Raw genomic sequence first — 115343 nt, 5'->3', positions numbered from 1 at the left:
ATGTGATATCGCGGAAAATAATTCCCTCCTCCGGGAAATCCGGTATGCTTCTGACGTATTCTTCAATCTTCTTCATGTTTCTTCCTCTTCTTTCCTTTTTTTGTTAAATTTTAAAAACAAAAAACTACCGTCCTGTCAGCACGGTATTTACATACTTGCCCATTATAGCATGATTCCCGGTGTTTGACAAGACAGGGGGCCGGATTTACGGGCTTTGTAACGCCAACGGCCCGTCTGCGTTTTTACAGGCCGGGCCGTTTTTTTCGTTTCTTAATGCAGTTTGCAGATGGTTCCTGCCACCTTGTCCCTGCGCATGGCGTTGCGGATGGTGGGAATGGCGCCCAGAAGCAGGAAGGCGTATACCAGTACCAGGTTGCCCACATAGCTGGTCGCATCGATGATCTCCTCAGACAGAAGCAGCGGTACCAGACGGTAGCCGTAGAAAACGTCTACCTCCAGCTCTCTGGCAATCATGATGCCCCAGTCGAGGCGGTCGCCCACATAGGTCATGATGATCATAATCACTACGCTGATGATGATACCCTTCTTGGTCAGCTTGCCGCCCAGAAGCTCGTAGCCCTTCAGCGCGCAGACTGCCATGATGACGCCGGACAGGGCTGCCACATAACCCATCTGGCTCAGCAGAATGATGCTGGCTACGCCGAGCAGGGAGCCTACCAGCGCGCCTACGACGCCGCCTACCAGGTTTTCCTTCTTGTTCTTCTCATTTGCAGTGTAAGCCGCCGCGTTCTCGCTGACCTTGTCGTAGCACTCGTCGCAGAGGCAGATGGAATTGCCTGCCACGTAAGCTGCTCCGGTCTCCTTGGCCTCGCCGCAGAGCTCACAGCCATTGGTAAATCCTTCCAGCTTCAGCATGTCCAGGAAGGCCGGAAGGGAGTCCTGCAGAACGCCCTTAAGCTTCTCCATATTTTTACACTGCTTCAGGGTCATCCGGACAGTATGCTTTTCCTGTACGATGCCCATGACGCCCTTATGCTCCTTGCGGAACTGTTTATCCTGTTCAAGCTTCACGCCATTCTCAGACACACCGACCGATACGCAGACCATACCGTACTCGATACCCCGGCCATTGTCCAGGCCGCTGATGCGAAGCGTAAAGCCATCCTTCTCTCCATAAACCACACAATACTCTTCGTTGAAACGCAGGCCCAGAAACTGAGCGATTTCCGCGTAACGCGCTTTTATCTTCTTGTTTACTGACATAACGTTTTCCTCCTCGTTGTCTTTTTATTTTGGAAGTTAAGGGTTATTATAGGACACCGATTTTCTATATACAACCCTTTTCACAATTTTTCTCTGTTTTTTGCACAATTTCAATAATTTAATCTGTTAATTTTCTACTTTTTTCCATTAAATGTGCTTTCGCACCAGATCCATCGTTTTTTATCTCCAGCTTTCAATGACCGCCTGTACGGTTCTCCTCCCCTGAAATTCATTGATTTCCGGGTAATAGAGCAAGCAGACGGTGTCTTTGCTTTCTATGTAATGCAGGTCAGCTTCCACGTCGCCGAAGCTGATGCCCTCCAGGCGGCTTCCTTTGTCGTCCTCCAGGACAGTCTTCAAGACGTTGCGGTTTTTACCGATGACGCGGGCGCTTTTCACCCGGACGTTCGCTGCCGCGAACAGGGGCTTATCATTTTCCTTGCCAAATGGCTCCAGAAGCTCAAGCTCCTTTATAATCTGTTCGCCTGCATACTGAATGGGCAGGACGGCGTCGTAGGACAGCTTCGGAATCAGATCTGCGTCGGTCAGGCGACAGTTTTCGTTCAGGCGCTTCCGCAGGAGTTCCACATTTTCCGTGGGGATGGACAGGCCTGCCGCCATGGGGTGGCCGCCGAATTTGGTAAATAATTCCGCCACCTTTGTCATTTCCTCGAACATGTGGTAGCCGGGAATGGAACGCCCCGATCCCTTCACGCCCTCCTCACCGTCGGTCAGCACGAAGCAGGGGCGGAAATAGCGCTCCCGGATGCGGCCTGCGATGATACCGGCCAGGCTTTCGTGGCAGTCGGGCAGGTAGACCACCAGAACCTTATCCTGACCCAAATCGGTCTCTTCGATAAGGCGGATAGCCTCGGTGGTTCCCTTCGCCGTCAGATCCTTCCGGCTGTCATTCAGGGCTTTCAGATCCCCGGCCAGCTTTTCCGCCTCGGTCTTAGAGGACGCGCCCAGCAGCTCCAGTGCCCTCTTTGCAGTGTCCAGGCGGCCACTGGCGTTGATGCAGGGGCCGATAACGAAGCCGATGTGGTAGGCGGTGAGCTTCTTACCCTCCAGGCCGTTGACAGCTAGCAGAGCCCGGTAACCCGGGTTGGTAGTATCTGCTAACTGTTTTAATCCGTATTTTACCAGAATCCGGTTTTCACCGGTCAGATCCATAATGTCGCCGATGGTGGCCACGGCTGCAAACTGAGCCAAATCGAGGAATTCTTCCCGGGGGACGCCTGCCTCCTGATAGAGTACCTCCACCAGCCGCCAGGCCACGGCTGCGCCGCAGAGCTTTTTGTAGGGATAGGGGCAGTCAGCCTGCTTTGGGTTCACAATCACATCCGCCGGGGGCAGGATCGTGGTGCGGGTGCTGTCCTCTGCTTCCCGGTAGGGTATCTCATGATGGTCGGTGACAATGACGGTCATGCCCAGTTCTTTTGCATAGGCGATTTCTTTGGCTGCGGCGATGCCATTGTCGCAGGTAACGATGGTGTCGATACCTGCCTCCTTCGCCTGCTCAATCAGGTGCTCATTGATACCGTAGCCGTCCTTCAGACGGTCGGGAATCACCGTGTCCACCTGCGCGCCCACCCGGCGCAGGCCAGTCACCAGGATGTGGGTGGCGTTCACGCCGTCAATGTCGTAGTCGCCGATGATGCGGATGGACGCGCCCGCCCGGATTTTCTCAAGCAGCAGCGCCACGGCCTCCGTCATGCCCTTCATAAGGCGGGCGTCCGCCAGATCGTCCAGGGTGCCGTAGAGATAGGCCCGGACCTCTGCCTCGCTCTCCCCGGCCCGGCTGCGGATCAGGCGCATGGCCATGGGGCTCATGTGAAACTGCGCGGCCAGCTCCTGGTTGCCTTCGATTCTGGGGGCTTCTATCCACTGTTCCTTCATATATGTACAATCTGCCACTCAAAATGTGTGTAAATATACTCACATCGAGATAATGTAAACTCTCACAAGTTTTACTTACTGTTTCATCGTGTATGCTTTGGATTGACCAAAATCATATCTACTCACAAGTTCTTGTACACTCCACAGTCGTTAATTCCCGCGTAAGCCCACGGTACATACCTACGTTTGCGTTTATTTATGCAACTTCGTAAGTCGTAGCATCTCTCAGATTAAGTGCAGCATTGAAATCTCTGTCTTCGATATAACCACAGTCACATCGGAAGATTCTGTCTGAAAGTTTTAAGTCTTTCCTGATAGCTCCGCAACAGTGACAAGTTTTAGATGATGGATACCATCTGTCTACCACACGAAATTCAATTCCGCTTTCCTTGCATTTAGCTTGAAGTTTTGTTCTAAATTCATAAAACTTCTGCGAAGCAACTGCCTTTGATAGATGTTTGTTCTTCATCATTCCTGATACGTTTAAATCTTCAATCGTTATATAAGATGGTTTGGTTTTCACTATCTCTGCGATTGTTTTGTTGATATAGTCAGTACGGATATTGTCTATTTTATGATGAAGTTTCTGTACCTTGAGTTTTTGTTTCTCTATATTCGCTCTTTGAGTGGACTCTCCTTTCTTTAAATTTTCATACTTTCGAGAAAGACTTCTCTGTTCTCGGATAAGCTGTTTTTCAAGTTTCTTTAATTTTGCAGATTTGTTAATATTCTTATAGGTTTTACCATTAGAAACAATGGCAAATTCCTTTAATCCAAGGTCAATGCCAATTCCTTCCTTTGAATGATTGGCTATTTTGTTATTTGGAATTTCTATAAGAACTGAAACATAGTATCTGTCAGCTTTTATTGAAACATGACCGCTTTTAATCACATACCCGTCTTTGGTCGTAGGAAAGTATCCTTTTTCTTTCATACGAACCCAGCCAAGTGATGGAATATTAATTCTGTGTCTTTCGCATCGGCAATCCTTTGGATTATTCTTTACGAAATACATCTTCACATCAGATTTTCCTTTCTTTTTAAAATTAGGAAAAGCACTTTGATGTTTAAAAAATCTGGTAAATGCGACACAACCATTTTCGATTGAACGCTTTACAGATTTTGAACTGACTTCCTTAATCCATAATTTATCTGGATTTTGAGGAAGATACTCATTGTTCAGCCAGACACTAAAACTTTTACCACTCATAAACTTTTCTCCATTGTCATGAAGTTCTTTGTTATGGGCGAGATAGAAGTTGTAAATATATCTACAGGTTCCTATTGTTTTACGAATCTTAACTTTCTGTTCCTCTGTCGGATTTATTTCCGTCTTGAAGCTCTTTAGCAATGTCCTCATCCTTTTCTATTTGGTTTTTATACTTACGAAGCCCGTACAACCTGCAAGAAAACACCTGGAGTATTGAAACAATATCCTGCACAAGTTCTTCTTGTGGTGATAATGCTTCATTATTTACCACCACAATGGTTGTGTTAAACTTCATACAGAATTTTTCAAACCAATCATAACCAAACCTAATAAATCTATCTTTGTGGGTTACGATTATGGTTTTGATTTTTTGCTCCATTACTTCATCTAATAACTCATTCCACTTTTTACGATTGTAATTAAGTCCACTCCCATAATCTTCAATACATTGGTCTACAATGATTCCTCTGGCATTACAAAACTGTCTTAAAAATGCGACCTGGTTTTGTAAATCATCTTTTTGGTTTCTCGTAGACACTCTCGCATAAATAACTACTTGGCGTTGGTCATTTTCGGTATTTATGCCTTTAAATTGAAGATACTGGTCGTAAGTGTAATAACGCCTATCCGTTGGAGTTCGATTTGCTTTTAGAGTTCCTTCCCTATCCCAGCGTTGCAATGTCTTAACAGACACGCCTAACAATTCAGCAAAATCTTTTGGCTTGTAATTTGTGATATTTGGTGTGTTCATAATAGCTTACTCCTTTGAGTATATTTAAACACATTTGATCACATTTATCAATTATTTTAATTTCTTAACATTTTCTCCTGTAAATCATAGTTCGTATGTATTTTACTTCGTAACCAAATCCATCAGGCTCTGATAGCTATCCACTACATCATAGACCACTTCACCATTGCTGATTGCCTTAAAATGCTCTCTTGCGCAGTGAATCTTGGATTCCTCAATCAAACGCAGCTGCATCGAATTCATAGAGCCCTTCGTTTCGGCCACAAAATAAATATGCTTGACCGTTCCCTCATAAAAGGCAATCGCCCAGTCGGGATTATAATGCCCTACCGGTGTCGAAATGTAGAATCCGTCCGGAAGTTTCACATAGACCGCAACATTTGTATTTATGTCCAGTTCTGTAGCAAATTTCTGCTCATTACTGGAGTCATATACAATATGGTCGTACAGGTGTTTCTTTGCCTTCATGGCATTCACACCAAGGCGTCCTTTTATGGTCGGATCCGTGAAAACTTCTGTGCCGTAATGGTCATCCATCACATCGTAGGTAATGTGCTCAATAATCGCCGTGGCCTTTTCATCATTGATAAGAGCCGCAGCCTTAATGATAAATTCCTCCGGATTATCCTTAAACTGATGGAACACACTCGGTTGAATCCCCTTCAGAATCTGAATAACGGCCTTGCGAGTGAGCCCTGTTTCCTCTACAAGCTTTCCAATCAGATCGTATTTCACATTCGTGCTGGCAGTTACGGTATGACCATAGTTTGCAGATTTCTCTTTCACAAAAGAAGCTCCTGATACCAGTTCTTCCTTGGATTTAATTGTCTCCATGGTTCCGGTTTCCACCTTGAAGACGATTTTTGATACTCTGAGTTTACGATCAAGGGACTGAACGGCCTTGCGGATCAGCTCTTCGGTATCAAAGTCAACCACATAGGTAGATTTGGCATTGATCTTCGCCCACAGTGTCTTAAATTCAGGCATAGCGAGCTTCTTTTCATCTACATGCAGCTCCACATTGTTGCTTCTGGCATTTTCGGGCATCATAGATTTGCCGTCATAAATAGTGTCAATAATCTCAATCACAGAAGCAGCGGAATCTGCCACTTCCTCGGCAACCTTGATTTCATGATTAGCCTTGTCGGCATAGTATTTATCTGTGAGGATGCCTTTCTTATCAATGTAGCCGTTGACGATCAGGTCAAAGTGGATTGCTCTTGCCGTATCCTGATCAACGACCTGTTCATTACCCTTATCATCCTGAATTACCTTGCCAACAAACAATTCTGCCGTAACCGCGCGAGGACGGTCTGCCACTGCTTCTGCAATTTCCGTCTGTAAGCCCTTTGCAAAGCTGTCGTAGCTTTCGCTGGCAATAACGGTCAGCACATTGACATTCTGTACGTCTTCGCCCAGTACATTGGCGTCCATGCGCTCGCCGTCCTGATTGACGCAGAGGCGCAGTCCCCGTCCAACTTCCTGACGTTTGCGTACTTCACTGTTGCTCTGCTTCAAGGTGCAGATTTGGAATACATTCGGGTTATCCCAGCCCTCTCTCAGGGCAGAATGGGAGAAGATAAAGCGAACCGGAGAACGCTTTGGATCTCGATCCAACAGCAGTTCCTTATTCTTCATAATCAACTCATAAGCATCCACATCATCTGTCGTAGTTTCCTTACGACCTACCTTAGAGTCAATCATCTTCCCTTTTTTGTCTATGGAAAAGTATCCGGCGTGAGTCTTCTCAGCGGGAATCGCCTGCAAATACTTCATGTAGTCATCCTCACCGATGCCGATCTGCAAATTACCAATGATATCATTATACTCTTCCATAAACATCTGAGCATAAATACCGTCAGCCGCCTGTCCGGCTTCATCATAAACACGGTATTTTGCCACTTCATCAATGAAAAACAAGGAGAGAACCTTGATACCTTTATAGAACAGCTCCCGTTCTCTCTGTATATGGGACAAAATCGTCTCCCTGATTTGAATACGGCGTAACTGATCCTCGCTGACTTTTCCGATCACATCCCCGGCATAGATTTTGATACCGTTCAGAAATTCCACTGAATCATCGCGTCCGTCGATACGGGACACCACAAAACTCTGTTTATACTCCTCCATACTGCCGGAGTTATCATATAGATTGTATCCTTCCGAAACGGTACGGGTAATTTTGCGAATACCATTTGCCCCCTTATAATCAAACTGAATCGTTGCCGTAGGCGCAGCCTTGGAAAGGTTGATACTCTCCAGATATACATAGCTTTCCGTTGCAGTACTGCCGGATTCTGAGACACCCTTTACGGCAATCTTCTTTACCAGCCGCTTGTTATATGCCTCCATCGCATCCAGACGGTAAACCATGTTATAAATGCTGTCGCTCTTATGGGTCGCGGAATAGCGCAGGGTCAACAGAGGATTGAACTGCTTTAGGTTTTCCTTGGTCTGCTTTCCCTCCACGGACTGAGGCTCATCAATAATCAAAATCGGATTCGTCTTAGCAATGATGTCAATCGGCCTACGGGACCGGAACTCATCCAACTTCATGCTGATACGTCTTGCATCCTTGCCTCTGGCATTGAACGCCTGAGAGTTGATAATCATGGCACAGATAGAATTATCCGACGCAAAACGATCAATCTCTGTCAGCTGAGCAGAGTTATAGATAAAGAAGCGTACCTTCTTGCCATATTCCTCAGCAAAATGCTCCTGCGTTACCTGAAAAGATTTGTATACTCCCTCACGGATGGCGATCGACGGCACGACAACAATAAACTTACTCCATCCGTAATGCTTGTTCAGCTCATACATGGTCTTGATATAGGTATAGGTCTTGCCGACACCGGTTTCCATCTCAATGGTCAGGTTGAAGTGTCCCTCAAGCTTTGCAGACGGCTTGAGCTGATTCGCCCGTTGCACCTTTTGCAGGTTTTCCAGAATGATACGGTCGGAAAGCTCCGGCAATATCTTGTGGTTGCTCCATCCGGTGAAATCCTCTTTATCAGTCAACGTCTGCTGGTAAAAGCCGTTGCCTCTGTCCATCATATAAGAAGGAGTCAGATATGGCTGTCCGGCAAAGACATCCACCACGGCCTTTGCTGCATCAGCCTGAAATTTCTGATGCTTAAATCGTAGTCTCATCGTCTTCGCCTCCATTCTCATCTGCCATCTGTTCTTCCAACAGCTTTTGCAACGCTTCCTTACTCGGCAGCACTGTCTCATACTTGCTTGCAAAAATCTGCGTATTATCCTCTGGCAGAGTCATTTCTACAACGGCGTTGTTCTTGTCACTGCACAGTATGATTCCTATCGTTGGATTCTCATCCGGCAGTTTCACCTTCCGGTCATAGTAATGAACATACATCTGCATCTGGCCAATATCCTGATGCTTCAATTCGCCGATTTTCAAATCAAATAGAACAAAACAACGCAACAGACGATTATAGAAAACCAAATCCACCATGAAATGCTCTTCATCGAACGTAAACCGTACCTGCCTTCCGATGAAGGCAAAGCCGGTGCCAAGCTCCAGCAGGAACTGCTGCAAATGGTCGATGATACGGCTCTCCAGCTCGCTCTCAGAATATTCCGGTAGTTCCTTCAGGCCTAGGAATTCCAATACATACGGGTCTTTGACCGCATCTTCCGCTTTCTCAACCTTCTGTCCTTCCAGCGCCAAACGGTAAACCTTATCCTTATTTGTACTAAGGGCAAGGCGCTCATAGAGTGAACTTCCATATTGCCGTTTCAACTCCGCAAGGCTCCAGTCATTTTTTACAGATTCAATTTCATAAAAATGGCGCTCGTCTATGTTGTCTATCCGCATGAGCTTGAGATAATGAGACCAGCTCAGATAAAACTTTCTGCCGGTACTGACTGCAGGAAGATTTTCGAATTGGGTAAACACTGTTTCCCCAATTTGATCATGCAAATAAACGTTATAAAATCGTCGCATGAGCTTCAGGTTCTCTGCAGAATATCCCTTGCCGTATTTTTCGCTAAGATATTTTGACAATTCCTGCAAAATTTGCTTTCCATAGGCGGCTCTGTTCTGACCGTGCTGCTCTTCTTCTACGATCATTCTGCCGATTTCATAGTAGGCATAGACCATAGCGAGATTAACGGCAGTTTTGGCATTCTTTCTGGCCTGCGCCAGAACCTCAGAAACATTTTCCAGAAAGCTTTGGTTAATCGGGGTGATTTCGTTTTTGCTCATACTCTGCCCCTCCTTACAGCACTTTCACAGACGTATCCGGTGCCAACTCTTTGAAAATCTGGGTCACATTGATTTTGGCCGGACTGCCTGCAAAGCTGCTGTCACGGAACACGACGCGCAGCGGCTGGCGTTTCGCGATTGTCTTCATCACGCTGTCAGGGATATTCTCATCAAAGCAGGCAATCAAATCACCGTCATTGTAGTTGTGCACGGTGCAGCCTTCGATATTCTCAGACTGATACGGCAGCGACAGCGGTAAGCCCCACTCCAACAGGCAGCCAAATAGCAGATCAAGGTCGGTACGGTCTTCCTTAATATTGCTCTCCAACTGTTCCAGTAAATTCTGCTGATAATCCGCAGGTGCATAATACACGTCCTTCATGTTGGTGTCATCCAGCTTCAGGACGCGGAAGCCACCGTCAAACTTTGCATCCGGGTGTTCCTCGGCAATCTTCTTGGCTGCACGGCGGATACGCTCCTTGCCGATTTCGCAGATATTGGAGTAACCAGCTTTATAGGCCTCACTCTTTTCATCACAAGGTTCAGGCAACTGCACCATAATAAATTTGCGGTTTCCAGTGTCTTCAGCATTTTTACTCATAACAGCATGCGCTGTCGATGCTGATCCCGAAAAAAAGTCAAGCACAATAGAGTCTTCTTTCAAATTGGCTAGCGTAAGAAGTCTCTGCATCAAACGTTGTGGCTTAGGTCCGCTAAAATAACCTCCATCCAATAATTTTGAAACTTCCTGCGCCCCCTCTTGGCTATGCCCCACATCTTTAAAAAACATAATTGAGGTTGGTGCCATTCCGTCGTGTTTTAAATCTGTAAGAAATCTCTTTATTCTTGGAACACCATTTCCATCTGGTCCAAACCAAATTCTATTATCTTGGAGTCTCTCCAAAAATGATTTTTTGGAGAGACTCCAGCAGCGACCTGCTGGAGGCTCTATTACTCGCCCCGAAGGGGCGGTAATAGGATAATCACATTCGGCATTATACGTTTTCACAGAAATATCGCTTGACATCCACACGCCACGAGGATCATTGTCTGGATTAGAATAACGAGCATTAGCTTCCTCGGTTCTCGGCAATCTTCCAATGACAAACCGAGTTATATCTTTTACGTACATGAGAACGTAATCATGACTATTTGATATAAAGCGTGCGTCATTTTTTGGTGAAAAAGCACGTTCCCACACCAGTTGTGCTACAAAGTTCTGACCACCAAACACCTCACTGCAACATTTTTTCAAGTTTTCCTGTTCGTTGTCATCAATGCTGATGAAGATAACACCATCATCTGTCAGCAAATTTCTTGCCATCATCAACCGAGAATAAATCATGCTACACCAATCGGAATGAAATCGCCCATTGGTATCCGTATTCTTGAACATACGGTTCCCATCTTCATCATACACGCCACTATCCTCGTCATATTCTGCGGCGGACTGCTTAAAATCATCTCGATAGATAAAGTCGTTTCCCGTGTTATACGGTGGATCGATATAGATCATCTTTACCTTACTGAGATAGCTTTCCTGCAACAGTTTCAGCACTTCCAGATTATCACCCTCTATGTAAAGGTTCTCTGTGCTGTCCCAGTTGACGCTTTCCTCCTTGCAAGGTCGTAACGTCTTGCGAATCGGTTTGTTAGCCTCTACGATAGCCGCCTTTTTGCCTACCCAGGTGAATTCATAGGCTTCATCGCCCTCCACCACATCTCCGGACAACATCTGCCGCAGCAGTTCGAAGTTAATGGCTTTCTTCGGCTTGCCGTCTGCACCCTTCGTCTCAGTAATGCAGTTCGGGAATAAAGCCCCGATTTTCTCTATATTCTGCGCAGTCATATCAATGGATTCCATACGCATTTTGTCCATTTTATTTTCCTCCTAAAAATTTTTGAACATGGCTCATATTCACCAAACAAACTGGACTATTTATCTTTTCATCATATTCAATATTTATATCAAAATGCTGTTCATACCTATTTGAATAAATATCTTCATAATAGAATGAGAGTATATATTGTCCTAAGTTTGCGCTATTTCTTGAACAATCCTCTGAAAACAAACGAAACATCATTGGTGTATCTTGCTTTAGTGATATGGTTGGTAAATACCTTCTATTCTTCTCATCTGTTTCTTTACGATTTAAACCATATCGCATTCGTATCGCAGCGCCATTTCCAACATTTTCAATTTCAAATGGCACACAAATTTCATCTATAACCTGCATACTGCCACCATTACCACAGGAAACCCATCTCATCCCACCATCATCAAGCAACTTTTTCTGAGCTTTTGTTAGTCCTGTCTTGTATTCAATTTTACCATTTTCCAAAATACAATAATAATCCTTGAGCTTGTATTCCCGATATCCTTCTATATTATCTGCGCCAGTATTTGCAACGGTTGATTGTAAAAAACTTCTATGTGAGCTTGTTTTCAGCATATCAATCACAATAAACGGCATGGATCTATCTCTGACATCATCCCTATAACTTTTTTGGCTATACTGTATCGTAATAAATATTCCATAAATTGCGATTACTGCCGCAATTAGTGTTCCATAATAAGACAGCATTGCTGAAGCATCCCATTCTGCAACAAAAAATCCTATCGGTGGATGCAATTTAAAGAGAACATTTATTATCATTGGGCCTATCAAAACAAATCCCAATACCAACAAGATGCTCTTTTGATTTTTCTTTATCCATTTCTTCATATAAAATCTATCTCCCTTAACTTTTTTATCTCCGCCTTCAGCTCCATCTTCCGATTTAGCTGTTTTTCCTTCTTCATTTTTGTTTCCAGCGCAACAATCTGCTTTTCGATCTGCTCCCGCTGTTTCTGCTGTTCCACACTTTCCTTCAGCGTTGTGTTTTCGTTGCCGACAAGCCGGTCTCCTGCGATCTGCCGGATGAAATTCTCATATACTGCATCGATCGTCAGGCCTTCCAGATGCAATGACAATTCTTCCTCTGTAAGCCACTCTGTCCGGTAATAGCGTTCGACCTTAAACGCTGCCTTGCCGGAACTGGAAGCCTCCTTATATCCCATAGCTGCCTGATATTTTCTGTCATATTCCAGCAGGAACAAGATGTGATAAGGGATCTCCCGGTCAATCAGGCGAAGGATATCTTCATCAAGATCAGGTGAAGTAAGCCTTATCTCAAACACCTCAATCTCTGTGACCAACTTACCGGGTGCAAGGTTCAACGTGGTCGCTGCCAGCTTGTTTCGCCAATAAATACTTTTGATCTGCTCCGTGAATGCCGTTTTCATTGCAGACGTGACTGACAGATTTTCGTAAAACTTCTGCTTTGGAATCCTCTTGTTGAACTCCGTTGACTTTGGCAAACCCAGCACGGCTCACACCCCCTCACACAAGATCATTTCACAACTAAGAAACAAATCAACTCAAAATCATCCAATCCGGACACCGCGCTCATCAGGGCAGATGTGCCTCCTGCGGAGAATAAGCTGTCAATGTCACTTTCTTCTTTTACATCAATGATGGATTTGATTGCCTCGCTCAGGAGCTCCGACATATCCGCCATATTACGTCCGTCGTCTGTTTCACGATTGAAGCGCTCATATACTTCCGCTATAGGCTTGCTTTGTCCGCGGCAAAGCAGGCGGACATCATCCAACAGCTTTTTCGGATTCAGATAGTCGCAAATGATCTCTCCATCTGCGGCGATATACACCATATAAAACGGATGGATTCGATTACGGTTGTCCACATTGACGCTATTGTTGATGTTTTTCAGAACAAAGATTACACCCTCCGGCAACTCCTCCGTGGCGGGAACAACCGCATGAAGTCCGCGCGGTTTCTTATCCATATCGCCGTTGTGCTTCATATAGTCCAACAAGTCGAGCCGGAATTCATTCAAGCCCAAATCCATGATAGAGATACCGTCGGACATATCCTCAATGTCTACGACTTCTTCCTGGAGACGCTTAAGCTGTGCTTTGCGGTATTCCAGGTCTCCTTGCTCCTCTGGATTGATCAGATCATCATCACCCGTGGAAGTCATAACTGTAATCTTCATACGGGTCTCTACGCGAGACTTTAGATTGATATAGTCGTCCAATGTAAGATCCGGCCAGAAATTCACAAGCTGAATTACCTTATTCCTGCTTCCAATACGGTCGATACGTCCGAAGCGCTGAATGATGCGAACCGGATTCCAGTGGATATCGTAGTTGATGAGATAATCGCAATCCTGCAAGTTTTGACCTTCAGAGATACAGTCTGTGGCAATCAGAATGTCAATCTCATTTCTGCTGTTCGGCATCAGCACATCACGGTCTTTAGAAACAGGTGAGAAGCAGGTCAACACATTGTTCAGGGTTGCCGGAAAATCCTTAATCGTTGTCCGCCCATCGATGGTGCCGGTAATAACTGCCGTGTTGAGTCCGTATTTATCTTTCATGTACATGCTCACATGGTCATATAGATACTCTGCCGTATCTGAGAATGCAGAGAATATGAGCACTTTTTTATTATTCAGGTTGATAGGATGCACAATCTTTTCATCCAACAGGCGCAGAAGCTCTTGCAGCTTCGTGTCATGCTCCGGCGTAATATCAGCTACCATCAAAGTCAGCAGTTCCAATACTTCTGCATCCTGCTGTAATTCCTTGCGCCAGCTCTTCCAGTCCATATCCGCAAGCTCGATTTTAACCTTTTTACCAACTGTAAAGAACTCAGTATTTTCGTCATCGATATCCCAATCATCCCTGCCTGCTTCATACATAGAAATGTCAGCAGAACCGTATTTTTCAAAGCAATTGATAGCCTCGATCGTTCCACCTATCAGTTCCTTGATGCGCGTCAAAGTCAGCTGAAAGGAGTTGACAGAGCTTTCCAGTCGTTTCAAAAGATTGATGCTCATAAGGCGCTGAATACCACGTTCACGTCCAGTCTGCGTCAGATTCTCGCTCTTGTTATGGGTGAGGTCTTTATACTTTTGCAGCTTACTTGGGAAGATATAGTTCGAAGGCGTGTATACGCACAGCGTCAGTTGCATCAGCTGCTCATAGATCTCATTATAGTTAATAGCATTTCCCAAATCTGTAAGATTCGGACGGAGTGAGATTGGTTTTAATCTCTCCGGGAACTTTCCAATCTCTTTCGTGTCATAATATTTTTCAATATGCTTGCGCGAACGAGCAATAGTCACACTGTCCAGGAGCTCAAAGAAATCAAAATCCAATGTGCGCAGCAGTGCGTCTGTTGTACGCTGTTCCTGATCGAGTTTACTCCACGCGTTGAAAGCTTTCTGCGCCTGTTTGAAAATGTCTTCAAGACTCTTGGTTGTATTCAACCGTTCATCCAGATTCTCAGAATTACCCTCATAGGCTATTGCAAGCTGATTCTTCAAGTCTACAAAGCGATTGTTGACCGGCGTTGCGGAGAGCATCAGAACTTTCGTCTTTACACCGGCACGAATGACCTTTTCCATCAGCTTTTGATAGCGGTTTTCCTGCGTGTTGCTGTGTGTTCCAATACCATTGCGGAAATTATGCGACTCATCAATGACGATGAGATCATAGTTTCCCCAGTTAAGGCGGCCCAAGTCAAGACCATTGGACATGCCACCATTACGAGACAGGTCGGTATGAAACAGAACATCATAATTCAGACGATCCGCAGCAATAGGGTTATTAACATAGTTGTCTTTATAGGTATTCCAGTTTTCGGCCAGCTTCTTTGGACAAAGAACAAGGACAGATTTATTACGATTTTCATAATATTTCACGACAGCCAGCGCGGTAAAAGTTTTACCAAGACCAACACTGTCCGCAAGGATGCAGCCGTTATAGTTTTCAAGCTTATTAATAATCGCAAGTACAGCATCCCGCTGGAAATCATAGAGCATACTCCAGATTTTACTCTGCTTAAATCCAGTTGCTTCATTGGGCAGCACATCCTCAGAGATATCGTCCAGGAACTCACTGAAGACATGGTACAAGGTCATAAAGTAGATAAATTCCGGAGGATTCTCTGCATAAACCGTGCTGATATTTTCAATCACCACATTCGTGACATCCTGTATTTTTTCACGGTTATTCCACAACTGTTCAAACAGCTGCATATACTGCTGGGCAAATGGAGCCTCCATACAGTTGACCATGTTGTAAGTGTTGTTGCCGCGCTCACATCCAATGTCTACTGTGGTGAATCCAGACATTGGCATATAAGCTGTCTGCGCATTTTTCGCATCGACGGTCATGAAGCCCGTCATGTTTTCTCCGGTCGTATTCGACTTAAATTTAGCCTTTCTTCGGATCCAATCTGCACATTCCCTGGCAATCGCACGCTGGGTCATCTCATTGCGTAGCTTAATCTCAAATTCTGTACCATACAGACTTGTTTCTCTGGAAAGACGGGGGATATAAAATTCTCGCTTCTGCTTCTCTACTTTTTCCTTTACAAAGGTTGGTGACGTGAAAATAAACCGGAATTCTTCTACGGTTTCCAGCTGTTTCTTTAATTCCTGGTATGCATACATGGAAAAACAAGCTGCTGCAACAGATATCTTGCTTCCCCGTTTTATCTCCACCCGCAAATCATCGCGGACAGTATTCGTAATGTTATCTAAAATTTTCATATCATCTGCTCACCCAATTGCTCATTTTGGCTCTATCTTACCTTTTTATCCGTCCCATTACCTGGACTATCAGGTATAATTTCCAGGATATCATCCACTGTACAGTTCAATGTGAGACAAATTCTTGCAATAACTTCCAGGGAAACTATCTCGTCTCTTCCCATTTTGCTTATGGTGCTTGGACTCACATCTGCCAACTCGCATAATTCCTTTTTCATCATTTTCCGGTCAATAAGAATTTTGAATAATCTGTTATAGGAAACTGCCATATCATACCGCCTTCTTCATTCGTTTCAACGCTCACAACTATAAAATCTTATTGTAAAATTATAGCACGTTTGCTTTGTTAAGTAAACCAATCCTGGTGACTTCTCACAAGTATGAAGCTTTAAATGGAGCGATAAATGAAGCTTTAACTGATAATCAGAAAATGCTCCTTGATATGCTGCGCAATGATCCAACAATTACGCAAAAAAATCAGGTATCTAAATTAGATTCTGCTCTTTTGGTCAGCCGATATCCAAAAATAGATATGCAATCTGATAAAAGAAACAGTGCAGGAAGATTTTTCTGTCCTGCACTGCTTTCCATTCTCTACTATTCTTTTTAGTTTTTCTTTCAGGTTTAGTTCTTCTTACCCAGCTTCGTCTTCATCACATACCACAGCGCACCCGTAATGCATACCGAAGAATAAGCGCCGCACACGATACCCACCATCAGCGGCAGGGCGAATTCACGGATAGACGCTACGCCCAGGATATACAGAACCGCAACGGTGATAAAGGTGGTCACGGACGTATTCACGCTTCGGGACAGGGTCTGGGTAATACTGCGGTTTACCAGCTCCTGCAGATCCGCCTTCCGTCCGGCCACCGCCAGATTCTCACGGATCCGGTCGAAGATAACGATGGTGGCATTGATGGAATAACCTACGATGGTCAGCATGCAGGCAATGAAGTTGCTGCCTACGGACAGCCGCGCCACGGCGTAGAAGGCCAGTACCACCAGCACATCGTGTAAGAGAGCCGCTACGGCGCTGGTCGCGAACCGGATATCCTTGAACCGGAACCAGATATACAGCAGCATAAACAGGGCTGCCAGCAGTACAGCGGTGATGGCGTCGGAACGCATCTCGCTGCTGATAGCCGCGCCGATGTTCTCGATAGCAATCTGATTCTCATCTACACCAAACTTCTCCACCAGCTCCTGGCACAGGGCCTCTCGGGTCTCCAGATCCAGGGCTCTGGTCTTCACAATAACATCGTTGCTGCCGTCTACCTTCTGGGCCTGAATCTCATTGCTTCCGATAACCTCGCTTACCACCGGCTTCACAGTCTCGTCGATCTCCTGAATGGACAGGGCCTCGTTCATCGGAATGGTAATGCTGGTACCGCCCTGGAACTCCAGACTGTAATTCAGCGCGCCCTTACCCTTGGATCCGTTCACGCCCATAACTGCCAGTCCGCCCAGAATCAGCACTGCGGAAATCACAAAGCAGATATTTTTCTTGCTGAGGAAGTTTATGGTCTTACGCTCCTTCTGGATACCGTAGAGCTTCGCGTCCTGAAGACCCAGCGCGTAAAACGCATTCATAACCAGTCTGGTTATCACCAGGGCCGTAAACATGGAAACCACGATACTTAAAGCCAGCGTATGGGCAAAGCCCTTGACCGATCCGGAGCCCTTCAGGCTCAGGATAATCGCCGCAATCAGCGTGGTGATGTTGCCGTCCAGAATAGCGGACAGCGCCTTCTGGAAGCCTGTCTTAATGGCGCCCTTTACCGACTTGCCTGCGCCGATTTCCTCCCGGATACGGGCGAAGATAATGACATTGGCATCCACGGCCATACCGATACCCAGAATGATACCTGCGATACCCGGCAGGGTCAGGGTAATCTCAAATGCGTTCAACAGACCTAAGGTAATGCCAACATAGGAAGTCAGCGCAATACCTGCTGCCACGCCCGGCAGACGGTACATGATAATCATAAAGATAACAACCAGCGCAAAACCGATGATTCCGGCCAGCAGACTGGTACGGATGGCGTCAGCGCCCAACTGCGCGCCTACGACCTTGGACTGGATCTCCTCCAGCTCCACCTTCAGGGAACCGATACGGATAGTGGAAGCCAGCTGCTCGGCTGACTCATAGGACTCCATATTGGTAATGGCTGCATTACCGTTGGTAATGGCGGTCTGTACAGTCGGCGCGCTGATGGTCTCGCCGTCGTATACGATGGCGATGCGGGAGCCGATGTTGGCCGCGGTAGCCTCCGCGAACTTCTCCGCGCCCTCGTCGGTCAGCGTCAGCGCCACTTCATAATCGTTGTTGTTCAGGTTGTCCTTGTAAGCCTTTGCTTCAGCGGTCTTGATATCTGTACCGGACAGCAGCTCATTGCCGGACATATCCTGGAAGGAAAGAGAACCAGGTTTTCCAAGTTCTTCCAGAATGGCGTTGGCGTCAGTCACGCCCGGAATCTCGATGTTGATCCGGTCATCGCCCTGGGGGTAAACCTGCGCCTCGGTGCTGTAGCCTTCCACACGCTTCTGCAGCTTGTAGATGGTGTCGTTCATCTCCTCGGCGCTTGGCGTCTCGCCCTTGGCCTGATAGGTAATGCTCACGCCGCCGGCCAGATCGAGACCCAACGGAATATTCTTTGCCGCTCCTGTCTTGTTCTCGCCCACTCCCACAGCAGCCAGTGCCAGCAATCCCGCTGTCACAGCCACCGTCAGAACCAGACTGATAATTCCTGTACTCTTTTTCATAACTTTTATTCTCCTTGCTCAGCCGTAGCTGCCTTGATCATAATCGCGCATTCCACACGCTTTCTCTGAAGCTCGCAGCCGATGTCATAGGCATCGTTGATGCTTCCGTGGAAATTGTAGGAGTTGGCTGCGCAGCCGCCGCTGCAGTAGAACTTGGCAAAGCACTTCTGGCATTTTTCCTTGGCATAGACATTGCAGCACTTGAACTCGTCGCGCAGCTCCTCATTCTTTACGCCGTCCCATACATTTCCCATGAGGAACTTCTCATTTCCCACGAACTGATGGCAGGGATACAGGTCGCCCCAGGGAGTTACAGCCAGGTACTCGGTTCCCGAACCACAGCCGGACAGGCGCTTGTATACACAGGGGCCTCCGGTCAGGTCGATCATGAAATGGAAGAAGTTGAAATCATTTTCCCTGCCATGACGCTTTACCATCTCTGCCGCCAGCTTGTCATACTGCTCGCAGATAAACGGAATATCCTCCTCACGGATGGCGTAATCCTCCTCCGGCGCTGCCACAACCGGCTCCACGGACACCTGCTTGAAGCCTAAGTCCGCCATATGCAGCACGTCCTCGCAGAAGTCCAGGTTATTGCGGGTGAAGGTTCCACGCACGTAGTAATTGGTCTGGTTCCGGCTGTCTGCCAGCTTCCGGAACTTCGGCACAATGATATCGTAGCTGCCGTGGCCGTTGCGGAACGGGCGCATCCTGTCATTGACCTCTTTGCGTCCGTCGATGCTTAAGACCACATTGCTCATCTCTTTGTTGACAAACTCCTGAACCTCGTCGTTCAGAAGAATACCGTTGGTGGTCAGGGTGAAACGGAACTTCTTATCGTGAAGCTTCTCCTGCTCACGTCCATAGGCCACCAGGTCCTTGACCACCTGCCAGTTCATCAGCGGCTCGCCTCCGAAGAAGTCCACCTCCAGATTCCGGCGGCTTCCGGAATTGGCAATGAGGAAATCCAAGGCCTGTTTGCCCACCTCGTAAGACATCAGCGCTCTGCGGCCATGGTACTCGCCCTCCTCGGCGAAGCAGTAGCGGCAGGCCAGGTTGCAATCATGGGCGATGTGCAGGCACAGAGCCTTGACTACAGTAGAACGCTTCTTGAAATCAATGATTTTATCCTTATATGTATCTTCCGTAAAGAGGACGCCCTGACGGGTCAGTTCCTCCACATCTTCCAGCACCTCGCGGATGTCGCTCTCGGGCCAGCGGTCCTTCAATTTCGCGACAATCTCATCCGGCTGACAGGCCTCGTCTACCAGGCCGATAACCTCGTAAGCCAGCTCGTCCACCACATGGACAGCCCCGCTGTTCACGTCCAGGACGATGTAATATCCATTATTATAGTAACGATGTATCATGTTGTCTCCTTAAATAAAATACCTGTGATCGCTCAAATACCCCGCCGTCAGCGGCGGGGTATTCTGAAAGCCTTAAAAATATGCCTTATTTATGCTGCTCGCATGTCTGGTTTCCTACGGTGCAGGATGTCTTACATGCTGACTGGCAGGATGTCTGGCACTCTCCGCAGCCGCCCTTTTTCACGGTATTCTGCAGAACCTGTGTGTTCAGTGTCTGAATATGCTTCATCTTGGTTTCCCTCCTGTCTTTCAATCTTCCAGGGATTATCTGGTGATACCCTGTAGTTATAGAACAGTATAGCATAGATGCAGCGATTTTTAAAGTATTTTTTTCAGGCATGGACCGAAAAATCGCTACATATACTAAACCAGAAAGGCGGCCCGCATAAGAGCCGCCCATCAGAAGGGAGCCATCATGGAAAAAATGAAACATTATCAGGGCGCTGCCATGCGCCTTTTAAAGGCCCTGCTGGCCGCCTACATCGTCACCGGCGGGCTGCTTCTTCTGCTTGCGCTGCTCCTCTACAAGCTGCGCCTGTCCGAGTCCGTCATCAACTTAAGCATCACCGCCATATACCTCATCGCCTGCTTCCTGGCCGGCTTTCTCATGGGCAAAATGATGAAAACCCGCAAATACCTCTGGGGCGCGGCGGGCGGCCTCCTCTACTTCACCCTGCTGGCCCTCATCTCCCTGGCCGCCCGTCAGGGCAGCGCCGAAGCCTCCAGCTTCATCACCACCCTGCTCCTCTGCACCGCCGGCGGCACGCTCGGCGGCATGCTCTCATAAACATAGAACTTCATCCCAGACAGGAGAACCGGATTCTCCTGTCTGAACATAACCTAAATTTTACTCACATCTACACCGAAACGTGGCACACTCCGTATCCTTACAATCGCAGGCCGCCCCGCCCGCGATACCGATATGCTTGGCCGTACATCTGCAGTCCTCATTAAAGGTGCAGTCACATGCCTTGCAGACCACCTCCGTATTCTTGGTTGGAATCTCCACGCCGCTCTGTGCCGCGCCTATGGTCCGCTCCCGGAAGCTCTCGCAGCAGGTTTCGCGGGAATGCTTCGCGTGATCGCCCGCCACCTCGATATTGTCCTTGCAGCAGCACTGCTCCTTATTGTAGAGACAGCTTCCTACCGTACAATCCAGTCTTGTCATCGTACCCTTACCTCCTGTTAAAAACTATGAGAGGCGCGGACAGCCATCGCCATCCGCGCCTTTGTCTGTAAGAGTAGTATGTGTCATTTCCCCGCTACTATACGTTCCATTTTTTACTGCATTTTCATTTTAACCGGAAGTCTGCCATGCCGCTTAAGCCACTCCCGCATACGCACCGAAGCCTCCGCAAGGCCGCCTGCCGCCATCGGCAGCATCAGCACGAAATAGGGCAGAATATACCGTCCCTTCGCTTCCCAGATCATATGGAACAGAAAACCGCCGAACACGGTAATCACAAGTATTAGCCTGGACAAATCCTTTTTCTTCCAGAATGTATACAGAATCCACAGGAAGCACCCGCCGTAAATCAGGCTCTGATACTGATTCATAAACCAAGTCATCGCCCTGTGCGGAACCCCTTCGTACAGCTTCTGCGCCACCGCGCTTCGGTGATCGTTATCCATGTGGGTCATGGCAAAGCATTCATAAGTGGGATCATTCCACTGGCTTGCAAATTTTTCCGCATAAAACCACAACGCGTACCTGGGATGATGCAGGAACTCCTTCGCTGAATTCTTAATATCCTGAACCGCCATAGCCTGAGCGGCCTCGTTATCAAAGTCCGACGCTCCCCAGTAATTGTGCAGAATATAACCGTTGGACCAGCCCGGAGCCCCTTCCCCCTTCTGCATCCCCATGGCCACCCACAGAAGCTTGGGCGCGCCCGCGTTCAGTTACACGCCGGAGCGCTGCTCGTACATGGTCTGCACTGCGTTTTTCGCTCCCAGATATACCGCCGCCAGCAAAAGAACCGACAGCAGCAGCTTCCATTTCCGTTCGCCACGGGCCGTCACCAGCAGCACCAGAACCAGGGCAATCAGCAAAATCAGACAGTTGTTCCGGACCAGACACGCTGCCGCGCAGCTAAACGCGCAGCCGATCATCCACCATGCCTGCTCCCGCTTCCGATATTCCAGAAAAAGCCAGATCGTCAGCATCGACAGCATGATCGACAGCATTTCCCCGTACACGAAGGTCGTATAAAACAACAGCGGGAAACAGGCCGCGCTCAGGAACAGCTCATAAATCCAGGCTCGTTTTTCCCCGGTCAGGCAGCGGGTAACGCGGTAGCCGAAGTACAGCGTAAGCGCCGCGCACAGACAGTTCAGATACTCAAAGGCCATATAATTGCCATCTCCAAACAGCCGGAATACGACCTCCATAACCGCCGTCAGCCCTACCTGATGAGGATAGATATAAAGATATTTCTCATAGGAATCGATGGTGAGCATCTCGAAGTTCCCGTTTCGGAACTGCTCCGCAGCCGTACAGATGGACGCCTGATCCCCTGCCGGAACCACATCGGCGGCGCCGACCCACCAGACGCCAAGTAAAAGCGCATAGCAAAATACCGCCCCGGCCAGAATCCGGACGCGTCGTTCCTGCCGCTCCTCCTCCCGAAGCATCCATTCAGAAATCCGATACATGACAAAGGTCAGACACCCGCAAATCAGCAGCACCAGCGGGAAAATATCCCCTGTCGTGCGGGGAATTTCCTCATAGCTCAGCGCAAACCGAGAGGTTAGGAACAGACTGAAGCCTGTCAGTACCCCAAATAACCCCAGCCCCAGTATGGAAACCGTCCTATCTGCCGCCTTTCGCAGTCTCATCTTTCGTCCTCCATTTTCCGATTGCTCCGCCAAGCTCCATAAGCCCCGCCGCGGCCATCGGAATCATCATGATAAAATACGGGAGTACATAGCGGGATTTGGCCTCCCAGAGCTCGTGGAACAGCACGCCGCCTATCACGGCGATCAGAAGTACATACCATTCCAGCTCCCGCTTTTCTTTTCGTCTGTATACCAGCAGAAACAGCACCGCTCCGTAAATCACAAGCTGATAGCTGTCCATAAACTTCTCCAATACGGCCTTCGGCGTTCCTGTGTAGAGGCTTTCGCCCAGATCACTTCGCCCCTGATCCGCCGCGTAGGTCATGATAAAACAGCCATAGGTTGGATCATTCCACTGACTGGTAAATTTTCTGGAGTAGAAATCCGCCGCATAAAGCGGATCTTTCAGAAATACCTTCACCCTTGCCTTGATCTCGGCAATTCCAAGCGCTTTCGCCGTGGGGCCGTCGTACAGACAGGTATCCTGATAAATGTAAATGGAATATCCGTTATACCAGCCCGCTTCCAGATCGCCCTCCTGCATGCCCATGGCAATCCAGAGTACGGACGGCATTCCATCGTTGATCACCGTTCCGGATTTGGCCTCATAGTACTGATAGATCGCTTTTCTTCCCGCAAAAGCTCCCACACCCAGCAATAGAACGCACAGCAGATATATCCATTTTTTTCCTGTTATGGCTTTTACGCCCAGCACGCAGCAGACCGCAATCAGAACAATCAGGCTGTTGCTGCGCAGCGCCACCGCTGCCGCTGCCGCCGGGACCATCCACAGAACCGCGGACTTTTTCTCTGTTTTTACCATTCTGAGCGTCTGCCACAGCACAAGCATGGACAGGAAAATAGAAAGCACATCCCCGTAGATATACGCGCTGAAAATCAGAAGTGGAAAGCAGCACGCCATCAGCAGGAGGTAGCACGCTTCCACTCTTCTTTTGTCAAATAAAAGGCTCACAATCCGGTAGCCTGCATAGACCGTTCCCAGGATCGCAAACACATTTCCCAGCTGAAGAGCCGTATAGTTATGCAGTCCAAAGAGCCGGAAATTCAGCTCCTCCCAGGCCGTCAGTCCCACCTGAAACGGATAGTAATACAGATATTTTCCATATTCCAGACGGCCATAATTGCCCTGTGCAAAGCGCTCGGCGCTGGTGGCTACCATATACTGATCGGCCACCGGCGTGCTGGCTGCCAGGAGCACCCAGACAGCTCCAAAAAGCAGGCACCAGATCAGTACGATAAGAAGCAGGCACCTTACCTGTCTTTTTCCCCGTACCGCGTCTTCTGAAATGCAGCAGGCAATCCGATAAATCACCCGGCCCAACAGCGCCGCCCCCAGAAGGATCAGCGGAAACCAGGCTATTTTCACATAAGGCTTCTCTATGGAATAATCCGCGACAAAGTACCGGGTAAAAATCAGACTCGTAACCGTCAAAACCAGAAAAATCAGAGTGCTCAAAAACCAGACAGCCTTACAGGACAGACTCTCCAGCGTCCACTTTTTTTCATGCTTCATGAACGTTTTCCCCCGCTTTTTCCTTCTTCAACGCTTTTTCCGTAAGTCCGGCCAGTCCTTCTGCAGCCGCCGGAAGCAGCAGCACAAAATAGAACAGACCATATCGTCCCTTGACCTCCCAGGCCAGATGGAACAGATAACCGCCCAGCAGGATCAACACCGGCAGACACGCTTCGATCCGGTATCTTCGTTTCCATGCCAGTACCGCAAAGGCACAGGCTCCCAGGAAAATCAGCGACTGATAACTGTTCATCCAGAATTCCAGCCGCGGAGTATCCTGGCTTCCGGCGCTCACTTCACAGCCGTAGCCGGCGTCGTTCCACTGGCTCACGAATTTATGGCCAAAGAAGGATACTGCCGCCTTCGGATGCTCCGCAAACCCCTTCACGGAAAATGCGATGGCTTCTTTCGCAATGGCGTCGGCCTCCTCCGGGTTGTAACCTGCCTGTTCCTTATAGACCTTATCCGGGTACTCGTTCCACCAGCCCGCGGTCATGCCCTCACCCTGGAGTCCCATGGCTACCCAGAGCGTCTTCGGCATGCCCCGGTCGAGGGGCCAGCCGCTCCGGTGCTCATAGAGCTTTGTCATGGCCGGCTGCGAAAGCAATAGCGCGGCCAGGAACGGAATCATCCAGACGGCCAGCTTCTTCCGGTGCTCCGCAACGGCTTTTATCAGCGCCGTAAGAATGATAGCTACCGCCGCGATCAGCGCGTTATTTTTCATATAAACGGCGAAAACAAGCGCCAGAATCATCAAAATCAGATCCCGCAGCTTTTCCTCCCGCAGCCACCGCAGGAACATCCAGAGGCCGAAGGAAACTGCTGCAATTGCCAGAACTTCTCCGTAAATTACGTTTGTATACACAAAAAGCGGAACACAGCCAGCCGCCAGCAGCAGGAAGTTCACCTGCGCCCGGTCCTTCCGGAACAGTTCTCCCGTAATCGCGAAACCGCTGACCACAAATACCAATACGCCCAACGTATTCACCATCCGGAACGCGAAGAAATTCTCATAACCAAAGATGCGGTACACGATTTCCACCAGAAGGGCCTGTCCGGCCTGATGGGGATAGGTGTAGAGATAATCCATGGCGCTCTCGTTCAGATCGCTTAAAGCAAAGCCGCCGCCGATGGCGTGAATGTACAGGGGATCTGCCCGCAGCGCACTCTGAGCCAACAGATTCCAGGCGATGCAAAACACCGCGCAGTGGACCAGCACCACGCCCAGCAGGATGTGGAGATTCCGCTTCCGGTTTGCTTCCTTTTTCAGAATCCACCGGCCCGCCATCCAGAGAGCTCCCAGCGAAGCCGCCACAAACAGGAGGATAAGCGGCACCGGATCCACCGTCTGGGACGGTACCTCCAGATCGTTGCTCTCATAAATGGTGGTGAAAATCAGGCTGTACAGAAACAGAAAAGCTGTGGGCAGTCCGGCCAGGAGTAAGATGACGCGGCTGCAGAGCTGTTCAGTCTTTTCTGTCTGAAGCTTAGCCGCAAAGGCACGTACCCGTCTGCCGACTCCGCATTTTTCCCATAGCCTTCCTAATTTCTGCAGGAACAGATCCCAACCGCAGGCGGCGGAGGGGATTAGCATAATAAAATAAGGCAACACATACCTGGATTTTGCCTCCCAGACAACGTAAAAGAGAAAACCGCCGATAACTACAATCAGCAGAGACAGCTGCTCCACCGGAATCTTTTTTCGAATTATCAGAAGCAGGAACAGAAAGGCTCCGAAATAAATCACGGACTGATATACGTCCATAAAGCGCACAAAGCCCGGCCAGAGATCACCCTTGTAAAGCCGATCCATAAAGGTGCTCCGCTCCTCGATTCTACGGTTGGTCTCCTGCAGACAAGAATAGGTGGGCTCTACCCACTGACTTCCGATCTTGCGCCAGAAGAAGTCCGCGGCATAGGCCGGATGCTCTTTAAAATTCGTCAGAGATTCCATCACAGCTTCCATACCAATCTGCTTCGACTGCTCCTGATCTCTTCCGCACTCGTCCACAAAGACATCGTAGGCAAAGCCATTGTACCAGCCGGCCTCCCGCTCAATGCCGTCGCTTCCGCCCTCCTGCAGGCCCATGGCCACCCAGAGCACCGTCGGCATACCATTTTCCAATGAAAAGCCCAGCCGTTGCTCATAGAACTTATCAAGAGCCGTATGGCTCACGAAAAACATGGCAAGGCACAGAAGCAGCACCAGACCGTGACGCAGCTTTTTGTCGGAAATCATTTTTACCAGAAGGACGCAGGCGATGGCCGCAATGACGATATAGCAGTTGCTCCGTACCAGGCAGGCCAGGGTCAGCGCCGCGCCCAGCAGCACGCCGTAGCGGATCTGCCGACGCTCCAGATATAATAAAAGCGCGTAAACAGCAAGAAAAGAAAGGCACACAGACAGCACCTCTCCGTAGACAAAACACACATAAATATATAAAGGATGACAGCACAACATCAGGAGCAGAAAATAGACTGCCGGCTCCTGACGCTTCGTGGTCATTCTTATGATTTTGCAGCCCAGATATACGATGGCTCCGGCGCCCAGCCCGTTCAGCACCTGAAAGGCGTGATAGTTCTCGGGACCGCAGATCCGGTAGACCAGCTCCAGCAGCGCAATCAGTCCCATCTGGTGGGGATAGGAGCTCAGATAATCAATATCGCTGGCGCTGACGTCATTCATGCCGTGTGCCAGCTGATCGCCCCAGAAGGATACCAGCTGCGGATCCCACATCATGTGGTATTTGCAGGCAAAGGCCCAGACGATTCCGTAGACTGCCGCATAGATACAGGTAAAGGCAAGCAACAGGCGGATGTTCCGTTCCCGGTGCTTCTCATTTTTTAAAATCCAGTGTCCGAGATACCCTACAGCCGCGATCAGTAATACCACCAGAATCACCAGACTTACCGGCGAGCCCCAGGTCTGCACCGGCATCTCGTCATGATTGGTTGGAAATTTTCTTGTGTAAAAAATACTATACAGGGACAGGAATCCCAAGATTAGGATTCCTACCCCTGCTGCTACACGACTGCAAAAAAATTCAAACTTTTTTGTGTCCATAAACATTCCTTTGTCTTACTTAAAATATGCTACGCCGGACTCAAAGATCTTCATGTCCTGCTCTCCGTAAATATTGATGGCAACGGAGTCGCCGCGGCGCTCGGAGTGCGCCATCTTGCCAAGGATACGTCCGTCCGGGCTTGTGATTCCCTCAATGCTTGCGTAGGAACCGTTTACATTCCAATACTCGTCCATGCTGGCTTCGCCATCCGGATTGACATACTGGGTCGCTACCTGACCGTTCGCGAAAAGCTTGTCGATCCACTCCTTGCTCGCCACAAAACGTCCCTCTCCATGGGAAGCCGGATTTACATAAGTCTTGCCCAGCTCTGCGCCCGCAAGCCACGGTGACTTGTTGGTCATTACCTTGGTGTAAACCATCTTGGAGACGTGACGGTTAATGGTATTGAAGGTCAGGGTCGGGGAATCCTCTTTCTGTCCCACGATCTCGCCGTAGGGTACCAATCCCAGCTTAATCAGTGCCTGGAAGCCGTTGCAGATACCAAGTGCCAGTCCGTCGCGCTCATTTAAGAGCTTCATCACTGCTTCCTTCATGCGGGCGTTCTGGAAGGCCGTCGCGAAGAACTTTGCGGAACCGTCCGGTTCGTCGCCTGCGGAAAAGCCGCCGGGGAACATGATAATCTGTGCCTGATTGATGGCCTTCTCAAATTCCTCTACGGACTCGCGGATATCCTCTGCAGTCAGGTTGCGGAATACCTTGGTAATCACGTCCGCGCCTGCTCGCTCAAAGGCTTTGGCGCTGTCATACTCACAGTTTGTGCCCGGGAATACCGGGATAAATACGGTGGGACGCGCTACCTTATGCTTGCATACATAGACGCTGTCCGCCTTGTAAAGCGGGCTTTCCACCTTCTCGGCTCCTGCCACTGCGGTGGTGGGGAATACCTTCTCCAGAGGCTCCTCCCAGGTCTTCAGCGCTTCCTCGGTGTCAATCTTCATATCGCCGTAAGCGAAGCCGCTCTCGGTTACTTCGCCAACTACCGTATAAGTTACGCCAAGCTCAGCCACCTTGTCAGCCGGAACCTCGGCTACGATGTCGCCGAAGCCTGCGGTAAACAGGTCTCTCTTATCTACATTGGCCTCGATCTTTACGCCGAGCTTATTGCCGAAGGACATCTTGCTGACCGCGGCTGCCAGGCCGGAGCCGTCCAGAGCGTAGGCAGACAGAATGCGGCCTGCCTTTACATCCTCGAAGAACTTGCCGTACAGCTCCTTGATCTCCCCGTAATCCGGCAGATCGTAAGCGTCTCTGTGAATCTGCACCAGAACCAGCTTATTACCGGCTTTCTTCAGCTCCGGTGTGATGATGGTCTTGTCGCTGGCCACGTCCACCGCGAAGGATACCAGTGTAGGCGGTACGTCGATCTCGTTAAACGTACCGGACATACTGTCCTTTCCTCCGATGGAGGGCAGACCGAAGCCCAGCTGCGCGCTGTAAGCGCCGAGAAGCGCTGCGAAGGGCTGGCTCCAGCGGTGGGGATCCTCGGTCATTCTGCGGAAGTACTCCTGGAAGGTGAAACGGATCCTGCTGTAGTCTCCGCCTGCTGCCACGATTCTTGCCACAGACTCAATGACTGCGTATACTGCTCCATGGTAGGGGCTCCAGCTGGACAGATAGGGGTCAAAGCCGTAGCTCATCATGGTTACTACGTCTGTCTTACCCTTCAGCACCGGCAGCTTCGCCACCATGGCCTGGGTCTCAGTCAGCTGATACTTGCCGCCGTAGGGCATCAGGACGCTGCCTGCGCCGATGGAGCTGTCGAACATCTCCACCAGGCCCTTCTGGGAGCATACATTTAAATCCTTCAGGGTATCCAGCCATTTTGCCCGGACGTCCCCTACCTCATTTCTTACAAAGTATTTATCCTGCTCGGTGGGCAGGTCTACCGCTACGGTGGTCTCCTGGTGAGCGCCGTTGGTATCCAGGAATGCTCTGGAGATATTCACGATCTCCTTGCCTCTCCAGGAAAGCACCAGTCTCGGATCCTCGGTTACCACAGCTACGGTGGTAGCCTCCAGGTTCTCCTCTGCAGCATATTTCAGGAATTCTGCCTCGTCCTTTTTATCTACTACAACAGCCATACGCTCCTGGGACTCGGAAATAGCGATCTCCGTACCGTCCAGTCCCGCGTATTTCTTCGGAACCAGGTCGAGGTTTACCTTCAGGCCGTCTGCCAGCTCGCCGATGGCTACGGATACTCCGCCTGCGCCGAAGTCGTTGCACTTCTTAATCAGACGGGTTACCTCCGGACGACGGAACAGTCTCTGGATCTTACGCTCGGTGGGAGCGTTACCCTTCTGCACCTCAGCGCCGCAGGTCTCGATGGACTTCTCGGTATGGACCTTGGAGGATCCGGTTGCGCCGCCGCAGCCGTCACGGCCTGTCTCGCCGCCAAGAAGAATGATCAGATCGCCCGGATCGGAGGTCTCACGGATGACATCCTTTCTGGGCGCCGCGCCCATGACCGCGCCAATCTCCATTCGCTTTGCCACATAGTTGGGGTGATAAATCTCTTTTACATAGCCGGTAGCCAGACCGATCTGGTTGCCGTAAGAGCTGTAGCCGTGGGCTGCGCCGCGTACCAGCTTCTTCTGGGGCAGCTTGCCCTTCAGTGTCTCCTTTACCGATACGGTGGGATCTGCCGCTCCGGTTACACGCATAGCCTGATATACATAGGTACGGCCTGACAGCGGATCGCGGATCGCGCCGCCCAGACAGGTGGCCGCGCCGCCGAAGGGCTCAATCTCCGTCGGGTGGTTGTGGGTCTCGTTCTTAAAGTTTACCAGCCATTCCTCGGTCTCTCCGTCGATTTCCACGGGAACTACGATAGAGCAGGCATTGATCTCATCGGATTCCTCCTGATCCTGAAGCTTACCCTCGGCCTTCAGCTTCCGCATGGCCATCAGCGCCAGATCCATCAGGCAGACAAACTTGTCCTTTCTGCCTTTAAAAATCTCCGCCCGGTCTGCCAGATACTGCTGATAGGTCTCTTCGATTGGCTTCTTATAATAGCCCTCCTCAAAGCTTACGTCGGTCAGCTCTGTGGAGAAGGTGGTATGACGGCAGTGGTCGGACCAGTATGTATCCAGCACGCGGATCTCGGTCATGGACGGATTCCGGTGCTCCTCATTTTTGAAATAATTCTGGATATGCTGGAAATCCCGGAAGGTCATGGCCAGATTCAGGGAGTTGTAAAGTTCCCGGAAGGAGGTCTCGTCCATATCGCAGAAGCCGTCGAAGATCTTCACGTCTGCCGGCTCCTCAAATACAGTTACCAGAGTATCCGGCTTCTCCACCGCCGCTTCTCTGGAATCCACCGGGTTGATACAGTAGCTCTTAATGGCTGCCAGCTCTTCCGCGGAAATGCCGCCCTCAATCACGTAGGTGGTGGCGGTACGGATCACCGGCTGCTCGTCCTCCTTCAGGAAACGGACGCACTGTACGGCGGAATCCGCTCTCTGATCAAACTGTCCCGGCAGGTACTCTACGCTGAACACCTGAGCGTCCGGAGCAGCCTCGAAGCTCTCTTCATATAAAGTATCTACCGGCGGCTCGGAAAATACCGTCCGGCAGGCACGCTCGAATACCTCGTCAGAGATGTTCTCCACATCATAGCGGATCAGCACCCGCACACCCTTTACATCCTCAATTCCCAGGAAGCTCTGGATCTCCTCCTGAAGCTCCTCCGCCTTTACGGCAAAAGCGTCCTTTTTCTCCACATAAATTCTTCTTACGTTGCTCATAACCGACCTCCTAATAATGGTAGTATTTCAGCACGGTATCATACACTTTCGCGTAATTATACCACATTATCCATCTTGTAACAATTCCTGTCTCCATCTTAGCACAAAACTTTCCATAAGTATAATTAATATATTTAAATTAATTTATAACTTTATCTAATGGCTTTTCTCCTTTTTCTGTGTTATACTGAAAAAAACAAGATCTGACTTCTTAATTGAAAAGGAGATTTTTATGAAACAGCTGCTGAAATTCCGGGGCCAGCTTTTCTTTACGCTGGTTCTGCTTGTTATGATTCTGGCTGCTCCGTTCACCGATTATGTGGAGCGCAATTTTACCTGTGAGGAAATGAACTATCCGGAAGACGTCATCGGTATCGTCACTGTGGAAAATGAGACGCTGACTATTCCCGAGGGCGCCGGTTCCGTCCCACTCACCAGCGACGGCCATTATTTAAAAAAGGGTACTTATCATCTGACCTTTGCCGTCACAGCCGATGCGGACGGCAGCACTGTACAGGTATACGATCCCCTGTATCTGAATTCTGACAATACCTCCGGACGCGTGCTGAATGAGGCTCCTGTAGAGCCCGGACAGGAAGAAGTGACCCTGTCCTTTACCCTGGACGACTCCCTGACCTGCGTACAGTTCCGCGTGCTGGCAGAAAATCCCCTTACCTTCCGGGGCATCTATCTGCTCTCAGAGCGGGGCATCTACCGGGATCCGCTGATTCTGGCTGCGCTTATACTGCTGGCCTCCTGCCTGCTTCTGCTGTACCGAGCCCGCCGGAGCATCCGGCCGGAGATCCTGATTACGCTGGCTTTTGCGTCTGTCTGGTCTTCCATGCCGCTGACTCTGCCCTGGCTTTTAAACGGCCATGACATGTTCTTCCACTACAGCCGTCTCTTTTATCTGGCTCAGGATCTGTTTACCCAGCTTCCGGTGCGCATCCATTCCGGACTGTTCCGGGGCTTCGGTTATATGAATCCGACTTTTTATTCAGAATTTTTCCTGTATCCCTTCGCGCTGCTGATTCGGCTCGGCATGTCCCCCATCGGCTGCTATCGGCTGCTTCTGTTCTGTGTAAACCTGGCTACAGCAGGCGTGGCATATTACGCTTTTTCCCGCCTGTGCCGTTCCCGAAAGCTTGGCATGACCGCCGCGTTTTTCTACACCCTGTCGGCTTACCGGCTCATCAATCTTTACACCCGCTCTGCTGTGGGCGAGGTTCTGGCGACCGTTTTCCTGCCATTGCTGATGCTCGGCATGTACCAGCTTTTCTATGGAAATTATAAGAAATGGCTGACTGCTGTGCTGGCTTTCACCGCACTTTTTCAGTCCCACATGATTTCCACCGAGCTGGCTCTGGGCTTTGCGGTACTGTTCGCCCTGCTTTGCCTGCCCCGTCTGAAAGACTGGAAGCGGCTGCTTCATATCGTACTCGCGGGCGGCGTCACGGTGCTTCTGAACCTGTGGTCAATTCTGCCCTTCCTCGATTTGATGCGGTATCCGCTGGTATTGCTTGACGACACCCGCAATCTGGCCGGTTATTCCCTGTACGGCATCCAGCTCTTTGACGTCGGTCTCTTAAATCCCGCAGGCGACGCTCTCGGTCGGGGCTCTGTTGCCGGGGAAATGCCTTATTCCATAGGTCTTCTCCTGCTAATGGGAAGCCTGCTGTTCCTCGCCCTCTGCTTCCGCAGGAAAAACCGGCTTCCGGCTTTTCAGAGAAAGCTTGGTACCTGGTGCATGGTATTTGGCTGGCTGTCCGTCTACGCCTCTACCATTTATTTTCCCTGGGAGCGGCTGCAGCGGATTGGGCTCATTAACCGCGTAGCCGGGGCCATTCAGTTTTCCTCCCGGTTTCTGACCTTCGCGACGTTGTTTCTCTGCGTGGTATCAGCTATCGCTGTCTGCGGCTATTTCCGGGAGCGCTCCGGTCAGAAGCTTTTATTTTTCGGCTGCGCTCTCTTCCTGACCTGGTCCGCAGGATCTTATTTCAGCAGCTATGTCAATGAAGCGGACACCTTTGCCACAGCGGAAAATCAGCTGGATCAGATTCAGACCACAGACGTGCTGTACCTGATTTCCGATGACGGAGCCTATTTCAGTACCCGGGAGCTTCGCAGCCAGGACATCACCTTCACCGCGTCGGAGGGTGTTGCGCTGACCAATATTTCCAGAGACGGCACCTGCGCTTCTTTCACCTATGAAAACAGCAGCGGCGCTTCCGACTCCTATGTGGATGTGCCCTTTAACTATTACCCTTATTACCGGGCTCAGGATGAATCCGGACAGAAGCTTTCCACCGGCGTCAGTGATACCCTTGTTCGGCTTCGCGTCACGCTTCCGGAACAGACGCACGGTACTGTCACGATTCGTTTTACCCTTCCGATCCTGTTCCGGGTGGGCGACGCAATTTCCCTGCTGACTGCCATCGGCCTTCTGGCCCTTGCGCTTCTGTCGGCATATCAGAAAAAGAAGGAGTGATTTCATGGATATCAATTACGAGCTTTACAAGGTCTTCTATCATGTGGCTGTAACCTTAAGCTTCTCCGAAGCATCCAAGCAGCTCTTTATCTCTCAGTCGGCGGTGAGCCAGTCCATCAAGGTACTGGAAAAGAAGCTGAACCAGAACCTCTTTATCCGGAGCACAAAGCGGGTGCAGCTGACCCCCGAGGGTGAGATTCTGCTGCGCCATATCGAGCCTGCCATCAACCTGATAAAACGGGGTGAAAATCAGATTATGGAGGCCAATTCCCTGGGCGGCGGCCAGCTACGCATCGGTGCCAGCGATACCATCTGCCGGTATTTTCTGGGGCCTTTCCTGAGCCGGTTCCACAGGGAATTTCCCGGAATCCATATCAAGGTTACCAACAATACCTCCATTGGCTGCGTGGATCTTCTGGAAAGTGGTCAGGTGGATTTGATTTTTACCAATTACCCTAATTCCAGACTGGGCAATGCCGGACATATGACAAAAGTCCGCAGCTTTCAGGACGTCTTTATTGCCAACCGGAATTATTTTAATCTGGAAAATCAGAAATTGAGTTTCAGGGAGCTTCTGAACTATCCGATTCTGATGCTGGATCGCAAGAGTACCACCAACGAATATCTGCATGCCCTGTTCCAGCAGCATCAGCTGGATCTGGTGCCGGAAATCGAGCTTTCCAGTAATGATCTGCTGCTTGACCTGGCAACCATTGGTCTGGGCATTGCTTTCGTGCCGGATTACTGCCTGCCCAACCATTCCAGCGATCTGTTCCCGTTGACACTGGCGGAAGAGCTGCCCAGCCGGCAGCTGATGCTGGTGCACAGTGAGCAGCTGCCGCTGAGTCCTGCTGCAAAGCAGTTTCTGGAGTATTTTACTGCCTAGGACAGTATAGCAAAACACCGATAAGTAGTCTTATTCTCAGACATACTTATCGGTGTTTTTATTTTTCCTGTATCTTCCAGAAGGCCTCGATCTGCTCTCCCACATCCCGGCTCCGGCATCCCCGCACGCCGCTCCACTCCAGCGGAAACATGCGCGTGTACTCGGCTGTCCCAAACCGGTCGTCCAGAAGCAATACCACGCCCAGATCCTCCTCGGTTCGTATAACCCGCCCTGCGGCCTGCAACACCTTATTCATGCCCGGATAACGATAGGCGTAGGCGAAGCCGTCCATCTGCCTTCCCTCATAATACTGCCGCAGAATTTCCCGCTCATTGCAGATCTGGGGCAGACCTGTACCCACGATGGCCGCCCCGATAAGGCTTTCGCCCTTCAGGTCGATGCCCTCGGAGAAGATACCGCCCAACACGCAAAAACCCAGGAGACTGCGGGTACAGGCCTGTTCCCGGAAACGGCTTAAGAAGGTCTCCCGCTGTGCTTCCCCCATGCCGCTTTGCTGAATGACGCACTCGGTCCGCCCCTCATCCAGCTCCAGATAGAGATCGTAGACATCCTCCATCATCCGGTAGGACGGAAAAAAGGCCAGGTAATGCCCCATCCGCGCGTTGCTCATCTGCTTCAGATACGCGGCTATCCGCTCATACTCGCTGCGGTTCCGGCGGGTATAGCGGCTGCTCACATCCTGCCCCAGGAGAAGCAGCCGCTTTTCCGGCCTGAAGGGCGACCGGGCGTAGACCGCGTAATCATCCTCCGCCCCCAACATATGCTTATAATAGGGCATGGGAAGCAGGGTGGCCGAGAAAAAAACGGCGGCCCGCCCCTTATCCAGACAGGCCCGGATGTTCTCCGCAGTCTCCACACAGTAGAGCTTCAGATAGAAGTTTCCATTTTCTCCCATTTCGCTGTAGATCACATAATTTTCATCCAGCAGATCCGCCGTATTCAGGAAATCCCGCAGGGTAAACCAGAATTCCAGCACCTGTGCGTCCAGCTCCGGCTCCAGCCCCTCCTCACGCAGACGGTCCAGCTCCGTGGACAGGGACAGCGTAAGCAAAATCAGCGGATCGATGTTCTCATGAAGCTGCCAGGTCTCGCACTCCCGCTTGAAGCCCAACAGATACTTATTGCAGCGGTCCAGCAGGCGTTCAGCCTTTTTATCCCTGCCCTTTAACGCCCGCTTCAGCTCCAGAAAATCCTCTTTGCAAAGGCGCGCGCTGAACATCTCCCTCCCCCGCTCCACCAGGTTATGGGCCTCATCGATGAGGAACAGGTAATCGCCCTTCACACCCTCGCCGAAGAAGCGCTTCAGGCGCGCGTTCGGATCGAAGACATAATTGTAATCACAGATAATGGCGTCGGTCCAGGTCGCTGTGTCCAGGCTCAGCTCAAAGGGACAGACCCGGTGCCGCTCCGCCTGGGAAAGCAGAAGCTCACGGTCGATGGCATCCGGGCCGGTCGTCAACAGCTCATAGACCGCATCGTTAATCCGGTCGAAATGCCCTTTTGCATAGGGGCAGGCGTCCGGATTGCAGTCCGGGGTCCCGCAGATACAGAGCTTCTCCTTCGCTGTCAGGGTCACTGCCTTCAGGCGCAGACCCTGAGTCCGTAAGATTCCGAAGGCTTCCTCGGCCACGGTCCGGGTGATCGTCTTGGCCGTCAGGTAAAAGATGCGGTCGCCCAGATCCTCGCCCACGGCCTTCACCGCCGGGAATACCGTAGAAATGGTCTTGCCGACGCCGGTGGGCGCCTGAATAAAAAGCCGTTTTCCCCGGGCAATGGTCCGGTACACGCCCGCCGCCAGATCCCGCTGCCCTTCCCGATAGGCAAAGGGGAATTCCAGAGGCCGGATGCTGGCTTTTCGGATCTGCTTCCACGCGTACTGGAACTGGGCCCATTTCTCATAGCGGGCCATCAGCTCATCAAACCAGGCATCCAATGCTTCTCTCTTATGCTCTGAGCGAAAATACCTCAGTTCCCCGGTCTCCAGGTTGCCATAGGTCATCTGGACGCCGATCCGGGGCAGATCCTGCTGTCTCATATAAATGCAGGCGTAGCAGAGCGCCTGGGCCAGATGCACGGGGACAGGCTCCTCCAGAAGCATCACATCCCGGTACATGCCCTTAATCTCGTCAATGTAGATCTCCCCGTCCTCCGTAAAGATTCCGTCGGCCCGCCCTTCCACCAGGCAGTCGAAGTCGCCCATGGGAACCAGAAGCTTAAGGGCAGCCTCAGCGGTATAATACGCGCCCATCCGCCTCTGGATCTTCCGGTGGAGCCGCCCGCCGGCCTGCATGGCTTCCAGATCCGTCTTCGCTCCTGTTCGATTGTCCAAATCTCCGGATCGGAGAATAAATTCCACCAGGTCCCGCACGGAAATGCGGATCTGCGGCCTTGTCTCTTCCATGTATCGGTCTCTCCTGCTTTTTCCCGGTTGGCTTTCACCAACCGCTGTTCTCTAAAAATATATTGTAGCACAGCCGCATGCTCCTGTAAAATTACCGAAACAAAAAATGCCGGACCGCAAGCCCCAGCAACGGCCCCTGATAACGAAGAAGGAGCCTCCGGCATCCCAGGGATGCCGAAGACTCCTTCTTCTGTCGCCGTATTCTTTTATCGGTTAGTTTTAAGCTATTGCAAATTTTGCCAGCACCCGATCAAAATCGCCGTTCTCACCGTGACATTTCACAGTCAGAATCTGATTCAGATCCATGCTCAGCACGCCGAGAATAGACTTGGCGTCGATGAGGATGCGGTTGTAATAAACATCCACATCAAAATCGCACTTGCTTGCGCCCTGTACAAACTCCTTTACGTCCTCTGTTGCGTTCAGCTTAATCTTTTTTGTCTGCATTTTCTTTCACTCCTTTAGGCCTGAATACGAATTCAAAGTCTAGCTCAAAGCGCTTTTGCTTTGATGGACGTATTATGACAGCAAGTCTTTCCTTTGTCAATCCCTGCCGAAATATTTCGTCTGCAGGCTAGTCTACCCGTTTTTTTGGTAATTATGCACAAACATATTCCGCAGTTTTTCGACAATTTTACAATATTCCCATGGTGTTTTCATGAATTTCCATTTTATAATGCGCCCGGGATGCAGACAACCCAGCATTTCACTTTGTATTTCTGTTGCTTTTTTCAGATATTTCGGATCGTTTCGGAAGGTCCCGGGACTCGATTAACACAAAAATTCCGGATTTAACGCGGATTTCCGCAGTATCTTCGATAATTTCATTGCTGACACCAAGTCCTGCGCTTCCGGTACTGGTGAAGGTGTGACCGGTCAGATTAAACTTAAAACCGGTCAGATCCACGCCGGTGACCTCGGTAGTCAGAGGAAGCAGGGACACATACTTACCGTACTGCTCCGATTTCTTCAGTCTCGTCTCCCCGTCAATCAGCTGAATTCGGTTATATTCATCCAGAATGACACAGGACACGCCCTTTTTCTTTGCCAGCATCAGGCTCTGAATATTGCCCAGCACATGATCCATACGGGTACCCGTGCCGCCAAGGAGCGTGATTTCACTGCTTCCCAGTTCCAGGGCCAGTTCTATGGCGATCTGACTGTCTGTGGAATCCTTCACCGGATTGAAGCGGCGGATGGGAATATCGGTCTGTGTCTGGTAATATTCCACCAGCTCCGGCGCCGCCGTGTCAAAGTCGCCCACAATCCATGTGGGCTTTATCTGATTGTCATAGCAGAAGCGCAGTCCATTATCCACTGCGATAAACTGCTCAAAGGTTTCATTTTCCAAAAAAGACAGGGCAAAATCGCGCTCGATTCTGCCCCCGCTGATAATTACTGTTCTCATGCTTCACCCAATATTTTCATAAAGTCTGTCACGTTCTTCTCGATATCGCCGCCGAATACCGCGGAGCCCGCCACGATGATGTTGGCGCCTGCGTCCAGAACAGTCTTCACATTGTTCAGCTTGATGCCGCCATCTACCTCGATGTCGATCTCGAGGCCGCGGGCCTCCATCATTTTCCGCAACTCCTGAATCTTTCTGGTGCTGCTCTCGATGTACTTCTGACCGCCGAAGCCCGGGTTGATGGTCATCAGAAGCACCATATCCAGATCCTCCAGCACATAATCCAGTACGTTCAGCGGCGTGGTCGGATTCAGGGCCACGCAGGCCTTCATGCCATTTTCCTTGATAGCCGCGATGGTCCGGTTCAGATGGGGGCAGACCTCCGCGTGAACGGTCAGAATATCCGCTCCGGCCTCCGCGAAAGCCTTGATATACTGATCCGGATTGTCTATCATCAGATGGACGTCGAATACCATCACAGATTTCCTGCGGATGGACTCGATGACCGGGATACCCAGGGAATAATTCGGGACAAAATGTCCGTCCATCACGTCGATATGCAGGTACTCCGCGCCTGCCTCCTCTACCTTCCGTACATCCTCGCCAAGTGCCGCGAAATCGGCGGACAGGATGGACGGAGCCAGCTTGTTCATCATAACTAATACCTCCTCTTATCCTTTAACTCCTCATATAGAAGCTTATAATTATCGTATCGGATAGGACTTATCTTTTTCTCCTCCAAAGCCTCTTTGACGCCACAGCCCGGCTCATGGATATGGGCACAGCCCTGAAAGCGGCAGAAGGGCTCGTATTCCGCGATTTCCGGAAAATAGATTCCCAGCTCCTCCTTCTCCATCTCCGGCAGGTAAATGGAACTGAAGCCCGGCGTATCGCAGATAAAGGTGTTCTCATCCAGGGCAAAAAGCTCCGAATGACGGGTGGTATGCTTTCCGCGCTCGATTTTCCGGCTGATGTCGCCGGTCTCCATCTCTGCCTCCGGGGAGAGCAGATTGATGAGGGATGATTTTCCTACGCCGGATGGTCCGGCCACGGTGGTGGTCTTTCCCTTCAGTAAATCACGTACCGCCTGTATGCCCTCCTCCTTCGCCGCGCTGGTGAATATCACCTGATAGCCTGCGCTCTCGTAGGTGTTCTTAAGGAGCTGTAATTCCTCCGCGTCTACCATATCCTGCTTATTAAAGCAGACCACAGCCGGAACCTTCTGATACTGCATCAGGATCAGAAAGCGATCCAGCAGATTAAAATTGGGCTTTGGCTTCGCCGCCGCAAAGATGACCAGCGCCTGGTCGATATTGGCTACCGCCGGGCGGATCAGCTCATTTTTCCGGGGCAGTATTTCCTCAATGTTACCCTTTTTCTGTTCTTCATCCAGCACTTCCAGCCGGACATTGTCGCCCACCAGGGGCTTCACCTTCTGATTGCGGAAGGCTCCCTTTGCTTTACATTCATAGATACCGGATTCCGCTACGTGAACGTAGTAGAATCCGGCAATCCCTTTTACTATCTTTCCCTGCATGTAAATTCTGCTTTCGGTTATGGTTACTGTGTATTACCTTCTCCGCCCTCGGAAGGAGTAGACGGAGTCGGGGTCGGGGTCGGTTCCGGCGTCGGAGCGACATAAGCTCCGTATACGGTAATGCTGATGGCGGTTCCCTTAGATACAGAGGAACCCTTGGAGCTCCAGTCGTAGATACGTCCTGAATCTCCTTCACTGGGCGCGGCCGTACCCGTGGTCGTTCCGCCCAGAGTCAGACCTACCGATGACAGTGCTGTCTGCGCCTGGGAAGCATTCATACCGGACAGATCCGGAACGCTTACGCTCTCTGTACCCTTGCTGACCCAAATCTTAACCGTAGAACCAGCCGCTACTGTAGTTCCGTTACCCGGCTCGGTACGTGTTACCTGTCCACTGGCTACAGAGCTGCTGTATTCATAATCTACGACTACCTTCAGACCCTTGCCCTGAGCCTTGCTTGTAGCCTCAGACTCGCTCATGCCACTGTAGTTGCCGATATAGACGTCCTTATTTTCCTTACCCTTACTGATGACATAGCTTACCTTACTGTCCTTATTCACCTTGGTGCCTGCCTTCGGGCTCTGGGAAATGATATTGCCCTCGTCTACGGTATCGCTGAACTCCTGGGAAGCCTGGCCGGAAGCCAGTCCTGCCGCCTTCAGAAGCTCCTTGGCCTTGGCCTCAGTCTTGCCGGTGATGGTCGGAACCTCTATCTGCTGATCCTCTTCCTTGCCCTTGCTGACTACAACAGTTACCACGCCGCTCTTGTCAATCTTCTTGCCTGCCGCCGGAGAAGTGGAGATAACCTTTCCTGCCGCCACATCCTCGCTGGCTACCTCGGTAATATCCACCGTCAGTCCCAGCGCCTTCAGCGCGCTCTCGGCCTTTGCCTGGCTGTACCCCTTCACATCGGGCACTTCTACCTTTTCCCCGTCGCCGCATACGTCTACAATAATTGTGGTATTCGGATCCACCTTCGTACCAGCTTCCTCGCTCTGGCTGATGATCTGGCCCGCGTCATACTGATCGGAAGACTTGGTCTCGCCAAGCTTGATACCCAGGCCCAGCTTGTTCAGCTCATCCTTTGCCGCGGAATAGCTTAACCCCAAGAGACTCGGAACCTCTACTTTCTCATTCAGAACGTCCGCAATCTCCGTATCATCGGTGTTCTTATTACCGGAACCCTTGCCGAAGCCCAGCACCTTGCCGATGATGACCGCCAGGATAATTACGATGATGATCGCGGCCACAATACCGCCGATGGTCATGATCTTCTCCATCTTCGGATCCAGGATGCCGTCGTTGTCTTCGTCATCCTCATCCTCATCGTCGTCTGCTTCTTTTTCCTTCTTATCTTTTTTCAAAAAGCCGAAGATTCCGCCTTTACCGCGTTTTCCGTCGTCATAATCCTCATCGTACTCGTCATCCTCGTAATCTTCGTCTTCGTAGTCCTCGTCATCCTCATAATCTTCGTCGTCATAGTCCTCATCCTTTTCCGCGTTCAGGCGATCCAGATAAGCGTACTTGGACTCCGCGTCGTCGGCAGCCGCCGGAATCCGACCGGTCTCCCGCTTAATTTTCGAAATCTCATCCCGGGTGATGGCTACGGTCTTGGCTCCATCCGGCACGATCTCCTTGATAAAATTCACATCCGGCGTAAGCAGGGACTGCTTCAGATCCGCGATGAGCTCCGCCGCATTGGCATAACGGCGATCCGGGCTCTTCTCCGTACATTTCAGGATAATATGTTCCAGACTCACCGGCACATCGGAAGCGTAGACTCTGGGGGATACGATATCCTCCTGCAGGTGCTTCACCGCTACCACCACCGTGGTCTCCCCATCGAAGGGCACCCGTCCGGTCACCATCTCGTACATGACGATACCCAGAGAGTAAATGTCGCTCTTGGCGTCGCTGTAACCGCCTCTGGCCTGCTCCGGGGACGTATAGTGTACAGATCCCATGGCGTCCGCCGTATTCGTATTGGAAGAGATGGATTTGGCGATACCGAAATCAGTCACCTTCACCTTGCCCTCCCGAGAAATGATGATATTCTGAGGCTTGATATCCCGATGTACAATCTGATTGTTATGGGCAATCTCCAGACCTGACGCCACCTGAATGGCAATACTGGTGGCCTCCTTCACCGTCAGACGTCCTTTCTTCTCGATATAAGTCTTCAGGGTGATGCCCTCTACCAGCTCCATGACGATGTAGAAGATATTCTGCTCGTCTCCCACGTCGTAGACATTCACGATATTCGGATGGGCCAGCGCCGCCGCGGCCTGGGCCTCCTCTTTAAATTTGCGGACAAAATTCTTATCCTCCACAAACTCATCCTTCAGTACCTTTACCGCCACAAAACGGTTCAGCTTATGATCCTTTCCTTTAAAGACCTCTGCCATTCCGCCGGATCCGATTTTCTCCAGAATCTCGTAGCGGTCTCCTAAAAACATTCCAATTCTTACCATAATTTCACCTCATCATCCTATCCGCGTTATACACGCTCTATTAATACGACAGCAATGTTATCTCTTCCGCCGTTCTGGTTGGCTGCTCTTATAAGCTCCTTCGCACAGGATTCCAGATCCGTGCGCAGCTCCACGATCTCTTTGATCTGCCGGTCGCTGACCATGTTTGTCAAACCGTCCGAGCACATCAGAAGGCATTCGCCCTTTTGAAGATCTGTGTCGAAATAATCCGGCTCCACCGTGTCCGACACGCCCATTGCTTTCGTAATAATATTTTTGTCGGGATGATTTCGTGCCTGTTCCTTTGAAATCTCTCCCATGCGGACCATTTCTTCTACCAGGGAATGATCCTCTGTGATCTGTTCGATCTTATCGCCGATCTTATACAGGCGGCTGTCGCCCACATTTACCACGTAGACCGCGTCGTTCTTCACTGTCGCCGCCACCAGCGTGGTTCCCATGCCCGTGTAGCTGTCCGACTCCCCCGCCTTCTCCAAAAGCTTCTGGTTCGCATATTGGAACGCGCCCTTCAGAATCTGATAGGGAATGGTCTGCATACTCTTGGACACCGCTTCCTGTACCTTCGCCACCGTATATTCAGAGGCCAGATCGCCAGCTTTGTGGCCGCCCATGCCGTCCGCTACCAGAAACAGGTTCGGAAGGTTTCCGATGGGCTCTTCCGATACGGAAATATAGTCCTGATTGATCTCACGGCATTTCCCGATGTCCTTCATGCCCCAGGCTTTCAGCATCTGATCCCTCCTCTCCGGGTTCTCCGCTTTTCAGATAACGTCTGCGCAGCTGTCCGCAGGCGCCGTCGATATCGCGGCCCATTTCTCTTCTAATAGTAACATTTATCCCGTATTTTTCAAGTTCCTTTTTGAAATTACCGATGACCTCTTTTTTCGGCTGCACAAAGCTCCGCTCTGTCACCGGATTTACAGGAATCAGGTTTATATGACTGTGAATGGGTTTCGCCAGAGCCGCAAGACGCCTCGCGTCCTCCGGGTGATCGTTCACACCGCCTACCAGGCTGTACTCGAAGGTCATCCGACGCCCGGTTTTCTGATGATAATACGCGCAGGCATCCAATACCTCCGACAGCGGATACTTATTGGCAATGGGCATCAGTTCCGCACGCTTTTCCTGTGTCACTGCATGAAGCGACAGTGCCAGGGTAATCGCCAGATTCTCATCCGCCAGCTGCCGGATCCGCGGCACGATACCACAGGTGGAGACTGTCAGATTCCGCTGGCTGATATTCAGTCCGTTTTCATCCGTCAAAAGCCGGATAAAACGAAGCAGGTTATCGTAATTATCCAGCGGTTCGCCGGTTCCCATGACCACCACATTGGAGACGCGCTCGCCGCTGTCCTTCTGGATCCGGTAAATCTGATCCAGCATTTCCGAGGGCTTTAAGGAGCGCACCACGCCGCCAATGGTGGAGGCGCAGAAGCGACAGCCCATACGGCAGCCCACCTGAGAAGAGATGCAGACAGAATTGCCGTGATGATAGCGCATCAGGACACTCTCGATCACATTGCCGTCAGCGAGGCGAAACAGGTATTTGCATGTTCCGTCCAGCCGGGATCGCTGTACCTCTACAATCTCCAGATTGGTGTATTCATATTCGTTTTTCAGAAGCTCCCGTAAGCTTTTGGAGAGGTTGCTCATCTCGTCAAAGCCGGAAGCAAGCTTTCCATGCATCCAGTTATAGAGCTGACCCGCCCGGAAAGCTTTTTCCCCGTGTGCCTGAAGCTCACCCTTCAGCTCCTCCAGAGTCAGGGATTTGATATCTCTCTGTTCCATATTTATTTTCCAATTTTCCTTCTGAATTTCGCAATGAAAAAGCCATCGCACTGATGGACTCCCGGAAGCAGCTGTAGGTATCCCTGCTTCGTGGTTTCGCTCCGAAGCTTCTCCGGCAGGCAGTCGTCCAGGGATACCGCCTCGTATGGAAAATGGGACAGAAACCAGCGGACGTTTTCCTCGTTTTCGCCCCGGTTGATGGTACAGGTGCTGTATACAAGGGTTCCGCCGGGCTTCACGTAAGCCTCTGCGGTGCTTAAGATCTTCCGCTGAAGCTCCTGTAATTCCTGCTGCTGTTCCTTACTCATGCGGTACTTGATGTCTGTCTTTTTTGACAGAACGCCCAAACCCGAGCAGGGCAGATCCGCCAGCAGTACATCTGCTTTTTCCTTTGAGGCCTCATCATATACACAGGCGTCCTTCACGGACACTGTTACATTTGTCACGCCTAACCGTTCCGCGTTATCCCGAATCATTTCCGCCTTGTAGTCCGTCAAGTCTCTTGCGTCCACGCCGCCCGTCTCTCCGGCCTTTTCCGCCAGATACAGGCTCTTGCCGCCGGGGGCCGCGCATACGTCGATGCAGTGATCTCCCGCTTTTACGCCCGCGATTTCTACTGCCAGCATGGAGCTTACGTCCTGGACCTGGAACAGTCCCTCACGGAATTCATCGAGGCCGCCCAGATAATCGAAGCCGTCCATCTGCAGCGCACCGTCGATGTAGGGCGCCGGCCGCATATGGATACCCCGGGCTTCCAGCCGGACCTTCAGATCTGCCGGACTGATCCGGTTCCGGTTGACACGGATCGTCAGCGGCTCTTTTTCATAAAAAGCTGCCAGCATAGCTTCCGTCTGCTCCCGTCCGTAGCTTGTAAGCCACTCCTTTACCATCCATTCCGGCATGGAATAACGCACAGACAGGTAACGCACCGGTTCTTTTTCCGGCGGCAGCTTTACCGTTGAAAGATTTCGGGCAATGTTCCGTAAAACGCCGTTTACAAAGCCCTTCAGCTGTCGAAAGCCCTTTTTCTGGGCCAGCTTCACCGCTTCGTTGCACACGGCGGAATCCGGCACACTGTCCATATATTTAAGCTGATAGACCGACATCCGAAGAAGCTCCCGGATGACCGGTTTTTGTTTCCTTACTTTTACACTGGAAAACTGATCGATGATGTAATCCAGCTCAATCCGCCGCTCGAGAGTTCCCTCCACCAGGCGGGTTAAAAAGGCGCGCTCCTGCTTTTCCAGATACTGGTATTTATCCAGTACATTCCGAAGCGCAATGTGGCTGTACTCCTCGCCTGCAGATACCTCCAGCAGAATCCCCAGAGCCAGCTCACGGATATCCGTTCCTTTAGTCACGATTTCTTCTTCCTCCAAAGAGTATCAGGAGACGTAACAGAGACAGGATAGAAGCCGCTGCAGCCGCCACGTAGGTCATGGCCGCCGCGCTTAAGACCTTCCTGGTATCCCGAATCTCATCTCCGTATAAGATTCCTGTATTTCCCAGAATCTGGATCGCCCGATGGGACGCGTCGAACTCCACCGGCAGGGTCACCAGCTGGAACAGTACGCCCAGGGAGAACAGCAGAATTCCCAGATTAACGAGAAATGAACTGCTTCCGAAAATCAGTCCGATGATGATAATCGGCCAGGCCGCCTGGGTTCCGAAATTTGCCACCGGCACCAACGCATTGCGGAAGCGAAGGGGAAAATAATCCTTATCGTCCTGCACCGCATGGCCGCACTCGTGGGCTGCTACGCCGAGAGCCGCTACGGAAGTGGAATTATACACCACATCCGACAGACGTAATACCCGGTTCTTCGGATCGTAATGATCGGTCAGTTCGCCGCTGACATGCTCGATACGCACATCGTAGATGCCATTGGCCCGCAGAATCTGGTCTGCCACCTGCGCTCCGGTCAGGCCGGACATACTGCGTACCCGGCTGTATTTGGAATAGGTGGTTTTCACCTTGGCCGAAGCCCACAGGGAAATCACCACGCCAATCAGTACTAAAATATAAGTGGGATCAAAATAATAACCATAGCCATATCCATAAGGCATACTGTAACACTCCTTTCACTCATCTGCCCTTGCCGGGGCAGACCGGAATCCCAATGAGGGGTTTCTTTACCTAACCAAGCCTTGTGCCCGGCTCCAGGTGATAACCCCGCAAGAAGGCTCCCGTATCCATCCGTTTCTTACCCTGAAGCTGAAGCTCTGTAATCTCCAGTGCTCCTTCGCCACAGGCCACACAGACAGTTTCTTTCGTCACTCTTATGATCTCCCCACAGGCAGCATTTTCAACTGCTCTCTCACAGACCCGCGCAGACCAGATTTTCAGGGTCTTGTCTCCAAGCTTTGTATAAGCGCTGGGCCACGGATTCAAGCCCCGGATCAGCCGTTCCAGCTTCTCCGCGCTCTCATTCCAATTCAAATTACCCATGTCCTTGGTCAGCATCCGCGCGTATTCCGTCGGGCTCTCCCCCTGTTTCTCCGGCTTTAATTCACCCTTTGGCAGCTTCTCCAGCGCTTCCGCGCAGAGATTCGCGCCAAGTGTACTCAGACGGTCAAAAAGGCTGCCGCCCGTCTCGTCCGCCGCAAGCTCCAGACTTCCCTTCAGAAGCATATCGCCGGTATCCAGTCCCTCGTCCATCTGCATGATGGTCACGCCGCTCTCCTTCTCGCCGTCGATAACCGCCCACTGAATCGGGGCCGCGCCCCGGTATTTGGGAAGCAGGGAAGCATGGACGTTGATACAGCCGTACTGCTTCATCTCCAGAATGGCCTTCGGGATAATCTGACCAAAGGCGATGACTACGATCACATCGGCCTCCGTCTCACGAAGCTTCCCGATCACTTCCGGATCCCGCACCTTCTTCGGCTGATAGACCGGCAGACCGTGCTTCAGGGCCGCCTCCTTCACCGGCGTGGGCTGCAGCTCATGACCGCGTCCCTTTGGTTTATCCGGCTGAGATACCACCAGGGTAATCTCATGTCCCGCCGCAATCAGCGCTTCCAGTGTCCCCACGGAAAAATCCGGGGTTCCCATAAAAATGATTTTCATACGTATTTACTCCTCGTCATCATCGCCGGTCTCTACATCGTAGAGATCGCCTTCCACCAGATCCACATACAGCTTACCGTCCAGGTGATCCAGCTCATGACAGATGGCACGTGCCAGCAGTCCTTCGGCCTCCACCTCATAGCGCTCCATATTCTCATTGTAGGCTTCCGCTTTTACATAATTCGGGCGACGTACCATACCGGCCTTACCCGGTACGCTTAAGCACCCCTCGCTGCCCTCCTGCTCGCCCGCAGTCTCCAGGATACGCGGATTGATCATGGTATAGGGCGTTCCGTCCGTGTCGATCACCACGATTCTCTTTAAGATACCAACCTGCGGAGCAGCCAGGCCCACGCCCATAGCTTCGTACATGGTATCGTACATGTCATCGATGAGCTCCTGAATCTTCGGAGTCATCTCTTTGACCTCGCGGCAGTTTTTGCGGAGAATGTCGTCTCCCAGCTCTCTGATATTTCTGATTGCCATTTTTTGTTTCCTTCCTTTCTCTCCCGTTACCGTTCACTTCGTTCACAGTAACACGCTTCGCGGTACAGTAACTGTGAACAGTGGTTTCCCCTTAAAAAGGATTCACGGGATCCATATCAAACTGTATATTGAAGGTGGAAAGCTGCTTCTCCTTCGGAAGCACTGCTTCCAACCATCCCTTCCATTCTGTCAAATAATTCATTTCCGTGCATTTCAGATACAGCACCTTGCGATAGACGTCCTTCAGCTTAGACAGACCTGCGTCTGAAGGGCCGATAAGAGCGATTTCCTGCCGGGTATGGGACATAGCCAGTGCCTTCAGCCGCACCGCGCCCCGGTTCAGGGCTTCCTCGTCCTCCGACATGAGGTAAAGCGCCATCAGATGTGCCGCCGGGGGATAGTTCATCATCCGCCGGAATGCCATTTCCTTTTCAAAAAACGCTTTGTAATCCTGATCTGCCGCCGTCTCAATGCTGTAGTGATCGGGACTGTAGGTCTGAATTACTGCCGTTCCGGGCGTAGTGCCTCTGCCTGCCCGTCCCGCCGCCTGCACCAGCAGCTGAAAGGTGCGCTCCGCCGCCCGGTAGTCGCCTGCGTACAGCGACAGATCCGCCGCCAGCGCACCCACCAGGGTTACTCCCGGAAAATCGTGTCCCTTTACAATCATCTGGGTACCCACCAGAATATCGGCCTGCTTCTTTGAAAATGCTTCCAGAATCCGCTCATAGCCGCCTTTCTGTCTCGTGGTATCGAAATCCATCCGCAGAATCCGCGCTCCCGGAAATGTCTTCGCGGCAGCCTCCGCCACCTGCTGGGTGCCTGCCCGGAAAGCCCCGATGTAGGCCGATCCGCAGGAAGGACATTTCTTCGGCTGGACTGTCTGATATCCGCAGTAATGACAAACCATCCTGCCCCCATGGTGCAGGGATAAAGACACATCGCAATGTGGACATTTTATCACATGTCCGCAAGCTCTGCAAGAAACAAAGCCCGCATAGCCCCGCCGGTTCAGGAAAAGCATGATCTGCTCGCCCTTTCGCAGCCGATCTTCCATAAGCTCCTTTAACCGGGCGCTGAAGATGGAGCGGTTTCCCATGCGAAGCTCTTCCCGGAGATCCACCACCTCGGTCTCTGGCATGGCACGGTTTTCCACCCGGAGCGGCAATTCATAAAGCCGGTAAAGGCCCTCTTTTGTACGTTCATAGGAATCTACCGACGGGGTCGCCGAGCCCAGCACCACAAAGGCTCCGCACATGCGGGCACGCTCGATGGCCGCCTCCCTGGCGTGGTAGCGGGGGGCATTTTCACTCTTGTAGCTGCCCTCATGCTCCTCGTCGATGACGATGACGCCCAGCCTGGGAAATGGTGTAAACAGGGCGGAACGGGGACCTATCATGACTTTCACCTCGCCCCGTCTGGCCCGCTCGAACTGGTCGTAACGCTCCCCGGCGGACAGCTTCGAATGGATAATCGACACCTGGTCGCCGAAGCGCCGGTAAAACCGCAGCACCGTCTGAAAGGTCAGCGCAATCTCGGGAATCAACACGACGGCCTCTTTTCCCTGCTCCAGCACCGCCGCAATCAGCTCCATATAGACCTCGGTTTTTCCGCTGCCGGTGACGCCGTGAATCAGAGAAGGCCGCAGGTCGCCTGCTGCCGCGCGCGCCGCCACATCCTCCACGATGGCCTGCTGGGCCGGGTAGAGGGTGAAGGGATGTGCCTGTACCTCAGATGGTCGAACCGGGTTACGGAAAATGGTGTCGGATTCGATGCGGATGAGGCCAAGCTCCATCAGCTTCCGCGCGGTGGCGGCGGTCAGACCAAGCTCCTTCTGGGCTGCCGCGTAGTCCATGTCCTGCACGGTTTGCTCCAGCAAGGCTTTTATGATCCGGACCCGGGCGGTCTGGTGCTTTCGCTCCATCTCCGCAAGCGCCGCCTCCGCCTCTTCTCTCGTCACCGCTAGCCGCACTTTTCTGGAAATTTTTTCCTGCACGCTTTTTTTCACCGGAAGCACTGTTTTTAATGCCTGATTCATGGTGGAGCCGTAAGTGCGGCGCATCCAGGCCGCCAGAGCGATGAGCTGGCCCTCCAGCCGGATGCCCTTTTCCGCCAGTCCCAGGATGGGCTTCAATTTCTTCTCATCCCATTCACAGGTATCAGTCAGCTCCAGCACGTAACCGGTCAGGGTCCGCCCCCCGTTTCCGAAGGGGATCCGAACCTGCATACCTTCCTTCAGGATACCCTGCAGTTCTTCGGGAACCCGGTACTGGAAGGTCCGGTCCAGTTTTTCCAGGGAAATATCTACAATGATATTGGCAAATTTCACTTTCTACCTAACTCCTCCAGAACCTCCGCGATAAGCACCCGCTCATCCATGGGATGCTTGACTCCGCAGATTTCCTGATAGTCCTCGTGGCCCTTCCCGGCCAGGACGATGACGTCGCCGGGCCGGCCGTTCTCAATCACGTAGCGGATGGCTTCTTTCCGGTCAATGATTTCCACATATTTTCCACTGGTCTTGGCAATACCGGTCTTGATATCGTCGATGATGGCCTGGGGTTCCTCGAAACGGGGATTATCGGAGGTGATGACGGTCAGATCCGCCAGATTGCCGGACACCTCTCCCATCTCATAGCGGCGCAGCTTGGAGCGGTTGCCGCCGCATCCGAACAGGCAGACCAGACGCTTCGGATTATATTCCTTCAAGGTGGTCAGCAGACTTTCCAGGCTCATAGCATTGTGGGCATAGTCGATCATCAGGGTAAAGTCGTCGGAGACCTTCACCTTCTCGATACGTCCCTTGGTCTGTACCACTTCGAGAGCTGCCAGCATATCCTCCTTCGGAATGTCAAAATGACGGCAGACTGCGATAGCTACCAGGGAATTGTATACACTGAAGCGGCCCGGCATATCGATTTCCACATCGAAATTCAGAAGACCTGATACGTGATAGTCTACGCCCAAAAAGCCCGGACGATTCACCAGCTTCAAATCGGATGCCCGAAGATCCGCCTTTTCGGAAAAGCCATAGGTTTCCACCTTACAGGTGTGACCCTTCAGGATATCGCTGCAGTGCTCGTCATCCGCATTTACGATACCGATATCGCACTGGCGGAACAGGCGGCTCTTGCACTCCATGTATTCCTCAAAGCTGGCATGCTCATTTTCCCCGATGTGGTCGGGAGCCAGATTCGTAAAGATGCCGATGTCGAACCGGATGCCTGCGGTGCGGTGAAGCTTCAGGCCCTGAGAGGAGACTTCCATAACCGCAACCTTGCAGCCTGCCGCCACCATCTGGGCGAAATATTCCTGCACCTCGTAGGATTCCGGCGTGGTGTTGTGGGCCGGGATGTGCTTGTCGCCGATGATGACCTCGATGGTTCCGATGAGGCCGGTGCTTATCCCAGCGTGCTCCAGTATGGAACGGATCATGAAGGTGGTGGTAGTCTTGCCCTTGGTGCCGGTGATGCCGATGACCTTCAGCTTCTTCGCGGGATATCCGAAGTAGGCCGCGGAAATCAGGGCCAGGGCGTACCGGGTGTCCTCCACCAGAACTACGGCTGTGCCTGCCGGTACGTCCACCGGATGTTCAGCCACGATAACCACCGCGCCGTTTTTTGCCGCTTCGCCTGCCACATCATGACTATCGAAGGTGGCGCCCTTGATGCAGACGAACATGCACTCCTTCTTTACTTTTCTGGTATTGTATACAAGCTCGCTGACGTTGACGTCGATGCTGCCGCTCAGGACTTCGTATTTCAGATCTTTCAGTAATTCGCGTGCTGCTCTCATATGCTGCCTCCTTATACTAAAACCATTCAAAATCATTTATGCCAATGATTTTGTTTCCTTTTCATTTTCTATTCAAACCATTTAAAATTATTTGTGCCAATGATTTTATTTTTTAACTTCTATGTTTTATGGTTCTGATAATAATCTCAATTCTAATAGATGCGTTATTTTTCAACCACAATCTCGTACGCGGTCCGGAAGCTCTTACCTGCCTCCAGGCTCTGCTCGCCATACTTATCCTTCAATTCGCCGGTAAAGCCCTTGTTATCGCAACGGCCCAGCCAGGGCTCCAGGCAGATAAACGGGGCATTTTTCTGTACCGGGGACCAGATTCCTACGTGCTTCGCGTCCGGGCAGATGAGGGTGACGCGCTTGGTGCCGTCCGCCTCCTGAAGGCTTACCTTCTTTACCTGGCCCTCATCGAAAACCATGGTGTCGGCGTCAAAGGTATGCTCACCAACTGTGTATACATGATCTGTCAACGCCAGCGTCGCCGGATGCTCCGCATCCGCGGTTCCGGTGGGCAGATCAATACCGGTGCAGGATAATTTGTCCATACCCTCAAATATCAGACGGCAACCCATGACGGAATCCACGTTGAAGGCCGGATGGCCGCCGATGGAATAGTACAGGGTCTTGGTATCGGTGTTTTTCACGGTCCACTCTACGCTGATATGATTCTCTGTAAGTCTGTGGGTTACCAGAAGCTCGAAGTCAAACGGGTAATTTTTCTTCGTATCCCCGGTGGATACCAGGCGGTGTGTTACAGCCATGGCGCTTCGCTCCACGCATTCGAATTCGCTGTCCCGGGCAAAACCGTGGGCGCTCATGGTATATTCATTTCCTTCATAATGATAGACTCCGCCGTTCAGCTTGCCCACGAAGGGGAAGAGAATCGGCGCGTGCCGTCCCCAATACTCCGGGTCCGCGTTCCACAGAACCTCCCTCTCCTTCTTCTTATCATACACGCGGGAAAGCTCAGCCCCCGCGTCATTCACTTCTACTACAAGATATGCATTCTCCAATGTCCGCATTTCTGCCATCTCGATACCTCCTGCCCGGCCATGCCGCCGGTTCTTCTTCTTTACCCGCCGCCTCGCTTTGCGGCAGAGTACACTTTTACATCTTGCGCTATTATATCATATCCTGCCTTCCATTTCCAATCCTTACGGTTGATTTTCGTTTCTGTTAAGATTTTCATAAGGAAATCCGTCCTTTTTTTATCATTCTTTTAGAATCTGGACATACTTTGAACACATTTCCTGCTTATAATAAACGTCAGATAGTTGATTAAGACATCACTATCTCCCCCCTCATAAGAAAAGAAAAGCCGCCCGGCATCCGGGCGGTTTTTCTTAGTTTTCGGGAGAATACTATTTGCATTTCGGGTATGAAAGTGGTAGTATAGACATATCATAAAGAAATGGCTTGATTTAATTAAAAACAACAGGTGAAAGCCTTTCTGCTTAACGCCTGTTTTCCGCAGATATAGTTCATCGGTAGAACACCAGCTTCCCAAGCTGGGGAGGCGGGTTCGATTCCCGTTATCTGCTCTCAACAGCAAAATTCAGGAAAGGAGAACGCCTTTCCAGCTCCATAAAGAATCCCCGGGAATTTTCTCTTCCCGGGGAAATTTCTACTCTATTGGCATTTTCAGCAGTTCTTGATAGTCCACGTTAAAGACTTTCGCAAAGTAGGACAGCTCTATATCGGTTATGAAGCGTTTTCGGGCTTCTATCCTCTGGATGGCATTCTTGTCCAAGTCCAGTCCCAGAAGCTGCAAAGCATCGGCAAGCTCCCTTTATGACCAGCCTTTTGCTATCCGCAGATTCAGAAATAACATTCACTAAGTGTCAACCACAGTTCAATTTAGGAGGATTTACACTTATGTCAAAAAAGAATATTACAAAAAATGGAAACATTATATGAAAATAGATCATACACTCTGTTTTTTGCAATATTTTATCTTGCAAATTTATCATTGTAACGAATATGCATATCTTCCCAATCCATGAACAATACGTAAAATACTTTCCCGTATTGCGGGCTCTCTACAATTCTTCCATGATCAAGAACAGAAAAATAAGTTCCGTCAGCTTTTCGAAGATGAAAGTGAATATAGTCATTTTCATTGCCGCTGTCAATCTGTTCCCAGATACTTGATTCTATCTGTTGCTGTTCATCTTCACGAATCAAATTGCGAAAACTTTTCTCGGTAAGTCTGAACAGTTCATCTATATCTTTATATCCGGACATATGAAGAAATTCATCATTTGCAAAAATTAGTTCATCATCTTCTTTGTCAGCTCTGTATATGATGAATGCACCTGGAAGATGTTCAGCGATATCCTTGAATGCGAATCCAAGTTGTTTGCGGGCACCTGACCGAAGACCTTTCCTGTAGACCATACATCCATTTTTACCATGAAGCTTTATCTCATAAAGAGCTGCATCTGCGCAGCGCATGAGCTGTGAACAATTGGATGCAAAAGTTGGATATTCTGCATATCCTAGAGAAATATAAAATGCATGTTCCTTACCATGGTATGAGAATGATTTAGGAAGTTTGGTGAATTGCTGCAGCTGTACTTCTGCTTCTTTAACGGTACAATTTGGTAAAAGAATGCAGAATTCATCACCACCATTTCTTCCTAGTAATGCATCGGATGGGAAAAAAGCCTTCATGCTGTCTGCAAGATTTTTTAATGCCCTGTCTCCGTAATTATGTCCATAGATATCATTAATAAACTTGAAATCATCGATATCAAAGAGCGCGGCCACAAAATGTGCATTTGGATTTTTTTGAATCATTTTTTCTGCAAATTCATCAAATCCGTAGCGGTTATAAATATTTGTAAGAGAATCTGTGCGTGCCAGTATCTGAAACTTTTTCTTATGTTCACTTGCTACTAACCATACTCTGGTAAGAACTGACAGGAGAAGGCTTATTGTAAGAAACATTCCGATGATGATTATCAGTAGTGTGGCATTTCTCCATCCACTTTTAGGAGTTATTTCAAATTTCCAGTTTTCATCTCCTATTGTAAATGTATAAGAAACAGGATGATTTATTTGCCCATCTGATTGATAAATCACTTTATAAGTATCACTCCATGGAGCGTCTGTTTTTGAAATTTTGTATTCATATCCAAAATTTGAAAGTGCACTGATTGAATCTGAAAAAATATCCGGAACACGCAGGATAACAATAGTAAATCCCCAGAAATACTCATGTCCGTTTTTATCTTTCAGGTATATGGGATTGCGGACTGCAATTCCATATTCTCCCTGTTTTAATTTGAAGGGGCCCTGCGTAATGATTGTATGGTTGTCTCTTGCGTAACAGGAAATTTTTCCGCGGTCTTTATCATGGATCAGATCAATTTTACCTGCCTCATTTCCATTATCCGGATAAATATCTGTAACAACACCATTAGGAGCGAGCTGTACACTTTCAATAGAATCAGACATAAGATTTCCTGCAATTGTTTCAAACTGATGGATTTCGCCATCTTCACTTATTAAGATTTGCTTCAAGGTATTTGTGATCTCAATTCCATTTGTAATTTCATTCTTTATTCGTTCGCCATAGGTGGCTACGTTTAATTGTGCTGTTATGTGTCTCTGCTCTTTTTCGTGGGTGTCTGTTTTGTATACAATCAAACTAATAAGGCATATGCCCAGTAAAAAAGTGATAAGAGGCACAAGTGTTTTCTTTTTCACTTGGTTCACCTCATTATTGTCCATGGAAATTTTTATAATAAAGTATTATATCACAGAAGTTGAAAAGCAGAATAGGTTTTATGAAAAAAACCGTGCAAAATCTTTATACATCTATGACAGAAGAATGTATATCGATAACTTCCAGTTTGTTAAATTCTCGTGCAATATTGATTGTAAAAGAAAAAATAGCTTAATTTTCAATTACCCAAAATACCTTTAATATTTCCATGAATAAAAAAACCTGCCGGACTTCATGTCCTGCAGGTTTTTTTCTGCTATTTTTATTCTTCCGGTTTTTTCGTTCCTCTGTCTCCCAGTAAAGGGAATCCTCCCAATTTCATTTTCGCTCTTAGAATGCTATTGGAAATGAAATCTCTGAGAAACTGAAATCTTTTTTCCTTACGAAATCGCCTGCACCGCGTCCCCGACGCTGCGGACACCGATGAGCCGCACACCCTTCACTTCACCGATCTGCTCCCGGCAGACCTCCGGCAAAATAACGGTGGTGAAGCCCAGCTTCTTCGCTTCCTGGACCCGCTGGGCGGCCTGGCTGACAGCGCGGACCTCGCCGCTTAGGCCCACCTCGCCGAAGGCAAGGACTTTCTCATCAATGGCCCGGTCCCGGCTGCTGGATACGATAGCCAGCACCACGCCCAGATCGATGGCGGGCTCATTGATGCGGATGCCGCCTGCGATATTCACATAGACGTCGCTGCCGGAGAGATGGAGATTCAGCCGCTTCTCCAGCACCGCCAGCAACAGACTCACCCGGTTGTAATCCATACCGGCGGCGGTACGCCGCGGCATGGCCAGCTGACTTCGGGCCACCAGGGCCTGAATCTCCAGCAGGATGGGCCGCGTGCCCTCCATGGAGCAGGCCACAATAGAACCGGACGCCTCCTCGGGGCGACCATTCAGCATAAACTGAGAAGGGTTCTCAACTTCCGTCAGGCCCGTCTCCCGCATTTCAAAGACGCCGATCTCATTGGTCGATCCGAAACGGTTCTTCACAGCCCGCAGGATTCGATAGGATGCATGCCGGTCGCCCTCGAAGTACAGCACCGTATCCACCATATGCTCCAGCACACGGGGACCCGCCACCGTACCTTCCTTGGTCACATGGCCCACGATGAAAATGGAAATGCCCAAGCCCTTGGCCAGCTGCATCAGCACTGACGTGGACTCCCGTACCTGGGACACACTGCCCGGGGCAGAGCTCACGTCCTCATTATACATGGTCTGAATGGAGTCAATGATGACCACCTCTGGCTTGCTGCTTCGGATAGTATCGCCGATTAGCTCCAGATTCGTCTCGCAGAACAGCCGGAGCTTATCGGAAAACTGCCCGATGCGTTCTGCCCGAAGCTTAATCTGCTTCAGCGACTCCTCACCGGATATATACAGCACCTCATGCCCGTCATCCGCCAGCTTCTGGCACACCTGCAAGAGCAGGGTGGACTTTCCGATGCCGGGATCGCCGCCCACCAGAACCAGAGAACCAGGCACGATACCGCCGCCCAGCACCCGATCAAGCTCCTGCATCTGGGTGGTTACCCTTTCCTCATCCTTCGTCTCAATCGAAGAAAGGCAGACCGGACCACCGGCTGCCCTTCTCTCATGTGCCTTCGCGGCACTTTTCTTTTCTACCGTTTCTTCTACAAAGGTATTCCATTCCCGACAGCCCGGACACTGCCCCATCCATTTGGGTGACTCATATCCGCAGCTCTGGCAGAAGAATACCGTAGAGGTCTTTCCCTTTGCCATGTTCACTCCTGAATCATGTTCTTATGCCTTCTTAATCTCTACTGTGACAGCAGCCTTGCCGCCCAGCTCTACGCTTAAGACCAGCTTGCCGCCCAGGCCTGTGGTAATGGCTCCTGCGCTGACGCCGTCTACAACGGTCAGGTACTCGGTGTCATCCTCCATCCCCAGGGTAATCTGCGCGTCTTCCGGTCCTTCAACCTGAAATTCCACGCTGTCCGCAGTTACTTTAAAATGCTCTACAGCGGTTCCCGGTACGGATTCGTATACGAACAGGTCGTTGCGCTCCAGCTTGGTAATCTCACGGAAGGTTTTAACCTTATACAAATCTCCCTGATATTCAAAATCCTGCTTCTTTGTCTTGGAAGCCAGCTCGTAGTCTCCAAAGCTGATACTTCCGTCTGCCTCTGCACGGATCAATTCTTTTACTGCTGCCATCTCTTTTGTCCTCCTAGTGGATCTTATGTTTAATCTTATCTCCCGGTCGCCCGATGCGGCGCCGTTTTTGATATACATGATTATATACGATTCCGCTTCGCATTTCCAGAGTAATTTTTATTCCCGTACACAAAGTGTACAGGAATATACCTCGCGGAATTATGATGTGTGTACAGTAAACGCAATCACACCTTTGCGCATGGTCACCACGACGTCATCGCCCTGCTTTACATGTCCGGACAGGATCTCGTCAGCCAACGGATCCTCCACCCTGGTCTGGATGGCCCGCTTTAAGGGACGCGCACCGTATTTCACATCGTAGGCCGTGTCCACGATATGGCCTTTGACACTGTCACGCACCTTCAGTGAGATACCCATCTGGTTCTTGCAGCGCTTAATCAGGTCTTTGAACAGAATCGACACGATTTCCTTCATCTGCTCCTTATTCAGGGCATGGAATACGATAATCTCATCAATACGGTTCAGGAATTCCGGCTTAAACATCCGGCGCACCTCTTCCATGACGCTGTTCTTCATCGCCTCATAATTTTGCTTTTCATCATCCTTCGCCGCAAAGCCCAGCCGCTTCGGGGAAATGATGGATCCGGCGCCCGCGTTGGAGGTCATGATGATAACCGTATTCTTAAAGTCCACGGTCCGTCCCTGGGAATCGGTAATCCGGCCATCGTCCAACACCTGCAGAAGAATATTGAACACATCCGGGTGTGCTTTCTCAATCTCATCGAACAAAATCACCGTGTAGGGATTCCTGCGTACCTTCTCGGACAGCTGGCCGCCGTCGTCGTGGCCCACATATCCGGGAGGCGCTCCGATGAGCTTGGAGACGCTGTGCTTCTCCATATATTCGGACATGTCCACTCGGATCATGGCCTCTTCCCGGCCAAATAATACTTCCGCCAGAGCCTTGGAAAGCTCCGTCTTGCCCACGCCGGTGGGGCCCAGGAATAAAAAGGATCCAATGGGCCGGTTAGGATCCTGTAAGCCTACCCGGCCTCTCCGCACTGCCTTTGCTACCGCCGTAACTGCTTCCTCCTGCGCAATAACGCGCTTGTGTAATATTTTTTCCAGTTTCTGTAAACGTTGAGTCTCCGTCTCAGTAAGCCTGTTGACCGGAATCTTCGTCCAGTCCGCCACAATCTGGGCGATCTCATTTTCGCCGACGGTCAGGGCCTTGCGGCTGCGGACACGCTTCATCCTGGCATGCTCTTTTTTCAGCCTTTCTTCCAGGGTCAGACGTTCGGTTCGAAGCTCCGCTGCCCGGACAAAATCCTGCTCCCGGATAGCCTTCTCGATCTCCGCCAGCAGCTCGTCGCTCTCCCGCTCCAGCTCTGCCGTCGCCTCCATTGTCCGGGTATCCCCAAGCCGTACTCTGGCTGCTGCCTCATCCATCAGATCAATGGCTTTATCCGGCAGGAACCGATCGCTGATATAGCGCTTGGACAGCTTCGCTGCCGCCTCCAGGGCCGCGTCGGTAATGGTCACCTGATGATGCTTCTCATAGCTCTTCCGGATGCCCTTCAGAATCTCGATGGTTTCTTCCTCAGTGGGCTCCTCCACGGTAATGGGCTGGAACCTGCGCTCCAGGGCCGCGTCCTTCTCAATGTGCTTGCGGTACTCCTCTACGGTGGTTGCGCCGATGATCTGAAGCTCTCCCCGGGACAACGCCGGTTTCAGGATGTTGGCTGCGTCCATGGCTCCTTCCGCGCCGCCTGCGCCGATCAGCGTGTGCAGCTCGTCGATAAAGAGCAGGATATCCCCTGCGCCCCGCACCTCGTCCATGACATTTTTAATACGCTCCTCGAACTCACCCCGGTACTTGGTGCCTGCCACCATACCGGAGAGATCCAGGGTCAGAAGCCGCTTGCCCCGCACGGAATCCGGTACGGCTCCATCCACAATCCGCTGGGCCAGTCCTTCTACAATGGCGGTCTTGCCCACGCCCGGCTCACCGATGAGACAGGGGTTGTTCTTGGTTTTACGGCTTAAGGTCTGAATCAGACGGCTGATCTCCTGATCCCGTCCTACACAGGGCTCCAGCTTATGCTCGAAGGCCAGAAAGGTCAGATCCCTCGTATACTGATGCAGGGTCGGCGTTCCTCTTCCCTGCATCCTGGCGCTGCGGGCCGCTTCCTCCCGATATATCTGGCCGGTTCTTCCCATGGAATCCAGAAGGGCGGAGTACAGCTCCTTCACATTGACCTCCATGGTGTTCAGAAGACGGCTGGCCGCGCATTCCACGTCTTTGAGCATGGCAATCAGGATGTGCTCGGTTCCGGTCTTCTCCTCGTGGAACCGGGCTGCCTCCTGCTCCGCATCATAAAGCACCTTTTCCGCCCGTGGCGTAAAGCCGCTGCGCTCCCCCAGGGCCACGCCGCCCTCCGGGGAAATAAGCTCTCTTATCAGCTCCTGCACTGTGCTTTCCTCTACTTTTCGCTCTGCCAGAAGCTCTGCCGCCGCGCAGGAGTCTTCCCGGAGCAGCGCAATCAGGATATGCTCCGTTCCCACATAGCTCTGTCCGCACTCTGCGGACACCTTTTTCGCCTGCTTCAGCACATGGGCCGCTTTGTCCGTATAATTTTCAAACATATTTTATCACTTCCTTCTGTCTGCTATCGTAACTGCAAAGTCAGGCGGGGTTTTCGCGCCCCGCCTTCTTTTCTTCTGTCATTTCATTATAAATTCAGATCGTCCAGATCCAGGATTTCGATGTCCAGATCGTCGTCCGCGTCTGTCGGCTCTTCTGCTTTCGGTTCTTCGGCCTTCGGTTTCTCCGTCTTCTTCGGCTCTTCCACCGCCTCGTCCAGGGCGCTCAGATCAATCTTCGGCAGATTGGCCGTCAGGCTCAGATCCTCCTCGTCATAGGCTGCCTTGTCGTACACGGTATCGTCGTAAGCACTCTCACCGCTGTAATCCTCGTCCTCATCCGCCCATTTTTTCGACTTCTCAGAACGCTTTTTCTTTACATCCTCTACGAAATCATCGAAGTCATCCTCGTCGTCGTCTTCTTCCTCATCGCGCTTTCTGCGTCCAAAGAGACCACGGCGCTTCTTCGGCTTCTCATCCTCTTCGAACTCGTCGTCCTCTTCCTCGTCCTGCTCCTCACTGTCATCGGAAATGTCGCCGTCGTCCTCATTGTCATCATCCTCGTATTCGTAACCCGCATTGCGGCTCTTTACCGCGAATACGATGGTCAGAATCAGAAGAATGACACTCAAAACGCCCAGGCCAATCATAATGTACAGGCGCTGCTGCAGGCTTTTCGCTGTGGTGGATTTCAGGGTAGTCAGCTCATTTTGCAGAGAAGTCACCAGACCCTGCTGGCTAAACTGTCCCAGATCCTGCTGGAAGGTCTCCTCAGACGGATCGTACCAGTACCAGCCGGTGCTGCCGTCTTCCTTTGCCGCCCAGACCAGATAGAGCTGATCCGTGGCCGTACTCTGATATGCCGTGTAAGTCTGATCCCCCACGCTGACGCTGGTCTGCTCCATGGAATCCGCGCCCGTATACGCCTCGGCAGGCTCCTGAATGGTATAAGCTCCTGCGGAAATGCTTCCGGTCTCACCGCCATCGCTTTCCTCCGGCTGCTCCTCACTCTCCGCGGGCTGCTCCTCCGCCGGATCCTCGGTCTCCGATACAGACAGCAGGTCCGAACGAATCCAGCCTGTCTTCTGAGCGCCATCCAGCGTAAAGCTGATCTGATACCAGGTCTTGCCGCCGCTCTCGGCTTCATCGGTAATGTCTACCATCGTATCGATAGGCAGGGAGCACACCTTCTGGCCCTCCGCGTCGGCTGTGGCGCGAACGCGGGATCCGTCCGTGGTAATGGTTCCGGTCCGGGCCGCCTCGCCGGTGATGCCTGTACTGAAAATCAGGACGCCCGCTGCCAGCGCAGCCAGAACTCCTGTGTATCTCTTCTTCATGCTTTTATCCTCCATATATCTTGTGGTTTATAAAATCCCTTATCCTCACAATATCGATCTCATTATAATCGTATTGTAAGGCCTTGTCAAATGACAGATTGTGGCGAAAAAGTGAAAAGACGGGAGCTTTTCCGCTCCCGTCTGCAGCTTTTTATCTCTGTTTTACGCCTCGTCAATGGCCTTACCAATATCACTTCTGCAATAAGCCTTCTCAAATTCCACCAGCTTCACTGCCTCGTACGCGTTGGCACGGGCGGTCTTCAGATCGGAGCCTACGGCTGTGACGCCCAGCACACGACCGCCATTGGTGACGATCTGGCCGTCCACCTTCCTGGTTCCCGCATGGAATACATAGTAACCGTCCTTGCCCTTGAAGCTCTCCAGACCATGAATTGGGAAGCCCTTTTCATAGGCCACGGGGTAGCCGCCGGAAGCCAGTACCACGCAGACTGCCGCATTGTCCTCGAATTCCAGGTCAATCTGATCCAGAGTGCCGTCGATGCAGGCCTCAAAGACGTCCACGATGTCGGTCTTCATTCTCGGCAGAACCACCTGGGTCTCCGGATCGCCAAATCTTGCATTGTATTCCAGTACCCGCGGTCCCTTCGGGGTCAGCATCAGTCCGAAGAAGATAACGCCCTTGAACTCTCTTCCTTCCGCGCGCATGGCGTCTACGGTCGCCTGGTAAATGTGATCCTTGCAGAACTTATCTACTTCTTCTGTATAAAAGGGACTGGGGGAGAAGGTTCCCATTCCGCCCGTATTCAGTCCCTGATCGCCGTCCAGGGCACGCTTGTGATCCTGAGCGGAGGTCATACACTTGATGGTCTTGCCATCCACGAAGCTTAAGACCGATACCTCGCGTCCGGTCATGAACTCCTCGATGACCATCTGATTGCCCGCGGCGCCAAACTGCTTATCCAGCATGATGGTCTGCACGCCTGCTTTCGCTTCTTCCAGATTATTACAGATCAGTACGCCTTTTCCCAGAGCCAGACCGTCAGCCTTCAGTACAATGGGGAAATCCGCGGTTTCCAGATAAGCAAGAGCCTTCTCCGGGTCGTCGAAATTCTCATATGCCGCTGTGGGAATGCCGTATTTTTTCATCAGGTCCTTGGAAAATGCCTTGGATCCTTCCAGGATCGCCGCGTTGGCACGGGGTCCGAAGATACGAAGACCTTCCTTCTCAAAGACGTCCACGATGCCGCCTACCAGCGGATCATCCATGCCGACTACAGTTAGATCAATGGCGTTCTCTTTTGCGAAAGCCGCCAGCTTCTCAAATTCCATGGCTCCGATGGGCACGCACTCGGCGTACTCCTCGATACCGGCATTGCCCGGCGCGCAATATATTTTCTCGGCTTTGGGGCTCTGGGCGATCTTCCAGCAAATGGCATGCTCCCGTCCGCCTGAGCCAACAACTAAAATCTTCATAGGTTATGCCTCCTTATTGGCGAGCATGTCGATAGCCTTCGGCAGCAGAATCCACTCCGCCTCCTCCATGACACGCCGCTGCAGAATCTCCGGTGTATCTCCCTCTTTTACCTCCACGGCCTTCTGTAAAAGGATTGGGCCTGTGTCGGTTCCCTCGTCTACGATATGTACGGTGGCTCCCGTCACCTTGACGCCCCGCTTCAGGGCCTCCTCATGCACCTTCAGGCCATAGAAGCCGGTGCCGCAAAAAGACGGGATCAGGGACGGATGGATGTTGATGATGCGTCCCTCGTACGCGTGAATGATTTCCTTCGGAATCACCACCAGGCAGCCTGCCAGAACAATAAGCTCAGCGCCGCAGTCCTTCAGGGCTTTTAAAAGCGCCGCGTTAAATGCTTCCGTGCTTCCGCATGCCTTTCTGGTAATGCAGACCGCCGGAACGCCATGCTTTTTTGCCCTCTCCAGGGCGTAGGCGTTCGGATTATTGCTAATAACGGAGACGATCCTGGCATTACGGATTTTTTCTTCATCTATGGCGTCCAGAATGGCCTGCAGGTTCGTGCCGCCGCCGGATACCAGTACTGCTACCTTTAGCATAAGGTCACTCCTTTTTCGCCCGCAGCGATTTCACCCAGGATGTACGGAGTCTCGCCGGACTCACGGACTGCTGCTACGCACTTGTCCACGTCAGCCGGATCTACGGCCATCACCATACCGATACCCATGTTGAAGGTATTGTACATCATCTGCTCCTCAATGCGGCCATCCTCACGCAGCATGTGGAAGATCGCCGGAACCTCGTAGCTGTCCTTTTTGATCATGGCACGCACGCCCTCCGGCAGCATACGCGGTACGTTCTCGTAGAAACCGCCGCCTGTGATGTGGCTACAGCCCTTGATGGTCACGCCGGCCTCTTTCACGGTGCGCAGAGCCTTCACATAGATCTTGGTCGGCTCGATGAGGGCCTCGCCCAGGGTTCTGCCCAGGCTCTCAAAGTAAGTATTCAGGTACTCTGCCTTCATGGTAAATACCTTTCTTACCAGAGAGAAGCCGTTGCTGTGTACGCCGGAGGAAGCCATACCCACCAGCACGTCGCCCGGCTTGATATCCGCGCCGGTGATCAGGTTCTTCTGATCTACCACGCCTACCGCGAAGCCGGCCAGGTCGTACTCGTCCACCGGATAGAAGCCCGGCATCTCAGCGGTCTCGCCGCCGATGAGCGCTGCGTTAGACTGACGGCAGCCCTCTGCCACGCCGCTTACGATGGTCGCAATCTTCTCCGGAACATTCTTGCCACAGGCAATGTAATCCAGGAAGAACAGCGGTTCTCCGCCTGCGCAGGCGATATCGTTGACACACATAGCTACGCAGTCGATGCCGACGGTATCATGCTTGTTCATAAGAAATGCCAGCTTCAGCTTGGTTCCCACGCCGTCAGTGCCGGACACCAGCGTCGGCTGCTCCATATTTTTGAATGCTTCCATGGAAAATGCGCCGGAGAAGCCGCCGATACCGGTCAGCACTTCGGGACGCATGGTCCGCTTGATATGCTCCTTCATCAGTTCTACAGACTTGTAACCTGCTTCAATATCTACGCCTGCGTTCTTGTAATCCATTTTATTATCCTCCTAGTATGAGCACTTGGCGAGGTGTTTTCGAGCCTAGTGCGAATCTACACCTGGACACTTAATGAATGCAAGCGGCACGCGCCGCATGAATTTAGTGACCATGGTGTTTCCTACAGTTTTTAGTAGTTTTTGTATCCTACCTCTTTCAGCCGCGCATCCTTCTTCTCTACCTGCTGTTTCAGATCCTCGGAGTAGGCCTTCAGACGTGCCAGCAGCTCCGGATCAGAGGTTGCCAGAATCTTCGCAGCCAGCAGGCCTGCGTTCACGCCGCCGTTGATAGCCACCGTCGCTACCGGGATGCCGGAAGGCATCTGTACGATGGAGTACAGGGAATCTCTGCCGCCCAGGGATGTGGTGTGCATGGGAATACCGATGACCGGCATCGGGAAAATCGCCGCGCACATGCCCGGAAGATGGGCTGCCATACCCGCGCCCGCGATGATCACCTTGAAGCCCTTCTCCTCCGCGCTCTTCGCATACTCAAAAAATACATCCGGCTCCCGGTGCGCTGAGATAATGGTCATCTCAAACTCCACGCCAAGCTGCTCCAGCACATCCGCCGCCTTCTTCATGATCGGCATATCGGAATCGCTGCCCATCACAATACCTACCTTAGCCATAACTGCGAACCTCCTTCGTTCTTCTGTTCCTAGCGGGAAATAACTTTCCGGCTGAACGGTACTTTGTTTCCAATAAGTATTAATTAGTTTTTCTTATAAATGCCTAATTTTCTTTTTGTTTTACTTATAAATCCAGTTTACAGGGTATCACACTCTCTGTCAACACCTAAAACATACAAAATTTCGAAACTGCTTATTTCTTTTCTACATTCCGTCAAACGGCTTATTCAGTTCTTCGGTTCCCGGCAGCACAAACCTTCCCTTCTCAATCAGCGGAATTCTGCTTCCGTCCGGTCTTACCACCCGGATGCAATCCAGCTCGTCATAGGGAATCGTAATATCCGTATGACAGTTGAAATAGGCTTTGGATACATCGGTCTTCCGAAGCAGGGAGCACTCGTTATCTCGGGCAATAATCTCCTTGCCGTCGGGATTGTACACCGGATTGTCCTCGGACCAGGAGTAGCAGGTGTCGCCCACTGCGAAATGGGGCCCCATCTTCTCCGCAATCAGAATCGGAAGCTTCGCGCCGATATCATACCGCTTCGCCACCATATAGGCTGTGGTGTTGGTGCCGATGGCAAATTCGCCCAGGGGCAGAGTCTCATGGTTAAAGAGTACATTCGCTTTCAGGAGCTTCTGATTTTCGGTCTCATCGTCGAAGTTCTTACAGCTGTAGGACGTGATTTTTCCATCTTCAAAACGGATTTCCAAATCCATATATTTCAGTTCATTCAGATAGACCTGGCTCACATGAAGCGTACCGTGGGTACCGGTCAGCTTCGGAGAGGTAAACACCTCGCCCACCGGGATATTCACATCGGCCACACAGTTCTCGAAGATGGCCTCCTTCGCCGGATTCTCCGGCTGCCACAGCTGCACATACATCTCCGTCCGGTTCGCCCCCGCGCCCTTCACATAGACGTACTCGCCCTGGTCCAGGGCGTCGATGAGCTTCTGCTGGATGCCCTGATACAGGTGATAATCCAGGTTGTTGATCTTCACAATTTCCCGGAAAATCTCTTCGTAATTATCGCCAATCTCCGGAATGGGCCAGGCAATAATTGTAAAGCTGCGCTGGTCGCCGGGGATGTAGCGGTTCACCAGCTGGCCTGCCTCACTGTTGTACGTCACCATGATCTCCTGCTGCTTTGCATCCAGACGCAGGGCCGCCGGACAGCTCTCGGGCATAAACGGATGCTCGCCGAAGATCTCCATGACTGCAGGCCCCGCATGGACTGCCGCCAACTCCTTATACTCCTCGTAGGCGCTGTGCAGCACACTTAAACGCCGCTCGTTCAGCTTCTTATCCAGATAAAGGGCCATGTCCTCCCGGTGATCAAATTCATACTGCTTGGACGGCTTAGAGCTTACATAGCCCGGGCTTCCCTGGGGACGCCGGTTGATACTGTGACGGGCTTCCCGGTAAATGATACTTTCAAGACCCATAGCCTCAAACTGACCGATGGCCGCCTTCACCACCCGCTCAAAGCCCAGGGCATAGCGGATATTAACCGTCTTCTTTTTACTCAGATCGATACCTGCCGCCACGAAGCCCATCCGATAGCCTTCGGTAAAGGTGGACGCCATGGCATCGATCTCGCTCTGGGACAGTCCGGCCAGAAAGCGGCTGACGCCCAGCTCATTTTCCGTAATGTACTCGCCGAAACGGTACAGATAACGCGGATCACTGAGATCTGCCCCGCGGATAAGCTTCGCTGCGAAATCCAGAGACGGATCCAGCTGCTCCCGAATCCGATCCGGGATAAATACGTCGCAGTAATCACTCATATGCCAGTAGAGGATTTCTTTCAGATTTTCCACGGACGGCGTATCTTCCTCAAAGGCGTTGTACAGCTCAATAAAAAGCTCGGCGGTGACCGTCATATCGGTCAGACGGCCTTCCACCGCCCAGATGATCATGCCGCGCAGCTCCGTGTATACAAAGCTGAGAAGCTGTCCGTAACCCTCGCCAAGCTTTTCCACTGCTCCCGTCGGATTGGCATAGCTTTCCCTGTAAGCCCCGCCTGCCACGTCGCCGTACAGCCGCCGGTTCTGCTCCTGCAGCTCAGCCAGGCTCAGCCGTTCCGGCTCTCCCTTCTCCACACTCGCCCGGTACGCGTCCATTTCCAATATAAAATCCGCCATTTTCTGAAAATATGCGTAAAATGGAGCCGACACGGTCTTTTCCTGCTTCATTGCCCGTATCCGCTCCATCGCAAGCTCATAGCGCTCTCTGATTTCTTCCATTGCCATCTATACTCCTCCTACATTCCTATCACGCATACCATCGCCCACAGAATAAACAGAAGTCCGTCCACAACCACGCCGATCTGGGAAGAGATCACATAGACGTCCTCTTCCTGAAAGCCCCGAAGCGCCAGTACGAACCCGACGACGCTGGCCAGCATGGCAAATACTCCTAAGAGACCCACGATGCTTCCGGCCTGACCTGACCTCTGATAGGCAAGCGACAGGGACGCTGCCGTCAGAATCAGCGCTGTCCCTCCGCAGGCCACCGAAAGAAGACCCTGTTTTGTATGCTTTTTATCGGTAAATTTATAACTTCTTCTCACCATTTCTCTTTCTCCATATATGCCAGAACCATGCAAACAACAGGTAGCCGATGGCTCCCCCCATGGTATTCAGCAACAGATCATCCACGTCGAAGCAGCCTACCCGCAGGATTAACTGGAAGGTTTCTGCCAGAAGGCTTGCCAGAAACGCCAGGATGATGGTGCGCTCCATTCTCCGCGCAGACGGAAAAAGCAGCGGCACGGCGAATCCGAAAGGAATCACCATGGCTACATTTCCCACAATATTGATCAGCATCGCGGACGTCCCCAGGATGTCCCGGTGCTGCCAGAAACGCCGGATCTCCCGAAACAGCACCAGATTATATCGGTAATCCGGACTGACATCGGTTCTTCCATAGGCCTCTGAAAAAAACATAAAATAGACGACGCACGCCAGATAAATCAGCAGCAGTACGCGCCCTCCCTGCCTCAGTCTGTCTCTGGAATCTCTCTTTTTCATTCTGCCCCGTATCCGTCCTAAAACATGAGATCTGACTTATTCTTCAGAAGTCTTGCGCCGTTGACGATGCAGAGGATTCCTGTTACGATACCGGTTACCAGCATGATAATGCCGACGGCAATAGAGCCTGCGCCGGTCTGGGTCATGGTCTTATATGCTTTTTCGTTCATGCAATTGCCTCCTTATTTTGCGCCGTACTGTTCATAATATGCGTCGATTGCCGCCTTACACGTGTCATCAATGAGAACTCTGCCCTGGCAGGGACGGTTGTAGAGGTGCTCTACCACGTCCGCCATGGTAACGATGGCGTTGGTCTCAAAGCCGTACAGATCCTTTACCTCGTCCAGAGCGCATTTCACACCGCCCTTGCCGACCTCCATGCGGTCCAGGGATACCATCAGACCCACGATCTCCACGTCAGCCGCGCCCTTTACCTTCGGTACGGTTTCCTCCATGGATTTGCCTGAGGTAGTCACGTCCTCGATCATAACGACACGGTCGCCGTCCTTCAGCTTACTTCCCAGAAAGCTTCCCTTGTCCGCGCCATGATCCTTCTCTTCCTTCCGGTCTGAGCAGTAGCGGACCTCCTTGCCGTACAGATCGCTGTAGGCAATGGCGGTAACCACGCTTAAGGGAATACCCTTATAGGCCGGTCCGAACAGCACGTCGAAGTCGTCGCCGTACTTGTCATGGATGGCCTTCGCGTAATACTGGCCCAGCCGTTTTAACTGGGAGCCGGTCACATAGGCGCCCGCATTCATGAAAAACGGGGACTTTCTGCCGCTCTTCAACGTAAACTCGCCGAACTTCAGCACGTCCGACTCTACCATAAATTCAATAAATTCCTGCTTATACTGTTCCATTTTATCTTAACCCTCCTAATAATAGCCATATTTCTTTTATCTTAGCACAAAGCCTGCCGCTTCGCAATCCGGCATTTAAAAAATGCTCTCCGGATACCGGAAAGCATTTTCCTGATGCTTTTAGAGATACTGGGCGATCTCCGCCTTGTTATTTGTATAGCTCAGCGCGTCCTCCCGGGTGATATAGCCTTCCCGGACCAGGCGGCCCAGGTCCATGTTCAGGGTGTGCATGCCGTTATCGGCGCCTACCTGCATCATGGACGGGATCTGATGGGTCTTGCCCTCGCGGATCAGGTTCAGGATGCTGTCGGTGCTTACAAGAAGCTCTGTGGCGGCGATACGGGTTACGCCTCCGCCACAGGGAATCAGGCACTGGCTGACGATTCCCTTCAAGGTGCCTGCCAGCTGGATACGTACCTGGTTCTGGCCCTCCGCCGGGCAGGCGTCGATGATACGCTCCACGGTCTGGGCCGCGCCGGTGGTATGCAGGGTGGACAGCACCAGATGACCGGTCTCCGCGGCCAGAAGCGCTGCGGAAATGGTCTCGTAGTCACGCATCTCGCCCACCAGAATCACATCCGGGTCTTCACGGAGCGCGCTTCGAAGGGCTGACGCGAAGCTTCCTGCATCCTCGCCCACCTCCCGCTGGTGAATCAGGGAGCGCTTACTCTCATACCGGTACTCGATGGGATCCTCGATGGTAATCACATGTCGATCCAGATTCCGGTTCAGATACTCGATCATGGCCGCCAGGGTGGTAGATTTACCGCTGCCGGTGGGGCCGGTGACCAGAATCAGACCTCTGGGCTGTTTGGCCATCTCATAAAGGATGGTGGGCATCTTAAGATCCTCCAAGGAGGGAATCCGCCCATTCAGCAGTCGTATGGTGGCTGCCAGCTTTTTCTGCTGCCGGAACACATTCACACGCTGCCGCTCTCCTTCCGGGGTCTCCAGGGAAAAGTCCGCATCCTCGCCCGCCTCAAAGGCTGCCCGGTGCCGCTCGCTTAAGAGCGAAAGCAGAAGGGAACGCACCTCCTCCGGCGAGGGCTGCAGCTCTGCCTCCCGAAGCCGTCCATTTACCCGGTACCACAGGGGCATTGCCTCGGAAATATGAATGTCGGACGCGCCTTTTTTCCGGGCGTCCCGGATAATCTCACAGATATCTGTCATCTTACTCTCCATAGCTGATCTTCATCAGCTCCTCCGGCGTGGTCACGCCCTCCTTCACCAGAATGAGACCGCTCTCCTTCAGGGTCCGCATATGCTGATGCTCGACAGCATATTTCGTGATCTCCTCGATGGTTTCGTGATCCACGATCATCCGCCGAATCTCATTGTTAACCGGAAGAATTTCATGAACTGCGATTCGTCCGCTGTAGCCTGTATGATTGCAGTGGGAGCAGCCCATGCCCCGGTGAATCTTCTTCACATCCCGGCCCAGAAATAAGCGCTCCTGCTCGGTGGTCTCCATCTCCCTGGCGCAGCTGGGGCAGACCTTCCGAAGCAGTCGCTGGGCCACCAGTCCCACCAGGGAATTGGCCACAAGATAGGTCTCCACGCCCATATCCTGCAGTCGCACGATACTGGACACCGCGTCGTTGGTATGCAGGGTGGAAAGCACCATATGACCGGTGATGGCCGCCCGGACCGAAGTACCGGCAGTCTCGCCGTCACGGGTCTCGCCCACCATGATAATATCCGGGTCCTGACGCATCAGGGCGCGCAGACCCACATCGAAGGTCATACCCGCGGTCACATTGACCTGGGTCTGGTTGATGCCGGGGATATTTTTCTCCACCGGATCCTCGATGGTGGATATATTCACCTTCCGGCCGGACAGGTAATCCAGCACCATATACAGTGTAGTGGACTTACCGCTTCCGGTGGGACCGGTAATGTAAATGATACCGTTTGGGTAATTCAGCATGGGTGCGAACTGGTTGTAGCTGAAATCATCCATACCGAAATGATCGGCGTGATCCAGATGGGCCGCCGAAGCCAGAATACGCAGCACCGCTTTCTCGCCGAAGACTGTGGGCAGCACGGACACACGGATGTTGATATTGCCCTCATCCAGCTTTACCCGGAAATGGCCGTCCTGGGGAACACGCTTCTCAGCGATATCCAGATTCGCCAGAATCTTGATACGGGCGATAAGAGGCGCGTGGATGTTCCGGTGAATGGTCACATATTCCATAATGACGCCGTCAATACGCATGCGCACCCGGGTCTCATTTTCAAAGGGCTCGATATGGATATCGCTGGCGCCTGTCTTAATGGCACGCTCCAGAAGGCTGTTTAAGAGGCGGATAATCGGCGCTTCATCGGCGCTGTTCTCCAGGTCCTCGATTTCCAGATCGTCCGCCGCCGTGGTGGTAAAGCCCACGTTGGCCTGGCTGGCCGCCTGACGGGCGCTGACCTCCGCGAAATAATAGGAAACCGCTTTTCTTAAGGGTTCCTCCTCTGAGAGGCAGATCTCCAGCTGGCAGCCGGTCTGTTGCCGGACCTCCTCCAGAGCGAAATAGTTCAGCGGGTCATTAACCGCCAGCACCATATGATGCTCCTGGACGCTGATAGGAAGCAGGAGATTCTTTTCCGCAAGCTCTCTGCTTACCATGGCTACGGCCTTCACATCCACCGGCAGCTGGGCCACATCCACGATGCGCAGCTGCAGCCTGCTGGCCAGGGCGTCCAGCACCTGCTCCTCCGTCACGAAGCCCAGTTCACGCAGAATCTGACCCACGCGCATGTCCCGGTGCTCCTTCTGATAGGCCAGGGCCTGGTTCATCTGCTCATCCGTTACATATCCTTTTTCCTTTAAGACGTCTCCGATTCGTAAGTTTGTATTCACTGTGCCGTCTCCTCTCCTGTACTGGACGCGTCGCCGCAGGTATATACCGCGATGACGCAGCTACAGGTGGTCGTATCCACCGAATCCAGATTTTCATTCAGATAAGTGCCCTCCTGCATGGTGAAGGAACGCACCTGAAGTCCCGGATAATCCACCGCAATATCATTTAAGAAGCTGCGAATCATATCCTCGCTTCCCCGCACGGTCAGGCTCACGTCGGTGATGTGTACGTACTGTGCGTACACCGGCGTCACTGTATCCGCACTGTCCCCGCTGTCCTCCTCACCGTCCAGCTCCGCTGTGGCTGTGTCCGGATCGGAGTTTTCTGCAGTATCCGCAGCCACCGCCCGAGCCGACAGGAAATAAGCGTCCGGCACCGCGTCCCCGGTCTCCGCAATACTTAAGGACACCGGGAACAGACTATGGTTCAGCACCACGCCGGTCACCAGCTCATCGATCTCCTGATTTTCCAGCAGGCCATAGTACTGATCCTGTGCCGCCTTCAGTGTCTCCTCCTGCTTTGCGATGGTTTCCTCCACCGCAGGCATATTTGCAATAGTGTCCTCCATCTCCTGCTTCTGCGCTGTCTTCGCCTCCAGGGAAGCGCTCAGATCCTCGTGCTTATTCAGTCCCGGGAAAATCAGAAGCTGCATGAAAAGCACCACAATCAGGACGCAGCCCAGTCCCTTTAACAGGACGATATCGCCCGGCTTTAATTCCGTATCCAGCTTCATTTACTGCACCTCCCCGGCATCGGCTGCCGCGAGAACGCAGGACAGCGACAATGTATATTCGTTATCCCCGTAGGAATAACCGGTATAATTTACTTCTTCAAACAGACCCGTGGTCGTAAGACGGCTCACATAGCCCGGGATGTCAATGACCTGACGGCTGACCGCGTTGAAGGTCAGAGTGCCTGTCTCCATGTCCAGTCCCTGAATCTTCACGTCCATATCCCGGCCACTGACGTCCTCGATCTCCCGGATCACGCCTTCCGTCAGATCCGGATAGGTGGCCAGATTATCTTCCATCCGGTTCACCTGGGCAATGGACTGACTTAAGGAAGCGCTGTAATTTTTCCGCTCCTCAGCCTGCCGGTACTGTTCCTGCACCGCAGAGTCCTGCATCCAGCGATCCATTTTCCGGATTCTGGCTGATGTGGCCCCATTCCAGACCGCCACGCCCGCAAACAGCACCAGGCAGACCGTCAATGTCACTGCCGGGGGAACCAGTTCTTTTCCGAAATGGACTTTTCCGACCCCGTCCTTCTTCTGATCCGCAAGCCAGCGGTCATACAGATTGATATTCTTCTTATCGGTAATCATGGCTCCGATACAGGCCAGCCAGTCTCCCGGATTTCCGGGGGCGTCGAAGGGAAGATTTACCTCCAGCGGGCGGACCTCCAGGTTCATGGCACGGATGCCGTCCAGACTTGCCTCGAAATCATCCGGCGCGCAGCCTGTATAGTAAACATCCGTAATGGGCATATCGGCATTCATGGTGGCGTAGAACTGCCGGATACCGGAGATATTCCGGACGATCTCCGTACCGAAATCCAGGGTTCCCCGCTCGCTGAAAATCCGGCTTCTAGTGGAATACTGGTAGACGCCGTCCCGATAGAGCAGGCTGGTCACACTGCTGTCCTCAAAGATCAGATAGATAGCTGTGCGGTTCCGGCACTCCTTCAGCTGGGACATGAGCCTTAAGTAGCCCTCCAGCGGCACAGACACCGCATCCACCGGGATTCCCAGCTCCCGGGTAATGGCTGTGAGATCGCTTAAGAACTTCTCCGAGGTGCTGCCGCAGCACAGGCTTAAGCCCTGCTTCTTATCCCCCTGCACCACCGAATAGTCAGCGACGCCCTCGCTCTCATTTTCCTGCATGACATTTTTCGCTATCTTCCCAAGCTGCTTTCCTGTGGCGTAGGGAATCTGGGTAATCCGCGCGGAAGAGTAGGAAGCCGGAAGCACCAGCTTCACATGATCCGCATGCAGGCTCTCCAGACAGGTTTCCAGAGCCTTTTTCCACTGCTCCATCGTATTGCCGAAGCCTTCCACCGGAATCCGGCGCGCTTTTGTGATCTTCGGCATGCGTCCGGCTTTCCCCTCCGCCGCAAGGATGCATTCTTCTCTCAGTACAATGACCGCGTCACTCATGATTGTTCTCCTTGTAAATTATTTCCATATCCTTTGTTTCCATTCTTCCTTACGCGTTTTCGATGGCTGCGTAGGACTGGTAAATCGGCAGCATCACGCCAATCATAATCATACCTACCACCAGAGCCATGAAAATAATCAGAATCGGCTCCAGGAGCGTCACCATCCGCTTCGTAGCCTGCTCCGCGTCATCCTCCAGAGTGGCCGCGACGGAATCCAGCATCACGTCCAGCCGACCGCTCTCCTCGCCCACCAGAATGGTACTGGAGAGCTTCAGAAGCAGGCCGTCCACCTCATGAAGGGCCCGGGACAGGGCCACGCCGCTTCGCACCTGGGTCACCACCATATCAAACTGCTCCTGCACATACAGGTTGCCTACGGTCTCGCCTGCGATGCCGATGGCCTGGGCCAGGGGCATACCGCTGGAATAGAGGCTGCTTAAGGTCCGCGCGAACCGGGCTGTGTAAATGACCTGATACAGCTTTCCGAAGCCCCACACATGGACCTTCGCGTAGTCCACGCCCCTGCGCACCGCCGGAATTCCCATAATCAGCCGCACCAGCGCCACGAAAATGAATACGGCGAGCAGCGCCACATACCACCTCTGTACCAGAAAATCCGATATGGCAATCAGCATATTCGTAATCCAGGGCAGGCTGTCCATCTCGTCAAAAAGACTCTGGAACTGGGGCAGGATAAAGGTCACAATCAGGATGACCACCGCCACGCTTAAGACCAGCAGCACTGCCGGATAGGTCATGGCGGATTTCACCTGCTGATTCAGCTTATGCTCTTTTTCATACTGGATGGCCAGGCGTCCGGTCACCTGATCCAGGTTACCGCTGCCCTCGCCGGAGCGGATCATACCCACCATCAGCTCCGGAAAGGCCTGCCGGTTCTCCATGGCCTCGGACAGGCTGACTCCTTTTCGAAGATCCGTCAACACCGCGTCGTAGACCTCACGCTCCGCCGCCGGGATACCCTCCTGCCCGGAAATGATATCCAGCGCCCGCACCAGACTGACGCCGGAAGCCAGAAGCGTGGACAGCTCCCGGCAGAAAGACGCCAGCTGCTTAGGCTTAAGTCTTTTATGACCCCGGGCTTCCGTCAGGTTCTTCGCCTCCACCAGATACAGGCCGTCCCCCAGCAGATCCGCGGTCAGTGTTTTTTCGCTGGCTGCCTCGACCGTTCCTTTTTTTATTTTTCCCTTCATGTCCTTCGCGACATATTGAAAACGGGCCATCTGTTGTTCTCCTTTATGTAAATGAAGTAAAGCTTCTCCTATGTATTCTATATTATGTAAACTATTTCACTGTCGCTTCTACAGTGCGCTCAGATACCAGGCTGCGATCTGGTCGCCCCAGAGGGCTGCCACCGCCAGGCCAAAGGCCAGAAAAGGCCCGAAAGCGAACTGGTCGCTCTTTTTCAGCCGTTTTGTAGCCAGCATAAAGGCCGCGTAACCGCCGCCGGAAAGCAGGCCGAAAAACATGGCGCAGACAATGGCGTCCATGCCGAGAAAAAGCCCGGACGCCGCCATAAGCTTGATGTCGCCGCCGCCGAAGGCTCCCGGCACGATCAGCGCCAGCACCAGCATGGGAACCGACACAATCAGCGCGCCGAGCAGACGATCCCCGATTCCGTGCTCCGGAACCAGAAAGATCTGCGCCGCCGCCAGGATGGCTATGATTATGTGAAATCGATTATAGATGATCTGGGTGTCCCAGTCTATCAGGGCCACCACCAGTAATATTCCAAGATAACAAAAAACCACCGCGCCCTCCAGGGAAATCAGCCCGGTGTGTCCAACTCCATAGCGCCACGCGCACAGGATCCATGCCGCTCCTCCGGCCAGCTCGCCAAGGAACGCCCGTTTCGGGATCGGCGTGCCGCAGTCCTTGCAGCGTCCGCGTAAAGCCAGAAAGCTTACGCAGGGAATCAGCTCTGCCGGGGTCAATACCCGCCCGCAGGCTGTACAGTGGCTCCGCCCCTTCACGATTTCCTCATCTCGGGGAAGCCGATCGGCCACCACTCCTAAAAAGCTGAAGATGCAGGCTCCGAAGAGGAACCTTATCAGCCAGAGAATTCTTTCTAAAATCACTAATTCTGTCATATCAAATGTGTTACTTTTTCCCGCAGGACTTTTATCCTGCTCTGCTTTTCATAGCTGTATCAAAATTTGTTCTGTGCGCTTCCCGCACTTTTACGGATCGGTATCCTCGTCCCCGATCATCAGCCGGTCATGGTATACGGTGTATACATGGGTGCTCCGGTCATACCAGACCGTATACTCGTTCTCCTGATAGATAAATTTCTGCACCCGGTAACCGCTCTCGTCGGTCTGAAGAATCCAGAATTCTCCCGGCGCCTTACTTAAGAAAAGGACGTCCTCATAGACGCCCTCGGCCACGCCGCCCTGCTTTGCCGCATCCGCAAAGGGAGCGCTGCCGCCGTACTGCCCGGTGGAGGTCACATCCAGCGCCATCCTTACAGACCGGGCGTTCCGGAGCGCTGTCCGGGCGTCCGCCCGGTACAGAAGCTCCAGCGCACCGGGCGCTAAGAGGACCACCACCAGAAGTACGAGACAAAGGACCGTAAGGGTCTGCCGGAGCCAGCGGTGTTGCTTTTCCTTATTCTGTTGTGCAGAGGCGGGGTGCTGGGTGGGCATGGGGTACGGTCCTTTCTTTTTCATAAATCACTCTGTAATAGTTAATTAACTATTGAACATTATATGCGCCGTCAGTACCAGTAGTCGCATCCTTGGTATATACACAAGTTTTTCCGCCATTTGTATATGTAAGACTTGTTACAACACCTGCATTTGAGTATGTTTCTGCCCCAACTGCACCAGTTGTAGTTCCAACAACAACTGCTGTTATAGTTCCTTTCACTTCTGCCAAATCTTTAACCTTTGCATATGTCAGATTTGTATTGGATCCGCCAAACTCTAATTTTGCGCCTTCAACAGCCTTTCCATATTCTTCATCAACCAGTGTCTGCGCAGCCATTACTGCCTGACGAGTCTCAGCTACGATAGATTTTCTCTTAGCCTTATCAATATACCCAGTCAGTGCCGGTACCAGCAGGGCTGCCAGGATAGCCAGAATTACCAGTACAACGATCAGCTCTACCAGTGTAAAGCCTTTTTTGTTCTCTTTGAGTTTCTTAAACATTTCTCTTTTCTCCTTTTTCTTTACAGATATTTTCTATATAAGCGCCCGGGCAGGCGTCTATATCTTGTTTGTACGGCCTTACGGCGTGTTATTCATTACAGTCGTTGCCGTCACACCCTCACTATACTTTATTTTATAACGAAAATCAAGGATTTCCGTGTCAGATATTACCAGTTCTGTGCAGTTCTCATCCTGATATAATGCCACATCGGCAACCAGAGAGCTCAACGCCCCACCGTCTGCCGTTTCATCCGGTACCCGGTAGGTCACCTTCAGGTAATACCCCATATAAAAGCCCTCGCCGTAGGCCTCCGCAGCCGCGCGGGCCACCGGCTTGGTACCGTCCGTGTACAGATAGGTGCCATCGTTTTTCCGGTTATAATACCGGGCCAGCAGCCGTCCTTTCGGAAGCGCTTCCTGAGTACCGATGACATTTTCCAGATCATTTCCCCGGTACAGGGTGGTCTCTTCACAGCCGTCAGTGGAAATCAGCACCACGTAGCCGTTGGAATCCAGAAATTCCATGGCGGTTCCGATCTCATTTCCAACCTGATCCGCAATCTGCGCGCCATCCGGATAGAGCTTCACATAGCCGCAGGCATCATTTGCCAGATCCCGTACCTCCGTCATGGCTGTATCCAGAATGGACTCTGCGTACTGGGTCTTCTGCAGCCGCAGATACACCCGGTAAGCGCCGCTCAGCACCCGTGCCGCCATGCCGATCAGAATGCTCATCAGAAGCAGGGATACCAGTGTCTCCACCAGCGTCGTTCCCGCGCGTTCCCGCAGGATTCTATGCTTCTTTTTTCTCATGGCGTGTCACCTCCGTCCTCATCGGAGCCGGAACCGTCTGACTTCTCCGGTGGGTGATACAGAAGAAAGGAAACATCCTTTGCCTTTTTTTGATACAGCTCCACTTCCACGGTAAAGCCTGCAGCGGAACCCATCTGGGTAAAATCCGCATTGACAGCGCGAAACGCCAGATCAACCGGCTGATTCTTCCCGCCGTCCCGGGGCGCAGCCTGAGCCGTACTCAGTTCTTTCAGAATCTCCGCGTTTTCCTGTCGGATTTCCTGATTTTTCCGCATGGAGGCGTTGCTGTAGGATACCGCTCCCTGGAGAATTCCCATCATCAGCAGGAAGATAAAGATGCTGGCCATAACCTCCACCAGCGTATCCCCGGAACGGGATCTCAGTGTCTTAATCGGTCCCATTGGTATCGCCTCCTTCCGGATCCGGCGGCTCCGTATCGGTAGTCTCCGTATCGGTATAGGTATTTTCCACAAATTTACATTCTGTCACATTGGACGCGTCATACTCATAACGGATATCCTGAACCGGATCCGGATCATAGACCGGTCCGACAGCCGTGCCTGCATGCCAGTCCTTTCCATCCCATACCAGCTTCTGTTCCCCCTGCCAGAAATTCAACGCGTATTTCTGCTCCCGGGTATATTCTGTACTGTAGGTGTAGGTTATGTCGTCATAATAGGACGTCACATCCACTATCACCAGATAGCGGCGCACAGTCATGCGCTCCAGCTCCGCGATGGTCGTCCCGTAATTACCGGCTCCCGTCGCCGGGATTGTGCCTCCGAGGCTGACACTGCTCTCACTTTCGTTAATTTCCTTGGTCAGGGTCACACGCAGGTTGCCGTAGCCTTCCAGACTTTTGGCGCTGCCTGCATACAGGTTCTCAAGATCCGTGCCCTCCGGCATAAAGGAATAGGGGGTATCCTCCGCGTACTGGTTTCCGTCCAGGAAACGGTTCACAAACTCGAAGAAGGACGCGTCCGGATCGGAAAGCTCCTTATCCAAAGCTTCCGCAAAGCTCTGAGCCAGCAGATAGCTCCGTTCCTCCTTCAGGCGCCCGGTACTCTGGGAGGTCAGAAGTCCCGCTGTATACAGGATGGCTGCGGCAAAGGCCACGAAGAAGGCTGATACACACAGCACGATGACCAGAGACACACCCTGACGGCTGTTTTTCCTTAGTTCACGCATTCCTTTTCGCTGCAACGGAACTCCCCTCCTTTCTTTTTTATGGTCTGTTTCATCTTATTTCAGTTCCACCTTTGCGCGCTCTGACGCGGCGTAGGCGTCGCTCTGGTCTGCCGGGTTCTCTGACAGGTTGGCCTCCACATTGGCCCGGACGGTCACCTTGCTCACGATTCGGCTGCTTTCATTGGGGAAGGTGGTTTCCACCGTACTGCCGTCCTCTGCCTCATCCCTCGCAGTCAGTTTATTGATATCCGGAAGCTCCAGGCTGTAGCTCCAGGTGCCGTCGTCATTCCTGGTGGCATAGAGCGCCGCTGTCTCCTGCACGGTGTAGTAGCTTCTCGCTCCGGACGGGGTATCATAATAGCCATGCGCCGCCATATCACCCGCAATTACATCCGGATAGGCCAGGTCAAAGCGCCAGGTATTTTCATCCGTCTTCTTAACTGCCGCTTCTGACCAGTCATTGACGTTATAGCCACTCAGGCCCGACCACTGCTGGCTTACAGTTACGCTGTCCCCGCTCTCCTGAATCCGGATATTTCTTGTCAAATCTACGTCCGCTTTCTCCGTCGAAGTAACCTCATATACGTCAGCGCCGTCCACACTGCTCCAGTTGATCCGGGTGTGCTCTGCTTCCCATGGAAGCTTTGCCGGCTGTCCTGCGATATCCGGAGAATCGCTGACCTGTGCATCCACCTCTGTCCATACGGTATCAGAGCTTATATCCGGCGTATCCAGCTTCACATACGGCAGACGGAATGCCTGTCCCGCTTTTGTCCACGCGGAGCTTACGCTGCCGCTGCCGGAAGAGATCCGCGCGTAGAAGGCAATCCATTTTCCGGCATAGTCTATGGACAGATTCTGCAGTACATGATAATACTCTATACTGCTCTTTACATCCATCTGTACCGGAACCCGGTTTTCCTGATAGCTTACCGGATATGCGGCAAGGTAGGTTCCGGGATTCGTAAGGCTTGCGTTCTCTGCATCTTGCTGATTGTTATAGATATACGCGCACAGCAGGTACGCGCTGCCCGCAGGCGGAATGCTGTCCCGCTCAGCAGACAGATTGATCTGCAGGCTGTTCAGAAACTCCGCAGCCGTCACCGGCACCTGTTTATCGTATTGCCAACGGGCATTCCAGCTGACCTTCGGCGCAGCCAGACGGCTGGGGATCGTAAGCTCTGTGGTGACGCCGGGAAGGCTGTCCAGATACTGGCTGTTCTCCTCGGCCATGGCCTTCAGGTAGATAACCACCTTCTGGCCGGCGTAAACCTCCAGGTTCACGTTTTCTGTATACACATCGGATTTATCTGCCGGTACCGGCCCGCCAAGGGCCACGGCGTCTGTAAGACTGCCGTCGCTTCCGTAGGTCTGAATATAGGCCTGGTAGCCCTTCAGCCCTTCCTCGGACAGATTGGCCGCCCAGCTTAACTGATAGTTCAGTTCATTCTCATCCGCATTGGTTACGGAGGGCTGTCCGGGCGCTTCCAGGCGCTCCTTAACCAGATAGCTGCCCGTCGATGAAAGGCCCATTTGCTTTGTCGTGGCCGTATTCACGCCGATGCGTGTCACCTTCAGCTTCACACTTTGGTAGTTCCAGTCGGAGCCGTCGATATAAAGTGTCCGGCTGGTGTCATCTTTGTAATATCCGTCTGTCGGAATGATAACCTCCCGGCCATCCGCGTCGATACCGGTCAGGGAGACCTGGTAATGGGCTTCCTCCGTCGCCGCCAGACCCGGATCCCAGGTAAAGGTATAGAAGCCATTCTCATCCGGGGTCATGCGAGTACCCGTGTCCGCGTCCACCAGCTCCGGCTTCGGAAGCCAGGTGAAAAGTGTGCCGGTCTCATGGGCGTAATCGCAGAACTGATATCCCGCGTCACTTCCTCTGCGCGCCCAGATAGTGCTGTTGGTGTTATGCCACTGTTCCGCTCTGGTACCGTCCTCCTCTTCTGTGACGCCAAGCAGCTGATGCATATCATAATTCGCGTCTGCAGAATCACCGTCCACGCCGATATCATAGGTATAGACCGGTCCCAATCCCGAGGCCGCGTACCAGATACGCACCCGCATATTGGTCGCGTCTCCCACGTATTCCGGAAGCGCCGTAAAGTTTCCTGTGGCGGTTCCTCTGGATACGGTCAGAATATCGGTCTGGGCCAGTACAGTATCCGTCTGCACACTGCCGTTCGTATCCTTCCAGTCGCCAATCAGCTCCGCGCGGTAGATGGGCGGGGTGGTCATGGCGCCGGACGACGTCAGACTGACCTCAATCGTCAGATCCTCCAGCGTCGTACCGGATACAGTGACACTGCCATTCAAAAGTCTGTTTCCGAAGGCGGTTGCCAGCTGATACTCCGGCTTTCCGATGCCTTCTCCGCCAGGCAGGCTGACTGCAGTCGATGCCACCTGCGAAGCCTGAATATCCGTGGTTCCGCTGTTCATGGTCGTCTGCGCTGTCATCTGATAAATGGCATTCTTGTTCTGTTTTACCGGAAGCTGCTGAACCGGATTTTCCGCTGTCAGGACCACATTGCCTTCGCGTTCAATATTTACCACCGTCTGCCAGCTGTCATACGCGCTGTACGCATCCAGATTATTCAGACTGATTTGGTACGCGAAATTATTATTATTCGGCCCTGTGTAGATGAGCTGAATCCGGATATCCGGATCCGGAAGCGTCGGGTTCAATACACTGCCGCCGGACACCTCGTCGGAATCTTTTACATCATCAAACATACTGATCGCCCTGACAATGACGTTCAGTTGCCCTGTCAGCTCGGTATCCGCAGGAAGCTCAAAGCTGCCAGCTTCCGTATATAATGTATGGGTATAGCTGTGTCCCTCACTGTCCTCCAGTCTCACCATGTACGCAAACGGATCGCAGGGATCTGTGGAGGATGGATCTACACCTGCCTCCTGCAGGGTCGAGGGCGTTATCTCCACTTTAATCTTTCCCTGCTCCACGGACGCTGTTACATTCTTCGGGGCAACCAGCTTATTGTCCTTGATGCCCTCCAGCCGCCGGTAGCTTGTGCGCGCATTGACAAATACGGTATCGTCCACGTTTACTGTGGATTTATTTTCCAGATCTTTGTACCCGTATGGCGTATCTTCCAGATAATATAAAATCTTGCCAAGCTTTCTTCCGGTACTCTTCTGTATGATGTTGTTATTCTCGTCAATGTAATCGCCGTTTGTACCTGACACGGAATCTCCGATGGTGATATCCGCCACAAAGTACTTTTCCTCATCGATATCGTACATAAATGCGGACGGATTCGCGTGCAGTCCTCTCAGCCATTCCGACATGCTATAAGCTATCTTGGTTCCCGAACCCACGGTTTCCCCATGCCCGATACTCACATCGTCAAACTGATGGTCGCCATTGTCGCTGCCGTTCATATAGTAGTTATGCGCCCGGTTACTCTCCGGACTAATGGTTCCGGGACCGTTTGACTTGGAGTAACTGGATTGTGCGGAATAAATCGGCGAATTGTTCGGGCTTTGGTATGTAGTCGTCATTCTTACCGAATAATTATCCTTGACGATGGTATGATTCTTCCATGCCTCCGCTCCATAGCGATCTCCGAAGATACCCGCTGTAAACTGGGCTCCCTTCAATACTCTTGCGAAATTCCGACACCGCTCAATGCGGATAACCACATTTCCGGTGGACTTCTTAATCGTCTCTCCTGCCGGATTATCGCTGGACAGGAAACCAAAGATTCCGGACGCCATAGACGCGGAATAGATCTCCACACCCGGCGCATTTACACAATCCAGGATCTGGACTGTATAGCTCTGGGATTTCTCCGGGCTGGTCGCCTCGTAATTGGTAATATTTCCCAGTATTCCAGCACTGTCATTCGCGCCGGTCTGACCTGCGTCACTTTCCTCCTTGGAAAATGTATGTTTTCTTCCGTTTGCAGTAAAGATACTTCCGTAATTTCCGCATCCTATCAGGTTGTACTCATTATTCTCATAAGCATGGTACAGCTGCGCCACGATGCCGCCGGACGCTCCGATCCATGCCGTTCCATAGGTGGTCTGCAGACTTCCGTAGTTCCGGCAGTTCGTAATCGTTCCGCCGGTGCCAGTCCACTGTCCCATGATGCCGCCTGAATAATGAGAATTATAGCAATAGATCATTCCATAATTGACGCAGTATTCCAGACGCCACTCACTGCTGGTGGAATTGTTCTGGTTTCCGATGATACCGCCCGCGAAACGGTTGGTGCTGCCTGTTTTGATCTGACGGCCCACAAAGGCTCCGTTTACCAGATACTCCTGATCCTTTTCGGACTCGTTCATACCGATGATACCGCCGGTACCGACGCCGATGGCCTCGGATTTATTGTTCAGGAACCATTTTCCGGATACACAGCTGTTCAGGCTGCCCGTGGTACTGTTGTAAGCGGTGATACCGCCCAGGTTACCGTTGCTGAGCATCCGAATCTGCAGACGGCCGGAGGTGACTTTTCCGCCACTGCTGTAGCTTAAGTTTTCAATGTCTGTATTGTTTTGCCAGTTTACATAATCTGTTATCGGGGTAAGTCCGTTTTTCGTCACGTTCTCATTGATCTGATCCAGCACCTTTGCGTTTTTCTTATCGCCGGTATCTGCCAGCACTGCCTTTGTCTGATTGCTTCCGGATCCAGTGATGCTGCCCTTATTGAAGCCTGCGATACCGCCCAGCATACCATAACCGGCAGTCAGGCTGCTCTTCTCGTTGTTGGTCAGGACGCAGTTCTCGATGGAGCCATTCGTCTCATTCTTACCGGTGACGCCGCCTGCGTGGCTGGCCAGGGCTTCCTTCTGCTCCGTGGTGCTGGTGCTGGTGGCCGTGTAGACGCCCTGAATATTCATGACGATCTGCGCTACCGTACACTCATGCAGAGCCGCGTAGTTGATGCCGGCGATACCGCCGTAGCAGTTGCCTGCCGCGCTCCGGCCCTCTGTGATGGTACCGGAATAGCTGCTGGCTGTAACCTGCGCCTGTGCCGTCGCGTCCCCGTCGGTCTCCGGACCATTCTGGCCTGTGATGCCGCCCAGATAACGATAGTTGGTAAAGCCTTCGAAGTTCAGGCCGTTGGCTGTAATATGATTGACCTTATTCTCATTGACGCCCACTGCGCCGCCGACGGTCAGACTGCCGCTGCCGGAAAGCTCCGGCATATAAGTAAGCTCCGTATCTGCTATGGTACCCTTGTTTCTTCCCGCGATACCGCCGAAGATGGAAGCTGTTCCCGCAAGCTTTACGTTGGCCACCGGCATGCTGCCCGTGATGGTGCCCTCGTTCAGAGCGCAGACTGCGCCCATCTCGTCTTTGCCGCGGCCGATGAGTGTCACCGTACCGCCGTTTGTATCATTTACACGGCTGTCCGCAACGGTACCCTTATTTTCCGCCACGATACCGCCCACATAGCCGGCGCTGGAGGTGACGTCGCCATAGTTTACACAGCCGGTAATCGCACTTTCATTTACTGCGGTAATACCGCCCGCCGGGCCCTCGTCCGCGCGGACATCGTCAGAGCGGTTCACAGCCCGGGTAATTTTGCCGCGGCTGGTTCCCACTACGCCGCCCGCATTGCCTTTAGAAGCACGCACCAGCTTCACCTGACTGACCAGATAGGTGCTCTCATTGTCAAGGGATCCCTCATTGATTCCGATGATGCCGCCCACGCTGCTCTGTCCCATAACCGTAAGGCCGCTGCCTGCGGCTACCACCTGGCTGTTCTGTCCGCCGCTGATACGGAGCTGACCGCCTGCCTCATTGACGCCCACGACGCCGCCGACGCCTTCGCCGCGGCTGCCCTGTACAGTTCTTGCCGCCGTATCCGAGGACGCGTCCGCCAGCTCAATGAGACCGCTGTTGCGTCCGGCTATGCCGCCCGCGCAATTGCCTGCCGCCGTCACATTGGCCGCGCTTGCGCAGTTTTTGACCAGACCGTCTGTCAGGTTCCAGGACACAATGCCGCCCACACAGTCCTTTCCGGTGACGGTTCTGCCCTGCTCTGTCCGGCAGTCTTCAATGGTTCCCGCTGTGTATGTTTTACTCTTATCTGTATAATTCTTGGTCTCCTGAGAGGTCCGGATATTGATGGAAGCGATACCGCCCAGGTAATTCAGGCCCGCGTTGCCAAAGTTGCCGCTTAAGGCACAGTTGTAGATATAGCCGCCGTTCAGGCCCACGATACCGCCGATGCCCACGCAGCCGGACATATTGCCGGTATTGCTGCAATGATCGATGATCTGGTTTTCCAGATTGACGCCCACGATGCCGCCCACAAAATGAAGCTTCACAGACGCTGCCCCGTCAGGAGCTGCGCTGTTTACCTCCCTGCTTTTTACATAATTTCCCAGCGCTACGCCGTCATCCGCGCCCACCCGGCTATAGAGAGACAGATTGCCCGCGTTCCGGCAGTTCCGGATGATAAGCTGACTGCCACGCTCGCAGTAGCCCAGGACGCCGCCTGCGTAATAGCCCGCCTGGATGGGAATGTTGTTGCTGTCTACGGTAAATGCAGCATCGGTATTGCCGGCTGCCGTCAGGATCAGTCTGCCCTCATCCGCAGAAGCCTGTACTGCCGTCGGCACATGACTGTCATCCAGACCCGGAAGCAGCCGCTGATTGCCGACCTTCTGTGCTGCGGCCAGCGCTTTCAGAATCGGTTTGCCGCTTTCCGCGCCTATCTGGCCGGCCCCATAGGTCCGCTGGTAGCCGATGACGCCGCCCACAAAGGCCTGGCCGCGGATCACGCCCAGGGAATTCTGCGCACGCAGACCGTTCGCCGTCACTTCCTGCCCGTTCAGCTCCACCACGTTCGCGCCGATGACGCCGCCCACATAATAGCGACCCTCCACGCTCCGGGGTTTAATGACCAGCTCTGAGGTCAAGACAGACTTGGACGCGTTGAGGCCAAAGCAGCCGCCTACCCCGTCGCCGTCGCCGTGAATCCGGCCGCCGATCAGATCGTATTCCGCGTCCAGGATTCCCTGTACGTCGTTAAAGCCTGCGATACCGCCCACATAGCTTCCGCCTGCCACGATACCGGAGACAGATTTTACCATAACCTTCTGGCTTGCGCTGTCAAATGTGATCGCCCCGTTATTGTAGCCTGCAATGCCGCCCACGTAATCGCCGGTGGCCTTCCATTTATCCACGATCATATTGTAGATGGAGCTGTCATAGTCGGACAGGTAGCTTACGCAGTCCTGGATCTTCGCCTCATATTCATTATAGCCGACGATGCCGCCCGCGTATTTTTCCGTGGCTGCGGCTACGCCGTTATTGACACAGTTTTCAAGAGTCACGCCCTTGGTATTGATACCGGTGATGCCGCCCGCATAATTTTTACCGATGACATAGCTACGATTAGTTGTAACTAACACCTCTTCGGTATTCCGGATGGAGCTTCCTACTTCATTTCCAAGGCCTCCGGCGATGCCGCCCACATAATTCTCACCCAGGACATAACCGTTCTTCTGAGTCTCACAGTTACTTAAGATGGTGTAATTGCCATAGCCGACGATGCCGCCTACATAATCGCCCTTCAGCACCTTGTCCTGCTGCGCGCTGTCGTAGCTGTAGCCTCCGGCTCTTCCGGACGCAGTCTCGCAGTCGTAAAGGACCGCGTTATAGCTGTAACCGGTAATGCCGCCGAAATAGTGACCTGCGAAGGTATCCGCATCCGCCAGGACAGAGCTTAAGATCAGGCCGTCACTGCTGCTGCCGGCCACGCTGGCCACTGCCGCATGATTCGCTTCGGAAAGTCCTTTCCCATTCTTTGTGCTTCCCTCCAGTTTGCCCACGATACCGCCGGTAAACAGATTGCCGGTTACATCCGCATGATTTTCGCAGGTGTTCAGCTTCGTGATGCCTTCTCCCTCATTGGCCAGATACGCGTAGCCGACGATACCGCCGACGCCGTACCGCACCGACGACGCGTCTCCATCCTCTGCCGGAAGCTGCACATCCATGGTTCCGTCCATGGAAAGCTTTTTTATGATCTGAAACCGTACCGCCTGATACTCGTTCGGCTCGGCAGCCGTCACCTTTGCCAGTACACCTGCGATACCGCCCACAGCTGCTTTCGCGCCATCGGTTTCGTCCAGTCTCACATACACCGTATCGCTGTCTTCACCCTCTGCTTTAGCGGACGTACCTGCTGTCTTATCTGCCTCTATAGTAATATTCCGCAGTGTGCCCTCGCTGCGTCCGGCCAGAATGCCGACGCCCTTCAGCTTCGTAAAAGGATGCTCCTGATTGGATGTCAGCTTCAGACGCGGATCTGCCAGTGTCACATCGGAAATCTTTCCGTTATTTTCGGCAAACAGGCCCAGGTAGCTGGTATCATGCCCGGTATCATGCCCTGTTCCATAAATTGTATCCGCCGTTTTGTTATCCAATATGGAAGAAGCTCCCAGCTGCAGATTGGAAAGCAGGGTTTTATCCCCTTCTCCCTTCAGCACTGCATCCTTTGAAAGCTGCGGGATCGTCGGAAAGTCCGTCACTTCACTGCCATTATCCGACCAGCAGGGCTTTGAGATCGAATCCCCGCCCTCCGGCTGCAGACTGTACAGGCCGGTTCCCACCGCAGCCCAGTCCATGTTTTTGGCTGTCAGGGTATAGGTTACCTGTCCATTCTGATTCCGGTAACGGATATTGGACAGATGGCGCCAGGTGCAGATTTCCACGGATGTCCCCTTGGTTTCGTCACCGTACAGGGTCTGCGCTGTATTGGATGCCACGACCTCGCTGTCCCGGTATTCCTGGGTCAGCTTCACCCTCGGATCACTTCCCGCGTAGGCTGTTGCCTTGACCGTGGCATAAATATTTTGATTTTGTCCAAGCTCTGAAGCCACATTCGCCAGACGTAAGATACTGGTGCTCTCGGTCTCTTCGATACCGCTTCCGCTTTTCGCATCCAGCGTGCCAAGCATCTCTGCCGACATCATAGCGTCCAGTACCAGAGAGTAGCCGTTAGGGCTCTGGCTTACCGGGAAGTCCCAGGTACCTTTCTCATTGCCGTCCTTATCCAGCAGGGTAAAGGAAGCCATCTCTGAGGTGGATCCGCTCTTGCCGTCCCATCCCTTTGTACCCATATCGTTGGGAGACATCATGAGGCTGAACAGTTTTGTTTTATCGTCGGCCTTATAGAAGGTCAGCTCATAGCTGACTGCATTCTTGATTTTCGCGTTGGAGGACCAGTTCAGGGTCAGCTTTTCACTGTTTAAGAGGCTGATAGTGGTAATACGCAGACGCACCGGATCCAGCGCTGCCACGTTGACGGTATCCTCCACGGAATAGTAACCCAGCAGACGCTTCTGCCGACTCTCATATTCCCGCTCCTTCATGGTCAGGTAACCGTCCGCGTCTTTCTCCGCATAATTCAAGCCCTTGCACCTGGTTCCATAGAACGCAGAATAGACCTCGCCCGATTCCATATCGATCTCAATGGCGACGGCCCCGTTTAAGAAGCTCTTATCATAAGCAGAATCATCCAGAAGCTGCAATACAAGCTTGCCCTCTTCCGATGGGCTCTGATAGCTGTCCGCGTCCAGCGTAATCGTATAGATACGGCCATTCAGCTTTGAGGCTTCCTCAAACACAGCCGCTTCTCCATTCTTTTTTACTTCCCTCTGAAACTGTTCCCACTGTCCGGAGGAACGATACCAGGTCAGCTTCGACTCTGCCGCCAGATACACGGTCCGGGCGTTGGATTCATTTTTTCGAAATTCCGCAATTTTCCAGTATTTAACAAAAAAGGGAACCGCGATTGCTGTGATGATAGCCATAATCACCAATACAACTGTAAGTTCCGTCAACGTAAAGCCTTTTCTTCTGTTTTTCATTCTCTATCATCCCGTAAAACCTTTATCATTTTAAAAAATATCATTTTTTAATATAACAAAAAGCACTGGGATTGTCCAGTGCTTTTGCGGGTTGTAATTACAATCTGTAATGTTTTCTCCGGAAATAATTTCTAGTGAACTGCGCCTATCAGCTCGTTGATATCGGCCACCTGATACTTCTTCATGTAGGCCAGAATGCCCTCGGCGGTCTCTTTTGCCGCGTAGGGATTGGCGAAATTGGCGGTTCCCACGGATACGGCGGTGGCTCCGGCCAGGATGAACTCCATGGCGTCGTCGCCGTTCGTGATGCCGCCCATGCCGATAATCGGCAGCTTCACCGCGTTTGCCACCTGGTAGACCATGCGCACGGCCACGGGCTTTACTGCCGGACCGGACATGCCGCCGGTCTTATTGGCGATGGCGAAGGTACGGCGGTTGATGTCGATCTTCATGCCGGTGATGGTATTGATGAGGGACAGCACGTCCGCACCGCCTGCCTCTGCCGCCCGGGCCATCTCGGTGATGTCCGTCACATTGGGGCTCAGCTTCATGATAACCGGCTTTTTTGCGTACTTCTTCACAGCCTTTGTAATGGCTTCCAGGGCTTCCGGCTTCTGGCCGAAGGCAATACCGCCCTCCTTCACGTTGGGGCAGGAAACATTGATCTCCAGCATATCCACGTCCGCGTCGGACAGGCGCTCCACCGCGTCACAGTAATCCTCGGTGGTCTTGCCGCAGACATTGACGATGATTTTGGTATCAAAGCGGCGGATCTTCGGCAGATCCCGCTCCAGAAATACGTCCAATCCCGGGTTCTGAAGCCCGATGGCGTTCAGCATGCCGCTTTTTGTCTCGGCGATACGCGGGGTCGGATTGCCGGGCCAGGGCACGTTCGCCACGCCCTTGGTCACTACGGCCCCGAGATCGCCCAGGTCGTAAAATTCTCCGTATTCGCCGGCGGATCCGAAGGTTCCGGAGGCTGTCATCACCGGATTTTTCAGTTCCACTCCGGCCAGCTTTACACTTGTCTTGTATTCCATAGCTCTTCTTCCTCCGGTTACAGTTCGATTTCGTCAGCCGCAAAGACCGGACCGTCCTTGCAGATGCGCTTATTTTTCACGTTCGTGTGGGCGTCCACATCCTTGGACTTGCAGACGCAGGCCAGACAGGCTCCAATGCCGCAGGCCATCCGCTCCTCCAGGGACAGGTAACAGTCGATGCCCTGCTCTTCGGCGTAAGCCTTCAGGGCCCGGAGCATGGGGCCGGGGCCGCAGGCGAAAATGGCGTCCGCAGTCAGGCCATTTTCTTTGATGGCGTCCAATACATTTCCCTTTGTTCCGGCACTTCCGTCCTCAGTGGCTACCACAAGCTCCGCATGGCGGGACAGCTCGTCCTTCAGGAACAGGTCGCCGCCCCGATAACCGGAAACCACGATTTTCTCCCCGGGAAGCTGCCGCGAGAGCTCCACCATGGGCGGTACGCCGATGCCGCCGCCGATGAGGAATACTTTTTTATAGCCTTTATCCAACGGGAAGCCATTGCCCAAGGGGCCGATGAGGCGTAAGGTCTCTCCCGCGCCGTAGCCGGAAAACTCTGCGGTTCCGGCTCCTGCCTTCCGGTATACCAGACGCAGGGTTTTATTCTCTTTATCAATCTCACAGATACTGATGGGCCGGGGCAGAAGCCGGGACTCATCGTGGCAGTAGACGGACACAAACTGACCGGGTCTTGCCTCCTCTGCGATATGCTCTGTCTGAAGCCACAGGCTAAAGATGCCCGGGGCAATCTCACGCTGCTCTTTAATAAGCGCTGTTTCCTGATATTTCATAGCCTTCTCCTATCGTGCGTTCAGTGCGCCGCTGATATCGGCTACCATGTCTTCCACCGCCGCGCGGGAAGCGTCGCCGAAGTTTTCCGCGCCGAATTTTGCGTACTTCTCCTGCTTGTATGCGGCAATGATGCCTCTGGAGGAGTTGACAATGGCTCCCAGACCGTCCTCGTTAAAGAAGTTCACCAGATCCTTGCCCTTGCCGCCCTGGGCACCGTAACCCGGCACCAGAATGAAGGTCTTCGGCATAAGCTTACGAAGGGTCGCGCCCATTTCCGGATAGGTAGCTCCGACTACCGCGCCGATGTAGCTGTAGCCGGACTGGCCTACATGCTCTTCACCCCACTGGGCTACCTTCTCGCCCACCAGCTCATAGAGCGGACGGCCATTTACCAGCTGATCCTGGAACTCGCCGCTGGACGGATTGGAGGTTTTTACCAGGATAAACAGACCCTTATTTTCCTCTTTGCATACCTCGATGAAAGGCTTTACGCCGTCACTGCCCAGGTACGGGTTTACAGTGGCGAAATCCTCGTCGAAGGGAACATAGCATTTGCTGCCCACCTGTACCTTGCCCAGATGGCCCACCGCATATGCGGCAGAAGTGGAACCAATGTCGCCGCGCTTGATATCGCCGATGACTACCAGGTCTTTGGATTTGCAGTAATCGATGGTCTTCTTATATGCCTTCAGGCCCTCGATACCGAACTGCTCATACATGGCGATCTGAGGCTTTACCGCCGGAATCAGGTCGTAGGTCTTGTCCACGATCTCCTTGTTGAACTGCCAGATGGCCTCTGCTGCTCCCTCCAGGGTCTCGCCGTACTCCGCGAACGCCTTCTTCTGGATGTGCTCCGGAATGTAGTTCAGCATCGGATCCAGTCCTACCACGATGGGGGCTCCGGTCTTCTGAATCTTTGCAATCAGCTTATCAATCATTTTACGTTCTCCTTCGTTTTATAAAGTTATGGTTTCTGGTCTCTGCGCTTCTCCCGCAGGTCCGTTTAAGAAATTATATAGTATTTTTTTATAGAATGCAACTGTAAGGATCCTCTGCGCCACCTAATAATTCCGCGGCATCCAGGCCTTGATATAGATACCGTCCTCCCGATATTCCTCTTCCAGCACCTGTCCGTACCTTCGAATCCGCTGGATATCCCCTGCCTGGGCGTAGGGAAACAGCTTCTCTACCTGTACCCGGCTGTTACGAAGCTGCTCTTCCAACACTTCCTGCAGCTCCTTAAGTCCCGCGCCGGTTCCGGCGGAAATGCCGATGGTGCGCACCGCGTTCGGATCCTTCGGAAGCTCGCTGCCCGCCGCCAGATCCCGCTTGTTAAACAGGGTGATGACCGGTCTGCCCGCGATGCCCAGACGATCCAGAGTCTCGTAGACTGCCTCCATCTGGGCGTCCATCTGCGGACTCACGCTGTCCACTACGTGAAGAATGTAATCGGCGTAGCGGGCCTCCTCCAGGGTGCTCTTAAAGGCCTCCACCAGATGATGGGGAAGCTTCCGGATAAAGCCGACCGTATCCGTCAGCAGAATCTCCTGGCCGCTTGGCAGCTCCATCCGGCGGGTGGTGGGATCCAATGTGGCGAACAGCTTATTTTCCGCCAGGATATCGGCTCCGGTCAGGGCGTTCAGCAGGGTAGACTTGCCCGCGTTGGTGTAGCCTACGATGGCCGCCACCGGCACACTCTCGTTCAGGCGCTTCTTTCTCGCCGTATCCCGGTGAATCTGCATCTCCTTCAGTTCCCGGTTCAGTCTCGCAATGCGGCTCTTAATCAGCCGTCGGTCCGTCTCCAGCTTCTTCTCGCCGGGACCTCTGGTGCCGATACCGCCGCCCAGTCTTGACATGGCGATACCCTTTCCGGTAAGCCTTGCCAGACGATAACGCAGCTGGGCCAGCTCCACCTGCAATTTTCCCTCGCTGGTGGTGGCGTGCTGGGCGAAGATATCCAGGATAACCAGGGTCCGGTCCATGACCTTCAGATCCAGCTCCTGCTCCAGGCCGCGCAGCTGGGCCGGAGTCAGCTCGTCGTCGCAGATGACGCCGTCGGCCTGAAGAGTCGCTGCCAGCTCCCTTACCTCGTCGATCTTGCCGCTGCCGATATAGGTGCCCGGATGCATGCTTTCCCGGTTCTGGATGACCCGGCCTACGGCCTCCGCCCCTGCGGTGTCGGCCAGCTCTGCCAGCTCATCCAGGGATTCCTCCACATTTTCATTTTCCCGGGTGCAGACGCCGACAAGGATGACGCGCTCCCGGGCTGCCTCTTTATTTTCATATAACTCTGCCAAAATTTATCCTCCGTTATCTCCGGTATCCGTTCCAGTAAGCCCGGTTCATGGTACAGCGAAGCACCAGCCACCGGGGCAGCTTCCGATAACTCTTACCCATCCTGTAACCCAGGAACTTCCAGCCGCTCTGCCACACCAGCGTCACGATGAGCCAGGGTTTCCTGATCCGCAGACAATGGGCCGCCGTCTTCTTCACCAGCCGGATGCCCTCTCCCTCGGAGGCCACGCCGTCGAAGATCTCCGGATGCTCGGCCTGGGATACGGCCAGATCAAAGTTCCGGTGGAACTGTTCGAGCCCGCTGTAATTGTGGGAATGGATGACCCGGGCGTCCGCCGCGTAGGCGATGGCGTAACCGGCCTTAATAAGCCCGCCCGCATAAATCATATCCTCGTTGAAAATGGTTTTTCTGATAAAGCCTCCCCGGTTTACATAAGTTTGCCGTTCGTACATGGCGCACACATTGGAACAAAAAAAGGTCTTGATGCCAAGTGTGTCCAGATCCGCCGCCGTTTTAACCCGGGACTCCTCCGGATAGTTAAAGATCCGTGTATAGCGTTCCAGCTCCCGGCAATCCGGCCTGGCCAGCTGCCTCGCGTATGCCGCCTTAATCTGCGGTTCCGTAAAAGCTGCCGCCAGACGCTCCACCAGATATTCGTCCGCCGGAATGGCGTCCTGGGTCAGAAAGAGCAGGTAATCCGCGTCAGACAGGCGCGCGCCCGCGTCCCGGGTGCCGCCGTGGTCAAACTCACTTTTGTCCAGCTCGTGAATCTCTGCCCCCGGAATATCTTCCGCCATGGTTCGCATATCTACTTCCGTACGTGTATTCATAATGATAATCCGCCGCAGCGGACGGCTCTGCGCCATCAGCCGCTTCAGAAGCTCCCGGAACTCTGCTCCCGGACGGTAAGCCGGGATAACCGCGTCGATAATCGCTTCTTTTTTCATACTTTCCCTCTCTGAAAAAATGGACGAGGCCTACTCTCCCCGTCCATTTTTATTCCGTGTAATTATTCCGTCGATTTCGCCGTTACGCCTGTATCAGAGATAATCTTCTCATTGATCTTCAAGACTGTCGGTGACGGATAATAATCTTCCTCTCCAAACAGGAACTTGTGAAGCTCCATTACATTCAGCTCCAGATCTGCAGGCACGACCATATCCTGCTTATTGATCTTCTTATTCTCGATATAGGTCGGGAAGCCTCCGCTCTCGCCCAGCTCGTAGGACATCATATTGGCCGCCATTCCGATCATGGTCGTCTTCGGGATATTCGTGGATACCAGCGGGAATACCTCGTCCACAATCTTGTTAATTGTACCCAGTCCTGCGCTCTTTGCCTTCTCGACAATCTTACTGATAACCATTCTCTGACGTTCCGTACGCTTGAAATCACTTCCTGCTGTATAGCGGATGCGGCAGTAAGCCGTCGCCTGCAGTCCGTCCAGAGTCTGCAGTCCCGGTCCTTCCAGGAACGGGCTGTAGTGATCCAGATAATCCTCGGAAATCTCAGTCGTTTCGTACATATAGGCGTTGACATACTCCCACTCATCGTCCTGTACATCGATGTCAATGCCGCCCAGGGCGTCGATGGTCTTGATCAGGGCCACAAAATCTATGCTGACATAATACTGGATATTCAGATCCAGGTTGGTGTTCAGCATTTCCATAGCCTGCTTGGGTCCGCCGTTCTTGTAGGCCGCGTTACATTTGCCGTAGGTGTCGTCCGCCCGGTTCAGATAGGTATCGCGGTATACGGACATAAGCTTGACCTCTTTGGTCTCGTTGTTGATGCTGGCGATGATCATGGTGTCGCTTCGATTGCCTGCGCCCAGCTCGCCGATCTTACGGGTATCAATACCAAACAGGGCAACATTCGTATAGCCCTTCAGGAGCTTGGCTGTATCCTCGTCCATATCTTCATTGACGACCACGTCGCCGATATTCTCACTCTGGAGCTTGTCAAGCTTCCCTAAGCCCCAGACGCCGACGCCGAGAATCAGGATCAGAAATACCTCCAGAACAAGGATTCCGATCATGCGCTTTTTGCGCTTCGCCTTTTTATGTCTCTTTGCCATTCTGCGCTTTTCTTCCGGTGTATGGGCGGTCCTGCCCTTACTGTGGGAGCTGTGCGCATGTGCATTACTGCGGGTGTTGCGACTGCTACTGTTTCGACGTGTGCTGTGTTCCTCGTCCCGTCCCCTCGCGTTTCTGCCTCTTGTATCTGCCATACGTGTAAAATCCTTTCCTGTTTTCTGACACCTTAATAGGCATTCTTGTTGACGAAGCCCTTGAAAATCGTCAGAAATAAGATTTTTATATCAAACCCCAGCGTCCAGTTCTCAATATAGTAGAGATCATATTCGATACGCTTGCGGATCGAGGTATTGCCCCGGTACCCATTAATCTGGGCCCAGCCGGTCATACCCGGACGCACCTGGTGTTTAATCATATAACGTGGAATCTCCTCCCGGAACTTCTCCACAAAAAACGGGCGCTCCGGACGGGGTCCCACCAGACTCATGTCCCCTTTTAAGATATTAAAGAGCTGCGGCAGCTCGTCTATGCTGGTCTTGCGGATAATCTTTCCCACCTTTGTGACACGGGGATCGTTCGGCACGGTCCAAGCTCCCCGTTCCTTCTTGGGCGACTGGACGTCCATGGAGCGGAACTTGTACATCTTGAAGTTCCGGTTATGAAGTCCCACACGCTCCTGGGCATAGATCAGAGGTCCCGGAGAGGTCAGCTTGATGGCGATGGCTGTCACCAGCATAATCGGCGAAAAGATGATGATGGCACAGACTGCCCCCACCAGATCCACCGTTCGCTTTACAAATGCATTGAATGTATTGGTCAGAGGCACATGGCGGATATTGACCACCGGAAGCCCCATCAAATCCTCCGTGTACGGACGGGTCGGGATGATATTATTGTAATCCGGAATGAACTTTGTATGCACGCCGGATTTCTCACAGACCGCCACGATATGCTCCAGCTTAGAATACTCGCTTAAGCCCAGGGTAATGGCAATCTCATCCGGCTTGGCCTTCTCCAGAACTTCTTCGATCTCCTCAGTGCGGCCAAACACCTCCACGCCCCGATACTTCATGCCCTGTTCCACATTGTCATCCAGAATCCCCATGATCTCATAGCCCCATTCCGGATTGCCCTTGATGCGGTCAATATACTCCTCCGCCGCGCGGCTGTAGCCCACCAGAATCATGTGCTTCTGGTTGAATCCCTTCTTCCGCAGCTGGTGCAGGGCCAGACGGATGGAATTGCGGGCCATGGCTTCCAGCACGATGTTGATGGCGTAGAAATAAAACAACATGGGACGTGAGAAGTTCGTCGTAAACTCGGTATTCCAGCGCAGTAAAAACATAGCCATCATAAAAATACCAAGCCCCAGCGTATTGGCCTGTACGATCTTCTCCAGCTCCACACGCTTTCTTCTGACACTCTTGGTGGTATACATGCCAAAAGCCGCGTAAAGCGCCAGATATCCCGGCACCAGCGGAATCAGAATCAGCATATAATCCTGGAATACAAAACCGGATATATGATTCAGTAATTTAAACTGGATAGTCCACGCCAGCAGATAGGCTGCCGCGACCACCAGCGCATCCACCAGCACGTGAAGCCGGTTAAAATGCTGCTGATTATCCTTTATCACTACTTCTCACCCACATTCGGCTTCAGCAGCAAGTGCTTCAGCCTGTACTAAACGATTACTTTTCTCGCTATATTCCGCCAGAGCTCCCACTGGAGTCTGGCATACGCCGGGAAATGCTTCCACATAAAGCGGACCTTTTTCTCCCGGTCGCAGGTACAGATTCCCTTAAGAATCCCCCGGGCGTAAGTGCCGCCCAGCTTCTTCTTACAGAAAAACAACTGCTTTGCCCCAAATCCCACCAGCAAAAACGGCAGATTCAGCACCAGCTGAAGCAGGGGCATATTCTTATAGATAATCCATATATTATTCCGTGAACTTAATGTCACCTTAAATTCATTATAACGGGAACCGCTGGTTCCGCTTCCGGCGTGCAATACCCTGGCCTTTGGTACGTAGAGATTCCGGTATCCGAAGATACGCGCTCTCCAGCCGATGTCGATATCCTCCAAATAGGCGAAATGAGCTTCGTCAAAATACCCGATTTCTTCAAAAAGCGCTTTCCGGTAGACCGCCGCTCCCGCACAGGCCGCGAATACTTCGTCCTGTTCTTCATAATCTGCGGAAGGCCTATCTTTTCCTCTCGCAAAGGCCCAGCCGAGGGCGCAGTAAAAATTGCCCGCGTCGTCCAGCTTCAACGGATCCTGAAGCTGAATCAGCTTGGCCTGGGCTGAAAATGCCCTCACATCTGCTTCCAGAGCCCCCACCAATGCGTCCGTAAAGCCCGGCTCCACCTCGGTATCATTGTTCAAAAGAATCACGTAGGGCCGCGTCGCCGCCCGGATGCCTTCATTGACTGCCCGGGCAAACCCGTAGTTCTGATCCATGGCCAGCACACGCGCTTCCGGAAAATGCTCTCTGGTATATTCGAGGCTTCCGTCCTTTGACGCATTGTCCACCACGATAAGCTCCGCTTTCGGCGCGTCCCGGAGTACCGCCTGCATGCAGGCTTCCATAAAAGCCATTCCATTGTAATTGGGTATCACAATGGATACCTGACTGTCAGCCTTCATACAACACCGCCCAGGGTTCATAGTAGATATGGTAACCGGATTCTGTAAGCTTCGCCGCCAGCGTCTCCACAGACACCTCTCCGCCCTCCGGCACACAGGTCTTTAAGATATCCGCCTGCACCATAAAGCAGTCCGTCGGCTGCTCCAGCTCCTGCTGCAGCACCGCCCGGTGATTGTATCCGGTATATCCGTATTTCAGACCCTTCATTCCATCGGAAAAGGGGTCCTTCACACCGCGCATCCGGATATCGCCTGCCAGCCGCTTCCGCGCGTCGTACACCCGCGCGCAGGCCAGCCCCGTATCGGGACGGTCACAACAGGCTTTCAGCGCCTCATAAAACTGCGCGTTTACCCACGTATGCTTCTGTCTCTGATTCCGAACATGCATAAAAAGCACATAACGATCTTCCGAGTTAATTGTTACGGAAATATTACATACCTTACCATAATATACAACGTTTACACCTGTTTGTCCATCAAATTTTTCGAAAGAATTCTTTAAGATAGATGGAGCGCCCGGATAGCAGACCCGGTAAAAGCCGTAATTATCCGTATTTTGCGGGGTTCCCATGCGTCCGGTCCGGGCAAGATGGGCCGACACCGCCCGCTTTCCCGCTTCATAAGCATAAAGCTTGCTCTCGGGGTTCGTGGCCGTAGATGCCTCGTGGCTGCGCCAGGAATACAGCACCTTCGCCACATGCAATATCTGCTCTGCTTCTTCTGTACAGCGGAAGATAAAGTCATGATCCTGGGCTCCGTCGAACTCCTCCCGAAACCCCCCAACCTCCAGGGCAATGGAGCGCCGTACCACGAAAAAGTGACAGATATAATTATTGCTTCGCAGATATTCCTGATTAAAGTCCGGCTTGAAATGGGGCTGAAAATGACGGGTCAGTTCCATATTGACCTTATCCTCGTCCGTATAAACCGCGTCTGCGCCGCCGCTCTCGTTGAGTGCCTCTACGATCTCAAAAAGAGCCCCCGGAAGCAGCAGATCGTCATGATCCAAAAGGCCCACATAATCGCCGGTCGCCAAGGCAAGCGCCGCGTTGGTATTGTCAGAAATTCCCAGATTTTCCGTCAGATGCCGATATTTTATCCGGGAATTCTTCTTTTCATATTCTTTTACTGTCTGTTCGACCTTATCGGAAGGACTGCCATCGGCAATACACAGCTCCAGGTTTCCATAGCTCTGCTCCAGTACGGAGTCGATCATCTGCCGCAGAAAGTTCTCCGGCGTCTCATAAGCCGGAACCAGAATGCTGATGCACGGCTCATACGCGAACCTCTTTTCCCGCTGGCGCGCGTCCTCCTCCGCGTCCGGAAGCTGTTTCAGAAGCCAGTCATTGTAACCGGCCTCGGCTGCGTTCCGTCGCCTTCGCTCCATAATCTTCCGATAAAGCCGGGCGAGCCCGTATTGCTTTATATACCGCAGTCCGCGCCCGCCAAGCCGCATGATTTTTCCCATATTTAGAAAGTTACCTCGCCGTCGTGGGCAATCAGGGAAGCTGTCATTACGGTATCCACCGCAGCGACCTCTTTCACAAAGGCGCCCTCTTCCTTCACCTGTACCTCGACTACCATATCCAGGGCGCCTGCTGTCAGGTTTCTGGATTTTACTTTGTAGAAACGGCTGTATTTCTTTACGATATCCAGAATCGCGTCCTCTTTATCCGCATCGGTCACATTGACCACCAGCATCATGGGTGCTCTGGAAGCCGGCAGGTTCTCCAACACCAGAATCAGAATCGTCACCACCAGACAGGTCAGAAGCGCTACCTCATAGAGACCTGCGCCGCAGATGATACCGATACTGATGGACCAGAACAGGAACACCAGATCCATCGGATCCTTGATGGCGGTACGGAAACGCACAATAGACAGGGCGCCGACCATACCGAGGGAGATTACCAGGTTGGACTGCATAGCCAGAATGATGGCCGCAGTAATCACGGACATGGCTGCCAGAGACACATTGAAGCCCTTGGAATAAAAGGACTTTCTGGTCACCAGGCGGTAAATCAGAAATACATAGCAGGCCAGAATACAGGTCACTGCAAAGGTCGCCATAATCCGTCCGGCAGAAATGTCCATGCTGGTAAAGCCTTCGAGAAATGACTTTTTGAATACATCTTTAAATCCCATTTTTCATATCCTCCATAGTCTTTTTATGAATTCTTTATTTTAATCCGGTATCCCCGTGAAGGAGTACCGTCTGCATAGGTAGTATTTGGAATATGCCGTCTGCTGTAAGCTGTCAAGCTGCAGATTCCGGTATATGTAATCCGGCAGGAACTCGTCGTATTTGACCTCCAGAATATTCCGCCCCTTCGGCATAATGGGCCGCATGGGCGGCTGCTCCGTCAGAAACAGGCTCGTATAGCTGGAAGAACGGATATTCAGATCCAGCGTAATACGGGTGTTGCCCAGGGGATCCACATAGGGAATTCGGTCATACTCTACGATAATCCGGGGTCTTAAGAGTCTCGTCCTCATCTGCAGGTTCAGCTTCTGCAATACCGGCGGATAAGAAGGATCCATTGGAATAGGTCTTCCGGCCATCAGCTCCCTGCACTGCTCCTCGGTCAGGCGGCAGGAAAGCTTCTGGGTCATGCCGTGTTCTTTCCGCTTCAGTTCCAGGCTGATACGCCCCGTACCGGCATTGTAGATGCGGATCCGGAATTTTTCTCTCGGATCGCTGCCGATCTCATTTTCCTTATAATAGCTGTTATAGTAATCGTCAAAATACAGACTGCGGATGTGATACATACCGTCCGCGCCCACGTGACTGTCCGGCTTTATCAAACCCTGAATCCGGTTTTCCAGAAGCGCCTGCTGCGCCGCCGTAATCACATACTTTAATTCATGCCGATAATCCATGTTTTCTCCTTTAGAGCGGGGCCTATTCGTATCCAAGCCCCATGTATTCCTCCAGATTGCCGTTAAAATAATAATCCAGGATGCCAAACCGATAAAAGGCCATCCGCTTGAACAGGTCGTAATTCTGTCCGCTGCTGCTGTCCGGCCAGCGTTCTTCATTCCTTGTGTAAGCGCCGGAATCCTGCACCTGATGTACAAGGCCGTCGATACGCTCCGTCAGATTTTCCTCTGAGAAAACGCCGGCCCGCAGCTCCTTCCATGTCCGGTTTACATAATCTCTTGTTTCGTCCACGTCAAGCTCCACCAGACGGTCGCCGTAGGCCCAGTTGATCCGCTCGGAATAAAGACCGGTAAACAGCCCTACCTTCCACACGCTGTCTCCGTCCTCATTTTCACTTAAGGCGTCTCCCCAGGTAATATCCATATCCCAGGGCGCAAAGTACAGCTTCGGACCGCTCGCAGTCTGCTTTGCCACATAATACATATTTTTTCCGCGGTTGTCAATGCCCAGCACCGCCTGAAGGAAAATCCAGACGTTCAGAGCACCCTCCCGATCCGTAAGAGCCGAGGCCGTCTCCCGGAATTCTTCATCTGTGGTCAGATCCCGCAGCTTCAGATAGTCAAGCAGTGGCTCCCAATCGGAACGCCCCACCGTATCCCGCTTGCCCTTCAGCTCATAGCCGTCCAGATTCTGACCATACTCAGGTTGATTCAGAAGCTCCTCCGTAGGCAGGGTCTGCGGCGTCACGGACTTGTAGGAATACTCCTCCGCCTTGCCCTCGTTCAGCTTCGCGCGGTTCAGCTGCTTGGAATCCACCGGCTCCGCCAGCATATAGAGTCCCCAGTATTCGTGGTTGAAGAAAACCTCCACATAGGTCATCCGGGTGCCGAAATAAGCGCTTGGGAAATCGCTTCTCACCGCGCCGATTTCACTCCAGAGATCCGCGTTCAGCTTGTCGCGGATCTTGGAAGAATCTGTATACATGGCGTTCAGAATCCACTCATCATCCGAACGCAGGCCGAACAGAGATTTTTTATCTGCTACAATATCGCCGCTTTTCTTCTGCTTTTTCAGGGTCAGCTTGTACCCCTTCTTCGGATACATGCGGCTGGTATTGCCGCGGATATGGGCCTCCAGAATGCTGGATGAGGTCCAGTTTATCTTGGTGGTATTATCCCAGAAAAAGGCGCTTCCGCCAAAAACTTCTGTGTCCGCGCTTTCTGCCGTCTCAATAGAAATGACCGGAAGGCCGGTGGCCACCACCTGACAGACCTGATATTCCCCATCCTTTACTGCATAGAAACAGAAGGCTTTTCCCGTCCGGATGGCTTCCTGCTTGTCCGTGTCGGCCATATCTTCCTCAAAAAGGAGCTGCACGCTCTTATCGAGGGAGCTAAGCTCCCCACTCTCCCATACGTCCGTCTCCATATCCAGAGGCAGATAGAAGGTCGAGGTGGCGCTGTCATAGGGCAGCTGCTCTCCGGAAAACGCCAACGCCGTAAAAAACGGCTCCGCCGCCTGCGTATGAGTCGCTTTCATGGCCTTTATATCCTCCGCGTCCACGCTCCGATAGCCCAGTGCCGGCGTAAGGAACCGCCAGCAGAAGACGCCTGTGAGGCAGCAGCCAAGCAATATCAAATTTAAAAGAAGCGCTATCTTCTTTTTCACTCCACATACTCCTCCAAATCCAGATAGGAAAGCGGATCGGCCATCTGCTCATCCAGAAAGGCCATCCGAGCACAGGCAAGCTCTTTCAGGCTCTCATAGTCGGAATTATGTCCGCCATTTTCCCAAATAGCCTGATCCCGCTCAAAGGCTCCGGAATCCACCACGCTGTGGGCATACGTATCTATATGCTCACAGAGCCACCCGTCGGAATAGACGCTTTCCCGCAGCTCCTTCCATCTGGCCGTGACCTTCGCCCGGGCGTCGTCCACGTCAAGCTTCACCAGACGGTCGCCTATTTTCCAGGCGATGCGCATGGTCAGAATGTCTTCCGAGAACCTGGTACGGTTCCCCGCATCAAAATCGTGTACATTTCCCCAGGTATAATCCATGTCCCAGGGCATGAAACGAATCTGATACCGGTCGTCCGCACAGACCGCCGGATAGAAGATATTCCGCTGAATATTATCCATGCCGATGACAGCCTGAAGATAGAGCCAGACGTCCAGCGCGTTATCCACATCGATCAACTCCCCGATATGGGCCGCAAAGGTCTCGTCGTCTGCCCCCAGATATGCAAGGTATGTGTCGAGGACTTCCCGATGGGCTTCATCATCCGCGCTGTGATTTCCCTTCAGCTCATAGACCTCCGGATCCTTCTGCTTGTACAGATACTCCTCCGGATTCTTTCCGTTTTCTTTGGTCAGACCCAGCTGCTTGTAGTCCACCGGCTCCATCAGACCGTAGATACCGCGGTATTCCCCATTTTGAAAGACCTCAATGTATTCCATATGATAGCCATAAAAACCCGTCGATTCAATACCCAAAGCGCCTGATTCGTTCCATATATCCTGAGAAAGTTTATCACGTACCTTCGAGTCTTCGCTGTACATGGCATAGAGCAGCCACTCGTCGTCAGTCCGCATTCCCAGGAAGGACAGCTTGTTTTTCCGCAAAGTGCCCGCGCCGATCTGGTTCTGTCTGTACAGGGTCATTTTGTAGGATTTCTTCGGGTTCAGGCGGCTGGAGCCACCCCGGATATGGGCGCTCATGACACTTTCCGTCACCCAGTTTTCCTTGGTGTCCGCCGCATAGAACCGCATGGTTCCGTAGATCTCGTCGTAGCGGATCTCCTCGCCGCTGTCCGTCGTAAGGCTTATCATGGGCAGTCCTGAAAATACCACCTGTACGATCTCATAATTACCGCCCTTCACCGCCAGCAGCCGATAGGCCTTACCGGTCTTTACGGCCTCCTGCTTATCATCAAGCAGCGGATTATCCAGAAGATAAAGCTCAACGCCGTCCGCTCCTGTGAAGCTTCCGCTCTCCCAGGCGGAATTGTCCATGTCCACCGGAATGTACCAGGTCCGGCTCTCCACATCGCAGGGCAGCTCTCCGTCCGCGAAATAAAGCCCGGTAAGCAGCCGTTTCTCCCCTTCTACCGGCGTCAGGCTTTTCATCAGCTTCTCCGCCTTTTTGACAGTCAGCACCTGGGAATCCAACGCAGATGCCGGCACCGGAAACCTTATCAGCCAGACGGAACTGATAAGGAGCAGCACAAGGCAGACAGCCAGTGCTATCCTTTTCTCCCTCATATCTGCTCCTTTCTGCAAGCGCTTATTTTGCTCAGTGCTTTTCGATAAAAATTTTACGTGTAATAAAGTTGTAAACCATCACCACTGCGGTCGCGAAAATCTTCACTACCATGTACGCGTAACGGGAATATGCCGCCAGCAGGCTGCTCTGATCCATCAGACCCTCCAGCCAGCCGGTACCTGCCCACATAAGGAGCTGGTTGATACCAAGGCCAATCAGGCTTAAGACTACAAAGATACCGAACTGGGCCGTCTTATTGGCATTCTTATCCGCGTCGAAGACTACGGTAATGCTTAAGATGTAATTGACTACGGTAGAAATGGTGTAGGAGCATGCACTGGAAATAAAGGATGGGATTCCCACCAGCTCAGTTAAAGCCACCATAATAAAGTAATCAATAAAGAAACACAGGAAGCCCACGGCTCCAAATTTTACAATCTGTCCGAATAATTTTTTCATTTCGTACTATTCTCCACTTTCTCTCAGTTCTTCTAAGGCGCGCGGGCTCCAGTAATCGGTGTAGAAGCCGTACACGCCCTTTTTCATATATTTTCGGATCTCCGACGGCTCGTCCACCACATGGACAAACATATCCAGCTTATTGTCCGCCGCCAGGTTCACGAAGTAGGCGGTCTTCTTCCACTTGACCGGCACCGTGAAGGCTCCGAAATTCATCTCCTTGGAGTATTTGGCCGCCGCTTCCTCTGCTTCCGTCGTCTTCGGCAGCTGATAGAAGGTAAACAGCCAGTGCTTCATGGAATAAATCGCATTGATTTTATCATAATCTTCCGCATTATACAACTGCACAATCAGACGATCCAGCAGTTTTTCCTGTCCCATTTCCCTGGCCAGGGCCACAAATTTCTCCATGACCTCGGGCAAATCGGTGTTTTCATCCTGCTTCACATCGGTGATAAAATAAAGCTCCGGATGCTCCGACCAGATTTCCAGAAGGCCTCTGGCCGTCAGTGTCGTCAGGGTTCCGTAGTATTTTTCCCGCTCAAAGGTGGCCAGATCCGGAATGTGCCCGTCATAGGACACGTCGAAGGTATCCTTCTTCCAGTTGTGGCGGCAGACAATCTCACCGTCAGACGTCTTGGCCAGATCCACCTCGATGATTTTGAAGCCTTCGGAAATGGACTCCTCCAGGGCGTCCCGGGTATTCGTGTATTTATACTCGCCCGCATTTCCCAGGGCATGGGCAATAAGGCAGCTTTCCTCATACCACTGGATTTCGTGGCGGGCCAGGCTGTCGTGATCGCCCCGGCGGCACACATTCAGCCAGAATTCACCCAGCAGCTCCTTCTGTCCCTCCGGCGTGTAGGGTCCTGTCCAGTAGACGCTGACCAGCGTAGTTCCGCCCTTGAACGCCCGGATTTCGCCACGCTCCGTCACGTAGGCCACATCCGGACGACTGCTTTCATAGGTGACATTTTCCACCTGCGCGTTGGCCGGTGTGGGCTTTAGCTGAAAGGATACGCTGTCCCCCCGATGCACCAGATAATAGTACTCATTGGCCGGAAGCTCCTCCGGCAGGGAGACTTCCATGCGGACAGCCTTCTGTACCACCGTTACCGGCACCTCCGTATACACCTTCGGATTTCCGACAGCAGTCACCCGCACAGCCGTTGTGCCGGGCGTGTGTCCAACCAATACGCCCTCATCCGTCACCTCCGCCACCACCGGGTCGGAGGACTCATAGCGAAGCGCCGTATCCGCCAGCTTATTTCGCGTCCCGGCCTTTGCCGCAATGGGCGTCCGCGCTTCCTGTGTATAGCGGGTGAGCGTATATCCGTCCTCCGGCATATTTAAGATTTGGACGTCCGTGATTGCCTCCACATACAGATACTGATGAAGCCCATATCCTCCGACGCCGGCCGCCAGGATGAGAAGCGCTGTTATTATGAACTTTTTTTTCATGTCATCTCCTAAGGTGTGATAGTAAAGAGTTCGTCGATTCGGTTTTTCCGATCCGCCACGGCATTGTATTCCAGCTTCTGATAATCCAACAGCTCCTCCGGCTTTTCCGTATTTTTGCCCCAGGCTGTATAGCTGCCATCCGCCAGATAGTAACCATTTTTCGTAAGGGCAGGAACCGAGTCCCAGGTCTTCAGAAGCAGCTTATCATAATCTGTGAGTTCCAGGTTGGCCGTCTCGAGAATCTTCGCCCCCAGATAATTGGCGCTGATTTTGTCTATCTCCTGACTCTCCAGCTCATAATTGGTCCAGATGATAAATGGCGTCACATACTGCTTATCCGCTTCTTCCGCTGTCAGCTCTTTCATGGATTTTCCATACAATGCTTCATAAAACCCATTTTCAATGGCAGCCTGATGATCGCCAAACATCACGATCATTGTCGGTTCCTCCACCCGTGAAAAATAATCCAGCAGATAGGCAAAGGCTTCATCTGACTTTTTCATCAGCGACAGATAGCGATCCGCCTGCTCGTATCCTGCCACATCGCCTCCGGCCTGTATTTCCTGCCGGAAATCCGGAAATGCTTCCTCATAGCCCCCGTGATTCTGCATGGTTACATTAAACACAAACAGCTTTTCTCCCGGCTCCTTTTCCTCGTAACGTTCTATCAGCCGCTGATAATCTCCCAGATCGCTGACATAATTGCGAAGCCGCTCCGCCTCCTGGAATCCGCCGCTGGAAATGAATTCGTCAAATCCCATATACTGATATACATTTTTCCGATTCCAGTTTCCCGAGATATTGGGATGCATGGCCACCGCGGTATAGCCCTGGGCCTTTAATGTGCTGACCATACCGTATTCCTCCGGATGGCAGTAAGCCTGGTACGCGCTGATTACATAAGGCAGAAGCGCCATGCTGTGGCCGGTCAGAACCTCATACTCTGTATTACTGGTTCCTCCGCCAAACACCTGCACATACAGACTGCCCCGGATGGTATTATCGGTAAGACTGCTGATAAACGGAAAATACTCCTGATTCGTCTGAAAATCCCGGATAACACGCATATCCGACAGGCTTTCGTTCATAATCACAATCAGATTCTCCGGAGTGGTCTCTGAAACCGGCGTGCTTTCGTAAGAAACCGTTTCCCCGATTCGCGCTGCCTCGCTTACGGAATATCCGGCTGGCTTCTCAATTATCATAGATTTCGCCAGAATAGCCGTGGAGGTGGCATAGCCGAAATCCTGATAGCTGCCCTCCAGGCTCCACCAGAATACATCGTCGTCAATTCCGGCCAGGGTGTATTTAATATCGTATCTGTAAAAAGCCAGCAGCCAGGCTGTGAGACAGAGCACATAACAGCCCGCCGCGATTCCGCGCTTTTTCCAGGTCAGCTTTTCCATGCGCAGCCGCCAGATCAGCAGAAGCATCAAAATAAGAAGCACTGCGCCGCAGGCCACTGATTTTGCGAACGTGATGTGATAATTGGATACCACTGCAGCCGCCGTCCTCCAGGCTGTCAGATCCTGCGGCAGAAGAAGAGGCGCCCCTTTAAACTGCAGCACATAATAATCTGCCGCCGCCAGAATATACAATACTACCGTCGTTCCTGCAGCCGCTGCCCGAAACCGGTTCACCGCCAGATACACCAGTATGTATAGGAAATAATAGAAAAGCAGATTGATAACCGCTCTGGGAAAACTGATATGCAGCAGATTCCCCGTTGTGGTTTCAAACATCAGATACCCGAAAGCCGGTATGGCAAATGCCGCCAGCCACTTTAATTTATCTTTCATTCGTAATTCCTCTGTCTTTTTCCTGTTACCTGCACCAGTATACCGTCTTCGCCTCCGATTGACAAGACTTCCCGCAGACGCTATACTGAACTCAGTCAAATTTTAAGAAAACAGGAAGTATTTTACATGGAAAAATTATCCTTTGTGATTCCCTGCTACGGCTCAGAAACCACAATTGAAATTGTAGTAAATGAAATCCGCGAAACCCTGAAGCAGCGCCCGGAATATGATTACGAAATCATTCTGGTCAACGACTGTTCCCCGGATCGAGTCTGGCCGCGCATCCGCGCCCTTGCCCTTGCGGATTCCCATATCACCGGCATTGATCTGGCCAAAAACTTCGGCCAGCACGCAGCCCTGATGGCCGGTTACCGGCACTGTACCGGGGATCTCATCATTTCTCTGGACGACGACGGCCAGACGCCCGCCTGCGAGCTGTTCACTCTGGTAGACAAGATGAAGGAAGGCTGGGACGTGGTCTACGCCTCCTACGCCCACAAAATGCACAGCGGCTTCCGCAATTTCGGCACCTGGATGAACGAGCGTATGACCGAAAGCCTGATTGGTAAGCCAAAGGGTCTCCGGGTCACCAGCTATTTCATCATGCGCCGCTTTATCGCCGATGAGATTCTCCGCTATGAAAATGCCTATCCCTATATCGAAGGCCTGATTTTCCGTGCCACCCGGAACATCGCCAATGTCCCCGTGACCCATCATGAGCGCATGGTGGGCGAATCCGGCTATACCTTCAGCAAGCTCCTGGCCCTGTGGTTCAACGGCTTTACCGCATTTTCCGTAAAGCCCTTACGAATCGCCACCTTCTGTGGCTCGGCCTGCGCCTGCATCGGTTTTCTGTACGGAATCTATGTGGTTATCCGCAAGCTGGTAGACAGCTCCATTGAGATGGGCTGGAGCTCCATTATTGCTTCCATTTTTTTCCTGGGCGGACTGATTCTGATTATGCTGGGTATGATCGGCGAATACATTGGCCGTATCTATATCAGCATCAACAACGCGCCCCAGTACACCATCCGTCAGGTTGTGACTGCGGACAGCAGCTGCGATAAACCGATGTTTTAACTGTAAAATACGAAGATCCCCAGAAGAATCAGCACATTTCCGAGAAGCTTCTTTTTCGTGATCTTCTCGCCGAAGACCAGGCGGCTTAAAATCATCACAAGAACGAAGCCCAGCGATTCAATGACCGCGCCATTCTTGTACTCCAGACCGGCATAGCCGCCTACGGTCAGAAGCGTGGAGAGCACCATCATGCCATAGCCTATGATCACATAGGCATTCAGGTATTCCCTTATGACCGACGTATAGGTTTTGGACGCGCTCTTTTTCAGTAAAATCTGGGACAGGGACGCCACAATGACCGACGCCACCAGAAGAAGCATATATTTATTCACCATCGCTGTTCACAATCATTGTTCCTGCGAAAACAATGAGCACTCCTATGATATTTTTGACCGTCAGGGACTCGTGAAAGAAGATCACAGTCCAGACCAGCGACCACAGAATCGCCATGGAACGGTTGGCATAGGCCACGGACAGATCGCAGCGCTTGATGATCTGCTGCCATGCGATGGCATAGAATCCCAGAATCAGGATTTCCACGCCGTAATAGATAAGAAACGGCAGGCTTAAGAACGACTGGCCCGAGGCCATCTTCGCCGCCACGCTGGACAGGGTGTAAAGCATGACCACCAGCTGCAGCGCCAGAATTAATTTCGGTGAAATCTTTTTCATAAGGTTACATACTCCTTTGCTTCAGTAAGGCTTTCAAAAGCCAGGATAAAATAGCCAAACCGGGTGGAGCTGTCCGTCACGGTGCCCTCACGCACCTCCGTAAGCTCGCTGATAAAATGTATCTTTTCCGGAATCTCTCTCTTTAACTTCTCCAGCAGTTCCAAATCCTTTTTCGTGAAAATAAAATGGATGTACGCGGTCTTCGGTTCCCGCACCTTCTCAAAAGAGGGCTCGCGTCCCGCCGCCACGTCGATGACCATCCGTACGAAATCATAGCCTGTAGACAGCTCCACCAGATCCGAGCCGATGCAGTCGCCGCCCATCCGGGCTCCGATTTCGATGATGCGGACACTCTCGCCCTCCAGCTTAAATTCTGTGTGGGAAGCGCCATTTTCCACCTTCAGGGCGTCGAGCCCCGCAAAGACTGCCTTCTGAATGGCCTCTCTCTGAGCGTCTGTCAGGGGTGCCGGCTCCAGGTGGCCGGTTTCGATGAAATGGGGCTCTCCTGTGGTGTACTTCTTTGTGACTGCCAGGAAATGATGCTTTCCCCGGCAGCTGACGCATTCACAGCTGTATTCGGGACCGGTCAGGTATTCTTCTACAATGGCCTTCTTTTCGAAGGAGTTATCCACCGAAGCCTGTAATGCTTCCGACAGTTGTCCCCATTCTTCCACCTTAGTTATCCCCCTGCTGCCGGAACGGTCCGTGGGTTTTACAATCACCGGGAGCTTCAGTCCGCTCAGATCCGCCGCTGTTGTCTCCGCGTCCGCCTCGTAAAAGCCCGGCACCGGCACGCCCGCTGCCCGAAAGGCCTTCCGCATGGCATATTTATTTGTGGAGATCTCCGTACATTCCATGCTGTTGCAGGGCAGCCCCAGCTTCCCGGCCACATAGTTGACCGTCAGCATGGCCAGATCGGAGCCGATGGAAGCCACTGCGTCGGGCTGTATCTCCCTGCATTTTTCCAGGATAACGTCCCGTTCCACGATGCTGATGGGATAAAAGTGATCGGCAGTCCGCTCTCCGATGGAACCGTCCTGCCATGCGAATACATGGGTCTCATAGCCCAGGGCCTTTGCTTTCAAAATCAACGGATTCTGGAAGCTGTTGGCGCCGATTATGACGATTTTTTTCTTATTTTCCATAGAATTCTTTTACCTTTTCCGCTATGAAGCGTACCTGTTCTTCCTTTAATCCATAGTACAACGGAAGCCGCAGAAGCCGCTCGCTCTCCTTTGTTGTGTATCGATCTTCCCCATGGAAACGGCCAAATTTCTGGCCTGCAGGAGCCGTGTGCAGCGGAATATAGTGGAATACCGTCTGAATTCCCTGCTCCTTCAAAAAGGCAATGAGCCGGGTACGTTCTTCCAGATCTGCCGCCTTGACCCAGAACATATGCGCGTTGTGCTCACAGCCTTCCGGAATAAAGGGAAGCTCAATCCTTCCCGCTTCTTTCAGGCTTTCCAGTATTTCCCAGTATAAATCCCAGGTTTTCATTCTGTCCCCATTGATGCGATCTGCCGCTTCCAGCTGAGCCCACAGATAGGCTGCGTTCATATCGCTGGGCAGATAGGAGCTTCCATAGTTCACCCAGGTATATTTATCAATCTGTCCGCGGAAAAATTTGGAACGGTTAGTTCCCTTCTCCCGCAGAATTTCCGCGTTTTCAATCTGCTGTGGATCCCGAATCAGCAGTGCACCGCCCTCTCCCATGGAAAAGTTCTTCGTCTCATGGAAGCTGTAGCAGCCGTAATCACCGATGGTCCCCAGAGCCCGTCCCTTATACCAGGCGCAGACGCCCTGGGCCGCGTCCTCCACAACCGCCAGATGATGCTTTTTCGCTATCTCCATAATCGTATCCATCTCACAGGCCACACCCGCGTAGTGAACCGGCACGATGGCTTTCGTCCTCTCTGTGATTGCCGCCTCAATCAGCTTCTCATCCATGTTCATGGTATCAGGCCGGATATCCACAAAGACCGGCGTTGCGCCCCGCAGCACGAACGCGTCCGCTGTGGACACAAAGGTATAGGCCGGCATGATGACCTCGTCGCCCGGCTGAATATTAAGAAGCAATGCCGCCATCTCCGTGGCATGGGTGCAGGAAGTGGTCAGAAGAGCCTTTGCCGTTCCGGTCTTCTCCTCGATCCAGGCGCTGCATTTCTTCGTAAACATGCCGTCACCGCAGATATGCTCCGCGGAAATGGCCTCTCTGATATAATCAAATTCTTTTCCCGTAAAGGGCGCTACATTAAATCCAATCATCGTTTCTCACTCCTCCGCCGTAAAATCATACACCTCAAAATTCTGCTCTCCGTAATTCAGCGTATCTGCCAGCTCTCTGCCCCGGTACTGCCCGCCGTAAATGCTTTCAAAATATCGATCCATATAACGCAGATTGATATTTTCCAGGGAAATCACATAGACATTATCCTTTGTCACAATATCCTTTTTCGGATCGGTGATGCCAAGCTTCGCGCACTTTGCGTTTTCCAGCGGGGAGAAGGTGTGCCAGCCGCCCACGGAAAGCAGGTTACTGAAGGTGAAATCCCGCTTTACGGTAAAATTATCCGTATAGGTTTCAATGGAAAAGGTCGTCATAAAGTAGACATTTTCCGGATGCTCTGCCATGTAGCGGTTCACATCCAGGAATTCCAGGTTGTAGTCGCGGCGGCCTGTATTGTAAGACTGCACGCTCCGCCAGGTGTTCGCGGCCGTCAGGGTCAGGACACAAAAGATCCCGAAGGTCAGTACGATGCTGCCGGGGCAGATTTTTCCCACGCTGTCTGTCTGCCGCTCCGTTCCGTCGTCGTTCTCCCCCAGTACCTGAATCCGATACCAGATTCCCAGGAACAAGAAGATTGCCATAAAATACAGCACAAAGCCCACACGCTCCAGCAGACGGTCCCGGTAGCCCAGATAGCCCCAGTAACCGAACCAGAGCACCAGAAAGCTTAAACCCAACCCCAGGCTTCGCCGGGAGCGTGCCGCGCAGAGCGCAAGCCCCAGGGCAATGACCGCGATGGCAATCAGATTGGCCGGATGATAGGTATCCTTCGTAAAATGCTCATAAATTTCCGTAAAGGCTGTACAGAGACGCTCCTTCAGCGGATGGGAAGCCGTATAAGCCTCCTTCTCATGCCGGGCCAGCGCCGCCATTTTCTCCGGGTACAAATTGTCCGCCAGATACAGGGAATAGCGTTGTAAATTCTCCGCTTCCTCGGGCGTAATACCCAGCCCGTCGTAAATGGCCGGGTCGGTCTCGTAATTCTGAAGCCCATAATAATCCATGATGGCTTCCCGGTCTGTATTATACTTCCGGAAGGTCCTCCATTCCGGGGAACGGTAGGCAAAGGCCTCCACTGCCAGAATCACCAGGACGCCCACTGCCAGCGCCGCCGGCACAAACAGGTGCTTCAGGCGGAACGGAAATGTGACTTTTCCACATTTCCATTGTCCTTTTGCGGCATATTTCCACAAAAAACACAGGGCTGCTGCCGGAACGGTAATGAAAAAGACGTCGTCACGAATCAGGAGCGATACCAGAACCAGAAATACCGCGATTCCTTCTTCCATCCGGATCTGCCAGTCCGGTCCTTCCCCTGCCGTGTAAAACAGGAAGATGCCCGCCGCGCCCGCGATGCCCGCCGCCGTCGTCCATTGAAACGCCGATACATGCTGGGTTCCCAGGGCCGTCATCAGGAGCAATGCCGTCGCCGCATATATGATTTTCCAGAAAATCCCTTTTTCAGATACCAGACCGCGGTACAGGCAGAGGGCAAAGGACAGCAGCACTACGCCAATCATGGTCAGTCCGTACCAGTCCAGCCCCGGGAAGCACTGATAGAGACCGCTTATCACCAGGCCCAGCAGATATTTGATATGCAGAAGATGGGCGTCCGGCGAGCCGGTAATGACGCCCGCCGCCACATTCCGCATGGCCACATCATCGTTGATGTCATAGATAAAGGGAACGGTTTTGTATACAAAGAGAAACCAGCAGCCTGTCAGTAAACATGCCGCCAGCATCGCGCCGAAGACGCGCCATCCTCTGTTCATTTCTCCTTTCGTCCTTATGTCCATCTGTTTCACTCCTGTATCTGATAAAAATAGTACATTCTTCCGTCTATCTCACGATTTTCGGTGAGTGTAAGCTCTGCCCCCGGCTTCTTCCAGGCAAGCCAGGAAGCCAGAAAGCCCGGATCCTCCACATCGCGCGCCACCAGGTACGCGTTTTCATCGGTAAACAGGGTCTGCTCCACTGATTTCACGCCAAGCGACATGAAACGCTTCTGATCCAGCGGGGAATCCGTATACCAGTCGCCAAAGGTCAGACATCGGTTCAGGGCGAAATTGCCATTGGTCACGACCCGGGCGCCGCCCACCGGCTCCGCCATATAGGTTTCGATAAAATAGAGCTTTTCCGTTTCTTCCTTGCATGCATTCTTAAAGGTCTGAAAGCTGCTGTCCAGGGCCAGCTTCTCCCGGTTGCTGACTGTGGAGCTTTGCCACTGCAAAAGCACGGTAAGGACTGACAGAATACAGAGAATTCCGGCCACCGGGCGAAGCCACTGGCACTGATCCTCCTCTTTTTCGCAAAGACTCGTAAACAGACCACCAAAAGCCCCCAGCATCACCAGATGCAGGGAAAATGCCACTCGCTCCGGCAGCCGTCCCGCGTATCCCAGAGCCAGCCACAACAGGCCATGAGCGCACAGGTACAACAGGAGCAGAGGATACAGCCGTTTTTCCCGTTTCCATAGCAATATCACGGCCAGCAGGAAAAATACCGCCACCGACAGGCTGACGTTCCGATATTCCGGAGAAAAGAACTGTTCCGCGGCCAGCTTTACCGCCGCTTTTATTTTCGCCATTGTGCCAGGCTCTCCGTCTGTCTGCCGCCGCGCTTCGACGCTTAACTTCTCCATCATCTGCGCATCCATGCCGTCTACCAGATAGAGGGCATAGTGACGCAGGGCCCGTACCTCCTCGCTGCTGATCCCAAGTCCATCAAAGAATTCCGGATCCGCCTCATAGGCCGGCACTCCGTAATAATCATAAACCTCCGAGCGCGCATTCTGGAACCGCTGAAATTCCGCCCATTCAGGACCGCTGTAAGCCTTCTTCTCCACCAGGAACAGCAGACCGACGGCGAAAAACACCAGAACCGGAAGCAGCAGTTCCCGGAAATTTATTTTCCATTTATTTCCATTCTCATTTTTCTGAAACGCTTTCCACAGAAAAGCCAGACCAAAACCGGGCAGTACCATAAAGAACACGTCTGAACGGATCCCATAGGTCAGTATCAGAAGCATCCAGATCCATACGCCGTCGGCCAGACCGGTTTTACGCCGCCCCGCGGACACATAAAGGAACAAAGCCGCCGCGCCCAATGCCGCTGCGCTGATGGTCCACTCAAACTGCGCCGCATGAGAAAGCAGGGCCGTAAGCGTCACGCCGACTGCGCCCACGCAGTACACACCTTTCCATTTCCAGCTCTTTTTTGCTGCCAGACCCCGGTAAAGAATCGCTGCCAGACTTAAGAATACAGCGCCCGCCATAAAAAAGCCGTACCAGTCTGCCCTGCCGTTTATCCGGTACAGGCTACTTATCGTCCGTCCCAGCGCGTACTGCACAAAAAACAGATGACCGTCCGGCGTCCCGGTAAAGGCTCCGGACGCAATATCCCGCATAATCACGTCGTCGGCAATGGCGTACACAAAACCCATGGTCTGATACACCGCCAAACCACAGATAAACGCAAGAAGAACAGACGCCGCCGCGGCGGGGCCGGTTGTGTTAGA

At 52.2% G+C, this 115343-nt stretch carries 90 protein-coding genes and 1 tRNA gene (1 of these 91 running past the window's edge); 6 read left to right on the top strand and 85 right to left on the bottom strand.

Going from position 1 to position 115343, the window contains the following annotated elements:
* From WMO29_RS00455 to WMO29_RS00400, 12 genes are all read right to left on the bottom strand, one after another.
* On the bottom strand, positions 1-76 hold the 5' end (the start) of the coding sequence (locus WMO29_RS00455; protein ID WP_178039914.1) for an adenine phosphoribosyltransferase. 449 nt of this gene lie to the left of the window's left edge; only the first 76 of its 525 coding nucleotides appear in the window; it begins with the start codon at positions 74-76; its stop codon lies off the left edge, out of view.
* Between the two features lie 194 nt (positions 77-270).
* Positions 271-1224 carry a hypothetical protein gene (locus tag WMO29_RS00450; protein WP_349163296.1) on the bottom strand — a complete coding sequence of 318 codons (954 nt, stop codon included), beginning with the start codon at positions 1222-1224 and terminating at the stop codon, positions 271-273.
* 180 nt (positions 1225-1404) lie between these two features.
* On the bottom strand, positions 1405-3123 hold the full coding sequence (gene recJ, locus WMO29_RS00445; protein ID WP_349163295.1) for a single-stranded-DNA-specific exonuclease RecJ: 1719 nt from the start codon (positions 3121-3123) through the stop codon (positions 1405-1407).
* A 196-nt stretch (positions 3124-3319) separates the two neighbouring features.
* Positions 3320-4483 carry an RNA-guided endonuclease InsQ/TnpB family protein gene (locus WMO29_RS00440; protein ID WP_349163294.1) on the bottom strand — a complete coding sequence of 388 codons (1164 nt, stop codon included), beginning with the start codon at positions 4481-4483 and terminating at the stop codon, positions 3320-3322.
* The gene (locus WMO29_RS00435; RefSeq protein ID WP_349163576.1) at positions 4422-5069 is read right to left on the bottom strand and encodes an IS607 family transposase; all 648 of its coding nucleotides are present in this window, start codon (positions 5067-5069) and stop codon (positions 4422-4424) included. Before WMO29_RS00435 ends, WMO29_RS00440 begins: the two co-directional genes overlap by 62 nt.
* Positions 5070-5186: 117 nt before the next feature.
* The gene (locus WMO29_RS00430; RefSeq protein ID WP_349163293.1) at positions 5187-8234 is read right to left on the bottom strand and encodes a type III restriction-modification system endonuclease; all 3048 of its coding nucleotides are present in this window, start codon (positions 8232-8234) and stop codon (positions 5187-5189) included.
* Positions 8218-9309 (bottom strand): PDDEXK nuclease domain-containing protein, encoded by a 1092-nt coding sequence (locus tag WMO29_RS00425; protein ID WP_349163292.1) that lies wholly within the window; start codon positions 9307-9309, stop codon positions 8218-8220. Before WMO29_RS00425 ends, WMO29_RS00430 begins: the two co-directional genes overlap by 17 nt.
* Before the next feature lie 13 nt (positions 9310-9322).
* Positions 9323-11188, bottom strand: a complete 1866-nt coding sequence (locus tag WMO29_RS00420; RefSeq protein ID WP_349163291.1) for a site-specific DNA-methyltransferase — start codon at positions 11186-11188, stop codon at positions 9323-9325.
* Between the two features lies 1 nt (position 11189).
* Entirely contained in the window at positions 11190-12035 is an 846-nt protein-coding gene (locus tag WMO29_RS00415; RefSeq protein ID WP_349163290.1) for a hypothetical protein, read from the bottom strand.
* Positions 12032-12679 carry a DUF4391 domain-containing protein gene (locus tag WMO29_RS00410; RefSeq protein ID WP_349163289.1) on the bottom strand — a complete coding sequence of 216 codons (648 nt, stop codon included), beginning with the start codon at positions 12677-12679 and terminating at the stop codon, positions 12032-12034. The genes WMO29_RS00415 and WMO29_RS00410 overlap by 4 nt, the downstream gene beginning before the upstream one ends.
* Positions 12680-12702: 23 nt before the next feature.
* Positions 12703-15933 (bottom strand): helicase-related protein, encoded by a 3231-nt coding sequence (locus tag WMO29_RS00405; protein WP_349163288.1) that lies wholly within the window; start codon positions 15931-15933, stop codon positions 12703-12705.
* 32 nt (positions 15934-15965) lie between these two features.
* Positions 15966-16202: a helix-turn-helix domain-containing protein gene (locus WMO29_RS00400; RefSeq protein ID WP_349163287.1), complete on the bottom strand. Its 237-nt coding sequence runs from the start codon at positions 16200-16202 to the stop codon at positions 15966-15968.
* Positions 16203-16276: 74 nt separating this feature from the next.
* Between WMO29_RS00400 and WMO29_RS00395 the strand changes: the two genes are divergently transcribed.
* Positions 16277-16543 (top strand): hypothetical protein, encoded by a 267-nt coding sequence (locus WMO29_RS00395; protein ID WP_349163286.1) that lies wholly within the window; start codon positions 16277-16279, stop codon positions 16541-16543.
* Between the two features lie 14 nt (positions 16544-16557).
* Here the strand turns inward: WMO29_RS00395 and secD are convergent, their stop codons facing one another.
* From secD to scfA, 3 genes are all read right to left on the bottom strand, one after another.
* Positions 16558-18699, bottom strand: a complete 2142-nt coding sequence (gene secD / locus WMO29_RS00390; protein ID WP_349163285.1) for a protein translocase subunit SecD — start codon at positions 18697-18699, stop codon at positions 16558-16560.
* Between the two features lie 5 nt (positions 18700-18704).
* Positions 18705-20069: a thioether cross-link-forming SCIFF peptide maturase gene (gene scfB, locus WMO29_RS00385; RefSeq protein WP_178039910.1), complete on the bottom strand. Its 1365-nt coding sequence runs from the start codon at positions 20067-20069 to the stop codon at positions 18705-18707.
* A gap of 85 nt (positions 20070-20154) precedes the next feature.
* Entirely contained in the window at positions 20155-20298 is a 144-nt protein-coding gene (scfA, locus tag WMO29_RS00380) for a six-cysteine ranthipeptide SCIFF (protein WP_349163284.1), read from the bottom strand.
* A 186-nt stretch (positions 20299-20484) separates the two neighbouring features.
* Here scfA and WMO29_RS00375 point away from each other — a divergent pair, with 186 nt between their 5' ends.
* Entirely contained in the window at positions 20485-20856 is a 372-nt protein-coding gene (locus WMO29_RS00375; protein WP_178039909.1) for a TIGR04086 family membrane protein, read from the top strand.
* 60 nt (positions 20857-20916) lie between these two features.
* On the opposite strand, the gene WMO29_RS00370 is transcribed toward WMO29_RS00375, so the two are convergent.
* From WMO29_RS00370 to WMO29_RS00345, 6 genes are all read right to left on the bottom strand, one after another.
* Positions 20917-21237: a DUF1540 domain-containing protein gene (locus WMO29_RS00370; RefSeq protein WP_178039908.1), complete on the bottom strand. Its 321-nt coding sequence runs from the start codon at positions 21235-21237 to the stop codon at positions 20917-20919.
* Positions 21238-21350: 113 nt separating this feature from the next.
* Positions 21351-21929 carry a hypothetical protein gene (locus WMO29_RS00365; protein WP_349163283.1) on the bottom strand — a complete coding sequence of 193 codons (579 nt, stop codon included), beginning with the start codon at positions 21927-21929 and terminating at the stop codon, positions 21351-21353.
* A gap of 42 nt (positions 21930-21971) precedes the next feature.
* Complete coding sequence (locus WMO29_RS00360) at positions 21972-22907, bottom strand: glycosyltransferase family 39 protein (RefSeq protein WP_349163282.1); 936 nt, start codon at positions 22905-22907, stop codon at positions 21972-21974.
* On the bottom strand, positions 22882-24441 hold the full coding sequence (locus tag WMO29_RS00355; RefSeq protein ID WP_349163281.1) for a glycosyltransferase family protein: 1560 nt from the start codon (positions 24439-24441) through the stop codon (positions 22882-22884). Before WMO29_RS00355 ends, WMO29_RS00360 begins: the two co-directional genes overlap by 26 nt.
* Entirely contained in the window at positions 24431-27505 is a 3075-nt protein-coding gene (locus WMO29_RS00350) for an ArnT family glycosyltransferase (protein ID WP_349163280.1), read from the bottom strand. The genes WMO29_RS00355 and WMO29_RS00350 overlap by 11 nt, the downstream gene beginning before the upstream one ends.
* Before the next feature lie 15 nt (positions 27506-27520).
* On the bottom strand, positions 27521-31270 hold the full coding sequence (locus WMO29_RS00345) for a phosphoribosylformylglycinamidine synthase (protein ID WP_349163279.1): 3750 nt from the start codon (positions 31268-31270) through the stop codon (positions 27521-27523).
* A 232-nt stretch (positions 31271-31502) separates the two neighbouring features.
* On the opposite strand from WMO29_RS00345, the gene WMO29_RS00340 reads away from it, so the two are divergent.
* Both WMO29_RS00340 and WMO29_RS00335 read left to right on the top strand, forming a co-directional pair.
* Entirely contained in the window at positions 31503-33758 is a 2256-nt protein-coding gene (locus tag WMO29_RS00340; RefSeq protein WP_349163278.1) for a putative glycosyltransferase family protein, read from the top strand.
* Positions 33759-33762: 4 nt separating this feature from the next.
* Positions 33763-34644, top strand: coding sequence for a LysR family transcriptional regulator (locus WMO29_RS00335; RefSeq protein ID WP_349163277.1), 882 nt, complete (start codon positions 33763-33765; stop codon positions 34642-34644).
* A gap of 58 nt (positions 34645-34702) precedes the next feature.
* Here WMO29_RS00335 and WMO29_RS00330 read toward each other — a convergent pair whose 3' ends face one another.
* From WMO29_RS00330 to WMO29_RS00260, 15 genes are all read right to left on the bottom strand, one after another.
* Positions 34703-37066, bottom strand: a complete 2364-nt coding sequence (locus WMO29_RS00330) for an ATP-dependent DNA helicase (protein ID WP_349163276.1) — start codon at positions 37064-37066, stop codon at positions 34703-34705.
* Positions 37067-37285: 219 nt separating this feature from the next.
* On the bottom strand, positions 37286-37513 hold the full coding sequence (locus WMO29_RS00325; protein ID WP_178039900.1) for an HPr family phosphocarrier protein: 228 nt from the start codon (positions 37511-37513) through the stop codon (positions 37286-37288).
* Between the two features lie 259 nt (positions 37514-37772).
* Entirely contained in the window at positions 37773-38474 is a 702-nt protein-coding gene (locus WMO29_RS00320; protein WP_349163275.1) for a thiamine diphosphokinase, read from the bottom strand.
* Positions 38471-39127 (bottom strand): ribulose-phosphate 3-epimerase, encoded by a 657-nt coding sequence (gene rpe / locus WMO29_RS00315; RefSeq protein WP_349163574.1) that lies wholly within the window; start codon positions 39125-39127, stop codon positions 38471-38473. Before rpe ends, WMO29_RS00320 begins: the two co-directional genes overlap by 4 nt.
* A 5-nt stretch (positions 39128-39132) precedes the next feature.
* The gene (gene rsgA, locus WMO29_RS00310) at positions 39133-40011 is read right to left on the bottom strand and encodes a ribosome small subunit-dependent GTPase A (protein WP_178039898.1); all 879 of its coding nucleotides are present in this window, start codon (positions 40009-40011) and stop codon (positions 39133-39135) included.
* Between the two features lie 23 nt (positions 40012-40034).
* Positions 40035-42482 (bottom strand): Stk1 family PASTA domain-containing Ser/Thr kinase, encoded by a 2448-nt coding sequence (pknB, locus tag WMO29_RS00305; RefSeq protein ID WP_349163274.1) that lies wholly within the window; start codon positions 42480-42482, stop codon positions 40035-40037.
* Between the two features lie 26 nt (positions 42483-42508).
* Positions 42509-43234, bottom strand: a complete 726-nt coding sequence (locus WMO29_RS00300) for a Stp1/IreP family PP2C-type Ser/Thr phosphatase (RefSeq protein WP_349163273.1) — start codon at positions 43232-43234, stop codon at positions 42509-42511.
* Complete coding sequence (gene rlmN / locus WMO29_RS00295; protein WP_178039895.1) at positions 43191-44291, bottom strand: dual-specificity RNA methyltransferase RlmN; 1101 nt, start codon at positions 44289-44291, stop codon at positions 43191-43193. The genes WMO29_RS00300 and rlmN overlap by 44 nt, the downstream gene beginning before the upstream one ends.
* 2 nt (positions 44292-44293) lie before the next feature.
* Positions 44294-45652 carry a 16S rRNA (cytosine(967)-C(5))-methyltransferase RsmB gene (gene rsmB, locus WMO29_RS00290; protein WP_349163272.1) on the bottom strand — a complete coding sequence of 453 codons (1359 nt, stop codon included), beginning with the start codon at positions 45650-45652 and terminating at the stop codon, positions 44294-44296.
* Positions 45645-46358, bottom strand: coding sequence for a zinc metallopeptidase (locus tag WMO29_RS00285; RefSeq protein WP_178039893.1), 714 nt, complete (start codon positions 46356-46358; stop codon positions 45645-45647). The genes rsmB and WMO29_RS00285 overlap by 8 nt, the downstream gene beginning before the upstream one ends.
* Positions 46359-46428: 70 nt before the next feature.
* A complete protein-coding gene (fmt, locus tag WMO29_RS00280) occupies positions 46429-47361 on the bottom strand; it encodes a methionyl-tRNA formyltransferase (RefSeq protein ID WP_178039892.1) in 933 nt (310 codons plus the stop codon).
* A gap of 6 nt (positions 47362-47367) precedes the next feature.
* Entirely contained in the window at positions 47368-47847 is a 480-nt protein-coding gene (gene def, locus WMO29_RS00275) for a peptide deformylase (RefSeq protein ID WP_178039891.1), read from the bottom strand.
* 91 nt (positions 47848-47938) lie between these two features.
* Positions 47939-50173, bottom strand: coding sequence for a replication restart helicase PriA (priA, locus tag WMO29_RS00270; RefSeq protein WP_349163271.1), 2235 nt, complete (start codon positions 50171-50173; stop codon positions 47939-47941).
* A complete protein-coding gene (locus tag WMO29_RS00265) occupies positions 50170-51639 on the bottom strand; it encodes a UDP-N-acetylmuramoyl-L-alanyl-D-glutamate--2,6-diaminopimelate ligase (RefSeq protein WP_178039889.1) in 1470 nt (489 codons plus the stop codon). The genes priA and WMO29_RS00265 overlap by 4 nt, the downstream gene beginning before the upstream one ends.
* Positions 51640-51803: 164 nt before the next feature.
* Positions 51804-52682 carry an aldose 1-epimerase family protein gene (locus WMO29_RS00260; RefSeq protein WP_349163270.1) on the bottom strand — a complete coding sequence of 293 codons (879 nt, stop codon included), beginning with the start codon at positions 52680-52682 and terminating at the stop codon, positions 51804-51806.
* A gap of 439 nt (positions 52683-53121) precedes the next feature.
* On the opposite strand from WMO29_RS00260, the gene WMO29_RS00255 reads away from it, so the two are divergent.
* Positions 53122-53192: transfer RNA gene (locus WMO29_RS00255), tRNA-Gly, on the top strand.
* An 83-nt stretch (positions 53193-53275) separates the two neighbouring features.
* Here the strand turns inward: WMO29_RS00255 and WMO29_RS00250 are convergent.
* The 43 genes from WMO29_RS00250 to WMO29_RS00040 all read right to left on the bottom strand — a co-directional run bounded on the left by WMO29_RS00250 (position 53276) and on the right by WMO29_RS00040 (position 107787).
* Positions 53276-53422, bottom strand: coding sequence for a hypothetical protein (locus tag WMO29_RS00250; protein ID WP_349163269.1), 147 nt, complete (start codon positions 53420-53422; stop codon positions 53276-53278).
* 179 nt (positions 53423-53601) lie between these two features.
* The gene (locus tag WMO29_RS00245; protein ID WP_349163268.1) at positions 53602-55362 is read right to left on the bottom strand and encodes a diguanylate cyclase domain-containing protein; all 1761 of its coding nucleotides are present in this window, start codon (positions 55360-55362) and stop codon (positions 53602-53604) included.
* 399 nt (positions 55363-55761) lie between these two features.
* The gene (radA, locus tag WMO29_RS00240; protein WP_178038417.1) at positions 55762-57126 is read right to left on the bottom strand and encodes a DNA repair protein RadA; all 1365 of its coding nucleotides are present in this window, start codon (positions 57124-57126) and stop codon (positions 55762-55764) included.
* Positions 57127-57147: 21 nt separating this feature from the next.
* The gene (locus WMO29_RS00235) at positions 57148-57561 is read right to left on the bottom strand and encodes an endosialidase (RefSeq protein ID WP_178038418.1); all 414 of its coding nucleotides are present in this window, start codon (positions 57559-57561) and stop codon (positions 57148-57150) included.
* 159 nt (positions 57562-57720) lie between these two features.
* Positions 57721-60168: an AAA family ATPase gene (locus tag WMO29_RS00230; protein WP_178038419.1), complete on the bottom strand. Its 2448-nt coding sequence runs from the start codon at positions 60166-60168 to the stop codon at positions 57721-57723.
* A gap of 86 nt (positions 60169-60254) precedes the next feature.
* A complete protein-coding gene (locus WMO29_RS00225) occupies positions 60255-61502 on the bottom strand; it encodes a hypothetical protein (protein ID WP_349163267.1) in 1248 nt (415 codons plus the stop codon).
* 162 nt (positions 61503-61664) lie between these two features.
* Entirely contained in the window at positions 61665-62936 is a 1272-nt protein-coding gene (purD, locus tag WMO29_RS00220; RefSeq protein ID WP_349163266.1) for a phosphoribosylamine--glycine ligase, read from the bottom strand.
* A gap of 3 nt (positions 62937-62939) precedes the next feature.
* A complete protein-coding gene (gene purN, locus WMO29_RS00215) occupies positions 62940-63533 on the bottom strand; it encodes a phosphoribosylglycinamide formyltransferase (protein ID WP_349163265.1) in 594 nt (197 codons plus the stop codon).
* Positions 63527-64552: a phosphoribosylformylglycinamidine cyclo-ligase gene (gene purM, locus WMO29_RS00210; protein WP_349163264.1), complete on the bottom strand. Its 1026-nt coding sequence runs from the start codon at positions 64550-64552 to the stop codon at positions 63527-63529. The genes purN and purM overlap by 7 nt, the downstream gene beginning before the upstream one ends.
* A gap of 131 nt (positions 64553-64683) precedes the next feature.
* Positions 64684-65184 carry a 5-(carboxyamino)imidazole ribonucleotide mutase gene (gene purE / locus WMO29_RS00205; protein WP_178038424.1) on the bottom strand — a complete coding sequence of 167 codons (501 nt, stop codon included), beginning with the start codon at positions 65182-65184 and terminating at the stop codon, positions 64684-64686.
* A gap of 204 nt (positions 65185-65388) precedes the next feature.
* Entirely contained in the window at positions 65389-67440 is a 2052-nt protein-coding gene (locus WMO29_RS00200; protein ID WP_435391084.1) for an aminopeptidase, read from the bottom strand.
* Between the two features lie 11 nt (positions 67441-67451).
* Positions 67452-67763: a DUF6142 family protein gene (locus WMO29_RS00195; RefSeq protein ID WP_349163263.1), complete on the bottom strand. Its 312-nt coding sequence runs from the start codon at positions 67761-67763 to the stop codon at positions 67452-67454.
* Positions 67744-68220, bottom strand: coding sequence for a VanZ family protein (locus WMO29_RS00190; RefSeq protein ID WP_178038426.1), 477 nt, complete (start codon positions 68218-68220; stop codon positions 67744-67746). Before WMO29_RS00190 ends, WMO29_RS00195 begins: the two co-directional genes overlap by 20 nt.
* 17 nt (positions 68221-68237) lie before the next feature.
* Entirely contained in the window at positions 68238-68390 is a 153-nt protein-coding gene (locus tag WMO29_RS00185) for a hypothetical protein (protein WP_178038427.1), read from the bottom strand.
* 12 nt (positions 68391-68402) lie between these two features.
* Positions 68403-69083: an orotate phosphoribosyltransferase gene (gene pyrE, locus WMO29_RS00180; RefSeq protein ID WP_349163262.1), complete on the bottom strand. Its 681-nt coding sequence runs from the start codon at positions 69081-69083 to the stop codon at positions 68403-68405.
* Positions 69084-69203: 120 nt separating this feature from the next.
* Positions 69204-70265: a type IV pilus twitching motility protein PilT gene (locus WMO29_RS00175; RefSeq protein WP_349163261.1), complete on the bottom strand. Its 1062-nt coding sequence runs from the start codon at positions 70263-70265 to the stop codon at positions 69204-69206.
* Positions 70255-71934 (bottom strand): GspE/PulE family protein, encoded by a 1680-nt coding sequence (locus WMO29_RS00170; protein ID WP_349163260.1) that lies wholly within the window; start codon positions 71932-71934, stop codon positions 70255-70257. Before WMO29_RS00170 ends, WMO29_RS00175 begins: the two co-directional genes overlap by 11 nt.
* Positions 71931-72668, bottom strand: coding sequence for a hypothetical protein (locus tag WMO29_RS00165; protein WP_349163259.1), 738 nt, complete (start codon positions 72666-72668; stop codon positions 71931-71933). Before WMO29_RS00165 ends, WMO29_RS00170 begins: the two co-directional genes overlap by 4 nt.
* The gene (locus WMO29_RS00160) at positions 72669-74090 is read right to left on the bottom strand and encodes a hypothetical protein (RefSeq protein ID WP_349163258.1); all 1422 of its coding nucleotides are present in this window, start codon (positions 74088-74090) and stop codon (positions 72669-72671) included.
* Between the two features lie 49 nt (positions 74091-74139).
* Positions 74140-75333 carry a type II secretion system F family protein gene (locus tag WMO29_RS00155; RefSeq protein WP_349163257.1) on the bottom strand — a complete coding sequence of 398 codons (1194 nt, stop codon included), beginning with the start codon at positions 75331-75333 and terminating at the stop codon, positions 74140-74142.
* A gap of 78 nt (positions 75334-75411) precedes the next feature.
* On the bottom strand, positions 75412-76200 hold the full coding sequence (locus WMO29_RS00150) for a prepilin peptidase (protein ID WP_349163256.1): 789 nt from the start codon (positions 76198-76200) through the stop codon (positions 75412-75414).
* 90 nt (positions 76201-76290) lie between these two features.
* The gene (locus WMO29_RS00145) at positions 76291-76779 is read right to left on the bottom strand and encodes a hypothetical protein (RefSeq protein ID WP_349163255.1); all 489 of its coding nucleotides are present in this window, start codon (positions 76777-76779) and stop codon (positions 76291-76293) included.
* A gap of 25 nt (positions 76780-76804) precedes the next feature.
* Positions 76805-77260 carry a prepilin-type N-terminal cleavage/methylation domain-containing protein gene (locus WMO29_RS00140; RefSeq protein WP_349163254.1) on the bottom strand — a complete coding sequence of 152 codons (456 nt, stop codon included), beginning with the start codon at positions 77258-77260 and terminating at the stop codon, positions 76805-76807.
* Positions 77261-77338: 78 nt separating this feature from the next.
* The gene (locus tag WMO29_RS00135) at positions 77339-78073 is read right to left on the bottom strand and encodes a type IV pilus modification PilV family protein (RefSeq protein ID WP_349163253.1); all 735 of its coding nucleotides are present in this window, start codon (positions 78071-78073) and stop codon (positions 77339-77341) included.
* Complete coding sequence (locus WMO29_RS00130; RefSeq protein WP_349163252.1) at positions 78070-78474, bottom strand: PulJ/GspJ family protein; 405 nt, start codon at positions 78472-78474, stop codon at positions 78070-78072. Before WMO29_RS00130 ends, WMO29_RS00135 begins: the two co-directional genes overlap by 4 nt.
* Positions 78461-79276, bottom strand: a complete 816-nt coding sequence (locus WMO29_RS00125) for a hypothetical protein (protein ID WP_349163251.1) — start codon at positions 79274-79276, stop codon at positions 78461-78463. The genes WMO29_RS00130 and WMO29_RS00125 overlap by 14 nt, the downstream gene beginning before the upstream one ends.
* 39 nt (positions 79277-79315) lie before the next feature.
* Positions 79316-89119, bottom strand: coding sequence for a prepilin-type N-terminal cleavage/methylation domain-containing protein (locus tag WMO29_RS00120; protein ID WP_349163250.1), 9804 nt, complete (start codon positions 89117-89119; stop codon positions 79316-79318).
* A gap of 131 nt (positions 89120-89250) precedes the next feature.
* Positions 89251-90159, bottom strand: a complete 909-nt coding sequence (locus tag WMO29_RS00115; protein WP_349163249.1) for a dihydroorotate dehydrogenase — start codon at positions 90157-90159, stop codon at positions 89251-89253.
* A gap of 17 nt (positions 90160-90176) precedes the next feature.
* Positions 90177-90947, bottom strand: coding sequence for a dihydroorotate dehydrogenase electron transfer subunit (locus tag WMO29_RS00110; protein WP_349163248.1), 771 nt, complete (start codon positions 90945-90947; stop codon positions 90177-90179).
* A gap of 9 nt (positions 90948-90956) precedes the next feature.
* Positions 90957-91886: an orotidine-5'-phosphate decarboxylase gene (gene pyrF / locus WMO29_RS00105; RefSeq protein ID WP_178038447.1), complete on the bottom strand. Its 930-nt coding sequence runs from the start codon at positions 91884-91886 to the stop codon at positions 90957-90959.
* Positions 91887-92009: 123 nt separating this feature from the next.
* Entirely contained in the window at positions 92010-93245 is a 1236-nt protein-coding gene (hflX, locus tag WMO29_RS00100; protein ID WP_349163247.1) for a GTPase HflX, read from the bottom strand.
* Positions 93246-93258: 13 nt separating this feature from the next.
* The gene (locus WMO29_RS00095) at positions 93259-94191 is read right to left on the bottom strand and encodes a glycosyltransferase family 2 protein (RefSeq protein WP_349163246.1); all 933 of its coding nucleotides are present in this window, start codon (positions 94189-94191) and stop codon (positions 93259-93261) included.
* 62 nt (positions 94192-94253) lie between these two features.
* On the bottom strand, positions 94254-95474 hold the full coding sequence (locus tag WMO29_RS00090) for an LCP family protein (protein ID WP_349163245.1): 1221 nt from the start codon (positions 95472-95474) through the stop codon (positions 94254-94256).
* A 32-nt stretch (positions 95475-95506) separates the two neighbouring features.
* Complete coding sequence (locus tag WMO29_RS00085; RefSeq protein ID WP_178038451.1) at positions 95507-96916, bottom strand: undecaprenyl-phosphate glucose phosphotransferase; 1410 nt, start codon at positions 96914-96916, stop codon at positions 95507-95509.
* Positions 96917-96963: 47 nt separating this feature from the next.
* Complete coding sequence (locus WMO29_RS00080) at positions 96964-97926, bottom strand: glycosyltransferase family 2 protein (RefSeq protein ID WP_349163244.1); 963 nt, start codon at positions 97924-97926, stop codon at positions 96964-96966.
* Positions 97916-99394, bottom strand: a complete 1479-nt coding sequence (locus tag WMO29_RS00075) for a glycosyltransferase family 2 protein (RefSeq protein ID WP_349163243.1) — start codon at positions 99392-99394, stop codon at positions 97916-97918. Before WMO29_RS00075 ends, WMO29_RS00080 begins: the two co-directional genes overlap by 11 nt.
* 2 nt (positions 99395-99396) lie before the next feature.
* The gene (locus WMO29_RS00070; protein WP_178038454.1) at positions 99397-100071 is read right to left on the bottom strand and encodes a DUF4956 domain-containing protein; all 675 of its coding nucleotides are present in this window, start codon (positions 100069-100071) and stop codon (positions 99397-99399) included.
* A gap of 39 nt (positions 100072-100110) precedes the next feature.
* Complete coding sequence (locus WMO29_RS00065) at positions 100111-100806, bottom strand: polyphosphate polymerase domain-containing protein (RefSeq protein WP_349163242.1); 696 nt, start codon at positions 100804-100806, stop codon at positions 100111-100113.
* Between the two features lie 22 nt (positions 100807-100828).
* Positions 100829-102475, bottom strand: coding sequence for a CotH kinase family protein (locus WMO29_RS00060; RefSeq protein WP_349163241.1), 1647 nt, complete (start codon positions 102473-102475; stop codon positions 100829-100831).
* Positions 102472-104067, bottom strand: coding sequence for a CotH kinase family protein (locus WMO29_RS00055; protein WP_349163240.1), 1596 nt, complete (start codon positions 104065-104067; stop codon positions 102472-102474). Before WMO29_RS00055 ends, WMO29_RS00060 begins: the two co-directional genes overlap by 4 nt.
* 31 nt (positions 104068-104098) lie before the next feature.
* Positions 104099-104527 carry a GtrA family protein gene (locus tag WMO29_RS00050; protein WP_178038458.1) on the bottom strand — a complete coding sequence of 143 codons (429 nt, stop codon included), beginning with the start codon at positions 104525-104527 and terminating at the stop codon, positions 104099-104101.
* A gap of 6 nt (positions 104528-104533) precedes the next feature.
* Entirely contained in the window at positions 104534-105988 is a 1455-nt protein-coding gene (locus WMO29_RS00045; RefSeq protein ID WP_349163239.1) for a glycerophosphodiester phosphodiesterase family protein, read from the bottom strand.
* Between the two features lie 8 nt (positions 105989-105996).
* Positions 105997-107787, bottom strand: coding sequence for an LTA synthase family protein (locus tag WMO29_RS00040; RefSeq protein WP_349163238.1), 1791 nt, complete (start codon positions 107785-107787; stop codon positions 105997-105999).
* Between the two features lie 126 nt (positions 107788-107913).
* Here WMO29_RS00040 and WMO29_RS00035 point away from each other — a divergent pair, with 126 nt between their 5' ends.
* Positions 107914-108867, top strand: a complete 954-nt coding sequence (locus WMO29_RS00035; protein ID WP_178038461.1) for a glycosyltransferase — start codon at positions 107914-107916, stop codon at positions 108865-108867.
* Here WMO29_RS00035 and WMO29_RS00030 read toward each other — a convergent pair.
* The 6 genes from WMO29_RS00030 to WMO29_RS00005 form a co-directional block, all read right to left on the bottom strand.
* On the bottom strand, positions 108864-109202 hold the full coding sequence (locus tag WMO29_RS00030) for an EamA family transporter (RefSeq protein WP_349163237.1): 339 nt from the start codon (positions 109200-109202) through the stop codon (positions 108864-108866). The genes WMO29_RS00035 and WMO29_RS00030 overlap by 4 nt on opposite strands.
* Positions 109192-109539, bottom strand: a complete 348-nt coding sequence (locus tag WMO29_RS00025; RefSeq protein WP_178038463.1) for an EamA family transporter — start codon at positions 109537-109539, stop codon at positions 109192-109194. Before WMO29_RS00025 ends, WMO29_RS00030 begins: the two co-directional genes overlap by 11 nt.
* Positions 109536-110684 carry an ATP-grasp domain-containing protein gene (locus tag WMO29_RS00020; RefSeq protein WP_349163236.1) on the bottom strand — a complete coding sequence of 383 codons (1149 nt, stop codon included), beginning with the start codon at positions 110682-110684 and terminating at the stop codon, positions 109536-109538. Before WMO29_RS00020 ends, WMO29_RS00025 begins: the two co-directional genes overlap by 4 nt.
* Complete coding sequence (gene rffA, locus WMO29_RS00015) at positions 110674-111804, bottom strand: dTDP-4-amino-4,6-dideoxygalactose transaminase (RefSeq protein WP_349163235.1); 1131 nt, start codon at positions 111802-111804, stop codon at positions 110674-110676. The genes WMO29_RS00020 and rffA overlap by 11 nt, the downstream gene beginning before the upstream one ends.
* Positions 111805-111810: 6 nt before the next feature.
* Positions 111811-113598 (bottom strand): hypothetical protein, encoded by a 1788-nt coding sequence (locus tag WMO29_RS00010; protein WP_349163234.1) that lies wholly within the window; start codon positions 113596-113598, stop codon positions 111811-111813.
* 29 nt (positions 113599-113627) lie between these two features.
* The coding region (locus WMO29_RS00005) for a hypothetical protein (protein ID WP_349163233.1) at positions 113628-115343 on the bottom strand (1716 nt) is incomplete at its 5' end.

Source organism: Laedolimicola intestinihominis (genome assembly GCF_040096155.1).
Taxonomy (GTDB): domain Bacteria; phylum Bacillota; class Clostridia; order Lachnospirales; family Lachnospiraceae; genus Laedolimicola; species Laedolimicola intestinihominis.
Note: the sequence above shows the minus strand (reverse complement) of the source record. Positions and strands in the feature narration are given on the sequence as shown.

What these genes read in the sequence shown, in the direction of transcription:
- WMO29_RS00450 (WP_349163296.1), bottom strand. Translation starts at nt 1,224, where the DNA reads ATGTCAGTAAACAAGAAGATAAAAGCGCGTTACGCGGAAATCGCTCAG.
- recJ (WP_349163295.1), bottom strand. Translation starts at nt 3,123, where the DNA reads ATGAAGGAACAGTGGATAGAAGCCCCCAGAATCGAAGGCAACCAGGAG.
- WMO29_RS00440 (WP_349163294.1), bottom strand. Translation starts at nt 4,483, where the DNA reads ATGAGGACATTGCTAAAGAGCTTCAAGACGGAAATAAATCCGACAGAG.
- WMO29_RS00430 (WP_349163293.1), bottom strand. Translation starts at nt 8,234, where the DNA reads ATGAGACTACGATTTAAGCATCAGAAATTTCAGGCTGATGCAGCAAAG.
- WMO29_RS00425 (WP_349163292.1), bottom strand. Translation starts at nt 9,309, where the DNA reads ATGAGCAAAAACGAAATCACCCCGATTAACCAAAGCTTTCTGGAAAAT.
- WMO29_RS00420 (WP_349163291.1), bottom strand. Translation starts at nt 11,188, where the DNA reads ATGGACAAAATGCGTATGGAATCCATTGATATGACTGCGCAGAATATA.
- WMO29_RS00415 (WP_349163290.1), bottom strand. Translation starts at nt 12,035, where the DNA reads ATGAAGAAATGGATAAAGAAAAATCAAAAGAGCATCTTGTTGGTATTG.
- WMO29_RS00405 (WP_349163288.1), bottom strand. Translation starts at nt 15,933, where the DNA reads ATGAAAATTTTAGATAACATTACGAATACTGTCCGCGATGATTTGCGG.
- WMO29_RS00400 (WP_349163287.1), bottom strand. Translation starts at nt 16,202, where the DNA reads ATGGCAGTTTCCTATAACAGATTATTCAAAATTCTTATTGACCGGAAA.
- secD (WP_349163285.1), bottom strand. Translation starts at nt 18,699, where the DNA reads ATGAAAAAGAGTACAGGAATTATCAGTCTGGTTCTGACGGTGGCTGTG.
- scfB (WP_178039910.1), bottom strand. Translation starts at nt 20,069, where the DNA reads ATGATACATCGTTACTATAATAATGGATATTACATCGTCCTGGACGTG.
- scfA (WP_349163284.1), bottom strand. Translation starts at nt 20,298, where the DNA reads ATGAAGCATATTCAGACACTGAACACACAGGTTCTGCAGAATACCGTG.
- WMO29_RS00375 (WP_178039909.1), top strand. Translation starts at nt 20,485, where the DNA reads ATGGAAAAAATGAAACATTATCAGGGCGCTGCCATGCGCCTTTTAAAG.
- WMO29_RS00370 (WP_178039908.1), bottom strand. Translation starts at nt 21,237, where the DNA reads ATGACAAGACTGGATTGTACGGTAGGAAGCTGTCTCTACAATAAGGAG.
- WMO29_RS00365 (WP_349163283.1), bottom strand. Translation starts at nt 21,929, where the DNA reads ATGCAGAAGGGGGAAGGGGCTCCGGGCTGGTCCAACGGTTATATTCTG.
- WMO29_RS00360 (WP_349163282.1), bottom strand. Translation starts at nt 22,907, where the DNA reads ATGAGACTGCGAAAGGCGGCAGATAGGACGGTTTCCATACTGGGGCTG.
- WMO29_RS00355 (WP_349163281.1), bottom strand. Translation starts at nt 24,441, where the DNA reads ATGAAGCATGAAAAAAAGTGGACGCTGGAGAGTCTGTCCTGTAAGGCT.
- WMO29_RS00350 (WP_349163280.1), bottom strand. Translation starts at nt 27,505, where the DNA reads ATGGACACAAAAAAGTTTGAATTTTTTTGCAGTCGTGTAGCAGCAGGG.
- WMO29_RS00345 (WP_349163279.1), bottom strand. Translation starts at nt 31,270, where the DNA reads ATGAGCAACGTAAGAAGAATTTATGTGGAGAAAAAGGACGCTTTTGCC.
- WMO29_RS00340 (WP_349163278.1), top strand. Translation starts at nt 31,503, where the DNA reads ATGAAACAGCTGCTGAAATTCCGGGGCCAGCTTTTCTTTACGCTGGTT.
- WMO29_RS00335 (WP_349163277.1), top strand. Translation starts at nt 33,763, where the DNA reads ATGGATATCAATTACGAGCTTTACAAGGTCTTCTATCATGTGGCTGTA.
- WMO29_RS00330 (WP_349163276.1), bottom strand. Translation starts at nt 37,066, where the DNA reads ATGGAAGAGACAAGGCCGCAGATCCGCATTTCCGTGCGGGACCTGGTG.
- WMO29_RS00325 (WP_178039900.1), bottom strand. Translation starts at nt 37,513, where the DNA reads ATGCAGACAAAAAAGATTAAGCTGAACGCAACAGAGGACGTAAAGGAG.
- WMO29_RS00320 (WP_349163275.1), bottom strand. Translation starts at nt 38,474, where the DNA reads ATGAGAACAGTAATTATCAGCGGGGGCAGAATCGAGCGCGATTTTGCC.
- rpe (WP_349163574.1), bottom strand. Translation starts at nt 39,127, where the DNA reads ATGAACAAGCTGGCTCCGTCCATCCTGTCCGCCGATTTCGCGGCACTT.
- rsgA (WP_178039898.1), bottom strand. Translation starts at nt 40,011, where the DNA reads ATGCAGGGAAAGATAGTAAAAGGGATTGCCGGATTCTACTACGTTCAC.
- pknB (WP_349163274.1), bottom strand. Translation starts at nt 42,482, where the DNA reads ATGGTAAGAATTGGAATGTTTTTAGGAGACCGCTACGAGATTCTGGAG.
- WMO29_RS00300 (WP_349163273.1), bottom strand. Translation starts at nt 43,234, where the DNA reads ATGCTGAAAGCCTGGGGCATGAAGGACATCGGGAAATGCCGTGAGATC.
- rlmN (WP_178039895.1), bottom strand. Translation starts at nt 44,291, where the DNA reads ATGGAACAGAGAGATATCAAATCCCTGACTCTGGAGGAGCTGAAGGGT.
- WMO29_RS00285 (WP_178039893.1), bottom strand. Translation starts at nt 46,358, where the DNA reads ATGCCTTATGGATATGGCTATGGTTATTATTTTGATCCCACTTATATT.
- fmt (WP_178039892.1), bottom strand. Translation starts at nt 47,361, where the DNA reads ATGAAAATCATTTTTATGGGAACCCCGGATTTTTCCGTGGGGACACTG.
- def (WP_178039891.1), bottom strand. Translation starts at nt 47,847, where the DNA reads ATGGCAATCAGAAATATCAGAGAGCTGGGAGACGACATTCTCCGCAAA.
- WMO29_RS00265 (WP_178039889.1), bottom strand. Translation starts at nt 51,639, where the DNA reads ATGAGAGCAGCACGCGAATTACTGAAAGATCTGAAATACGAAGTCCTG.
- WMO29_RS00260 (WP_349163270.1), bottom strand. Translation starts at nt 52,682, where the DNA reads ATGGCAGAAATGCGGACATTGGAGAATGCATATCTTGTAGTAGAAGTG.
- radA (WP_178038417.1), bottom strand. Translation starts at nt 57,126, where the DNA reads ATGGCAAAGGGAAAGACCTCTACGGTATTCTTCTGCCAGAGCTGCGGA.
- WMO29_RS00235 (WP_178038418.1), bottom strand. Translation starts at nt 57,561, where the DNA reads ATGGCAGCAGTAAAAGAATTGATCCGTGCAGAGGCAGACGGAAGTATC.
- WMO29_RS00230 (WP_178038419.1), bottom strand. Translation starts at nt 60,168, where the DNA reads ATGTTTGAAAATTATACGGACAAAGCGGCCCATGTGCTGAAGCAGGCG.
- WMO29_RS00225 (WP_349163267.1), bottom strand. Translation starts at nt 61,502, where the DNA reads ATGAAGAAGAGATACACAGGAGTTCTGGCTGCGCTGGCAGCGGGCGTC.
- purD (WP_349163266.1), bottom strand. Translation starts at nt 62,936, where the DNA reads ATGAAGATTTTAGTTGTTGGCTCAGGCGGACGGGAGCATGCCATTTGC.
- purN (WP_349163265.1), bottom strand. Translation starts at nt 63,533, where the DNA reads ATGCTAAAGGTAGCAGTACTGGTATCCGGCGGCGGCACGAACCTGCAG.
- purM (WP_349163264.1), bottom strand. Translation starts at nt 64,552, where the DNA reads ATGGATTACAAGAACGCAGGCGTAGATATTGAAGCAGGTTACAAGTCT.
- purE (WP_178038424.1), bottom strand. Translation starts at nt 65,184, where the DNA reads ATGGCTAAGGTAGGTATTGTGATGGGCAGCGATTCCGATATGCCGATC.
- WMO29_RS00200 (WP_435391084.1), bottom strand. Translation starts at nt 67,440, where the DNA reads ATGGCAATGGAAGAAATCAGAGAGCGCTATGAGCTTGCGATGGAGCGG.
- WMO29_RS00195 (WP_349163263.1), bottom strand. Translation starts at nt 67,763, where the DNA reads ATGGTGAGAAGAAGTTATAAATTTACCGATAAAAAGCATACAAAACAG.
- WMO29_RS00190 (WP_178038426.1), bottom strand. Translation starts at nt 68,220, where the DNA reads ATGAAAAAGAGAGATTCCAGAGACAGACTGAGGCAGGGAGGGCGCGTA.
- WMO29_RS00185 (WP_178038427.1), bottom strand. Translation starts at nt 68,390, where the DNA reads ATGAACGAAAAAGCATATAAGACCATGACCCAGACCGGCGCAGGCTCT.
- pyrE (WP_349163262.1), bottom strand. Translation starts at nt 69,083, where the DNA reads ATGGAACAGTATAAGCAGGAATTTATTGAATTTATGGTAGAGTCGGAC.
- WMO29_RS00175 (WP_349163261.1), bottom strand. Translation starts at nt 70,265, where the DNA reads ATGGAGAGTAAGATGACAGATATCTGTGAGATTATCCGGGACGCCCGG.
- WMO29_RS00165 (WP_349163259.1), bottom strand. Translation starts at nt 72,668, where the DNA reads ATGAAGCTGGATACGGAATTAAAGCCGGGCGATATCGTCCTGTTAAAG.
- WMO29_RS00160 (WP_349163258.1), bottom strand. Translation starts at nt 74,090, where the DNA reads ATGAGTGACGCGGTCATTGTACTGAGAGAAGAATGCATCCTTGCGGCG.
- WMO29_RS00155 (WP_349163257.1), bottom strand. Translation starts at nt 75,333, where the DNA reads ATGGCCCGTTTTCAATATGTCGCGAAGGACATGAAGGGAAAAATAAAA.
- WMO29_RS00150 (WP_349163256.1), bottom strand. Translation starts at nt 76,200, where the DNA reads ATGACAGAATTAGTGATTTTAGAAAGAATTCTCTGGCTGATAAGGTTC.
- WMO29_RS00145 (WP_349163255.1), bottom strand. Translation starts at nt 76,779, where the DNA reads ATGAAAAAGAAAGGACCGTACCCCATGCCCACCCAGCACCCCGCCTCT.
- WMO29_RS00140 (WP_349163254.1), bottom strand. Translation starts at nt 77,260, where the DNA reads ATGTTTAAGAAACTCAAAGAGAACAAAAAAGGCTTTACACTGGTAGAG.
- WMO29_RS00135 (WP_349163253.1), bottom strand. Translation starts at nt 78,073, where the DNA reads ATGAGAAAAAAGAAGCATAGAATCCTGCGGGAACGCGCGGGAACGACG.
- WMO29_RS00130 (WP_349163252.1), bottom strand. Translation starts at nt 78,474, where the DNA reads ATGGGACCGATTAAGACACTGAGATCCCGTTCCGGGGATACGCTGGTG.
- WMO29_RS00120 (WP_349163250.1), bottom strand. Translation starts at nt 89,119, where the DNA reads ATGAAAAACAGAAGAAAAGGCTTTACGTTGACGGAACTTACAGTTGTA.
- WMO29_RS00115 (WP_349163249.1), bottom strand. Translation starts at nt 90,159, where the DNA reads ATGGAATACAAGACAAGTGTAAAGCTGGCCGGAGTGGAACTGAAAAAT.
- WMO29_RS00110 (WP_349163248.1), bottom strand. Translation starts at nt 90,947, where the DNA reads ATGAAATATCAGGAAACAGCGCTTATTAAAGAGCAGCGTGAGATTGCC.
- pyrF (WP_178038447.1), bottom strand. Translation starts at nt 91,886, where the DNA reads ATGATTGATAAGCTGATTGCAAAGATTCAGAAGACCGGAGCCCCCATC.
- WMO29_RS00095 (WP_349163246.1), bottom strand. Translation starts at nt 94,191, where the DNA reads ATGAAAAAAGAAGCGATTATCGACGCGGTTATCCCGGCTTACCGTCCG.
- WMO29_RS00090 (WP_349163245.1), bottom strand. Translation starts at nt 95,474, where the DNA reads ATGGCAGATACAAGAGGCAGAAACGCGAGGGGACGGGACGAGGAACAC.
- WMO29_RS00080 (WP_349163244.1), bottom strand. Translation starts at nt 97,926, where the DNA reads ATGAAGGCTGACAGTCAGGTATCCATTGTGATACCCAATTACAATGGA.
- WMO29_RS00075 (WP_349163243.1), bottom strand. Translation starts at nt 99,394, where the DNA reads ATGGGAAAAATCATGCGGCTTGGCGGGCGCGGACTGCGGTATATAAAG.
- WMO29_RS00070 (WP_178038454.1), bottom strand. Translation starts at nt 100,071, where the DNA reads ATGGGATTTAAAGATGTATTCAAAAAGTCATTTCTCGAAGGCTTTACC.
- WMO29_RS00065 (WP_349163242.1), bottom strand. Translation starts at nt 100,806, where the DNA reads ATGGATTATCGGCATGAATTAAAGTATGTGATTACGGCGGCGCAGCAG.
- WMO29_RS00055 (WP_349163240.1), bottom strand. Translation starts at nt 104,067, where the DNA reads ATGAGGGAGAAAAGGATAGCACTGGCTGTCTGCCTTGTGCTGCTCCTT.
- WMO29_RS00050 (WP_178038458.1), bottom strand. Translation starts at nt 104,527, where the DNA reads ATGAAAAAATTATTCGGACAGATTGTAAAATTTGGAGCCGTGGGCTTC.
- WMO29_RS00045 (WP_349163239.1), bottom strand. Translation starts at nt 105,988, where the DNA reads ATGAAAAAAAAGTTCATAATAACAGCGCTTCTCATCCTGGCGGCCGGC.
- WMO29_RS00040 (WP_349163238.1), bottom strand. Translation starts at nt 107,787, where the DNA reads ATGAAAGATAAATTAAAGTGGCTGGCGGCATTTGCCATACCGGCTTTC.
- WMO29_RS00035 (WP_178038461.1), top strand. Translation starts at nt 107,914, where the DNA reads ATGGAAAAATTATCCTTTGTGATTCCCTGCTACGGCTCAGAAACCACA.
- WMO29_RS00030 (WP_349163237.1), bottom strand. Translation starts at nt 109,202, where the DNA reads ATGGTGAATAAATATATGCTTCTTCTGGTGGCGTCGGTCATTGTGGCG.
- WMO29_RS00025 (WP_178038463.1), bottom strand. Translation starts at nt 109,539, where the DNA reads ATGAAAAAGATTTCACCGAAATTAATTCTGGCGCTGCAGCTGGTGGTC.
- WMO29_RS00020 (WP_349163236.1), bottom strand. Translation starts at nt 110,684, where the DNA reads ATGGAAAATAAGAAAAAAATCGTCATAATCGGCGCCAACAGCTTCCAG.
- rffA (WP_349163235.1), bottom strand. Translation starts at nt 111,804, where the DNA reads ATGATTGGATTTAATGTAGCGCCCTTTACGGGAAAAGAATTTGATTAT.
- WMO29_RS00010 (WP_349163234.1), bottom strand. Translation starts at nt 113,598, where the DNA reads ATGAACAGAGGATGGCGCGTCTTCGGCGCGATGCTGGCGGCATGTTTA.